Below are 112463 nucleotides of genomic sequence, written 5' to 3' on the forward strand. Positions count from 1 at the left end.
ACGTGACATCCTCGATCCCAGAACAGAATAACGCTTCCCGCCCCGCGCCGGAGCGCCTGCTGGATGTTGAAAATCTGCGGGTAAGTTTCGTCAATGGCGGGACGGTAACCGATGCCGTGCGCGGCGTCTCCTTTACGCTGGGCTGTGAAAAGCTGGCGATTGTCGGTGAATCCGGATCCGGTAAATCCACCGTCGGGCGCGCGCTGTTGCGCTTACATCCGCACAGCGCGCGGATCGCCGCAGACCGAATGCGCTTCGGCGACATCGACCTGCTCAATATCGATGAGGCGCGGATGCGCCAGATTCGCGGCAAGCGTATTTCAATGATTATGCAAGATCCCAAATATTCATTGAATCCGGTGGTGCGCGTCGGCGATCAGATTGCCGAAGCCTATCTCGCCCATCATAAGGTTTCACGGCGCGAGGCGAGGGAAAAAGTGATGGCGATGCTGGATGTGGTGCGCATTCGCCAGCCGGAACGCGTGTATGGATTGTATCCGCATGAAATATCGGGCGGGCAGGGGCAGCGCATCATGATCGCCATGATGCTGATTACCGAGCCAGAGGTGGTGATTGCCGATGAACCTACCTCCGCGCTGGATGTGTCGGTGCGTTTGCAGGTGCTGGCGATGCTCGACGACCTGGTGGTTGAACGCGGCCTCGGGCTGATTTTTATCAGCCATGATATCAACCTGGTGCGCAGTTTCTGCGATCGGGTGCTGGTGATGTATGCCGGCCGGGTGGTGGAGTCGATCGCGGCGGCCGACCTTGATAACGCGCAGCATCCCTATACCCGCGGGTTACTGAATTCTCTGCCGGATATCGATCGCCCTCGTCCGCGTCTGCCGGTCATGCATCGCGATCCCGCCTGGATTAACTAAGGAGCGCTTATGGCGACTGCAACCATTTATCCGGACCGGCCTGCGGGATCAGACAGGCCGATGATTGAAGTGAACGGCCTTAATCTGTCTTTCGGTCAAGGAAGCGCGCAGAATCAGGTGCTGTATGACGTTAATCTCACCGTTAATGACGGAGAGATTTTCGGTTTGGTCGGGGAATCCGGCTCAGGAAAAACAACCGTGCTGAAATGCTTGGCCGGGTTGTTTAATCACTGGCGGGGCGACTTGCTGATTGATGGCCAGCCGCTGGCGCATCGCATCGATCAGGCCCGCTGCCGCCGGGTGCAAATGGTTTTTCAGGATCCTTATGGTTCGCTGCATCCGCGCCATACGGTGGAAACCATTCTTGAAGAGCCGCTGCTGATCCACCGTTTCTCCGACCGGGATCGGCGTATTGATGCGCTGCTGGAGAAAGTCGGGTTAGGGACGTCGTTCCGCCGCCGCTATCCTCATCAGCTGTCCGGCGGACAGCGCCAGCGCGTCGCCATCGCCCGCGCGTTGATTCTGGAGCCGCGGGTGCTGCTGTTGGACGAGCCGACCTCGGCGTTGGATGTCTCGGTGCAGGCGGAAATCCTCAATCTACTGGTTGAGCTACAGCAGCAGGAGAAATTAACCTATCTGCTGGTAACCCACGATCTGGGGGTGATTTCCCATCTGTGCCATAAAGTAGCGGTGATGCAGTATGGCCGGATATTGGAAACGCTGGGTATCGGCGATTTAACCCGCGATACGCCGAAGAATGCCTATACCGCCATGCTGGTGGACGCCAGCCGCCGGTATAGCCGCGATCTGGCGGTTCGCTCGGAGCGTATGGGCTGATTTTCTTCACCGCAGCCGGCAATAAAATGGGGAGGACTGGCTTTACCGCCGGTCCTTTTCGCATCATAAGCGGAGTAAGAACCTATCTTGCGTTTAACAATTGGTTAAGGTAGGTAATCTATACGTAAAAAAAGGTAAATGGGTAGCGCTAAGGAGTATGGATATTTACAATCACTACGCTTTCTGTAGGCGGTTTTTTCAAAAAGGGATCCTCATGCTCAAACGTACTCTGGTTGCCGCGGCGGCCTTTATTTCACTTACGGCTTTTTCCCCAGTGTTCGCCGCCAGCGGCGTAACGCATGTTTTGCTGACTACTTCGGCAGGAAACATTGAACTGGCATTAGATAATCAAAAAGCGCCGGTTTCGGTGAAAAATTTTGTCGAGTACGTTAATAGCGGTTTTTATAACGGGACGACGTTCCATCGCGTTATCCCCGGCTTCATGATTCAGGGCGGCGGTTTTACCGCTGATATGAAGCAGAAAGCGACTAACCCGGCGATCGTCAATGAAGCGGATAACGGGTTACGCAATCTGCGCGGCACCATTTCGATGGCGCGTACGGCGGAAAAAGACAGCGCGACCAGTCAGTTCTTTATTAACGTGGCCGACAATGCGTTTCTCGATCATGGCCAGCGCGATTTTGGCTATGCGGTGTTTGGTAAAGTTGTCAAGGGCATGGATGTGGCGGACAAAATTGCTCAGGTGCAGACGGAAAACGTCGGCCCTTATCAGAATGTGCCGACCAAACCGATCGTGATCCAATCGGCGAAAGTGCTGCCTTGATGCATATTCCGGGATAGTTTCTTATTCCCAACCGATAACATGGGCGAGTTCAAATAATTCGCCCAGGGTGATGGCGATTTTCATTTGTTTTATTAATTATTCGCTTTGAATAATTATATTATCGCTAATAAATATATCGGATAAAAAAAGCGTGAGATAAGTCTCACGCTTTTTTGTTGTAGGGGTAATGGGGTGGTGATTTAACGCGTACCGTAAACCACAATGGTTTTACCATGTGCGGAGATCAGGTTCTGGTCTTCTAACATTTTAAGTATCCGCCCCACGGTTTCACGCGAACAGCCAACGATCTGACCAATTTCCTGACGAGTGATTTTTATTTGCATGCCATCAGGGTGGGTCATGGCATCCGGTTGTTTCGCCAGATTTAGTAATGTCTGGGCGATACGTCCCGTTACGTCAAGGAAGGCCAGGTTACCGACTTTCTCTGAAGTTACCTGCAGTCTGCTGGCCATCTGAGCGGACAGACGCATCAGAATATCAGGATTAACCTGAATCAGCTGTCGAAACTTTTTATAAGAAATTTCAGCAACTTCACAAGCAGTTTTCGCCCGGACCCAGGCGCTGCGCTCCTGACCTTCTTCAAACAGGCCAAGCTCGCCGATAAAATCCCCCTGATTCAGATAAGAGAGAATCATTTCTTTGCCTTCTTCATCTTTGATCAGCACTGCGACGGAGCCTTTCACGATGTAGTAAAGCGTCTCTGCTTTTTCACCTTGGTGAATAAGCGTACTCTTCGATGGGTACTTGTGGATATGGCAATGAGAAAGGAACCATTCGAGAGTTGGGTCTGTTTGCGGTTTGCCGAGAACCATTCGATATCATCCTCTGTTGTCAGTCACTGCGCAAATCACAGGGCTCAGAGTTCCCTGTACGGCGTATTTACTGTTAAAAAGTTCAAATTCAGTGTAGGCAGAACGACGTCAGGGAATATACTGGAACCTTCTATCTGGCGACGTCATCATCTCCCTGGCATCTGAGTTTGCCCAGAATAAGGAAGTTCTGTTCTTGTTTTTAACACAGCTTGAAGGATGTGTCTTGTATTGTCTCACTTCAGCATGATAAAGCTCTGGTTATAAGATGATTTTGTACAGTAACGATATAAATATTCAAAAATTTTTTAGCGGAGGGCACCATGCAGGCTCGAGTGAAGTGGGTTGAAGGCTTAACATTCCTTTGCGAATCAGCCTCCGGACATCAGGTTTTAATGGATGGAAATTCGGGGGATAAAGCGCCAAGCCCGATGGAAATGGTATTGATGTCGATTGGCGGATGCAGTGCGATCGATGTGGTATCAATACTGCAAAAAGGACGTAACGACGTTGCCGACTGTGAGGTTAAGCTGACGTCGGAGCGGAGAACGGAATCCCCTCGTCTGTTTACCCATATCAACCTGCATTTTATCGTGACGGGCAAAGGCTTGACGGATAAAGCCGTGGAGCGTGCGGTTGCGCTGTCGGCGGAGCGGTATTGTTCGGTGGCGCTGATGCTGGGCAAATCGGTGGAGGTGACCCACAGCCACGAAGTGATTGATATTCTATAAAAATAGAGAAAGCGATTTTTTAAACATTACAGGCGGCAAGCATGCGGCCTGTAATGTCCCTGCGCGAATATCGGCATTCGCGATTGACGCTAGCGCGATCATGAGGCGTTTTCTACGGCTTTTCGTATTTTGTGCATGCGCGATGCTTCAATTGACATGCTGTAACTCAAGTTTTCGCGATGGACGCGAAAAGCCTGTACGCGCTCCGACAGCGTTTCATGCGGGCTATCTCGGTTAGTGCTGACGTTTCTGTCGCGGAGGTCGGGCTGCGAATCAAGCACCTCCTCGACAATGGCTCGCGAATGCGAATGTTTGAAGAAAATAGCGGGAAGTATCTCTTTTCCTTCAATGTATTCCAGACCGGTCATGCTGTGATAGCTTGTCGCCGACGTGCCGAGCCGCGGTTCGTTATTTTTGAGATTATCGTGCAGGTCGTCAAAGAAGCTGTCTTTCTGGTAGGCATTCAACGCAAAGTTCAAACTGAATATGACGCAATCCTGCATGGATTTTTGAGCTTCGGTTTGGATCACCGCTAATTTAACGTCGTCGTCGAATTGCCTTTGTATGCCCCGGTGAAGAGAATAATAACCCGGCATGGAGTGAAAACTCTCATCATCGATGGGACGAAAAGCAACGCTGGGCTCCAGCGCGATCAAGGTTTTCTGACCGTCGTCGTGCGTTCTGATATCGATGGCGAAATGATGACGTGAATTCGGCGCCGCTTTTAATATGGCCCGCCATGCCGAGGCGTCGGCGTCCCTGAGTTCGTCGAGAAAGTCTTCCTGTGACGAAAAGTATTTCAAATTGAGGCTGGAAAAACGATCGTTGTAGGTATTTACCAAGGTTCTGATATTTCCAATATCAAGATTGGTGATTTCAACCGTTGTTTGGCTTGAGCTGGCCTGCTCCAACGTTCTCCTGGCGTAATGGGCCAGTTCGGGGTTGGAGTAGGAGAGGGACGCCATATTCAACGCATTGGACAACGCTCTGGCCTTTTCCGCCGCCCGTTCAGGGAGATGATCAAAATCAGGCGGGTTGCTTGCCCCGTAAGAGGATGTCTGTTCGGGAGAGGGCGGCCGGTAATAATCGTCTTGATTATAGGGATTAAAGCCATAATTGTAGGGCGGTAAACCGCCGCTGGGTTTCGATGCGTTAACACCCATGAGAAACTCCTTTTTAATTAAAAAGCGATAGGTAAATTAAAAAGATGGGTGACCGTATCATCGAGTGAGTTCCCAGCGGAATGTAAAAATGGGACGGAGCATAACCATTTCTGAGTCGACGCAGGCCTGGCGGCGGCTGTTTCCAATGCCGATTTCCGGCTGATGACGGCGAAAGCGCGATGGAAGGAAGGCGGCGTTTCGCGTCGGGATGGCGGCGATGACCTTTTCGGCGCTCGCCGCAAAGGCTAGTTGATTTCCCGCCCTTCCAGCAGCCGCTGCACCAGCGGCGCCATAATTAACTCCATCGCCAATCCCATTTTCCCGCCCGGTACAACCAGGGTGTTGATATGGGAAATAAACGATCCCTGCAGCATCGCCAGCAGGTAGGGGTAGTCGATATTATCCAGCCCCTGAAAATGGATCACCACGAAACTCTCGTCCAGCGATGGAATGGATTTGGCCGCAAACGGGTTGGAGGTATCAACCGTCGGCACGCGCTGGAAATTAATATGGGTACGGGAAAACTGCGGCGTAATGTAGGAGATGTAATCCTCCATGGAGCGCACCACCGAATCCATCACCGCCTCACGCGAGTGGCCGCGTTCGTTCACGTCACGCATCAGTTTTTGAATCCATTCCAGATTGACGATCGGCACCACGCCCACCAGTAAGTCGACATGTTGCGCCACGTTATGCTGGTCGGTGACAACGCCGCCGTGCAGCCCTTCATAAAACAGTACGTCGGTCGGTTCCGGCATCGGCTCCCACGGCGTGAACGTGCCGGGAACCTGATTGTAGGGAATGGCTTCATCATAGGTATGAAGATATTTACGGGTTTTGCCGCGCCCGTGCCGGCCATATTCGATGAAGGATTGCTCCAGCAGACTGAAATCGTTGGCTTCCGGGCCAAAGTAGCTGATATGACGGCCGAGATCCCGCGCCTTACGAATTTCCATATCCATTTCCGGCCGGGTATAACGGTGGAAGCTGTCGCCTTCAAGCTGGGCGGCCCGAATTTTCAACTGCTGAAAAATCTTATGGAATGCCAGACTGGTTGTTGTGGTTCCCGCACCGCTGGAGCCTGTAACTGCAATAATCGGATGCTTATGCGACATAAGACGATGTACTCCGTTAATGGTGGCATTTGCTCTGGCGCCCGGCTGGCGCTTAACGCTGGTGATATTCGCCGGCGTTAAACTGGCTGCGCGGCATGATGTTGATCGTTTCATGCAGTTCAGACCATACCAGAACGACATCGCCTGATTCCAGTTGCCGGCGCACATCGGCAACCTTCTGTTGCAGCGTGCGTTCTTGCTCGCCGTAATCCGTTCCTTCCCGCAGTACGAAAGATTCGATGAGATTTTCCAATGTTTCAGGTTCGAGCTGTTGCCAGGGAATGATCACAATGTTTGTCCAGAAATTGAGTGAGCCAGGCCGGAATACGCTTTTCAAGCCACATTTCCGGTTTTAATAGCGTTCCGACGACAAAGCCGACATGCCCGCCATAGTCGGTTAGTTGATATTCAATATTAGCGGGTAGCCGGGATAGATCCGGGATGACGTCCTCAGTCATAAACGGATCGTCTTTGGATTGAATGATCAGCAAGGGTTTACGTACGCTGGGAAGCAACGGCAATGCGCTGCAGCGGCGGTAATAATCCGCCGCATCGGTAAAACCGTGGAGACGGGCGGTGATGAGATCGTCGAACTCGCGCAGCCGCCTGATCTTTTTGAGCGCCGTAAGCGGAACGGGCAGGCTTCCCGGATAAGCGGCGAGTTTGCGGGCGGCGTTTTGTTTGAGCGAATGCAGCAGATAGTACTGGTAGACGCGGGAGAAGCCGCGCTCTATTCGCCGGCAGCAGGGTTCGAGCATCAGCGGCGCGGAGACGATGACCGCCGCCGACAGCGGACAGGCGTCGCCCTGCCGTCCTAACAGGCACGCCAGCATATTGCCGCCCAGCGAAATGCCGATCGCCGCCGTGGGAACGTCTCCGAACGTCTCTTTCATCCAGCGCAGCAGATAACCGGCATCTTCGGTTTCGCCCGAGTGGTAAATACGCTTCATCCGGTTGGGTTTGCCGCTGCATCCGCGAAAGTGCATCAGCACCGCCAGCCAGCCGTGTTGCCGGCAGGCGTACAACAGACCATGGGCATAAGGGCTATGAAAGTTGCCCTCCAGGCCGTGGAACAGTACGACGCGCGGTTTGTTCCGCGCCAGCTCCGGGTTTTCGCTCCAGGCCAGGTCGACAAAATCCCCGTCCGGGAGTTCAAGCCGCTGCCAGAACGGTTCGAGTTGCGCACGGCGCCGCACCAGACGGGGGAGCAGCGTTTGCAGATGGGGATTACGGGCGCCGGTGAGCGGGCGAAAAACGTCATACATAATGTGAATAAAAATATTGTTGTCTGGCCTTGTGCGATCAATATCACACTGTTAGCTTCGATACTGCCGTTTAACAATCAATTTATTACCAACTCCAACTATACCGCAAAAATGCTTTAGGGTGAGGAGCGCCCGTTACATGGAATTAAGTCTGTTTCTGTCGATGTTAGGTTTTCTCTGGGTCGCCGCGATTACGCCGGGTCCGAACAATATGTTATTGACGACATCCGGGGCCAATTTTGGTTTTTTCCGCTCTCTGTGGTTGATGCTGGGCATCATCTTCGGCATGCAGAGTATTTTATTGCTGGTGGCGTTTGGCGTCGGCGGCCTGATCCTGCTCTATCCTTCGTTGCATTTCGCGCTTAAGGTGCTCGGCAGTTTGTACTTGCTTTGGCTGGCGTGGAAAATCGCCACCGCGGCTTATGAAAAGCTGGAAACGCTGGACGCGCCGCCGCAGCCGATCCGGTTTTATCAGGGGTGGTTGCTGCAATTTCTTAATCCCAAAGCCTGGCTGATGGGATTGGGGGCGGTGGCCAGCTTTAGCCTGCCGGGGAAGGAGTACCACCATTCGGTGGTGGCGATAAGTATCGGCATCGTGCTGGTGAACCTGGTCGCCGGCGTGATATGGCTGGGATTCGGCACGCTGATCGGCCGTCTGTTGCGCAGTAAAAAAGCCTGGATCATTTTCAATGTCTCGATGGGGATACTGACGGCGGCCTGTGTATTGCTGATTTGGCGTTAAAACTCAGCCGCCGGCCGATATATCCTTCATTTTTCAAGCCGCAGGCGCGTTGGCTACGCTTAATTACCCGGCTCATCCACGGTTCCCGCTCATCCGGGGCCGGCGGCGGCGTTCAAATTTGCTCCAGACGGATTCGTCACCCGAACCGCTTAACCGGAGTTAGCTCATCGGGATGAATGAGAGATATCCTGCCTCTCAGCGAAAGGCAGCCGAATTCGTCACGCGCTTGCCGCGTTGCCGGAATCTATTGGGTATAGTCTGCCTATCGGCCTGTATCAGCAGAAACGCTAGGACGAGAGCTGCTGGTTCATTCGCTCCAACCGCTCTTGCGCGTCAAGCCACGCCGTTTCGGCCTCTTCCAAATCCGCCTTCGTCTTTATCTGCTGTTGCAAACAGTCGGTAAGTTCGGCTTTGCGGCTGGCATCATAAAGCCCGGTGTCCGCCAGTTTGGCCTCAATGGCTTCCAACTGCGTTCCCAGTTTTTCCATCTGCTGCTCAAGCTGGGAGATTTGTTTACGCAAGGGCTGCGTCTGGGCTCTCAGTTCGGCTTCTCGCCGCTTCTGCTCTTTTCTGGCCTGAGCGCTATTGGCGGCGTTTTCTTTGGGTTCGTCGTTGGCGGCGCCCTCCTGGCGTTGTCTATCCACCAGCCATTGCTGATAATCCTCCAGATCGCCATCAAAAGGCTCCACCTTCCGGTCATGGACCAGATAGAGATCGTCGGTGGTGGAACGGATCAGATGCCGGTCGTGCGATACCACCACCAATGCGCCTTCAAAATCGATCAGCGCTTCCGTTAGCGCCTGCCGCATATCGAGATCCAGGTGGTTGGTGGGTTCATCCAGCAGCAACAGATTCGGCCGCTGCCAGACGATGAGCGCCAGCACCAGCCGGGCTTTTTCCCCGCCTGAGAAGCGTTCGGTGATTTCCGTCACCTTGTCGCCCTGAAAACCGAAGCCGCCAAGGTAATCGCGCAGCTGCTGTTCGGTTTCCCGTTCCGCCAGGCGCGCCATATGTTGTAACGGCGATTCATCGGCGCGCAGAAACTCCAACTGGTGCTGGGCGAAATAACCCAGCTTCACGCCTTTAGACAGACCGATTTCACCCTGAATGGGCGCCAGCGTACCGGCCAGCAGTTTGATCAGCGTCGATTTCCCGGCGCCATTGTGACCCAGCAGCCCGATGCGCGAACCGGGAACCAGATTCAGCTTGATCGATTCCAGAATCAGTTTGTCGCCGTAACCAGCGCTGACTTTTTCCATTCTCAGCAGGGGATTCGGCAGCGACTCCGGCGCGCGAAAACTGAAACGAAATGGATTATCCACGTGGGCGGGAGCAATCATTTCCATGCGTTCCAGCATTTTTATCCGGCTTTGCGCCTGCTTGGCTTTGGTCGCCTTGGCTCGGAAGCGGTCGATATAGTGTTGCAGGTGCGCGACGCGTTCCTGCTGATGTTCATATAACGACTGCTGCTGCGCCAGCCGCGTGGCCCGCTGCTGTTCGAAAGAGGTGTAGTTGCCGGTGTATTCGTTAAGCGTCTGTTGCTCTATGTGCAATATTTTATTGACGATGGGATCGAGGAAATCGCGATCGTGCGAAATCAGCACCAGTGTGCCAGGGTAGCTTTTCAGCCATTTCTCCAGCCAGATCACCGCATCCAAATCCAGGTGGTTGGTGGGTTCGTCAAGCAGCAGCAGATCGGAACGGCAGATTAACGCCTGCGCCAGGTTGAGACGCATGCGCCAGCCGCCGGAAAAGGCGCTGACGGGCTGCTGTAACTGCGATTGGGTAAAACCGAGCCCGTTAAGCAAACTGGCGGCTCTGGCCTGAACAGTCCAGGCTTGAATGGCATCCAGCTTGCCGTGCAGCGTGGCGATGGCGTGGCCGTCGTTATTTTCGTTGGCGAGTTGCAGCTCGGCTTCAAGCTGGCGGAATTCCCGATCGCCGTCAATGACATAATCAATGGCCGGGACGTCCAGCGCCGGCGTTTCCTGATTGACCCAGGCCAATGCCCAGCCCTGGGGAAACGTGGCGCTGCCGCCGTCGGCGCTGATTTCACCCTTCAGTAATGCCAACAGGGTAGATTTGCCACAGCCGTTCTTACCCACTAAACCGACTTTCTGTCCAGGGTTGATGGCCGCCGTTGCATTGTCCAACAGAACATGTACACCACGTCGAATTTGCAGCGAGGAGAAAACAATCATAAAGCGCCATATGTTCAGAGTATGTTAAATTATTGACTTGATGCCAGGACCATTGCGTCCTGTTTTTTAGTCGTTGCGCTGCATGGTAACGGAAAACGGCAACCATGACGACGCTTTGGAGGGGAATGATGTCGCAGCCACCCAAGATTCTGCTGCTGTATGCCCATCCGGAATCACAGGACTCGGTGGCGAACCGGGTTTTACTGCAACCGGCACAACAATTGGACAATGTCACCGTACACGATTTGTATGCGCATTATCCTGATTTTTTTATCGATATTTATCATGAACAACAGCTATTGCGCGAGCATCAGGTCATTGTGTTTCAACACCCGCTTTATACCTATAGTTGTCCCGCTTTATTGAAAGAGTGGCTCGATCGCGTGTTATCGCGCGGTTTCGCCAATGGCGTCGGCGGCAACGCGCTGGCGGGAAAACATTGGCGATCGGTGATTACCACCGGGGAGCCGGAGGAAGCCTACCGGAACGGCGGTAAGAACCACTATCCGATGGAGGTTTTTTTGCGTCCGTTTGAGATGACCGCCGCACTGTGCCGAATGCACTGGGTTAAACCGATGATTGTTTACTGGGCGCGCCGTTTGCCGCCTGATGTGCTGTCCGCGCAGGCGCTGGCCTATGCTCAATGGTTGGCTTCTCCCTTCTCTCACGAGGAACGCTGATATGGAAAGTTCTACATTGCTTACCGCAGGCGTTCTGTTTCTGTTTGTGGCGGTGGTCGCGGTGCCGATTGCCGCGCGTCTGGGGATCGGCGCGGTATTGGGTTATCTGATCGCCGGGATCGCCATCGGTCCCTGGGGGCTAGGGTTTATCCGCGATGTCGACGCGATTCTGCATTTTTCTGAACTCGGCGTCGTTTTTCTGATGTTTATCATCGGGTTGGAGCTGAATCCGAAAAAACTGTGGACGCTGCGGCGCTCCATTTTTGGCGTCGGCGCCGCGCAGGTCGGGTTGAGCACGCTGGTATTGGGCGGCGTGCTTTATTTGACGGACTTCTCCTGGCAGTCGGCGCTGATTGGCGGGATAGGATTGGCGATGTCGTCGACGGCGATGGCGTTGCAACTGATGCGTGAAAAAGGGATGAACCGCAGCGAATCCGGGCAGTTGGGTTTCTCCGTCCTGTTGTTTCAGGACTTGGCGGTGATACCGGCGCTGGCGCTGGTTCCCATTCTGGCGGGCGCTCAGGGCGAGATTGATGACTGGAATCAGGTTGCCCTCAAGGTCGCGGCGTTCGCCGGCATGCTGATCGGCGGACGTTATCTGGTGCGTCCGCTGTTTCGTTTTATCGCCGCCTCCGGCGTGCGCGAAGTCTTTACCGCCGCGGCTCTGCTTTTAGTGTTGGGCTCGGCGCTCTTCATGGAAGCGCTGGGTTTTTCGATGGCGCTCGGCACCTTTATTGCGGGCGTGCTGTTAGCTGAAAGCGAATATCGGCATGAACTGGAAATCGCCATTGAACCGTTTAAAGGGCTGCTGCTGGGACTGTTCTTTATTTCCGTCGGCATGGCGTTAAACCTCGGCGTTCTCTATGTTCATATCGTGAAAGTGCTGATTGCCGTACTGATACTGGTGGCGGTAAAAGGCACCGTACTCTATGTGCTGGCCCGCATTAACCGCATGCGCCGATCGGAACGTCTACAGTTTGCCGGCGTATTAAGCCAGGGCGGCGAGTTTGCGTTTGTGCTGTTTTCCGCCGCTTCGACGTACAAAGTCCTGCAGGGCGATCAACTGCCGCTGCTGCTGGTGGCGGTGACGCTGTCGATGATGACTACGCCGCTATTGATGCAGCTTATCGACCGTATTTTGACTCGCCGCTATAACACATTGGAAGTGCCTGACGAAAAACCTTACGTTGCCGATGATGAGCCACAGGTGATAGTGGTGGGATTCGGACGCTTCGGACAGGTGATCGGCCGCCTGCTGATGGCAAACAAAATGCGCATTACGGTGCTGGAGCGCGATATCAGCGCCGTCAGTCTGATGCGCAGTTATGGTTATAAAGTATACTATGGCGATGCGACTGAGCTGGAGCTGTTGCGTTCGGCAGGGGCGGAGAAGGCTCAGTCGATCGTCATCACCTGTAACACGCCGGAAGATACGATGGCGATAGTGCATCTATGCCAGCAGCATTTTCCTCATCTGGAAATTCTGGCGCGGGCGCGAGGCCGCGTTGAAGCGCATGAGCTTTTGCAGGCGGGGGTCAGCCATTTTTCCCGTGAAACGTTCTCCAGCGCGTTGGAGTTAGGTCGTAAAGCGCTAATGTCGCTGGGAATGCATCCCCATCAGGCCTATCGCGCCCAGCAGCATTTTCGCCGTCTGGACATGCGGATGCTGCGGGAACTGATGCCGCAATTACAAAGCGATGTGGCGCAAATATCCCGCGTGAAGGAAGCCCGGCGCGAACTGGAAGACATTTTTCAACGGGAAATACAGCACGAGCGTCGCCGGCAGGACGACTGGGATGATTTTGAATAACGCCTAACCTGAAAATAGGTCGGAACAATATGCGTAAACGCTTTATTGCCGGGGCGATCTGCCCTAAATGTCAAACGCAGGATACGCTGGCCGTCGGGCGTGAAAATCAGACGGAAATGGTTGTCTGCGTAAAGTGCGGCTATCAGCAAAGCCGAACGGATGAACCCGTCACGCCGGCGGGCCGATCGGCGAATGAAATTATCGGCATTTTCCATCCGGAGTAGGCCATGTCATTTCATCGCGCCTTACCCATATTTAGCGCCGGTTGATCTGGCGATCGCCCCGCCGTGACGCCGTCAGCGCCGCGGCGGGGAAACTGGGCGCCGCCGTTTCCCGAACTCCGCGTTTTTTTCCTCCCTTCGATATTCCTGATTATCGTCCGTGGTTCATTATCCTCCCGATTGTGTTTAGCGGGAAAAGCATGCTAGGATAAACCCCAACGTTGTAGTTGGAATTCGTCATGAAAAACACTATCCTCATCTATTATGGGTACGGCTCAGGCATCGGCCATGCGGCGGCCCGCCGCTTTGGCAAGGCGGGGCATCCTGTCGTCTTGACCGCAGGCAACGCGCAGCGTCCGCTGGCGACGGTATCGGAGACGGTGAGCCATGTCTAACCAGACTCGCGGCACGGAAGCGGCTGATAACGCTGTCAGCCAGTCGTCTCCGTTTGATCAAAACCACACCGCAACTGGCGGCGGCGTCGCGCTGCTGGTAGCGATCGCGCTGTTCGTGCTGACCCAACTCTATCTGGCAATTCCGCTATTGGAGCATGTCGGTCAGGATTTCAGTCCGGCGTCGCCGGAAGTTGTCACGTTCGCGCTGGCCACCTGCTTCAGTCTGGCCTATGCCGGCGGATTTCTGATCTGGGGGCCGATATCGGACCAGTATGGCCGCCGGTCAGTCATGCTGGTCGGGCTGATCATATTGTCGATCGCCACGCTTGCATGCGCCTTCGCTCCGTCGCTGTCATGGCTGGCGGGGATGCGGGTGGTGCAAGGTCTGGCGGCGTCCAGCTTTGCTCCGATAGCGTTGGCCTATCTTACCGAAGCCGTGCCGGTGCGTTACCGCGCGACCGCTATTGGGGCCATGTCCACGTCTTTTCTCGTCGCGGGCATTTTTGGACAGGTACTCGCCGCGTGGATGGCGTTGCGGTGGAACTGGGGCTGGGTATTCCTGGCGACGGGAATCTGCCTGACGGTCGCGATTCCACTGGTCGCGGCGAAGGTCAAAGAGCCGGCGCGTACCGTCGTCGACGGGCATCTGGGGCATCGCTTCGTGGCTTTGGCGAGCATCGCCGTGCGCCCCGCCGTCTTACTGCTGTCGTGCGCGCACATCACGCTGCTGCTGTCATTCGTCGCCATGTACACGGCGTTGGGGCCGCATCTGGCGGTGCTTGGCCTCGATCCGGCCAAGGTTATCCTACTGCGTTTGATTGGGTTGCCCTGCATGTTCGCGGCGCTGCTGGTCGGGCCGCTGGCCGGCCGGATCGGTATGTTCGGCGTTGCCTGCTGCGGCTACGGGGCCGCAGCCGCGGGCCTGGTTCTGGAGGCGGCGTTGTCGCAATCCCTGACCGGCGTCGCGGTCGGCAACCTGATTTTCGTCACTGGCGTTGCGCTTGCGATCCCGTCGATGATCACGCTTTTTGGCGCCATAGCGGCGCCTAACCGCGGCGGGGGCATGGCCCTCAACGGTTTCATCCTGTTCGTCGGCGCCAGTATCGGCCCGCTCCTCGCGGCTGGCGTACCCAGCTTCGCCACGCTGCTGGTCGGGCTGGCGGTGGCGCTTTTTCTGGCCGCCGCCTGCGTTGCAGGCAGCGCATCGCTGGCCTCATTGGCGAGGAAACCCTGAGCCCAATGCTTTCTTCGCTCTTTCACTCCCGATCGCCTGACGTTGCGCACTGCGTTTGGCTTCGGCGTCCGGCGTTTCTGTGCCGGACGCCGCGGCGGGCAGATGACGAACTTCGGCGGATCCTTTCCGATCTGCGGATGGGAGTTCGAGCCAAACTACTTTTTCCGCTATGATATTACTAATGTTGATGCGCATGACCGTTGGGCGGTTGAGTCCGAAATCGTCCTATTACCCATGTCCGGATATCGCAAGGCGACGCTGAGCTGGGGCTGACGCCGTCTTTATGACAGCGATGCGAAGCCATGATTGTTGAACTCGTTTCTATGTGACGTGAAAAACCGTTCCCGACGTTTTTTTATTCCGGGCGGTACATAGAGATTTTTTTCAGCTACAATTTGCGCCGGTTTGCTTTCCAACGGTAGGAGATATCATGAAAATAGCAAAAGATCTGGTGGTCAGTCTGGCCTATCAGGTACGAACAGAAGACGGTGTATTGGTTGATGAGTCTCCGGTGAGCGCGCCGTTGGACTATCTGCACGGCCATGGCTCGCTGATTTCCGGTCTGGAAAACGCGCTGGAAGGCCGTGCCGTGGGTGACCGTTTTGACGTTAATATCGCGTCTAACGATGCTTATGGTAATTATGATGAAAACCTGGTTCAGCGCGTGCCTAAAGATGTCTTCATGGGCGTAGACGAACTTCAGGTCGGCATGCGTTTCCTGGCTGAAACCGATCAGGGGCCGGTGCCGGTTGAAATTACCGAAGTTGAAGACGATCACGTGGTGGTTGATGGCAACCATATGCTGGCTGGTCAGAACCTGAGCTTCAACGTCGAAGTCGTCGCCATCCGCGAAGCGACTGAGGAAGAGCTGGCGCATGGCCATGTGCACGGCGAGCACGATCATGAACATGGCGACGGCTGCTGCGGCGGTCATGATCACGACCATGAACATGGTAAAGGCGGTTGCGGCGGTCACGGCGGATGCGGTTGCCACTAAATCGTTTGGCCTGGGGCCGTTGAAAACCGCTTTAGGTAAAGGGTAAGTTGGCTTATCCGCTATATCACATCAGGGCAGGGCGATGCGCCGCCCTGATGTTTTTTTATGGCGACTGCCTAATAGTGCGGCGGCGGCGTCTCTTCCGACTGCGGGGCGACTAATGAGGTTTGCTGAGTACGCAGTCTTTCCGTCAACAGGCGCATTTGCTCACGCAGCCGGCTAATTTCCCGCTCGTGTTGGATGATCGTCTGATTCAGCTCTTCAATCGTCAATTCCTGAAAGGCCAACCGGCTTTCCAGCAGTTCGAGCCGCTCTTCAAATAAAGACGGTGACATAGGGTTTTCCTCTTACTTCCGATTTCCCCGTGAGTTTGTCAGAAAGAGGAAACTTCTGGTAGTAAAAACGGTCGGAATAGGGCGCAATAAACAATCTGAAGATCTTTAATCGCTCTTGGCGAAGCGCAAGAGCGGCGTTAAAAAAACGTTCCAAACGTTTTTTTATCAACGGATTGTCGCGTGTGTCGTTGTGTTGTCTTCGTACGCGCAGTTATAGTAGTTGCGAATTTATTTTTAATGATGGCTGGAGCGTGTCGCTCCAGATGCTGGAGAAATGGATGAAATCACTGTTTAAGGTAACGCTGTTAGCAACGACAATGGCTCTGACGCTGAACGCCGGTCAGGTTCTGGCAGCGGAAACGGCGCAGGCGTCTGATACGGCGGCGACAGCCAAATTCAAGAATGATGAACAGGCCGCGGCTTATGCGCTGGGCGCGTCTTTGGGACGTTACATGGATAACTCCCTTAAAGAACAGGAAAAACTGGGCATCAAGCTGGATAAAGATCAACTGATTGCCGGTGTTCAGGATGCGTTTGCCGATAAGAGCAAATTAAGCGACGAAGAAATTGAAAAAACACTGCAGAGTTTCGAAGGCCGCGTTAAAGCGGCGGCTGAAACCAAGATGAAGCAGGATGCGCAGGAAAACGCGGATAAAGGCACCAAGTATCGCGATGCGTTCGCTAAAGAAAAAGGCGTGAAGAAAACCGAATCCGGCCTGTTGTATCAGGTTGAGAAAGAAGGCAGCGGTAGCGCGCCAAAAGATAGCGATACGGTTGTCGTCAACTACAAGGGCGCATTGGTCGATGGTAACGAGTTCGATAACTCCTACAAGCGCGGCGAGCCGCTGTCTTTCCGTCTTGACGGCGTGATCCCCGGCTGGACGGAAGGATTAAAACACGTTAAGAAAGGCGGCAAGATCAAACTGGTCATCCCGCCGGCGCTTGCTTACGGCGAAACCGGCGTTCCCGGGATCCCGGCCAACTCCACGCTCGTTTTTGACGTTGAGCTGCTGGACATCAAATCTGAAGCCGATGTAAAAGCGGCTGATGATGCGAAGGCTGAAAAACCTGCCGCAGAAGAGAAAAGCGCGCAGTAATCCCTTGATTGGATGAAAATCGATAAAAACCGCAGGCAATGTCTGCGGTTTTTTATTGTTCAATAAAGGTGAGTAAGTTCAACGTCTGGAAACGAAACTGTTAATTTCAGGGACGCGCGAGTGGACATTTGCTAGACTGTGTTCCCTGTCAAGACAACAAATAGATGACGTTGAGGATGGTGTTTACCATGTCTAATTCGCTTGTGTCTGGCGAATCTTATGACCTTGATTTGCTGGATGAACGCCCGTTTAGCCAAACGGATTATGAGATCCTGAAATCGTACGAAGCGGTGGTTGATGGCCTGGCCATGTTGATCGGCGAGCACTGTGAAATCGTGCTGCATTCTCTTGACGATCTGAAGTGTTCCGCCGTACGGATTGCCAACGGAGAACATACGGGCAGGAAAATCGGCTCGCCTATTACCGATCTCGCATTACGTATGCTGCATGATATGGCCGGGGAAGACAGCAGCGTTTCGAAGGCTTATTTCACCCGCGCCAAAAGCGGCGTGCTGATGAAATCGGTCACGATCGCCATTCGTAACCGCGAACAGCGGGTGATCGGCTTGCTCTGTATCAATATGAATCTGGACGTGCCTTTTTCTCAGATTGTACAGACGTTTCTTCCTCCTGAGACGCATGAAGTCGCGCCTTCGGTGAACTTTGCTTCATCGGTTGACGATCTTGTCGCGCAAACGCTGGAGTTTTCCATTGAAGAAGTCAATGCGGATCGGAATGTCTCTAATAACGCGAAAAACCGACAAATTGTTCTGAGCCTGTACGAGAAAGGTATTTTTGATATTAAAGATGCGATTAATCAGGTCGCCGAGCGTCTGAATATCTCCAAACATACCGTGTATCTCTATATTCGCCAGTTTAAAAGCGGCGATTTCAGCGGGCACGACCGCTGATGTTGAATTATTGTCTGCTGGTTACCGGCCCGGCTTATGGTACACAGCAAGCGAGCAGCGCTTTGCAGTTTGCGCAGGCGGTATTGGATGAAGGCCACCGGTTGGAAAGCGTCTTCTTTTACCGTGAAGGCGTGTTGAATGCCAATCAATTGACCTCGCCGGCGAATGATGAATTTGATTTGGTGCGCGCTTGGCAACGGATGGGGCAGGAACATCAGGTAGCGCTGAATGTCTGTGTCGCCGCCGCGTTGCGCCGCGGGGTCACCGATCAGCAACAGGCCGAGCAGTTAAGGCTGGGGCCGGCGAATTTGCAGGATGGTTTTACCTTAAGCGGCCTTGGAGAACTGGCGCGATCCGTTCTGACTTGCGATCGGGTCATGCAGTTTTAATACGATTTCAGGGCGGCGTCATGAAGCATATCGCATTTGTTTTTACTCATTCTCCTCACGGCAGCGCGTCCGGCCGCGAAGGGCTGGATGCGCTGCTGGCGATGTCTGCTCTGACGGAAGATATCGGCGTCTTCTTTATCGGCGATGGCGTATTGCAACTACTGCCAGGGCAGCAGCCGGAAAAAATTTTGATGCGTGACTATATAGCGACGTTTGGCGTGCTGCCGCTGTATGACGTCGAACGTTGCTATGTATGCGCGGAGTCTCTTCGGCAACGCGGCATTGATTTAGATACCGACTGGGTTCTGGACGTCGAGCTTTTATCCCCTGAAGCACTAAGACTCCGATTGGCTGATTACCACTCGGTACTCTCATTTTAGCGTTGGCGGCGAGTGTTTTTATCTATGTTACATACGCTTTCCCATTCTCCTTATCACTGCGACATTGACGCGCTTCTGCGCTGTCTGGGGCCAGACGACGCGGTGGTGCTATTGCAGGACGGCGTTATCGCCGCGCTGGCTGACACCGACGTGGCAAAACGATTCCTTAACGCCGCCGTTCCTCTTTATGCTTTGAAAAATGATGCGGACGCCAGGGGATTGACTGAACGAATTTCAGGCAATGTTTCATTAATTGACTATAATCAGTTCGTACAATTGACGGTTAAATACCCTAAACAGCTGGCTTGGTAACGCTGAATTTTTGTATATTTCTTGACTCCTTTCTCAGCCAGCCCTAAAATTCTGCGTCCTCATACTTTGCCCTGCGCAAGTACGAGACGATTTATTACGTGTTTACGAAGCAAAAACCAGGAGCTTTTTTAATGGCAACAATTAACCAGCTGGTACGCAAGCCACGCGCCCTGAAGGTTGTTAAAAGCAACGTTCCCGCGCTGGAAGCATGCCCGCAGAAACGTGGCGTATGTACTCGCGTATATACTACCACTCCTAAAAAACCGAACTCCGCACTGCGTAAAGTATGCCGCGTTCGTTTAACTAACGGTTTTGAAGTTACCTCCTATATCGGTGGTGAAGGTCATAACCTGCAGGAACACTCAGTGATCCTGATCCGTGGCGGTCGTGTTAAAGACCTGCCAGGTGTTCGTTACCACACCGTTCGTGGCGCGCTGGACTGCTCTGGTGTTAAAGACCGTAAGCAATCCCGTTCCAAGTACGGCGTGAAGAAGCCAAAGGCTTAATGGTTCTCCGTTAAGTAAGGCCAAACGTTTTAACTTAAATGTCAAACTAAACTCGTAGAGTTTTGGACAATCCTGAATTAACAACGGAGTATTTCCATGCCACGTCGTCGCGTCATTGGTCAACGTAAAATCCTGCCGGATCCTAAGTTCGGATCAGAGCTGTTGGCCAAATTTGTAAATATCCTGATGGTAGATGGTAAAAAATCTACCGCCGAAGCAATCGTCTATACCGCGCTGGAGACCCTGGCTCAGCGTTCTGGTAAAGACCACCTGGAAGCTTTTGAAGTAGCTCTGGACAACGTTCGTCCGACTGTCGAAGTTAAGTCGCGTCGCGTTGGCGGTTCTACTTACCAGGTGCCAGTAGAAGTCCGTCCGGTTCGCCGCAATGCCCTGGCAATGCGTTGGATCGTTGAAGCTGCTCGTAAACGCGGTGATAAATCCATGGCTCTGCGCCTGGCGAACGAACTTTCTGATGCAGCAGAAAATAAAGGTACTGCTGTTAAGAAACGTGAAGACGTTCACCGTATGGCTGAAGCCAACAAGGCGTTCGCTCACTACCGTTGGTAATACCTTCGCTGTAGTTATGCTAACCAGGCGGGCGCTTCAAAGCCAACCCGCTTGGGTTACTAATTGAACGCCCTAGGATATAGAGGAAACAAATGGCTCGTACAACACCTATTGCACGCTACCGCAATATCGGTATCAGTGCACACATCGACGCCGGTAAAACCACCACGACTGAACGTATTCTGTTCTACACGGGTGTGAACCATAAAATCGGTGAAGTTCATGATGGCGCAGCTACCATGGACTGGATGGCGCAGGAGCAGGAGCGTGGGATCACCATTACTTCTGCTGCGACGACTGCTTTTTGGTCTGGTATGGCCAAGCAGTATGAACCCCATCGTATCAACATCATCGACACCCCGGGACACGTTGACTTCACTATCGAAGTAGAACGTTCCATGCGTGTTCTTGATGGTGCAGTAATGGTTTACTGCGCAGTCGGTGGCGTTCAGCCGCAGTCTGAAACCGTATGGCGTCAGGCGAATAAATATAAAGTGCCGCGCATTGCGTTCGTTAACAAAATGGACCGCATGGGTGCGAACTTCCTGAAAGTGGTTGGCCAGATCAAAACCCGCTTGGGCGCGAATCCGGTACCGCTGCAGTTAGCTATTGGCGCTGAAGAACACTTCACCGGCGTTGTAGACCTGGTGAAAATGAAAGCTATCAACTGGAATGAAGCCGATCAGGGCATCACCTTCACTTATGAAGATATTCCGGCTGATATGCAGGATCTGGCTCAGGAATGGCACCAGAATCTGGTTGAGTCCGCGGCTGAAGCTTCTGAAGAGCTGATGGACAAATACCTGGGCGGTGAAGAACTGTCCGAAGAAGAAATCAAAAAAGCATTGCGTCAGCGCGTTCTGAACAACGAAATCATTCTGGTTACTTGTGGTTCCGCGTTCAAGAACAAAGGCGTACAGGCAATGCTGGATGCCGTTATCGAGTATCTGCCGGCTCCGACCGATGTACCTGCTATCAAGGGTATTTTGGACGACGGTAAAGACACTCCGGCTGAGCGTCATTCTGACGATAAAGAACCGTTTGCTGCGTTGGCGTTCAAAATCGCCACCGACCCGTTTGTGGGTAACCTGACGTTCTTCCGCGTTTACTCCGGTGTGGTTAACTCCGGCGATACAGTGCTGAACTCAGTAAAAGCTCAGCGCGAACGTTTCGGTCGTATCGTTCAGATGCACGCCAACAAACGTGAAGAGATCAAAGAAGTTCGCGCGGGCGATATTGCTGCGGCAATCGGCCTGAAAGATGTGACCACTGGCGATACGCTGTGCGATCCGGATCACGCGATTATTCTGGAACGTATGGAATTCCCTGAACCGGTTATTTCCATCGCGGTAGAACCTAAAACCAAAGCCGACCAGGAAAAAATGGGTCTGGCTCTGGGACGTTTGGCGAAAGAAGACCCGTCTTTCCGCGTATGGACAGACGAAGAATCTAACCAGACGATCATCGCCGGTATGGGCGAGCTGCACCTGGAAATCATCGTTGACCGTATGCGTCGCGAGTTCAACGTAGAAGCCAACATCGGTAAACCTCAGGTTGCTTACCGTGAAACCATCCGCGATACCGTTAAGGATGTGGAAGGGAAACACGCGAAACAGTCTGGTGGCCGCGGTCAGTACGGTCATGTCGTTATCGACATGTATCCGCTGGAGCCGGGTGGCGCTGGTTACGAATTCGTCAACGAAATCAAGGGTGGTGTTATTCCTGGCGAATACATCCCTGCCGTTGACAAAGGTATTCAGGAACAGCTGAAATCAGGTCCTCTGGCCGGTTATCCGGTAGTAGACTTGGGCGTTCGTCTGCATTTCGGTTCTTACCACGATGTCGACTCCTCTGAATTGGCGTTTAAACTGGCAGCATCAATCGCGTTTAAAGAAGCGTTTAAACGTGCTAAGCCGGTTCTGCTGGAACCCGTCATGAAAGTGGAAGTTGAAACGCCTGAAGACTACATGGGTGATGTAATCGGTGACTTGAACCGTCGCCGCGGTATCATCGAAGGTATGGAAGATACCGCTACAGGTAAGACTATTCGTGCCCAGGTACCGTTATCCGAAATGTTTGGGTATGCTACCGATCTGCGTTCGCAGACTCAGGGTCGTGCTTCTTACTCCATGGAGTTCCTGAAGTACGCTGAAGCGCCGAACAACGTGGCTCAGGCCGTTATTGAAGCCCGTAGTAAATAATCCGGGTTTAACACATTGAACCGTGCTCTCTCTCCATAGGGGGAGAGCATTAGAGTAAGGAATATCGCCGTGTCTAAAGAAAAATTTGAACGTACAAAACCCCACCTTAACGTCGGTACTATCGGCCACGTTGACCATGGTAAAACAACGCTGACTGCAGCGATCACCACCGTGCTGGCTAAAACCTACGGCGGCGCCGCTCGTGCATTCGATCAGATCGATAACGCGCCGGAAGAAAAAGCCCGTGGTATCACCATCAACACGTCTCACGTTGAATACGATACCCCGACTCGCCACTACGCGCACGTTGACTGCCCGGGACACGCCGACTATGTGAAAAACATGATCACCGGCGCTGCGCAGATGGACGGCGCTATCCTGGTTGTTGCCGCGACCGACGGCCCGATGCCGCAGACTCGTGAGCACATCCTGCTGGGTCGTCAGGTTGGCGTTCCTTACATCATCGTGTTCCTGAACAAATGTGACATGGTTGATGATGAAGAACTGCTGGAACTGGTTGAGATGGAAGTGCGTGAACTGCTGTCTCAGTATGAATTCCCGGGCGACGATACGCCGGTTATCCGTGGTTCTGCGCTGAAAGCGCTGGAAGGCGACGCCGAGTGGGAAGCGAAAATCATCGAACTGGCTAACGCCCTGGATACTTATATCCCGGAACCGGAACGTGCTATCGACAAGCCGTTCCTGCTGCCGATCGAAGACGTATTCTCCATCTCCGGTCGTGGTACGGTTGTTACCGGTCGTGTAGAACGCGGTATCATCAAAGTTGGCGACGAAGTTGAAATCGTCGGCATCAAAGACACCACGAAAACCACTTGTACCGGCGTGGAAATGTTCCGCAAACTGCTGGACGAAGGCCGTGCGGGCGAGAACGTGGGCGTTCTGCTGCGTGGTACCAAACGTGATGACGTTGAGCGTGGTCAGGTACTGGCTAAACCAGGTTCAATCAAGCCGCATACGCAGTTTGAATCTGAAGTGTATATCCTGAGCAAAGATGAAGGCGGCCGTCATACTCCGTTCTTCAAAGGCTACCGTCCGCAGTTCTACTTCCGTACAACTGACGTAACGGGCACCATCGAACTGCCGGAAGGCGTGGAAATGGTAATGCCGGGTGATAACGTGAAGATGGTTGTTACTCTGATTGCGCCAATCGCAATGGATGACGGTCTGCGTTTCGCTATCCGTGAAGGCGGTCGTACCGTTGGCGCGGGCGTTGTTGCTAAAGTTATCGCTTAATCGCTGATTAACGACTAAAGCATAAAAAAGGCACTTCGGTGCCTTTTTTTACGCCCGTCGTCACAAATCTAAATTGAAATAAAAAGCATTCCTATTTACAATAAGACAATAAAAATCGCTGGGAGCGAATTTAAGCACCGTCTGCTGCGGCCCTAAGGGTAATAGGCCGGATAGCCGGCATAAAAATGAGTTGCTCTGGTATGTATGTTTGCTTGTGTAATGCCGTTTCAGATAAAGCGATCCGCAAAGCAGTTCGTCAGCATCAACCTCGGTCCATGCAGCAGTTACGTAAGTTAGTTCCGATAGGAACGGATTGCGGCAAGTGTATTCGACAAGCGAGGGATATATTTGAAGATGAACGATCTCAACTTATTGATATGTATGAAGTAGCATAAAATGTAGGGTCTTTCTTTGACTCTCTGCTTACCGGTTCTACACTTTAAGAACTGGAGCGGAGGAGCGTGTCATGAAAGGCGATAAAAAAGTCATTACGTATTTGAATAAGTTATTGGGTAATGAGTTAGTAGCAATCAACCAATATTTCCTACATGCCCGGATGTTTAAAAACTGGGGATTAACCCGTCTCAACGATCACGAGTATCATGAGTCTATTGACGAAATGAAGCATGCCGATCGTTACATTGAACGCATTTTATTTCTCGAAGGCATTCCCAATCTGCAAGATTTGGGGAAACTTAACATCGGCGAAGATGTTGAAGAGATCTTTCGGTCCGACCTGCAACTTGAGCTGGATGGCGCCAAAGACCTACGCGAAGCCATTGCATATTCAGACTCGGTACATGATTATGTCAGCAGAGACCTGATGATAGAGATCCTGACCGACGAAGAAGGGCATATCGATTGGCTGGAAACCGAGTTGGATCTGATATCCCGTATCGGCATACAAAACTATCTGCAAAGTCAGCTTAAAGAGCAGTAAACCGCGCTTTAAATGATGACCTATCTATTACGGCCGGGCATATTCGTTCTGGCCGCCGCATCAAATCATTTCATCCTTCTTGTTGCTTCTTGCGTCAATTTACGTATAATGCGCGGGCTCACTAAAACTAAGGTGGGTCTGATTTTTGATTAAATCAGCGGGCTAAGTTCATTAATTAGCCAAAACAATACTCCCGATATGGGGGTTATGTACTAACGATTACACTCCCCCATCAATCGAAATGGGTGTGAGGAGTAATTATTTACGTTTATAAATAATTGGAGCTCTGGTCTCATGCAGAACCAAAGAATCCGTATCCGCCTGAAAGCGTTTGATCATCGTCTGATCGATCAATCAACTGCGGAAATCGTCGAGACTGCCAAGCGCACTGGTGCGCAAGTCCGTGGTCCGATCCCGCTGCCGACCCGCAAAGAGCGCTTTACCGTTCTGATCTCTCCGCACGTCAACAAAGATGCGCGCGATCAGTACGAGATTCGCACTCACAAGCGTCTGGTTGACATCGTTGAGCCAACCGAGAAAACCGTTGATGCTCTGATGCGTCTGGATCTGGCTGCCGGTGTAGACGTGCAGATCAGCCTGGGTTAATCAGGTCATTGAGCGATTGAGAGGTTGAAACAATGATTGGTTTAGTCGGTAAAAAAGTGGGCATGACCCGTATCTTCACTGAAGATGGCGTATCTATCCCTGTAACCGTTATCGAAATTGAAGCAAACCGCGTCACTCAGGTTAAAGACCTGGCTAACGACGGTTACCGCGCTGTGCAGGTAACAACCGGTGCTAAAAAAGCAAGCCGCGTTACCAAGCCAGAAGCGGGCCACTTTGCTAAAGCTGGCGTAGAAGCCGGCCGTACTTTACGTGAATTCCGTCTTTCTGAAGGCGAAGAATTCACTGTAGGTCAGAGCATTAGTGTTGAAATTTTCGCAGACGTTAAAAAAGTAGACGTTACTGGTACATCTAAAGGTAAAGGGTTTGCCGGCACTGTTAAGCGCTGGAACTTCCGTACTCAGGATGCTACCCACGGTAACTCCTTGTCTCACCGCGTTCCGGGTTCTATCGGTCAGAACCAGACTCCGGGCAAAGTGTTCAAAGGCAAGAAAATGGCAGGCCAACTGGGCAACGAGCGTGTAACCGTTCAAAGCCTGGACGTAGTGCGTGTTGACGCTGAGCGCAACCTGCTGCTGGTTAAGGGTGCTGTTCCGGGTGCAACCGGCGGCGACCTGATCGTTAAACCAGCTGTGAAGGCGTGAGGAGATAGCAATGGAATTAGTATTGAAAGACGCGCAAAGCGCGCTGACTGTTTCCGAAACTACCTTCGGTCGTGATTTCAACGAAGCGCTGGTACACCAGGTTGTTGTTGCTTATGCAGCAGGTGCCCGTCAAGGTACTCGCGCTCAGAAGACCCGTGCTGAAGTAACTGGTTCCGGTAAAAAACCGTGGCGTCAGAAAGGTACAGGCCGTGCGCGTTCAGGTTCTATCAAGAGCCCGATCTGGCGTTCCGGTGGTGTAACCTTCGCTGCCAAGCCTCAGGATCACAGTCAGAAAGTTAACAAAAAGATGTACCGCGGCGCGCTGAAAAGCATCCTGTCCGAACTGGTACGTCAAGATCGTCTGATCGTTGTCGAGAAGTTCTCTGTAGAAGCACCGAAAACCAAGCTGCTGGCACAGAAACTGAAAGACATGGCGCTGGAAGACGTACTGATCATCACCAGTGAACTGGATGAAAATCTGTTCCTGGCCGCGCGTAACCTGTACAAGGTTGATGTGCGCGATGTAGCCGGTATCGATCCAGTTAGCTTGATCGCCTTCGACAAAGTCGTCATGACTGCTGAAGCTGTTAAGCAAGTTGAGGAGATGCTCGCATGATCCGTGAAGAACGTCTGCTGAAAGTTTTGCGCGCGCCGCACGTTTCTGAAAAAGCGTCTACTGCGATGGAAAAGAACAACACCATCGTACTCAAAGTTGCTAAAGACGCGACAAAAGCAGAAATCAAAGCCGCTGTGCAGAAACTGTTTGAAGTCGAAGTCAATGATGTTCGCACCCTGGTAGTTAAAGGAAAAGTGAAACGTCATGGACAGCGTATCGGTCGTCGTAGCGACTGGAAAAAAGCTTACGTCACCCTGAAAGAAGGCCAGAATCTGGACTTCATCGGCGGCGCAGAGTAAGTCGGAGGAGTAAAGAACAATGGCAATTGTTAAATGTAAACCGACATCTCCGGGTCGTCGCCACGTTGTTAAAGTGGTTAACCCTGAGCTGCACAAGGGCAAACCTTATGCCCCGTTGCTGGAAAAAAACAGCAAATCCGGTGGCCGTAACAACAATGGCCGCATCACTACCCGTCACATCGGTGGTGGTCATAAACAGCAATATCGTCTGGTTGACTTTAAACGCAACAAAGATGGTATTCCTGCTGTTGTTGAGCGTCTGGAGTATGATCCGAACCGTTCCGCGAACATCGCGCTGGTTCTGTACAAAGACGGCGAACGCCGTTACATCCTGGCGCCGAAAGGCCTTAAAGCAGGCGACCAGATTCAATCTGGCGTTGATGCTGCAATCAAATCCGGTAACACCCTGCCGATGCGTAACATCCCGGTTGGTTCAACGGTTCACAACGTAGAACTGAAACCAGGTAAAGGCGGCCAGTTGGCTCGCTCTGCTGGTGCATACGTTCAGATCGTTGCACGTGATGGCGCTTACGTTACCCTGCGTCTGCGTTCTGGCGAAATGCGTAAAGTCGAATCTGACTGCCGCGCTACGCTGGGCGAAGTTGGCAATGCGGAGCATATGCTGCGCGTTCTGGGTAAAGCAGGTGCTGCTCGCTGGCGTGGTGTTCGTCCTACCGTTCGCGGTACGGCGATGAACCCGGTAGACCACCCGCACGGTGGTGGTGAAGGTCGTAACTTTGGTAAGCACCCGGTATCACCGTGGGGCGTACAGACCAAAGGTAAGAAGACCCGCAGCAACAAGCGTACTGATAAATTTATCGTACGTCGCCGTACTAAATAATTTTAGAGGATAAACCATGCCACGTTCTCTCAAGAAAGGTCCATTTATTGACCTGCACTTGCTGAAGAAGGTAGAGAAAGCGGTGGAAAGCGGTGACAAGAAGCCTTTGCGCACTTGGTCCCGTCGTTCAACGATCTTTCCAAACATGATCGGTTTGACCATCGCTGTCCATAATGGTCGTCAGCACGTTCCGGTGTTTGTTTCCGATGAAATGGTCGGTCACAAACTGGGTGAATTCGCGCCGACTCGTACTTATCGCGGCCACGCGGCTGATAAAAAAGCCAAGAAGAAATAAGGTAGGAGGAAGAGATGGAAACTATCGCTAAACATCGCCATGCTCGTTCTTCTGCCCAGAAGGTTCGCCTGGTGGCTGACCTGATTCGCGGTAAGAAAGTGTCGCAAGCTCTGGATATTCTGACCTATACCAACAAGAAAGCTGCTGGTCTGGTTAAAAAAGTACTGGAGTCTGCCATTGCTAACGCAGAGCACAACGATGGCGCTGACATTGATGATCTGAAAGTTGCGAAAATCTTCGTCGACGAAGGCCCGAGCATGAAGCGCATTATGCCGCGTGCTAAAGGTCGTGCGGATCGCATCCTGAAGCGTACCAGCCACATTACTGTGGTTGTGTCCGATCGCTGAGACTCTGGAGACTAGCAATGGGTCAGAAAGTACATCCTAATGGTATTCGACTGGGTATTGTCAAACCTTGGAACTCTACCTGGTATGCGAATACCAAAGAATTCGCTGACAACCTGGACAGCGACTTTAAAGTTCGTAAATACCTAACGAAGGAACTGGAAAAAGCTTCCGTTTCTCGTATCGTTATCGAACGTCCGGCGAAAAGCATTCGTGTGACTATTCACACCGCTCGTCCGGGTATCGTTATCGGTAAAAAAGGCGAAGATGTTGAAAAGCTGCGTAAAGCCGTAGCGGATATCGCTGGCGTGCCAGCGCAAATCAACATCGCCGAAGTCCGTAAACCTGAGTTAGACGCCAAACTGGTTGCTGACAGCATCACTTCTCAGCTGGAACGTCGCGTTATGTTCCGTCGTGCGATGAAGCGTGCCGTGCAGAACGCCATGCGTCTGGGCGCCAAAGGGATTAAAGTTGAAGTAAGCGGCCGTCTTGGCGGCGCTGAAATCGCGCGTACCGAATGGTACCGTGAAGGTCGCGTTCCGTTGCACACGCTGCGTGCGGATATCGACTACAACACCTCCGAAGCGCACACTACTTATGGTGTTATCGGTGTGAAAGTGTGGATCTTCAAAGGTGAGATCCTGGGTGGTATGGCTGCCGTTGAACAACCGGAAAAACCGGCTGCTCAACCTAAAAAGCAGCAGCGTAAAGGCCGCAAGTAAGGAGAGTCGCTGATGTTACAACCAAAGCGTACAAAATTCCGTAAGATGCACAAAGGCCGCAACCGTGGTCTGGCTGCAGGTACGGATGTGAGCTTCGGCACTTTCGGTCTGAAAGCTGTTGGCCGCGGTCGCCTGACTGCTCGTCAAATCGAAGCTGCACGTCGTGCCATGACCCGTGCTGTTAAGCGTCAAGGTAAGATCTGGATCCGTGTATTCCCGGACAAACCGATTACCGAAAAGCCGCTTGAAGTACGTATGGGTAAAGGTAAAGGTAACGTAGAGTATTGGGTTGCCTTGATTCAGCCAGGTAAAGTCCTGTACGAAATGGACGGTGTGCCGGAAGAGTTAGCCCGCGAGGCATTCCAACTGGCAGCAGCGAAACTGCCGATCAAAACCACCTTTGTAACTAAGACGGTGATGTAATGAAAGCACAAGAGCTGCGTGAAAAGAGCGTTGAAGAGCTGAATACCGAACTGCTCGAACTGCTGCGCGAACAATTCAATCTGCGCATGCAGGCGGCCAGTGGTCAGCTGCAACAAACTCACCTGTTGAAACAAGTGCGTCGTAATGTTGCACGTGTTAAGACTTTACTGACTGAGAAGGCGGGTGCGTAATGACCGATAAAATCCGTACTCTGCAAGGCCGTGTTGTTAGTGACAAAATGCAGAAATCTGCTGTTGTTGCTATCGAACGTTTCGTGAAACACCCACTTTACGGTAAGTTCATCAAACGTACGACTAAGCTGCACGTACATGACGAGAACAACGAATGCGGTATCGGCGACGTGGTTGAAATCCGCGAATGCCGCCCGCTGTCCAAAACTAAGTCTTGGACGCTTGTTCGCGTTGTAGAGAAAGCGATTCTGTAATACAGTAGCGCTCTTCTCGTTATGATAAACGGCTCAGTAACTGGGCCGTTTATTTTTTCTACCCATATTCAGGAAGCGGTGTTATAATGCTGCGCCCTTAATTATGGGGCATTTAAATGGCCTATCATGGGTCCTAAAGTAGTAGTTGACATTAGCGGAGCACTAACATGATCCAAGAACAGACTATGCTGAATGTGGCCGACAACTCCGGTGCACGTCGCGTAATGTGTATCAAGGTTCTAGGTGGCTCGCACCGTCGCTACGCAGGCGTCGGCGATATCATCAAGATTACCATTAAGGAAGCAATTCCTCGCGGTAAGGTGAAGAAAGGCGATGTGCTGAAGGCGGTTGTGGTGCGCACCAAGAAGGGTGTTCGTCGCCCAGACGGTTCTGTCATTCGCTTCGATGGAAATGCTTGCGTTATTTTAAACAATAACAGCGAACAGCCTATCGGTACGCGTATTTTTGGGCCGGTAACTCGTGAACTTCGTAATGAAAAGTTCATGAAAATTATCTCTCTGGCACCAGAAGTACTCTAAGGAGCGAATCATGGCAGCGAAAATCCGTCGTGATGACGAAGTTATCGTGCTGACCGGCAAAGATAAAGGTAAGCGCGGTAAAGTAAAAAATGTCCTGTCTGCTAGTAAGGTCATTGTTGAAGGTATCAACCTGGTTAAGAAACATCAGAAGCCGGTTCCGGCCCTGAATCAACCAGGCGGCATCGTTGAAAAAGAAGCTGCAATTCAGGTTTCCAACGTTGCAATCTTCAATGCGGCAACTGGTAAGGCTGACCGTGTAGGCTTTAGATTCGAAGACGGCAAAAAAGTCCGTTTCTTTAAATCTAATAGCGAAACTATCAAGTAATTTGGAGTAGTACGATGGCGAAACTGCATGATTACTACAAAGACGAAGTAGTTAAAAAACTCATGACCGAGTTTAACTACAATTCTGTCATGCAAGTCCCTCGGGTCGAGAAGATCACCCTGAATATGGGTGTTGGTGAAGCGATCGCTGACAAGAAACTGCTGGATAACGCAGCAGCCGACTTGGCGGCAATCTCAGGTCAAAAACCTTTGATCACCAAAGCACGCAAATCTGTTGCAGGCTTCAAAATCCGTCAGGGCTATCCGATCGGCTGTAAAGTAACTCTGCGTGGCGAACGCATGTGGGAGTTCCTTGAGCGACTGATTTCCATTGCTGTACCGCGTATCCGTGACTTCCGTGGCCTGTCCTCCAAGTCATTCGACGGCCGTGGTAACTACAGCATGGGTGTGCGTGAGCAGATCATCTTCCCGGAAATCGACTATGACAAGGTCGATCGCGTTCGTGGTTTGGATATTACCATTACCACCACTGCGAAATCCGATGATGAAGGCCGTGCGCTGTTGACCGCCTTTAACTTCCCATTCCGCAAGTAAGGTAGGGTTACTAATGGCTAAACAATCCATGAAAGCACGCGAAGCTGTTCGCGTGAAACTGGCTGATAAATACCGCGCAAAACGCGAGGAATTGAAAGCTATTATCTCTGGTGTGAACTCTTCCGACGAAGAACGTTGGGATGCAGTTCTTAAGCTGCAGACTCTGCCGCGTGATTCCAGCCCGTCTCGTCAGCGTAACCGCTGCCGTCAAACTGGTCGTCCGCATGCTTTCCTGCGGAAGTTCGGGTTGAGCCGTATCAAGGTCCGTGAAGCCGCTATGCGCGGTGAAATTCCGGGTCTGAAAAAGGCTAGCTGGTAATTGTCACCAATTGAATCACGGGAGTAAAGACAGATGAGCATGCAAGATCCGATCGCGGATATGCTGACCCGTATCCGTAACGGTCAAGCCGCGAACAAAGTTGCGGTCACCATGCCTTCCTCCAAGCTGAAAGTGGCAATCGCCAAAGTGCTGAAGGAAGAAGGTTACATTGAAGATTTTAAAATCGAAGGCGACGCCAAGCCTGTGCTGGAATTAGAACTTAAATATTTCCAGGGCAAGGCAGTGGTAGAAAGCATTCAGCGAGTAAGCCGTCCAGGTCTGCGCATCTATAAAAGAAAAGATGAGCTGCCAAAAGTTATGGCCGGTTTAGGTATCGCGGTTGTTTCTACCTCTAAAGGTGTTATGACTGATCGTGCAGCTCGCCAGGCAGGTCTTGGTGGCGAGATTATCTGCTACGTAGCTTAATCGGGAGGAAAGAATGTCTCGTGTTGCAAAAGCACCCGTCGTCATTCCTGCCGGCGTAGAGGTAAAACTCAACGGTCAGGTTATTTCGATTAAGGGTAAAAACGGCGAGCTGAGTCGTAAGATCCATGATGCTGTTGAAGTTAAGCAGGCTGACAACGCTCTGACTTTCGCCCCGCGCGAAGGTTTCGTTGATGGTTGGGCCCAGGCGGGCACTACTCGCGCTCTGTTGAATTCAATGGTTATCGGTGTTACCGAAGGCTTCTCTAAGAAGCTGCAACTGGTCGGTGTTGGTTATCGTGCCGCCGTGAAAGGCAGCGTGGTGAACCTGTCTCTTGGATTCTCACATCCGATTGACTATGCACTGCCGGCAGGTATTACTGCAGAGTGCCCTAGCCAGACTGAAATCGTGCTGAAAGGCGCTGATAAGCAGGCTATTGGTCAGGTTGCTGCGGAATTACGCGCCTACCGTCGTCCTGAGCCTTACAAAGGCAAGGGTGTCCGTTACGCCGACGAAGTCGTGCGTACCAAAGAGGCTAAGAAGAAGTAAGGTAACACTATGGATAAGAAAGCAGCTCGTATCCGTCGTGCGACCCGCGCACGCCGCAAGCTCCAGGAACTGGGTGCGACGCGTCTGGTGGTACATCGTACCCCGCGCCATATTTATGCGCAGGTCATCGCACCGAACGGTTCTGAAGTCCTGGTAGCCGCTTCTACTGTAGAAAAAGCTATCGCTGAACAACTGAAGTATACCGGTAACAAAGATGCAGCTACTGCAGTAGGTAAAGCTATTGCTGAACGCGCATTGGAAAAAGGCATCAAAGACGTTGCTTTTGACCGTTCCGGTTTCCAATATCATGGTCGAGTCCAGGCACTGGCAGATGCTGCCCGTGAAGCTGGCCTTCAGTTCTAAGGTAGAGGTGTAAGATGGCTCACATCGAGAAACAAGCTGGCGAACTGCAGGAAAAGCTGATCGCGGTAAATCGCGTATCTAAAACCGTTAAAGGTGGTCGTATTTTCTCCTTCACCGCACTGACTGTAGTGGGTGATGGCAACGGCCGCGTTGGTTTTGGTTACGGTAAAGCACGCGAAGTTCCGGCAGCGATCCAGAAAGCGATGGAAAAAGCCCGTCGCAATATGATGAATGTCGCGCTGAACAACGGCACCCTGCAGCACCCGGTTAAAGGTGCTCACACGGGTTCTCGTGTGTTCATGCAGCCGGCTTCCGAAGGTACCGGTATTATCGCCGGCGGTGCAATGCGCGCCGTTTTGGAAGTCGCAGGGGTACACAACGTATTGGCTAAAGCCTATGGTTCCACTAACCCGATTAACGTGGTTCGTGCAACGATTGATGGTCTGGCCAACATGAAGTCCCCGGAAATGGTCGCTGCCAAGCGTGGTAAATCCGTTGAAGAAATTCTGGGGTAATTAACCATGGCAAAGACTATTAAAATAACTCAAACCCGTAGTGCAATCGGTCGTCTGCCGAAACATAAGGCGACGCTGCTTGGCCTGGGTCTGCGTCGTATTGGTCATACCGTTGAACGTGAGGATACTCCTGCGGTTCGCGGCATGGTCAACGCGGTTTCCTATATGGTTAAAGTGGAGGAGTAACAGATGCGTTTGAATACTCTGTCTCCGGCCGAAGGCGCCAAACATGCTTCCAAGCGTGTAGGTCGTGGTATCGGTTCCGGCCTGGGTAAAACCGGCGGACGCGGCGTCAAAGGTCAGAACTCTCGTTCTGGCGGCGGCGTGCGTCGCGGTTTCGAAGGCGGTCAGATGCCTTTATACCGTCGCCTGCCGAAATTCGGTTTTACTTCTCGCAAAGCGATGGTTACGGCAGAGATTCGTCTGTCTGACCTGGCTAAAGTAGAAGGCGACATCGTTGACCTGAATACGCTGAAAGCCGCTAATGTTATTGGCGTTCAGATCGAATTTGCGAAAGTGATTCTGTCAGGTGAAGTTGCTCGTCCGGTAACGATTCGTGGTCTGCGTGTCACTAAAGGTGCTCGTGCTGCTATCGAAGCTGCTGGCGGTAAAATTGAGGAATAAGTAGCAGATGGCCAAACAACCAGGATTAGATTTTCAAAGTGCTAAAGGCGGAGTTGGTGAACTGAAGCGCAGACTATTGTTTGTTATCGGTGCGCTGATTGTTTTCCGTATTGGCTCTTTTATTCCGATTCCTGGTATTGATGCCACTGTGCTTGCCAAATTGCTTGAGCAACAGCGAGGCACCATCATTGAAATGTTTAACATGTTCTCTGGTGGTGCACTCAGCCGTGCTTCTATCTTTGCTCTGGGTATCATGCCGTATATTTCGGCGTCGATTATTATCCAACTGCTGACGGTGGTTCATCCTGCGTTGGCGGAAATAAAGAAAGAAGGGGAGGCTGGCCGTCGTAAGATTAGCCAGTACACCCGCTACGGTACTCTGGTATTGGCCATATTCCAGTCGATCGGTATTGCTACCGGTTTGCCGAATATGCCAGGGATGCAAGGCTTGGTGTTAAATCCAGGATTTGCTTTCTACTTTACCGCTGTTGTGAGTCTGGTCACCGGGACGATGTTCCTGATGTGGCTGGGTGAACAGATTACTGAACGGGGTATCGGCAACGGTATTTCGATTATAATCTTTGCTGGTATAGTTGCGGGATTGCCGCCGGCCATTGGCCATACCATCGAGCAAGCGCGGCAAGGCGACCTGCACTTCCTCCTGTTGCTGTTGGTTGCAGTTTTGGTGTTTGCAGTAACCTTCTTCGTTGTTTTCATTGAGCGTGGTCAGCGTCGTATCGTCGTCAACTATGCCAAGCGTCAACAAGGTCGTCGTGTTTATGCAGCACAGAGTACGCATTTACCGTTGAAAGTGAATATGGCGGGGGTTATCCCAGCTATTTTTGCTTCCAGCATTATTTTGTTCCCGGCTACGATTGCATCTTGGTTCGGGGGCGGTACCGGTTGGAACTGGCTGACTACAATTTCGATGTATTTGCAGCCTGGACGCCCGCTTTATGTGTTACTCTATGCGACTGCAATCATCTTCTTCTGTTTCTTCTATACTGCGTTGGTTTTCAACCCTCGTGAAACAGCAGATAACCTGAAGAAGTCCGGTGCATTCGTGCCAGGAATTCGTCCGGGAGAGCAAACGGCGAAATATATCGATAAAGTAATGACCCGCCTTACTTTGGTAGGTGCGATGTATATTACTTTCATCTGCCTGATCCCGGAGTTCATGCGTGATGCAATGAAAGTGCCTTTCTATTTTGGCGGCACGTCATTATTGATCGTTGTTGTGGTCATCATGGACTTTATGGCTCAAGTGCAAACTCTGATGATGTCAAGTCAGTACGAGTCTGCATTGAAGAAAGCAAACCTGAAAGGCTATAACCGTTAATCGGGCGAGCTTGAGAAGTTACGGAGAGTAAAAATGAAAGTTCGTGCTTCCGTCAAGAAATTATGTCGTAACTGTAAGATTGTTAAGCGTAACGGTGTCGTTCGTGTGATCTGCAGTGCCGAACCGAAGCATAAACAGCGTCAAGGCTGATTATCTCGCATATTTTTCTTGCAAAGTTGGGTTGAGCTGGCTAGATTAGCCAGCCAATCTTTTGTCTGTAACCGCAATACTATTTGAGTATCCTGAAAACGGGCTTTTCAGAATGGTATTGCCGTATAAAAATGTAGGAGTGCATAGTGGCCCGTATAGCAGGCATTAACATTCCTGATCATAAACATACCGTCATCGCGTTAACGTCGATTTATGGTATCGGTAAAACTCGTTCGCAGGCTATTTGCGCTGCTTCGGGCATTGCCGAAAATGTTAAGATCAGTGAGCTGTCTGAAGAGCAAATCGATAAGCTGCGTGACGAAGTTGCCAAGTTTGTTGTCGAAGGTGATCTGCGTCGTGAAGTTACCCTGAGCATCAAACGTCTTATGGACCTTGGTACTTATCGTGGTTTGCGTCATCGTCGTGGTCTGCCGGTTCGCGGTCAGCGTACCAAGACTAACGCCCGTACCCGTAAGGGTCCGCGCAAACCGATCAAGAAATAATCGGGGTGATTGAATAATGGCAAAGGCACCTATTCGTGCACGTAAGCGTGTAAGAAAGCAAGTCTCTGACGGTGTGGCTCATATCCATGCTTCTTTCAACAACACCATCGTAACTATTACCGATCGTCAGGGTAATGCGCTGGGTTGGGCAACTGCCGGTGGTTCCGGCTTCCGTGGTTCTCGTAAATCCACTCCGTTCGCCGCTCAGGTAGCAGCCGAACGCTGTGCTGAAGCAGTGAAAGAGTACGGTATCAAGAACCTGGAAGTTATGGTTAAAGGACCTGGTCCGGGCCGTGAGTCTACTATCCGCGCGTTGAACGCGGCTGGTTTCCGCATCACTAATATTACTGATGTGACTCCGATCCCTCATAACGGTTGTCGTCCGCCGAAAAAGCGCCGCGTATAACGCCGCTTTTAGGATTGTTGGAGAAAGAAAATGGCAAGATATTTGGGTCCTAAGCTCAAGCTGAGCCGTCGTGAAGGCACCGACCTGTTTCTGAAGTCTGGTGTTCGTGCGATCGATTCCAAGTGTAAGATTGAACAAGCTCCTGGTCAGCATGGTGCGCGTAAGCCGCGTCTGTCTGACTATGGTGTACAGTTGCGTGAAAAGCAAAAAGTCCGCCGTATCTACGGTGTGCTGGAACGCCAGTTCCGTAACTATTATAAAGAAGCAGCACGTCTGAAAGGCAACACAGGTGCGAACCTGCTGCAGTTGCTGGAAGGCCGTCTGGATAACGTTGTTTATCGTATGGGATTTGGCGCCACTCGTGCTGAAGCTCGTCAGCTGGTTAGCCACAAAGCCATCATGGTAAACGGTCGCGTTGTTAACATCGCTTCTTATCAGGTATCCCCGAATGACGTAGTCAGCATCCGTGAGAAAGCGAAAAAGCAATCTCGCGTGAAGGCCGCTCTGGAGCTGGCTGAACAGCGTGAAAAGCCAACTTGGCTGGAAGTTGATGCTGCCAAGATGGAAGGTGTGTTCAAACGTATTCCTGAACGGACCGATCTGTCTTCGGACATTAATGAACACCTGATCGTCGAGCTTTACTCCAAGTAAAGCTTAGTACCAAAGAGAGGACACAATGCAGGGTTCTGTGACAGAGTTTCTAAAACCGCGCCTGGTAGATATCGAGCAAGTCAGTTCGACGCACGCCAAGGTGACCCTTGAGCCGTTAGAGCGGGGCTTCGGCCATACTCTTGGCAACGCACTGCGCCGTATTCTGCTTTCATCCATGCCAGGTTGCGCGGTGACCGAGGTTGAGATTGATGGTGTACTGCATGAGTACAGCACCAAAGAAGGCGTACAGGAAGACATCCTGGAAATCCTGCTCAACCTGAAAGGGCTGGCGGTGAGAGTTCAAGGCAAAGATGAAGTTATTCTTACCCTGAATAAATCTGGCATTGGCCCTGTGACTGCAGCCGACATCGTCCATGACGGCGATGTCGAAATCGTCAAGCCACAGCACTTGATCTGCCATCTGACCGATGAGAACGCGGCTATCAGCATGCGTATTAAAGTTCAGCGTGGCCGTGGTTATGTGCCGGCATCTGCCCGTATTCATACGGAAGAAGATGAGCGCCCGATTGGTCGCCTGTTAGTCGATGCTTGCTACAGCCCTGTAGAGCGTATTGCCTACAATGTTGAAGCAGCTCGCGTAGAACAGCGTACTGACCTGGATAAGCTGGTCATCGAAATGGAAACCAACGGCACAATCGATCCTGAAGAGGCGATTCGCCGTGCGGCAACCATTCTGGCTGAACAACTTGAAGCTTTTGTTGACCTGCGTGATGTGCGTCAACCAGAAGTTAAAGAAGAGAAACCAGAGTTCGATCCGATCCTGCTGCGCCCTGTTGACGATCTGGAATTGACTGTCCGCTCTGCTAACTGCCTCAAGGCAGAAGCTATCCACTACATCGGTGATCTGGTACAGCGTACCGAGGTTGAGCTGTTGAAAACGCCTAACCTGGGTAAAAAATCTCTTACTGAGATTAAAGATGTGCTGGCTTCACGTGGTTTGTCTCTGGGCATGCGTCTGGAAAACTGGCCACCGGCAAGCATTGCTGATGAGTAACCAGATCACAGGTTAAGGTTTTACTGAGAAGGATAAGGTCATGCGCCATCGTAAGAGTGGTCGTCAACTGAACCGTAACAGCAGCCATCGTCAGGCTATGTTCCGTAACATGGCTGGTTCTTTGGTTCGTCATGAGATTATCAAGACGACCCTGCCAAAAGCAAAAGAGCTGCGTCGTGTTGTTGAACCGCTGATTACTCTTGCCAAGACCGACAGCGTTGCTAATCGTCGTCTGGCATTCGCCCGTACTCGTGATAACGAGATCGTGGCAAAACTGTTTAATGAACTGGGCCCGCGTTTCGCGAGCCGTGCCGGTGGTTACACTCGTATTCTGAAGTGTGGCTTCCGTGCTGGTGACAATGCGCCGATGGCATACATCGAGCTCGTTGATCGCTCAGCTTCTCAGACAGAAGAAGTTGCTACTGCAGAGTAATCTGCAATCGCATAAAAAAACCGGGGAAACCCGGTTTTTTTATGTCTGAAATACGGCTAACCTTTATCGGAGTGACACTACTTCAGAGGTTATTATGTGGTTAATTGATGAATTAGTTGAACGCCATATTGCGCAAGCTCAGGAAGAGGGGGCTTTTGATAACCTCCCCGGGGCTGGTCAGCCATTAGCCTTGGACGATGATAGCGCCGTACCGCCGGAGCTGAGAGTCGCTTATCGGTTATTAAAAAACGCCGGTTGCCTTCCGGTTGAGTTGGAAGAACGCAGAGAAGCATTACAACTAGCCGATCTGCTGGAAAATATCTCCCGGCAGTCTCCTGAGTATGAATCTGTTTCCCGCCGTTTTCGCCTGCTTGAGCTGAGTCTGCAACAGCGAGGCGTTAATACGGATTTTTTGCGCGGTGAGTACGCAGACTCTTTGAAAAAAACCTTTAAAACGCAGGATTAATTCTGCGAACTGTCTATATCGCAGGCTGATTCTCATCTATACTCTTCCCGCTTTAATTTTGTCATCCTGATTATGAGAGGTAAGTATGGCCGTATATCGTCATAAGCGAGGGAAAATCCAGGACAATGCTATTGAGGCGTTGTTATCTGACCCGCTGTTTCGCCAACGAGTGGAAGTGAACAGTAAAGGAAAAGGAAGCTATCGCAGAAAGGACAAACATGTAAAGAAGGGAAACTGGGAGGCCAGTGGTAAGCAATTCATTGATTATTTACCTCTGGCCTTCTGATTTCGAGAGTTATTACTCTGACGTCAGAAACAACGTTGATGAATTTATCGTAATGATAATTCGGTGTTGCGCTTATTTTTTCAGCAGGTCTCGTATTTCAGTTAATAATTTCTCTTCCGCGCTGGGTTTTGGCGGTGCGGCCGGCGCATCTTCCTGTTTACGGCGTAATTTGTTCATTAATTTGATGGCGATGAAAATAGCGAATGCGACAATGACAAAGTCAAAAATATTCTGAATAAATACGCCGTAATGCATCACAACCGCCGGCACATCTCCTTGAGCAGCCCGTAATACCAGGCTGAACTGTTTAAAGTCTACTCCACCGATAAGCAGCCCCAGAGGCGGCATGATGATGTCGGAAACCAGTGAAGAAACGATTTTCCCGAACGCCGCACCAATAATAACCCCGACTGCCAGATCGACTACGTTTCCGCGCATGGCAAATTCACGGAACTCTTTGATAATACTCATGACCACACTCCTTGATAAAAAGATATATTAATTTTAACAAATAGTTCTATGTTTGCCATATTCTCATATAAGGTTTAATAAATTACTGTACCTGATTACAGGAAGAACGGGCTCGGCTGGAATAATCGCTCAACATCGGGGACGAATTTTTTATCTGTTAAGAACATAATTATATGGTCACCTTGTTCAATACGGGTATTATCGTTGGCGATAATAACATCGTCTCCACGAACAATTGCCCCAATAGTCGTTCCCGGCGGCAGTTTTATATCTTCAATCATTCGTCCGACGACTTTCGATGTTCCCTCATCGCCGTGAGCGATAGCTTCAATGGCCTCGGCAACTCCTCTGCGTAACGAGGATACGCTGACAATGTCCGCCTTACGCACATGGCTTAATAGCGCGGAAATGGTTGCCTGTTGCGGGGAGATCGCAACATCAATCACGCTTCCCTGTACTAAATCAACGTAGGCCCGGCGTTGAATAAGCACCATGACTTTTTTGGCGCCCATCCGTTTAGCCAGCATGGCCGACATGATGTTGGCTTCATCATCATTTGTAATGGCGATAAATACATCCATTTGCTCAATATGTTCTTCTGCGAGCAGTTCCTGGTCCGAGGCATCGCCATGAAAAACGATCGTATCCTGCAATAGTTCCGCCAGTTCAGCGGCTCTTTCCGCGTTATGTTCTATCAGTTTGATGCTGTAATCTTTTTCCAAGCGTTGTGCCAGCCCGGCTCCTACGTTTCCGCCGCCAACGATCATGATCCGCTTGTAAGGGTTCTCCAGCCGTTGCAACTCGCTCATTACGGCGCGAATATTCTGCGATGCGGCAACAAAAAACACTTCATCGCCTGCTTCAATAACCGTAGAACCTTGGGGGCGGATAGGGCGGTCTTGGCGAAAAATAGCGGCAACGCGTGTTTCTATATGCGGCATATGTTCGCGAATAGAAGACAACGCATTTCCGACCAATGGGCCGCCATAATAGGCGTTTACGGCCGCAATGCTCACTTTACCCTGCGCGAAATTAACGACCTGAAGAGCGCCAGGATACTCAATCAGCTTATAAATATTATCAATCACCAGTTGTTCCGGAGAGATCAAATGATCGATGGGAACGGCTTCAGGCAGAAATAAATGCTCGGCTTCACGCATATATTCGGACGAGCGGATCCGCGCAATACGGTTAGGCGTGTTGAAAAGCGAATAGGCAATTTGACACGCCACCATGTTTGTTTCATCGGAGTTGGTTACGGCGACTAACATGTCGGCGTCTTCAGCGCCGGCTTCACGCAGCACGCGAGGATGTGAGGCGTAACCCGTGACCACACGGAGATCAAATTTATCCTGAAGCTGACGTAAACGGGTTGTATCGGTATCGACGACGGTGATGTCGTTATTTTCACCTGCCAGATTTTCCGCCAGCGTGCCGCCAACCTGACCCGCGCCAAGAATAATAATCTTCATAGTTAATTTTGCCGTATGTGTTATTGCCGTAAGGCCTTAGACAATACTGGGTTTACTGCTCGCTTTTTACCAGTTTCGCATAAAAGAAACCATCGCCTTCATCCGGGCTGGGGAGCTTTTGGATCCCCGGCTTAGCCGAATCGCCGGTATCAACTAATCGGGCGTCAGGGTGGTTCATCAAAAAGTTGTGTATTTGCTGATGATTTTCTTCCGGCAAGATGGAACAGGTGGCATAAACCAACGTACCGCCGGTTTTCAGGTGCGGCCAAACTGCGTTGAGAATATCCTTTTGCAGTAAAGCGAGCTCGGCGATGTCGTTATCACGGCGCAGCCATTTTATGTCCGGATGACGGCGAACGACGCCGGTGGCGGAACAAGGCGCATCCAACAGAATACGATCGAATATTTTATCACCACACCAGCTTTCAGGCTGACGACCATCCCCTTGCTTTAGTTCGGCATTCAATTGTAAACGCTGTAAGTTTTCCCTGACTCTGCCTAACCTTTCCTCATCAATATCGACGGCCAGTACGTGAGCCTTGGGAGCGGCCTCAAGGATATGGGTCGTTTTGCCGCCAGGCGCGGCGCACAGATCGAGAATTTGCTCACCGTCCTGCGGCGACAACCACTGGATGCAGCCCTGGGCCGAAGCATCTTGCACGGTAACCCAGCCCTGCATGAAACCGGGCAGTAGATTAACCGCGCAGGGAGCAGGCAGCCTGATGGCATCCGGGTAATCAGGATGCGATACGGCTTCAATACCTTCTTGTTTGAGTAGGGATAGATATTCGTCGCGGGTGTGGTGCAACCGGTTTACCCGCAGCCACATTGGCGGGCGTTGATTATTGGCTTCAACAATGTCTTCCCAGCTTTCAGGGTAAGCGGCTTTAATGCGCGCCAGTAACCAGCTTGGGTGCAGATAGCGCGCCGGCGTGTTCGCCGCTCGTTGTAACAGTTCATCCTGCTGGCGTTGAAACTGACGTAAAACGCCGTTAATCAGCCCTTTAAGCTGGGGGCGTTTCAAGGCAACCGCCCCATCGACTGTTTCAGCCAACGCGGCATGTGGCGGGATGCGGGTGTACAGCAACTGATATATGCCAACCATAATCAGGTAGTGCAAGGTGCGTTGTTTCCCCGTTAACGGTTTCGCCATTAACTGCTGAATACACCATTCCAACTGCGGTAATACACGTAGTACGCCAAAGCACAGTTCCTGCAATAGCGCGCGATCTTTGTCGGTAATATCTCGCTGATAAGCGGGCAATAAAGCGCTGAGCGATTGTCCGTGATCCAATACTTGCCCTACCACTTTAGCGGTAATACTGCGAAGGTTATATGAGCTTTTCATTTGTTAGCGACTACGTAATAGATAGGGTATACCGGCGAATATCGCCGGCATGAAACATCGTTTAGGCCAGAACATTACCAGAAATAAACCACTCACGCCGGGAGTTAAGCAGATCCTGCGCCGTCATGACTTTTTTACCGGCTGGCTGTAGTTCAAGGATGGTTAATACGCCGTCGGAAGTGGCGACCTGAATACCTTCTTTGTCGGCATGTATGATGGTGCCGGGCGGCGCGGGATGGGCCGTTGCGCCAACCTCGCATTTCCACACTTTAACCGGCTGGTCATCAATGACAAAGTAGCTGACCGGCCATGGATTGAAAGCGCGCACGCAGCGTTCAAGCTGAACGGCGGGAAGCTGCCAGTTGAGGCGGGCCTCTTCCTTGCTGAGTTTCTCCGCATAGGTGACCAAGGCCTCATCCTGCGGTTCCGCCGTCACATGGCCATCGGCGAGCTGTTCCAGCGTCTCCAGTAGCCCTTGCGGACCCAAATCAGCCAGTTTGGCGTATAGCGTTGCGCTGGTATCCTGTTGCAGGATCGGACACTCAATCTTATGCAGCATCGCACCGGTATCAAGACCGGCATCCATCTGCATGATGGTTACGCCGGTACTTTGGTCGCCGGCCCACAAGGCGCGCTGAATCGGCGCGGCTCCCCGCCAGCGCGGCAGCAGTGAACCATGCACATTGAGACAACCGAGGCGCGGCATATCCAGAACAGTCTGCGGTAAAATCAGCCCATAGGCGACAACCACCATCACGTCGGCATGAAGCGCTGCAACCATCTCCTGAGCTTCGGGGGGCGCAGCGACTTGGGTTGATACACCGGAATACCGTGCTGTTCCGCCAGCACTTTTACAGGACTGGCGGTTAACTTGTTTCCGCGCCCCGCCGGACGATCCGGCTGAGTGAAGACGCCGGCAATCTGATGGTGGGATGATAGCAGCGCATCCAGATGACGCGCCGCAAAATCAGGCGTTCCGGCAAAGATAATACGTAAAGAATCAGACACGTTGTTTCCTGTCAGGAAAATAAATGATTAACCCCGGCTGTTTTGCTTGGCCAGTTTTTCCAGCTTCTGACGGATCCTCTGGCGTTTAAGCGGGGAGAGATAATCGATAAACAATTTTCCGACCAGATGATCCATTTCATGCTGAATACAAATGGCTAACAGGCCATCAGCTTCCAGTTCAAAGATATTCCCTTCCCGATCCAACGCGCGAACTTTTACGCGCTCGGCACGTGGAACGAGCGCTCTAGTTTCTGGAATCGACAGACAACCTTCTTCGATGCCAGTATCGCCGTCCTTCTCAAGCAGTTCGGGATTGATCAATACCAGTCTCTGATCCCGGGATTCTGAAACATCAATAACGATAATACGTTGATGTATATCCACCTGTGTGGCGGCCAGGCCGATGCCTTCCTCTTCATACATGGTATCGAACATATCATCGACGATACGTTGAATGTCTGCATCGACTTCTTTTACGGGTTTCGCCGTTATGCGAAGCCGCTCGTCCGGAAAATGTAATACCTGCAAAACTGACATATATATTTAGATCTGTATCCGAGTGATGAGAGAGTAATAGTGCTTATTCTAGACATTTCCCGCACCGATTGACAGCATCTGCAATCATATTGACGGTCGACCGAAGGCGACGGAATAAGGGATGCGCAATGTTATCAACGGAAATTTGGCTGCGCCTGATGGGGGTAAAGCATTTGGGGGCCGGACGGGCCGGGGAAATAGCCAGAGAACTTATTGTGGCGCGCGGCTATGACAAGGAACTCTTAATTTCGCTTGGTATGACCGAAGTGCAAGCGGAGCAGTTCCAACACTGCGACAAGCAAGCCTTGGACGAAACTCTGGGTTGGTTGTCGCAGCCAGGCCATCATATGGTGAGTTGCATAGATAAGCGATACCCGTTTTTGCTTGGAAATATCAGTACATTTCCGTTTTTGTTGTTTGTTGCGGGCGAGCCTTCCTTGTTAGCTTTGCCGCAAATCGCCGTTGTCGGCAGCCGCAATAATAGTAAGTATGGTGAGCAATGGGGACAATTCTTTGCACAAGAGTTGGCGGTCAATGATCTCGTCATCACGAGCGGATTGGCCATCGGTATTGATGGTATCGCGCACCGCGCCGCACTGGATGCCGGGGGCAAGACGATTGCGGTATTGGGCAGCGGATTGTCGCATATTTATCCCCGGCGTCATCAACATCTTGCCGCTCGAATTCTTGAGCAGGGTGGGGCATTAGTCTCCGAATTTCCCATAGGGGCGTTGCCGTTATCTACTCATTTCCCAAGACGAAATCGTATTATTAGTGGGCTGAGTCTGGGTGTTCTGGTCGTTGAAGCCTCTATTCGCAGCGGATCGCTGGTGACGGCCCGCTGCGCATTGGAACAAGGGCGGGAGGTATTCGCCTTACCGGGGCCGATCGGCAACCCAATGACGGAAGGGACGCATTGGCTGATTCAGCAGGGCGCCTACCTCGTCACCCATCCTAAAAATGTTGTTGAACAGTTAATAAATGAGCTTCAATGGTTGCCAACGGAGACTGATAGAATTATTTCTGCTGTAGAAGATGATGTTGAATTGCCATTTGCCGATGTGTTGGCTAACGTAGGAGATGAGGTTACACCTGTTGACGTTGTCGCTGAACGTGCCGGCCAACCTGTGCCAGAGATAGTGAATAAACTATTGGAACTGGAGTTAGCAGGATGGATCGCAGCAGTACCCGGCGGCTATGTCCGATTAAGGAGGGCAGGCCATGTTCGACGTACTCATGTACTTGTTTGAAACTTACATCCACAATGAAACTGAAATGCGTGTCGATCAGGATACGTTGACTGATGACCTCACCCGCGCTGGATTTCATCGTAATGATATCTACAGTGCGTTGAGTTGGCTGGAAAAATTGGCTGACATACAGGAGGGGCAAAATACACCGCTCAACCTGGCTCATGATCCATTGGCAATTCGTATTTACACGCAGGATGAAGAACAGCGTCTGGATGCCGACTGCCGCGGTTTTTTATTATTTCTCGAGCAGATCCAGGTATTGAATCTGGAAACGCGCGAGATGGTAATTGATCGGGTAATGGCGCTTGAAACGCAAGAGTTTGATCTGGAAGATCTTAAATGGGTCATTCTGATGGTGCTTTTTAACGTTCCCGGGTGTGAAAACGCGTATCAGCAAATGGAAGAACTCCTGTTTGAGGAAAATGACGGTTATGTGCAATAGCCAGGAATGTAATAGGTAGGGGATGGCTAAGACCGTACTTTTTGCTGACAAGAGACAAGAAGTTTGCCCAGAATGCGGGTCTGTGCTGGTTATCCGTTCCGGACGGCACGGGCCTTTTCTTGGTTGTTCCCGTTATCCGGAATGTGAATTCATTCGCCCGCTTAAGCCTCAGGCCGATGGCCATGTGGTCAAGGTGCTTGAAGGACAGCTGTGTCCGCGTTGCCAATCCACGTTAGTGCTAAGGCAAGGGCGCTATGGCATGTTCATCGGGTGTGGAAACTATCCGGAATGCGATCACACGGAGGTTATCGATCGCCCGGATGAAACGGCTCTGCGTTGTCCGCAATGCCATAAGGGAACACTGTTGCAGCGTAAGTCACGCTACGGAAAGGTGTTTCATGCCTGCGATCGTTATCCCGAATGCCAGTTTACGCTGAATAATAAACCGGTGGCCGGGGAGTGTCCTCACTGCCACTATCCTTTGCTTATCGAGAAGAAAACGGCGAAAGGCCTAAAGCTCTTTTGTGCCAGTAAATTATGTGGAAAGCCGGTGATGGCTGAAGTTGATAATAATGAATGATTTTTCTGGTGAGTTACCGACTCCTATCTTGCAGGCATTGCTAAACGAAGAGGTTATTGCCTATCCCACCGAGGCTGTTTTTGGCCTGGGATGCGATCCCGACAGCGAACTTGCGGTTCAGCGTCTGTTGGCATTGAAACAACGTCCGTGGCAAAAAGGATTGATTCTAATTGCAGCCGACTATCAGCAATTGGTGCCTTATATTGATGATAGTTCGCTGTCTGACGATCAGAAAAAGGTGATGTTTTCCTGTTGGCCAGGACCTGTTACCTGGGTGATCCCCGCCAGAACCACAACACCAACGTGGCTGACGGGGAAATTTAACTCGCTTGCGGTGCGTGTCAGCGCACATCCATTGGTGAAAAAATTGTGTCTTGGTTATGGCAAACCTCTGGTTTCAACCAGCGCTAATTTGAGCGGGCAACCGCCTTGCCGTTCCGAACAGGATATTTATCAACAATTTGGCGATGACTTTCCCGTTTTGCGCGGGAAAGTCGGTGGAAGGGCTAATCCTTCCGAAATTAGGGATGTTTTAACCGGTGAGCTGTTGCGTCAGGGGTGATGTAACGATTGGAGAGTATGGTGTCTGAGATAAAGTCTTTTGCTGTTTTTGGTAATCCAATCGCGCATAGCAAGTCACCGCGTATACATGAGTTATTTGCCGCTCAGACCGGTATTGAGCTGACTTATAGACGTCTGTTAGCGCCGCTGGACAGCTTTGAAGAGATGCTGCAGAGCTACTTTCAGGAGGGGGCTCATGGGGCGAATATCACCGTTCCTTTTAAAGAACGGGCCTTTGCATGGGCCGATGAATTGAGCGAAGGCGCATCGCTTGCCGGGGCAGTTAACACGTTAAAGAAACTGAGCGACGGACGCCTGTTTGGCGATAATACCGATGGAGTTGGTTTACTTAGTGATTTACAGCGTCTGAATTTTATCAAACCGCGGGATCGTATTTTATTGGTTGGTGCGGGGGGGGCGGCGCGCGGCGTCATTCAGCCGCTGTTGGCCTATGGTTGTTCGATCGTTTTGACCAACAGAACGTTTGCCAAAGCAGAAAGCCTAGCCAGGCTATTCAGTTCTGTCGGCGATATTTACGCATCGGCATTAAATGATCTGCGTGAACAAAATTTTGAGTTGATTATTAATGCGACATCGTCAGGTCTTCATGGAGATATTCCTGAATTGCCTACTTCGTTGATTTCTAAGCAAACATGTTGTTACGACATGTTTTATTTATCCGGATTGACGCCGTTTTTGGCTTGGTGCGCACAGCATGGCGCGATCCGCTATGCGGATGGGCTGGGTATGCTGGTGGGACAAGCCGCACATTCTTTCCGGCTCTGGAACGGCGTAATGCCGGATGTCGATCCTGTTATCGAACAGCTTAAACGGGAACTGGCTCCATGAACCAGGCGATCCAGTTTCCGGATCGTGAAAGCTGGAATGATGATTTCAAGGCCATCTGTTTTCCTGTGCTGGTCAATGGATTTCAGCAGATGTGCCGCATCAGCGCGGAGCAGGTAGCGCGCCGCTATGGCGGTGATTGCCCGGAACAATGGCTATTGTTGTTCCGGCAACATCGTTGGGATCTGGAGGACGTGTTTGAGAAAATGGTGCTGGATGATGAATATGATAGCCAAGGCTATTTCTCATTATCCTGAGAGAGGTTGTCATTTTTCCAGCGAACGTAGTTAGTTGCCGAGTACTCCAGTCCCTCGATCTCTTCCTGACTCAATGGGCGAACCTTTTTAGCCGGGCTGCCAAAATATAGGTAACCGCTTTTCAGGTGTTTTCCTGGTGAGACGAGGCTACCGGCGCCAATCATCACGTCATCCTCAATAACGGCTCCATCAAGAATGATGGAACCCATCCCGACTAACACGCGATTACCTATCGTGCAGCCATGCAACATCGCTTTATGCCCAACCGTAACATCTTCTCCGATGATTAACGGATTACCCGCAGGATTGTTTTCCGTACCGTGTGTAATGTGCAGAACGGAACCATCCTGAATGTTGCTCCTTGCGCCGATACGTATATCGTTCACATCACCGCGGATCACCACAAGAGGCCAAATGCCGACATCGTCGCCGAGGGTTACCTTACCAATGACCACGCTTGAGGCGTCAATCATGACGTTCTCACCAATGATTGGAAACACACCCTTATAGCCGCGAACGTTTCCTGAACCCATTAACTACCCCCTTATTTACCGCATCATATGTGAATGGAGAGACAAAATATCGGCAGATACATGGTTACAGCAACCTGAAAATAGACTCGATCGACTAAGATCTCAACGAAAGGGTTGAAAATTATGCGAACGGAAAAAAAGATCAAAAAAGTGGTTGTGTAAAGCTCTGGGAGCCCTATAATGCGCCTCCATCGACACGGCGCGGTGAACTCACCGGCGAGTCGGTAAGAAAAAGAGAATCAAATGTTTAAAATAAACATTGACTCTTAAAGAGGGAAGCGTAATATACGCCACCTCGCGCAGCGGCTCAGGCCACAGCGCACTGCTCTTTAACAATTCAATCAGACAATCTGTGTGGGCACTCACAAGACCGTATCGGCAACGATATAAAAAAGTCTTGAAGAGTGACAACAGTAAATTCATTACGAATAAACAGTTATTAATTCTTTGAGCATAGCTTTTAATTAAGCGAATCAAACAAATCTTAAATTGAAGAGTTTGATCATGGCTCAGATTGAACGCTGGCGGCAGGCCTAACACATGCAAGTCGAGCGGCAGCGGGAAGAAGCTTGCTTCTTTGCCGGCGAGCGGCGGACGGGTGAGTAACGTCTGGGGATCTGCCCGATGGAGGGGGATAACTACTGGAAACGGTAGCTAATACCGCATAACGTCGCAAGACCAAAGTGGGGGACCTTCGGGCCTCACACCATCGGATGAACCCAGATGGGATTAGCTAGTAGGCGGGGTAATGGCCCACCTAGGCGACGATCCCTAGCTGGTCTGAGAGGATGACCAGCCACACTGGAACTGAGACACGGTCCAGACTCCTACGGGAGGCAGCAGTGGGGAATATTGCACAATGGGGGAAACCCTGATGCAGCCATGCCGCGTGTGTGAAGAAGGCCTTCGGGTTGTAAAGCACTTTCAGCGGGGAGGAAGGGGATAAGGTTAATAGCCTTATTCATTGACGTTACCCGCAGAAGAAGCACCGGCTAACTCCGTGCCAGCAGCCGCGGTAATACGGAGGGTGCAAGCGTTAATCGGAATGACTGGGCGTAAAGCGCACGCAGGCGGTCTGTTAAGTTGGATGTGAAATCCCCGGGCTTAACCTGGGAACTGCATTCAAGACTGGCAGGCTAGAGTCTCGTAGAGGGGGGTAGAATTCCAGGTGTAGCGGTGAAATGCGTAGAGATCTGGAGGAATACCGGTGGCGAAGGCGGCCCCCTGGACGAAGACTGACGCTCAGGTGCGAAAGCGTGGGGAGCAAACAGGATTAGATACCCTGGTAGTCCACGCCGTAAACGATGTCGACTTGGAGGCTGTGGTCTTGAACCGTGGCTTCCGGAGCTAACGCGTTAAGTCGACCGCCTGGGGAGTACGGCCGCAAGGTTAAAACTCAAATGAATTGACGGGGGCCCGCACAAGCGGTGGAGCATGTGGTTTAATTCGATGCAACGCGAAGAACCTTACCTACTCTTGACATCCACGGAATTTGGCAGAGATGCCTTAGTGCCTTCGGGAACCGTGAGACAGGTGCTGCATGGCTGTCGTCAGCTCGTGTTGTGAAATGTTGGGTTAAGTCCCGCAACGAGCGCAACCCTTATCCTTTGTTGCCAGCGATTTGGTCGGGAACTCAAAGGAGACTGCCGGTGATAAACCGGAGGAAGGTGGGGATGACGTCAAGTCATCATGGCCCTTACGAGTAGGGCTACACACGTGCTACAATGGCGCATACAAAGAGAAGCGACCTCGCGAGAGCAAGCGGACCTCATAAAGTGCGTCGTAGTCCGGATTGGAGTCTGCAACTCGACTCCATGAAGTCGGAATCGCTAGTAATCGTAGATCAGAATGCTACGGTGAATACGTTCCCGGGCCTTGTACACACCGCCCGTCACACCATGGGAGTGGGTTGCAAAAGAAGTAGGTAGCTTAACCTTCGGGGGGCGCTTACCACTTTGTGATTCATGACTGGGGTGAAGTCGTAACAAGGTAACCGTAGGGGAACCTGCGGTTGGATCACCTCCTTACCAAAAGCCTGATACAGGTTAGTGCAGTGTCCACACAGATTGTCTGATGAACGTCATGAGCAAAAGCGTCAACAAAGTACGGTGTCGTGTCCCCTTCGTCTAGAGGCCCAGGACACCGCCCTTTCACGGCGGTAACAGGGGTTCGAATCCCCTAGGGGACGCCAGCGCATCCGACCAGTCCGGTGAAAGCGGGGGTCATCCAGTAAGTCATGAAATGATTACTTACGTCATATCCTAAAGCTGATTAGCAATAGTCAGGTTTTATGATATTTGCTCTTTAACAATCTGGAACAAGCTGAAATTTGAAACGATGCGGCTGAACCTGTCTCGTAATGGGATGTGGTTTGGTTGTATCAGAGTCTCTCAAATAATCACGGCGCGAACGTGTTTTACGAAACACCTTCGGGTTGTGAGGTTAAGCGACTAAGCGTACACGGTGGATGCCTAGGCAGTCAGAGGCGATGAAGGGCGTGCTAATCTGCGAAAAGCGTCGGTAAGGTGATATGAACCGTAACAGCCGACGATACCCGAATGGGGAAACCCAGTGTGTTTCGACACATTATCATCACATGAATACATAGTGTGATGAGGCGAACCGGGGGAACTGAAACATCTCAGTACCCCGAGGAAAAGAAATCAACCGAGATTCCCCCAGTAGCGGCGAGCGAACGGGGAAAAGCCCAGAACCTGAATCAGTTTGTGTATTAGTGGAAGCGTCTGGAAAGTCGCACGACAGAGGGTGATAGTCCCGTACACAAAAATGCACAGATTGTGAGTTCGATGAGTAGGGCGGGACACGTGATATCCTGTCTGAAGATGGGGGGACCATCCTCCAAGGCTAAATACTCCTGACTGACCGATAGTGAACCAGTACCGTGAGGGAAAGGCGAAAAGAACCCCGGCGAGGGGAGTGAAATAGAACCTGAAACCGTGTACGTACAAGCAGTGGGAGCCCCACCACCAAAACACTTCCGGGCCGAAAGGCGATGCGGATGTCGAGGTGACGGTTGTCATCGCGTGTTTTGCGATGACCAACACACAAAACAAGCAGTGAGTGTTTTGGGGTGGGGTGACTGCGTACCTTTTGTATAATGGGTCAGCGACTTATATTCTGTAGCAAGGTTAACCGAATAGGGGAGCCGCAGGGAAACCGAGTCTTAACTGGGCGTTAAGTTGCAGGGTATAGACCCGAAACCCGGTGATCTAGCCATGGGCAGGTTGAAGGTTGGGTAACACTAACTGGAGGACCGAACCGACTAATGTTGAAAAATTAGCGGATGACCTGTGGCTGGGGGTGAAAGGCCAATCAAACCGGGAGATAGCTGGTTCTCCCCGAAAGCTATTTAGGTAGCGCCTCGTGAATTCATCTACGGGGGTAGAGCACTGTTTCGACTAGGGGGTCATCCCGACTTACCAACTCGATGCAAACTGCGAATACCGTAGAATGTTATCACGGGAGACACACGGCGGGTGCTAACGTCCGTCGTGAAGAGGGAAACAACCCAGACCGCCAGCTAAGGTCCCAAAGTCATGGTTAAGTGGGAAACGATGTGGGAAGGCCCAGACAGCCAGGATGTTGGCTTAGAAGCAGCCATCATTTAAAGAAAGCGTAATAGCTCACTGGTCGAGTCGGCCTGCGCGGAAGATGTAACGGGGCTAAACCATGCACCGAAGCTGCGGCAGCGACGCGTAGGCGTTGTTGGGTAGGGGAGCGTTCTGTAAGCCTGCGAAGGTGGCCCGTGAGGGTTGCTGGAGGTATCAGAAGTGCGAATGCTGACATAAGTAACGATAATGCGGGTGAAAAACCCGCACGCCGGAAGACCAAGGGTTCCTGTCCAACGTTAATCGGGGCAGGGTGAGTCGACCCCTAAGGCGAGGCTGAAAAGCGTAGTCGATGGGAAACAGGTTAATATTCCTGTACTGGGTGTTGCTGCGAAGGGGGGACGGAGAAAGCTAGGTTGGCCGGGCGACGGTTGTCCCGGTTTAAGCGTGCAGGTGGGTGTTTTTGGTAAATCCGGAACACTGTTAACACTGAGGCGTGACGACGAGTCACCACGGTGACGAAGTAACCGATGCTACGCTTCCAGGAAAAGCCTCTAAGCTCCAGGCAACACGCAATCGTACCCCAAACCGACACAGGTGGTCAGGTAGAGAATACTCAGGCGCTTGAGAGAACTCGGGTGAAGGAACTAGGCAAAATGGTGCCGTAACTTCGGGAGAAGGCACGCTGGATTTGGTGAAGTCCCTTGCGGATGGAGCTGAGACCAGTCGCAGATACCAGCTGGCTGCAACTGTTTAATAAAAACACAGCACTGTGCAAACACGAAAGTGGACGTATACGGTGTGACGCCTGCCCGGTGCCGGAAGGTTAATTGATGGGGTCAGCCTTTGGGCGAAGCTCTTGATCGAAGCCCCGGTAAACGGCGGCCGTAACTATAACGGTCCTAAGGTAGCGAAATTCCTTGTCGGGTAAGTTCCGACCTGCACGAATGGCGTAATGATGGCCAGGCTGTCTCCACCCGAGACTCAGTGAAATTGAACTCGCTGTGAAGATGCAGTGTACCCGCGGCAAGACGGAAAGACCCCGTGAACCTTTACTATAGCTTGACACTGAACCTTGAGCCTTGATGTGTAGGATAGGTGGGAGGCTTTGAAGCGTGGACGCCAGTCTGCGTGGAGCCGACCTTGAAATACCACCCTTTAATGTTCGATGTTCTAACGTGGGCCCCTGAGCGGGGTTGCGGACAGTGTCTGGTGGGTAGTTTGACTGGGGCGGTCTCCTCCCAAAGAGTAACGGAGGAGCACGAAGGTTAGCTAATCCTGGTCGGACATCAGGAGGTTAGTGCAAAGGCATAAGCTAGCTTGACTGCGAGAGTGACGGCTCGAGCAGGTGCGAAAGCAGGTCTTAGTGATCCGGTGGTTCTGAATGGAAGGGCCATCGCTCAACGGATAAAAGGTACTCCGGGGATAACAGGCTGATACCGCCCAAGAGTTCATATCGACGGCGGTGTTTGGCACCTCGATGTCGGCTCATCACATCCTGGGGCTGAAGTAGGTCCCAAGGGTATGGCTGTTCGCCATTTAAAGTGGTACGCGAGCTGGGTTTAGAACGTCGTGAGACAGTTCGGTCCCTATCTGCCGTGGGCGTTGGAAGATTGAGAGGGGTTGCTCCTAGTACGAGAGGACCGGAGTGAACGCACCACTGGTGTACGGGTTGTGATGCCAATTGCATTGCCCGGTAGCTACGTGCGGAAGAGATAACCGCTGAAAGCATCTAAGCGGGAAACTTGCCTCGAGATGAGTCTTCCCTGGGACTTTAAGTCCCCTGAAGGGCCGTTGAAGACGACGACGTAGATAGGCTGGGTGTGTAAGCGTTGCGAGACGTTGAGCTAACCAGTACTAATGACCCGAGAGGCTTAACCTTACAACACCGAAGGTGTTTTAGAGAGACAAAATCGTCGGGAACGATTTTGAACAGTGCGGAGCGCTGGCCCCGTGGGGGTGAGTATCAGGATGATACGAATAGAACTCAGAGAAGTTCAGCTTGTTCGAAGATTGGTTCCGATGGTTGCAGAGAAAACTGTAACGATTGGGATAAAACAGAATTTGCCTGGCGGCGATAGCGCGGTGGTCCCACCTGACCCCATGCCGAACTCAGAAGTGAAACGCCGAAGCGCCGATGGTAGTGTGGGGTCTCCCCATGTGAGAGTAGGGAACTGCCAGGCATCAAACAAGCAAAGAAGCCTCATGCGAAAGCATGGGGCTTTTTTGCGTTTCGGGGATTTATAAATTTATTGATATTTGGCGCGAGAACGGGCGCGTATCAGCTAATCAGGCAAGAAGTTAGTTTCAAAGCTCAAAGTCGGCTCACCCGCGCCATAACCCAATCACCAGGAGTCGAATAAGTAAAAATCCCCATACGAAAATGTGAGATTTTTACTGTACACTGCTTGCTGTTTTTATCTCGCATCATTTCATCGATTTTATAAAAAATCATTTAAATCAGTCTAGTAGGAAAGTAAATGACGATCCTGTATATCCAGATCCGCAAGAATAAAATGGTTGTTCGTAATCCTGAAATGCAGCAGGAAATTAGTGATGCCAGCCAAGTTTTCAGTAATTCTCGTCTACTGGTTGCCGATTTCTTTCGCGCGGAAAAAGTTCTTTATGATTTAACCCGAAAGTTTGTCAAACGGAGCTGGTTCAAATTCGGTCGGGATATCCTGATTATTCATGCACTCGAAATGAATGAAGGTGGGCTATCTCCGGTAGAAGAGCGAGTTCTGCAGGAAATCACTGTTACCAGTTCACCGAAGGCGGATTTGGTGGTGATCGATAGCCCGAGAGTGTTGACCGATTCGGAAGTTATTGAGAAAGCAAAGGAAAAAAGATAAACCATGTGAGCATTATTATTGTTCACCGTGAAACATTTTCACCTTCGGCCGTGAACGCTCGACATTTATGTTAAAAATCGCTATCTTCAGGCATCTAGAAGTCTAAACGTATAAACGTATGCATTGAGGATATAAGGTTATGCCAATCCGGGTTCCTGATGAGTTACCAGCCGTAAGTTTTCTGCGTAATGAGAACGTTTTTGTGATGACGTCCTCACGCGCCAAAACGCAGGAAATTCGACCTTTGAAAGTGCTGGTACTGAACCTGATGCCGAAGAAGATCGAAACTGAAAACCAGTTTCTGAGATTGCTATCGAACTCTCCGTTGCAGATTGATATTCAGCTGCTGCGTATTGATAGCCGCGAGTCGAAAAATACTCCGGCCGAACACCTGAATAATTTCTACTGTAACTTTGATGACATTCAGGATGAGAATTTCGATGGACTGATCGTCACCGGCGCGCCGCTGGGTCTGGTTGATTTTTGCGATGTAGCCTACTGGCCGCAGATCGCCAGGGTGATTGAGTGGGCAAAAGAGCATGTAACCTCCACACTCTTTGTGTGTTGGGCCGTACAAGCGGCGCTCAACATTCTGTATGGCATTCCGAAGATGACCCGCGCGGAGAAGCTATCGGGGGTCTATGAACATCATACGCTACAACCGCACGCGTTACTGACCCGGGGATTTGATGAAACATTTTTAGCGCCTCATTCACGCTATGCGGATTTCCCCGCCGATGTCATTCGCAACCATACCGATTTAGATATTCTTGCCGAGTCGGAGCAGGCCGGGGCCTATCTGTTCGCCAACCGGGATAAGCGTTTGGCTTTTGTTACGGGCCATCCTGAATACGATGCACTGACGCTGGCGAATGAATATTTCCGCGATCATGAGTGCGGACTTAATCCGGCGATCCCGGTGAACTATTTCCCTGGCAACAACCCGGAAATCGCGCCTAAAGCAACCTGGCGTAGCCATGGATATTTACTGTTTGTTAACTGGCTTAATTACTACGTTTATCAGATTACACCTTATGATTTGAGACGTATGAACCCTACGTTGGACTAAACCACTCTTTCTTTCACCATCGCGAATCGCTCAGCCCGTCTGAAAAAGTCTCATACGACGCCGCGCCGGCGGATGGGTAACTTATGTTAGGATAGGTTCTTGCACTGGTGAGATATTCATCGTTGGTATGAGGTATTTGTGACTAATCGGGTAGACGAGTTGCGCCGTCAGTTAGCGCAACGCATTATGGTACTGGATGGTGGGATGGGAACCATGATCCAGAGTTATCACTTGCAGGAAGCGGACTATCGCGGAGAGCGTTTTGCTGACTGGCCAAGTGATGTGAAAGGCAATAACGACCTTCTTGTTCTGACCAAACCCCAGGTCATCGCCGCTATCCATGATGCTTATCTGGAAGCCGGGGCCGATATCCTCGAAACCAACACCTTTAACTCCACCGTGATCGCGATGGCTGATTATGGTATGGAATCGTTGTCGGCGGAGATTAATACCGCTGCGGCACGGCTGGCCCGCGCCAGCGCCGATAAATGGACGGCAATGACGCCGGATAAGCCGCGTTTTGTTGCCGGCGTACTTGGCCCGACCAACCGAACCGCTTCTATTTCTCCAGATGTTAACGATCCCGCGTTCCGCAATATCACTTTCGACCAACTGGTCGCCGCATACCGGGAATCCACCCGTGCGTTAATCGAGGGTGGTGTCGATCTGATTATGATCGAAACCATCTTTGATACCTTAAACGCCAAAGCCGCGGTTTTTGCGGTTGAAAGCGAGTTTGAAGCGTTGGGCGTTGAGTTGCCGGTGATGATTTCCGGCACGATCACCGATGCGTCCGGCCGTACGTTGTCGGGGCAGACCACGGAAGCCTTCTACAACTCGTTACGTCACGCCCGCCCGTTATCGTTTGGTTTGAACTGCGCTCTGGGGCCGGAGGATCTGCGTCAGTATGTGGCTGAGCTTTCCCGTATCGCCGAGTGTTACGTCTCGGCTCACCCGAACGCGGGGTTGCCGAACGCCTTTGGTGAGTACGATCTGGACGCCCAGGACATGGCGCGCCACATCGGCGAATGGGCGCGGGCCGGTTTTCTGAATATCGTGGGGGGATGCTGCGGCTCGACGCCGGCACATATCGCCGCCGTCGCTGAAGTCGTTAAAGGCGTGGCGCCGCGGAAATTGCCGGAGATTCCGGTAGCCTGCCGTCTATCCGGGCTGGAGCCGTTGACTATTGATGACAACACGCTGTTTGTTAACGTCGGGGAGCGCACCAACGTTACCGGATCGGCGCGTTTCAAGCGTTTGATAAAAGAAGAAAAATATAGCGAAGCGCTGGATGTGGCCCGTCAGCAGGTAGAAAACGGCGCGCAAATCATTGATATCAACATGGATGAAGGGATGCTGGATGCGAAAGCGGTGATGGCCCGTTTTCTGAATCTGATTGCCGGTGAGCCTGATATTGCTCGTGTCCCGATCATGATCGACTCTTCGAAATGGGAGGTGATCGAGCAGGGGCTGAAATGTATTCAGGGCAAGGGGATCGTTAACTCCATTTCCATGAAGGAAGGGGTTGAGGCCTTTGTGCATCACGCCAAGCTGGTTCGGCGCTACGGCGCCGCCATGGTGGTGATGGCGTTTGATGAAGTCGGGCAGGCGGATACCCGCGCCCGGAAGATTGAAATCTGTCGCCGCGCCTATCACATCCTGACGGAAGAAGTCGGTTTCCCGCCTGAAGATATTATTTTTGACCCGAATATTTTTGCTGTTGCGACCGGGATTGAAGAGCACAACAACTATGCGGTCGATTTTATCGAGGCCTGCGCGGATATTAAACAGCAGCTTCCCTATGCGATGATCTCCGGCGGCGTCTCTAACGTTTCCTTCTCTTTCCGCGGCAACGACATGGTGCGGGAGGCGATCCACGCCGTCTTCCTTTATCACGCGATTCGTAACGGTATGGATATGGGGATCGTTAACGCCGGTCAGTTGGCGATCTACGACGATCTTCCCGCAGAACTGCGTGACGCGGTGGAAGATGTGATCCTCAACCGTCGTGACGATGCCACCGAGCGTATGCTGGATCTGGCGGAAAAATACCGCGGCAGCAAGTCAGATGACGAGAGCAATAAGCCACAGGCCGAATGGCGTTCCTGGCCGGTGAAGAAGCGGTTGGAATATTCTCTGGTGAAAGGCATCACCGAGTTTATCGAACAGGATACCGAGGAGGCGCGTCAGGAGTCGGAACGTCCCATCGAAGTCATTGAAGGGCCGCTGATGGACGGTATGAATGTGGTCGGCGACCTGTTTGGGGCGGGCAAAATGTTTCTGCCGCAGGTGGTGAAATCGGCCCGCGTGATGAAGCAGGCCGTCGCCTATCTTGAACCCTATATTGAGGCCAGCAAAGCTAAAGGCGAAACCGCCGGCAAGATCCTGCTGGCGACGGTGAAAGGGGATGTTCACGATATCGGTAAGAATATCGTCGGCGTGGTGTTGCAGTGTAATAACTACGAAATCATTGACTTGGGCGTAATGGTGCCGATGGATCGGATCCTAAAAACCGCCCGCGAAGAGAACGTGGATATTATCGGTCTGTCCGGCCTGATTACGCCTTCCCTAGATGAAATGGTCAATGTGGCGAAAGAGATGGAGCGCCAGGGCTTTACGCTGCCGTTAATGATTGGCGGCGCGACGACGTCGAAAGCGCATACCGCCGTGAAGATCGAGCAGAATTACAGCGGCCCAACCGTCTATGTACAGAATGCGTCCCGTACGGTGGGCGTGGTTTCCTCGCTGTTGTCCGCGAGTCAGCGCGATGATTTTGTGGCCCGCATCCGCAAAGAGTATGAAACGGTGCGTATTCAACATGGCCGTAAAAAACCGAGAACGGCGCCTATTACGCTGCAGGCCGCCCGTGATAACGCCGTCCCGTTGGATTGGGAAAACTATACGCCGCCGGCGGCGCATCGCTTAGGCGTGCAGGAAGTCACCGCCGGCATTGAAACGCTGCGCAACTACATCGACTGGACGCCGTTCTTTATGACCTGGTCGCTGGCGGGCAAATATCCACGCATTCTAGAAGACGAGGTGGTGGGGGAAGAGGCGAAACGACTGTTTGCCGATGCCAACGCCATGCTGGATGACCTGTCGGCGCGCGGCGCGCTTCATCCCCGCGGCGTGGTCGGGCTATTTCCGGCCAACCGAGTTGGGGATGATGTGGAGGTCTATACCGATGAGCGGCGGGACGAGGTGCGCCTGGTTAGCCATCATCTGCGCCAGCAAACGGAAAAAGCGGATTTCCCGAACTATTGTCTGGCCGATTTCGTCGCGCCCAAGTCCAGCGGTAAGCCGGACTATATCGGCGCATTCGCCGTCACCGGCGGACTGGAAGAGGACGCGCTGGCCGAACAGTGGGAAGCGCGGCATGATGATTACAATAAGATCATGGTGAAAGCCCTGTCGGACCGCTTGGCTGAAGCCTTTGCCGAGTATCTGCATGAGCGGGTGCGTAAGGTTTACTGGGGTTATGCGGCAAATGAAAATCTCAGCAACGACGAGCTGATTCGTGAAAACTATCAGGGGATTCGCCCGGCGCCGGGATACCCGGCATGTCCGGATCATACTGAGAAGGCGGAAATTTGGCAGTTGCTGGATGTGGAAAAGCACGTCGGCATGAAGCTGACGGACTCTTATGCCATGTGGCCGGGCGCGTCGGTATCCGGCTGGTATTTCAGCCATCCTGACAGCAAGTATTTCGCCGTCGCGCAGATCCAGCGAGATCAGATAGAAGATTATGCCAAACGTAAAGGCATGCCCGTCGTTGAAGTCGAACGCTGGCTGGCGCCGAATCTGGGCTATGATGCGGAAGATGTCTGATAATCCGTTTTCCAAGTAGCTAGCCGCCCATGGTATTTATCAGTAATGGGGATGTTTCGTGCGTGGCGCGTGATAAGCATTGATCTTTCTCTGTGATATCGCGCCGCGCCCCGTGAAATCTCGGCCCGGCTAAACACGGCTGATACCATATGCAGCGGCCATGCTGAGAATAGTTATCAATATTATTGATGCTTGCCGGAGCGGGTGATATTGTGAGCATGGTAATAATTATCCCCGTTCTCTTTTCTCCAGCGATGGCTGGCCTGATCCCGGATCCTGAGCATGGTCGACTGCGTATCTTCCGCGATGGTAAAGCGCCGTTTTTCGATAGAGGATTTTTTTGATTTCGGCGAGCGCTACGGCATCCGCTACCACTTTCCCGCGCTGCCGTCAGGCGGCGTTCGCCACCAAGAAAAGCATGCCGTTATACAGGGCAACGTCGAAGAGCTGGTGCTGCCTTCCGGTATCTGCCTGACAAACTCCAACGTGCAGGTTTTGCAGCCCTATGAATCGACCTCGCTGCAATGTTCGCCGATGTATACGCTGGTGGTGCTGGAGGGCTGCGTGGCAATCCGCCTTGGCGGCCGCGAGTTTGTCATACGTTCGGGGATGGCGTTCAGCACCAGACTGGGCGAACACCTGGTGATGAAAGCGAGTCACCCGGCCGATCGTCATCTCAAGACCTTAACGCTGGGGGTTAATCCCGCCAGTTTTCAGCCGCAGCCAATGATGGCCTCTTTGCTGCATGAGTGGGAAAACGCGCAGAGCCCCGCTTTTGTGTGGCAAGTCCCTGGCTATTTGCTGTCCGGTTTGCAACACGCGCTGGACCATGCCGTTGCCGGCGTACCGCGTCAATTTATGTTGGAAGGGGCGATGCTGCAACTGCTGGGTTACGGACTGTTGACCGAAGCGCGAGCGCAGGGGAAAAGCCATCTCCCCTCGCCGGGCGAGCGCAGTCGTCTGGAGAACATCCGTCAACTGCTGCAACAGCAGCCGGAAAATGAGTACACCTTGCATGAATTGGCGCAATCGGCGGCGATGAGTCCCAGCAGCCTGAGAAGCAAATTCCGGCAAGCCTATGGGCATTCGGTGTTCGATTATCTGCGCGATTGCCGCCTGGCGCTGGCCCGCAGCTATCTTGAACGGGGATATAGCGTGCAGCAGTCAGCCTGGATGTCCGGTTATCAACATGCCTCCAACTTTGCGACCGCCTTCCGGCGGCGCTATGGCATAGCGCCAAGCGACGTGCGTCCCCTTCCTTAAACGGATTGCACGGATGCCTCCCTCATCGTTTCCGTGAAGGGATTCACCTTCATCATTTCTCAATAGTTCCAGCTTCCGCGCGCTTTTGTCATTGCGCATACATAAGTTGTCACTACGCATAGCTATTGCTTCGCTCAAAACGGTAATAATTCTTATTTACAGATAATGTTGGGCGGAGTGTAACATGTTCAGAAAAACGCGGCTGGCGGTGTTGGTGGGGTGTATTGCGGGAAGCGTGAGCATATCGGCGCTAGCCGAGGGCGAAACCGCCTCTTCCTCCACGCAGGAAGACACGCTGGTTATTACCTCGCAAACGCAAAGCGGCGCCACCAAGCTGGAGACGCCGGATATAGAAACGCCGCAGTCCGTTTCCATCGTCACGCGCGATCAGATCCAGCAGCAGGGAGCCGCCAGCGTGCGTCAGGCCGTCAGCTATACGCCCGGCGTATTCAGCAACCAGATCGGCGCCTCCAACCGTTTTGACTATATGGTGCTGCGCGGTTTTTCCGACGGCAGCCTGGATAACGTCTATCTGGACGGTTTGAAAATGATGGGGGATACCAACTCCCATAGCTCTTTAGTGATCGACCCCTGGTTTCTCGATCGCATTGAAGTGGTGCGAGGCCCGGCATCCGTGCTGTATGGCCGCGCTTCGCCCGGCGGTATTGTGGCGCTTAGCTCACGTCAGCCCTCGTTCGAACGCAGCGGACAGATCAAATTGTTCGCCGGGAATAATGCGCAGCGCGGCGCGGCGTTTGACGTGACTGGTCCGCTGGATGACGATGAACGTTTTGCTTTCCGTCTTGGCGGTATCGTGCGTAAAGCGGATACCCAGTTCGGGCCGCTGAAAGAGGAGCGTTATGCTATAGCGCCCAGCCTGACATGGCGTATTTCCGATCGGACCCGGCTGGAGTTGATGGCCTATCTGCAGCGCGATCCGGAAGGCGGCAGCCATTCCGGCTTACCCTATGAGGGCACCGTGGTGCCGCACAACGGCCGTAAAATCTCCAATAATTTCTATGAGGGCGAAGAGAATTACGAGAAGTACGATCGTAAGCAAAATATGGTCGGGTATAACTTCGAACATGCTTTTGACAATGGCTGGTCGGTACGCCAGAAATTGCGTTATCTGAAGAGTAAAGTCCGGCTGGATCAGGTCTATGCCTATGGCTGGAGCAGCGGCGACTCGCTTTATCGTTACTATTCCGGCTCGCGGGAAGCGCTTTCGGCGCTGACGTTGGATAACCAGCTCGACGGCAGCTTTGATACCGGCTCGGTCAACCATCGTCTGCTGGCGGGGATCGATTACCAGCAACGCCATAATGATGTGGACTGGCCGTCGGGCGCATTCCCGGATATTGATGCCTTTAACCCGGTTTATGGCGCGTTGCCGACAATCATGTATCCTCCGACGCTTGAGAAGCATAAGCTGCAACAAACCGGCCTCTACGTTCAGGATCAGATGAGCTGGGAGCGCTGGCGCTTCACGCTGGGCGGTCGCCACGATCGGGTGAAGGTGACCAATATCGATAAGAACACGGGTAGCCGTAGCGAGCTGGATAAGGATAATTTTAGCTCCCGCGCGGCCTTGCTCTATCTATTTGACTCCGGCTTTGCGCCTTACGTGAGTTATTCCACCGCATTCACGCCAACCAGTTTTGTCGGCGAAGACGGCAACGTGCTGGAACCGATGAAGGGCAGGCAGTGGGAGGCCGGGCTGAAATATCAGCCGGAAGATTCGCAAAGCCAGTACAGCATGTCGGTATTCCGCATTAATCAGAAGAATGTCGCCACGAAAGTGCAGCCGACCGATCCCTACCGTTCCGTGGGGGAAATCGAATCCGAAGGCGTGGAGCTGGAAGCCGTCACATATCTGACGGAAAACCTGCGCTTGCAGGCGGCCTACACATATACGGATATCCGCTATAAGAAGAGCAGTCCGGAAGAACAGGGAAAGCGCGCCGTTTATGCGCCGCGTAATCAGGCCAGCGCCTGGGCCAGCTACGACGTGAGTCGCGGCCCGCTGGATGGTTTGACGCTGGGAGGCGGCGTGCGTTATGTGAACGGCGTGACCAGCGATCGCGCCAATACGCATACGCTGCCTTCCTATACGCTGGTGGATATGGCGATCGGCTACGATTTGTCGAAGGTCGGCTTAAAGGGGCTGAGTGCGCAGCTGAACGTGAACAATCTGACCGATAAACGCTATGTCGCCGCCTGTAACTCGCTGGAATTCTGCTATTTCGGCGCCGAGCGCAGCGTTGTAGGCAGTGTGTCCTACTCTTTCTAATTCAGGCTTTCGCCGCGCTGAAACAAAACAGGCCGGGATATTCCCCGGCCTGGTCGGATTTTTCTTTTCAGCTAAAAATTAGTACAAGCCAATCACTTTCCACCACATCAAACCCGCCGTCATAAAGATGGCCTGATTCAACAGGCTGACGATAAAGCCGGTTCGCCACCATACGGCGGTCGGCACATATCCGGCGCCGAACAGAATCGGTCCGCGGGCATGCGTATATTGCGTCAGCGAGCAATACAGACTGCTGGTGAAGGCCAGCATAAAGGCCATCGGCACGGCCGGGATATTCAGGTTGATCCCTACGCCAAGGAAAACGGCGAACAGGGCCGCGATTTGCGCATTGCCGCTGGCGAAGAAGTAGTGGGTGTAGAAATAGGCGGCGTTAAGCAACAGCAGCACCAGAACCCAACTGGTGCCCTGCATCATGTGGCCGACGCTGTTGCCGATCAGATCGCCGAACCAGGTGGTAAAGCCCAGTTTTTTCAACTGATTCGCCATCATCAACAAGGCGGCGAACCAGATCAGCGTATCCCATGCGCCTTTTTCGCTTTTGATATCGTCCCAGCGTAATACGCCGCTCAACAGCAGGAATGACAGGCCGACAAAGGATGCGGTAGTGGCGTCGACGCCCAGGCTATCGCCAAAAATCCACAGCACCAGCAGCAGTACCACGGTAAAGGCCATCATCCATTCGCCGCGGGCCATCGGTCCCATTTTCTTTAATTCTTCGACGGCCAGTTTAGGCGCGTCCGGCGTACGGCGGATTTCTGGTTTGGTCAGCCAATAGACAAGTAGCGGAACAAGGATTAAGGAGATGAGGCAAGGAACCACCGCCGCCAGGAACCAGCTTCCCCAGGTGATGTTGACGCCGGCGTTGGCCGCCAGTTTTATCGCCAGCAGGTTGCCGGTGTAGGCGGTCATAAACATGGACGCGGTGACATCGTTGACGTTACCGATGCAGGTGATGAGAAACGTACCGATTTTGCTGCGTGACGCGTCATCCGGCTTGGAGTCGAAACTGCGTGAAAGCGAGTCGGCGATCGGGTAGATGATACCGCCGCAGCGTGCGGTATTGCTCGGCATGGCGGGGGAAAGCACCAAATCGGCGAATGCCAGGCCGTAAGCCAGCCCAAGCGTGCGTTTCCCCAACAGACGGATCATCTGTAATGCAATACGGCGGCCGAGTCCGGTCTTGATAAAACCGCGGGCGATCATAAACGCCACGACGATCAGCCAGATCAGCGAACTGTTAAGATCGCTGAGCGCGGTTTGTATCGCGCCGCTGGCGGTTTTGTCGCCGGCGGCATAGGTCAGGGCGAAAATGGTGATGCTGATAATACCAATCGCCCCGATGGGCAGTACGTTGGCCACGATACAGATAATGGTGGCAACGAAAATTACAGCCGAATGCCATGCTGCGAGACTAAGTCCTTCTGGTGGCGTGAGTTGCCAGAAAATGCTGGCGATAATGAGAATAATTACTAATGGGAGCCAGTTCAGGCCGTATGACGTTTTGGTCTTCATTCCCCTCTTCCTTACTACATATTTGAAGAATTTATTTAGCCTATGGTTCACGGCATATATAGGACTTTAAAAAAGGATATTCCTATACCGGATAGGAGTAAGAGAAAACAATGTGATTATTGATTTAGATGCGTTTTTATAAATATTGTTAGTTTAGTAACTATTCGCACTGAATCATTTCAGCTACTAATTGATATGCATAAATCCGTTAGTGGAGATAAGAAGTATAGGGAAGTACGAATGCTTAATTATAATTAACCTTATGTATTTTTAAATATAATTAACTTTATCGCCACATTCCATTTTTGGGATATAAAAATTTTATTCTGCGGATTTTAACCGGCGCAGATTTCCACGCGGTGATGTTTGCGCCATGCGGCGCAGGAGATTAGGGCGGCAAATAGTTGCCGCCCTGGCGAGGCGGAACGACGGAAAGACGCCGTTACTCCAGATAAAAGACCTCTTTCAGCGTCTGGCTTATCGGGCTGTTATCCGGGTTGCTTGGCATAAGGTCGCGCATCGATTGCCACCAGCGCTGGCAGATCTCGGTTTGGGCGACGACTTCCCAACGCGCTTCCGACTCGATATCGACGGTGGCAAAAAGCAGATGGCGTTCAGCGTCGAGATAAATGGCATAGCGATGAGCGCCGTGCTGTTTAAGAACGGCTTCCAGCTCCGGCCAAATCGGCGCATGACGACGTTGATATTCCTCATGAGCATCGGGATTCACCTGCATGACAAAAGCCTTACGGATCATAATGCCTCCAGGTACAGCGCACGAACCTCTTCACGAGAGGCGACGCGCGGGTTACATGGCGCGCACGGATCGGCCAGCGCTTTGTCCAGCCAGCCTTCAATATCGCTGGTTTTGATGCCCAATTGGCTGAAGCCGGAGGGGATCCCCACGCGGGCCGAGAGCGCGCGAATCGCCTTAATGGCCTGCAAGCTGGCCTGCTCTTCGCTCATTCCCTGCGTATTCGCCCCCATCGCCTCCGCGATGCGGGCAAAACGGGCGACCGCCTGCGGGCGGTTAAATGCTTCAACGATCGGCAACAGGATCGCGTTGCAAACGCCATGCGGAAGGTCGTGGGTGGCGCCCGGCTGGTGCGCCAACGCATGAACCAGGCCAAGACCGGCGCTGTTAAACGCCATGCCCGCCAGGTACTGGCCGTATGCCATCATTTCACGCGCTTCGAGATTATGGCCGTTATCGACGGCTTCCGGCAGCCAGCGGGCGATCAGGCGAATGGATTCCAGCGCGTTGGCGTCCGTCAGCGGATGGGCGCCAACGGAAACATAGGCTTCAACCGCGTGCGTTAGCGCGTCCATCCCGGTAGCCGCAGTAACGCTCGCGGGAATATTCAACATTACGCTGGCGTCGTCGACGGCGATATCCGGGATGATGTTCGGATCGATAATCACCTCTTTTACCTGGCGCTTTGCATCAATGATGACCGCATTACTGGTCATTTCCGCTGCGGTTCCCGCCGTGGTGTTAATCGCCACCAACGGCACGCCGGGATTAAGCACTTTGCCTACTCCGGAATAGGCCGTCGACGGGCCGGGATTCGCCGTAAGAATTTTGATCGCTTTGGCGGTATCTATCGGGCTGCCGCCGCCAAAGGCGATAAGGTAGTGACATCCCGAATGTTGGTAAGCGGCAAAACCTTTCTGAACCAGTTCTTCGGTCGGGTTGGGGAACACCTCGTCAAACAGGGCATAAGGTAGTTGCGCCCCTTCCAGCGCGCTGAACAGACTATCCAGCAGGCCCATTTTCACCAGTTGACCGTCGGTGACCACCAGCGCCTTGCCCCATTTCTTCCCTGTAATCAGTTTCACCATATCGCCAATGGCGCCTGCGCCGTGAAAACTTATTTTGGGTAGTGCCAACATAAAGCTCATCAATATCTCCTTAAACGTATTAATTCAGGACCGGCGATGCGCATCACCGCCGGCGTATTCAGCGTTTTCGCCGCATCAGCCGGTACGTGAAGATAGGCGGAGGAATTACCTCGATCGGCATCAGGCCTTCGTTCCCCAGGGGCGATCTTAATCCGCCGCCTGGGGGACATTCGGTTACCGCCTGGTGAACGGCGAATGATTTGGGAGAGTCAACGGCGCGGCTGATTAAAGCTCCAAGGCGCTGGCGAGCGGGGTAACGCCAAAACGCTTACCGAGGGCAATCAGTTCATCCCGGCTGATAGTTTGTTTCATGCCGCCCATGGAAATCACTTTCACCAGCACTTCGGCGGATTTCTCCGCGGTATCGATCAGGCCGAATGTCTCATCAAGCGTCGGTCCGCTGCCGAATACGCCATGGAACGGCCACAGCACCAGAGAATGCTTTGACATCGCGCCGGCGGTCGCCGTGCCGATTTCATCGGTGCCCGGCACCATCCACGGCAGAATGCCTACGCCGTCCGGGAACACCACCAGACACTCGGTGCTGCCTTCCCATAGCTTGCGGGTGATGATGTCGGAGTCGTTCTCCAGCACGTAGGTCAGGGCGATCAGGTTGGTCGCGTGGCAATGCATGATCACGTGATCTTTGCCGCCGGTGGCTTTAATGCGAACGCTGTGCGACTGGAAGTGTGACGCCAGCTCAGACGTCGGCACGGCGTCGTTCTCCAGCCCCCATAAAATGTGGTAGCCGGTTCCGTTGCCGTCTACCCGCACTACGCCAAGATTAGCGGCGGGATCAAGCTGTACGTTGCGGAAGAACTTGCCGGAGCCGGTGACGATAAACGGCGTATTGGCCAAATCCGGCATCGGCTGGCTTAGCGCGATGTAACGCGGTTGTGGATGAAAATCCGCCTGATAGGGGGCGATATCGTCCGCGCTCAGACGCAGGGTGATGTTGCCGCCGTTGCGCTCATCCCAGCCTTTCAGCCAGGCGTCCGATGTTGCTTTAATCATGCCTTGTACAAACCAGGCGTTGAGGATGTTCTGCATAGTCTTTAGTTTCCTTGTTGCATTAACCGCGTTGACTCAGGATGTCTTTTTCATAGCGACGTACGTCGTTCAGCCATTGGGCGTCGGCCGGCGTATCATGTTGCTGGCAATACATTTCCCACACCGCCTGCCACGGCAGCGATTTTTGTTCTTCGAGCAGCGCCAAACGGGCGGTGTAATCGCCTTCCAACTCCAGTTGACGCAGTTTCGCCGTCGGCTCCAACAGCGCGCGCAGCAGGGCTTTCTTCATATTCCGGGTGCCGATGACCCAGGCGGCGATACGGTTGATGGAGGCATCAAAAAAGTCGAGGCCGATGTGTACGCGGTCGAAGAGGTCGTGACGAATGATCTCGCTGGCGATGGCTTGGGTTTCATCATCCAGCAGTACCACGTGGTCGCTATCCCAGCGAACGGGGCGGCTGACGTGCAGCAGCAGACGCGGTACATACAGGATGGCGCTGGAAATTTTGTCGGAGATCACTTCCGTCGGATGAAAATGGCCGGCATCCAGGCATAGCGCGGTCTGACGGCTGGCGGCGTAACCGAAGTAAAATTCGTTGGAGCCGACGGTATAGCTTTCGGCGCCGATGCCGAACAGTTTGCTCTCGACCGCATCGATGTGATGCGCCGGATCAAACTTCTGCGCGATAATTTCATCCAGTGCGGCAAGCAGGCGCTGGCGCGGGGCAAGACGATCTATGGCGAGATCTTTCATGCCGTCCGGGATCCAGATGTTCATCACCGACGGCGTGCCGAGCTGCTCGCCAAAATAGGCGGATACCCTGCGGCTGGCCTGGCAATGCTCAATCCAGAACCGGCGGATTTCATCGTTGGCGTGCGAGAGCGTAAAGCCGTCGGCGCTTAGCGGGTGGGAGAAGCATGTCGGATTAAAATCCAGCCCCATTTTATTGCCCTTGGCCCATTCCACCCAATTTTGAAAATGTTCGGGCTTGATTTCGTTGCGCGCGACCGGCCTATCGGACTCCAGATAGATCGCATGCAGGTTCAACCGTTTGGGGCCGGGGATCAGGCTTAGCGCCCGGTCGAGGTCGGCCCGGAGCTCGGTGGCGTTGCGTGCTTTGCCGGGGTAATTGCCGGTGGCCTGGATGCCGCCGCTCAGATCGCCCTCCGGGTTCTCGAATCCGGCGACGTCATCGCCCTGCCAGCAGTGCATCGACACCGGCAGACGATCGAGCTGGCGTATGGCCTTCTCGGCGTCGACGCCGACGGCGGCAAAACGTATTTTCGCCAGTTCCCAGGCTTGATTGATATGAGAGATCATGCACAACGCTCCTTACTTGTTTGACGGTTTTGCTGAAATTGCGCGACAACGCGGGCAATCTCGCTATCTGGATCGGGGTAAAAGTGGCGGAGTTCGCTATTTCTCGTTATCAGCGTGCGGAATGCGTCGACATTGGCGACTTCACCCAGCGCCATCAGCTGACAGCCGACGTTGCCCAGCGTGGAAGCCTCAATCGGCCCGCAAATAACCGGAATGCCGCAGGCATCGGCGCACAGCTGGTTGAGAAAATGGTTTTGGCTGCCGCCGCCGACAATGTGCAGCGCGCTAAACGGTTTATTGCGTAGTTCAGTCAGTTCGTTCAGCGCATTGGCGTACGACAATGCCAGGCTGTCAAAAATGCAGCGGGCCAGTTCGCCGTCGCTTACGGGGATCGGCTGACGGCTTTCGCGGCATGCGGCCTGGATCTCCCGGCTCATGCTTTCCGGGTTGATAAAGCGATCGTCGTTGGGGTCGATCACCGAGCGGCAAACGGGGATCCGCCGGGCGCGCTGGATAAGATCCGCAAGATCGGATACCGCCATCTCTTTGATGATCCGCTGCAGCAGCCACATCCCCATGATGTTTTTCAGCACCCGATAGCGGCCTTCGGCGCCGCCTTCGTTGGTTATGTTGGCGGCCAGCGCCGCGGCGTTGGTATAAGGCGTTCGGCTTTCAAAGCCGATCAGCGACCAGGTGCCGGATGAGAGGTAGGCCGCATCGCCGCCCGACAGCGGGGCGGCGATAACCGCGCTGGCGGTATCGTGCGAGGCGACGGAAATCACCGGGATCTTATCGCCGGCGCGATTTACCCAATGGCCGATAATGTTGCCCGGCGGCGTGGGGACGCCAAACCACTTTGGCGGAACCCCCGCCCAGCCGAGCAGGCGATCATCCCAACTGTCGGTATTGATATTCACCATCTGGGTGGTGGTGGCGTTGGTGTATTCCCAGTTCAGCGCGCCGGTGAGGCGGAACGCGAAATAATCCGGGATAAGCAGCGCATGGGCCGCTTTTTCCAACAATTCCGGCTGTTGTTCTACCAGGGCGCGGAATTGATAAAGCGTATTGAACGGCAGAAACTGAATGCCGCTGCGCTGGTAAATCTCATTGCGGCCAATCTCCCGCTGCGCGCGATCCATCACGCCGTCGGTACGGCCGTCGCGGTAGGATACCGGCAGACCGACCCGGTTGCCGTCGCGATCGATCAGCACGTAGTCAACGCCCCAGGTATCGATGCCGATGCTGTCGACGGCGGGATGGTCGTCGCAGGCTTTCTGCAAGCCGAGGCGAATTTCATTCTCCAGCGCATCCACCTGCCATGCGGCATGGCCGTCTACCGATTCCAGGCCGTTAGCGAAGCGATGGATTTCCCGCAATACCAGATTTTTATCTTTGCTGTCGTAACTGGCGAGCATGACGCGTCCGCTGGACGCGCCCAGATCAACGGCAATACAATGCCGTAAGGACATCTTGGGTCGTTGGGCCACATTGGGGCGCTGGGTCATAATGGGTATCCTGATATGAATCACTACCCATCAGTCTAAAAATATCCTTCCGCGCCTGCCTTCATGCTACTGACACTTACCGCATGCGATTGGCAAAAGGACAAAGGTAAGCGTGAGTAACCTCACAAAAAGTGCTTCACCACGGCCTCTCTTCACCTGTGACGTCCACCGCATTTCCGAGTAATTCTTGACCATTCTTGAAAATCGAACCGAGTTTGCGTGTTTTGGCGTCGGAAATTCAAGGTACGGATGAGAATCATTATCTACCATCTCATCATACGTTATGGTGGTTTTGGAGGTGATGATGACCGTTTTACGCAGCGTTGACTTTTTCCCTTCCGGCAACGCATCGGTGGCGATTGAGCCGCGGCTGCCGCAGCCGGAATTTCCTGAACACCATCATGATTTTTACGAAATCGTGATTGTCGAACACGGTACGGGCACTCATGTCTTTAACGGCCAGCCTTATACCTTGAGCGGCGGTTCAATTTGCTTCGTGCGCGATTATGATCGGCATCTGTTTGAACATACCGAAAACCTTTGTTTGACCAATGTGTTGTATCGCGCGCCGGACGCGTTCTGTTTCCTGTCCGGTCTGGATAAACTGCTGCCGCAGGAGCGGGATGGAAATTATCCGTCTCACTGGCGGGTTAACCAAAACGTATTGCAGCAGATAAAACGCTTTATCGATCGGCTGGAGGAACTGGGGGATGACGCCGGCACCCATGCCATCGCCGAGCGCGAAATTCTGTTTATGCAGTTACTGGTTCTGTTGAGTAAAAGCAGCTTTGGCGATGTCGCCCATGACGATAATGGACGGCTGAATCATCTTATCGCCTGGCTGGACGATCACTTTGCCGAGACGGTCTGTTGGGAGCAGCTTGCCGGCCAGTTCAATCTGTCATTGCGTACGTTGCACCGCCAGCTCAAACAGCAGACCGGGCTCACGCCACAGCGCTACCTCAATCGGCTGAGGCTGATGAAAGCGCGCCATTTGCTGCGGCATAGCGATGATAATGTTACTGATATCGCGTTCCAGTGCGGTTTCGGCGACAGTAATCATTTTTCCACCTTGTTCAAACGAGAGTTTTCCTACTCGCCGCAGGCGATGCGTTTGGGCATGACGGCTCATTGACGGTAAGAATGCGAAAGGGGTCACCGTTTTCTACGGCAAAAGAGCGGATAATTACTAATGGCCTTTTGTGGGGTAATTGTTGTGACCGCTCAATTGATCCTGAAAAAAGATGACTTCTTCGCATCCGCTTCCCAGCCGGTGGCGGTGGCGGATCGCTATCCGCAAAACGTCTTTGCCGAGCACACGCACGAATTTTGCGAATTGGTTCTGGTGTGGCGCGGCAACGGCCTGCATGTGCTGAATGACCGGCCCTACCGGATAACCTGCGGGGATCTGTTTTATATCCGGGCGGAAGATCGCCACAGCTACGAATCGGTTAACAATCTGACTCTGCATAACATCATCTATTGTCCTGAACGGCTGCAGCTGAATGTCGACTGGCAGGAGTTGCTGCAGCCTAAACAGCAGCAGGGAAGCGATCCCCGCTGGCGGCTAAGCAGTCATGGCATGGCGCAGGCGCGCCAGGTGATTGGTCAAATCGAGCATGAAAGCAGGAAACGCGATCGGTTGTCCCGCTGCTTTCTGGAAAGTCTGTTTCTGAATCTCGCCATTACGCTGTGCCGCCACCGTTACCAACCCGTCAATGCCGAGCGCCTGGCGGAAGGCGAGAAGCTCGATCTGTTGATCGCGGAGCTGGTCAATAGCCTCGATAGCCCATTCAACTTTCAAGCCTTTTGTCATCAGCATCAGGTGGCCGAACGCCCGTTGCGCCAGCTATTCCGCGAACAGACCGGTATGACGATCGGCCAGTATCTGCGCCAGTTGCGTATCTGTCAGGCCAAATACCTGTTGCGTCATAACGATATGCTAATCAGCGAGATAGCCGTGCGCTGCGGTTTTGAGGACAGCAACTATTTTTCGGTGGTCTTTACCAAGGAAACGGGGATGACGCCGCGCTTGTGGCGTCAGCAGTGCGGCGAGCGATCCGGCGAAAAAGAAAAAGCGCTCACGCGCGCCGAATAGTTCTTTGCCGGAGCGCGCAATTGCGGCCGGTATCAGGCGCGAATGCGCGCCTGATACCGGCTATGCGGGGGTTATTCAAACAGGCTGCGATGCAGCGTTTGCACTACGCGTTCGGCGTCCTCGCCAGGCACCAGGAAGCACAGATTGTTGCTGCTGGCGCCGTAGCAAATCAAGCGGATATTAAACGGATCCAGCACGCCAAAGACCTCTTTGCCCACCCCGCAGGCCTGCGACAGTTTGTTGCCGATTAACGCCACCAGCGACAGGTTCTCTTCCACTTCCACCCGGCACAGCGAGGACAACTCGGTCAGCAATGCGCTGGACAACAGGCTATCGCCGGTTGAGGTCGAACCGGTGGTGTCCAGCGTCAATGCCACATTTACTTCAGATGTGGTGATCAAATCCACCGAGATATTATGACGGGCCAGAATGCTGAATACTTCCGCCAGAAAGCCGCGCGCGTGCAGCATATTCAGACTATGCAGCGTGAGCAGCGTTTGTTTGCGGCGCAGCGCCAGCGCACGGAATAACGGCGGGTTTTCCGTTTTGTTGCACACCAGCGTGCCGCCCGCCGCAGGATCTTTGCTGGAGCCGACAAACACCGGAATGTCGCTGCGCACCGCGGGCAGCAGCGTGGCCGGATGCAGTACTTTCGCGCCGAAGGTCGCCATCTCGGCGGCTTCTTCAAACATAATCTGGTCGATGCGTTTGGCCGCCGGCACTACGCGCGGGTCGGTGGTATAGATTCCGGGCACATCGGTCCAGATATCAATGCGGGCGGCATTCAGGGCTTCGCCCAGCAGTGCCGCGGTGTAATCGCTGCCGCCGCGGCCCAGGGTGGTGGTCCGGCCCTTGGCCTCGCTGCCGATAAAGCCTTGCGTGATGACTAGCCCTTTATCCAAACGGGGCTGCAACTGGCTGCGCGTGAGTTCCCCTAATGCCGTGCAATCGGGTTCCGCGCGTCCGAAATGGTCGTTGGTGCGCATGACCTTGCGCACGTCAAACCATTCGGCGATTACCTCGCGCTGGCGCAAAACTTCAACAAACAGCAGCGTGGACATCAGTTCGCCGTGGCTGACCAGTTCATCCGTCAATGCGTTGGAGGTCGCCAATGCGGCAGCTTCAGACAGGGTGGTGACATTTTCGAGCATGCGGTCGATTTCGTCGCGGATCACCGCTGGTTCCGCCAGACGGTCGATGATGGCGTATTGGATTTTACGAATCTGATCCAGGATATGAAGACGCTGCTCCTGCCCCTGACCTTCCGCCAGAGCAACCAGCAAATTGGTGACGCCGGCAGAGGCGGACAGCACCACAACCCGGACATCGGGGTTGGAAAGCACAATATCCGCGCTGTGATTCATGGCGTCAAAATCAGCGACGCTGGTGCCGCCGAATTTGGCGATAATAATAGGGTTGGCTTGTTCGGACATTTAAAAACACCTCGTGCAGGGGGCTATTGTTCTCATTTTAACAACAGCAGTTATTAATCAGCCTTGGCACAAGGGAAGAGCGGTAAGCAGGGAGCAGGCGTAGAAAGCAAAACTACGATACACCCAGAAGCGCTCCACCTTGCTGAACGCCCTTGTAGGGCGAACCGGGTGACAACCCAGGGGATTCAGCCCCTGCGGTCGATGAAGTGAACTCCGTATTTTCATATCATCTCGGCATCGCTCCCCCTCGGATACCATCAGCGGACTACGGATCCTCTGATATCTTACCTGGGCGACGCTCCTCTTCTGGCTTGCGTACTGAAAGCGCAAGTACGCCGTTACAAATAGCGGGTTCTCCCGCCGCTGTCAATAAACAAACTCGGCAGACGCGCATTTATCAAGAAAAGGGATCTCAATTGTCGATTTACGGGATACAATCGATTAAGCGATTTTTGATTTCATTCTCGGAGAGAAGATCATTGTTATGAAAAATATCAACCCAAGCCAAACCGCCGCATGGCAAGCGTTACAACAGCATTTTGATGTAATGAAAGATGTGCAGATCAAAGACTTATTTGCTCAAGATAGTCAGCGTTTTGAGCATTTTTCCGCCACTTTCGGCGATCAGATGCTGGTGGACTACTCCAAAAACCGCATTACGGCGGAAACCTTAGAAAAACTACAGGCACTGGCGCGGGAAACTGACCTGGCAGGCGCAATTAAATCTATGTTTTCCGGTGAAAAAATCAACCGGACCGAGGGCCGCGCGGTACTGCATGTCGCGCTGCGCAACCGTAGCAACACGCCTATTCTGGTCGACGGCAAAGATGTAATGCCGGAAGTGAACGCCGTTCTGGAAAAAATGAAGAAATTCAGCGAACGCGTCATCGGCGGCGAATGGAAAGGTTATACCGGCAAGGCGATTACCGACGTGGTTAACATCGGTATCGGCGGCTCCGATTTGGGCCCGTATATGGTGACCGAAGCGCTGAAACCGTATAAAAATCATCTGAATATGCATTTCGTCTCCAACGTTGACGGCACGCATATCGCTGAAACGCTGAAGCCGCTTAATCCTGAAACCACGCTGTTCCTGGTGGCGTCCAAAACCTTTACCACGCAGGAAACCATGACCAATGCGCACAGCGCGCGCGACTGGTTTCTGAAAACCGCGCAAGACGAAAAACATGTGGCGAAACACTTCGCCGCGCTGTCTACCAATGCCAAAGCCGTCGGCGATTTTGGAATTGATACCGACAACATGTTTGAGTTCTGGGACTGGGTCGGCGGTCGTTATTCCCTGTGGTCGGCGATTGGCTTGTCCATCATTCTTTCCCTGGGCTTTGAGAATTTTGAGCAGTTGCTCAGCGGCGCCCATGCCATGGACAAACACTTTGCCTCCACCCCGGCGGAACAAAACCTGCCGGTGCTGTTGGCGTTGATTGGCATCTGGTACAACAATTTCTTCGGCGCGGAAACGGAAGCCATTCTGCCGTACGACCAATATATGCATCGTTTCGCCGCCTATTTCCAACAGGGGAATATGGAGTCCAACGGTAAATATGTCGATCGCAACGGCAATCCGGTTGATTATCAAACCGGCCCGATTATCTGGGGCGAGCCGGGAACGAACGGCCAGCATGCGTTTTATCAATTGATCCACCAGGGCACCAAACTGGTTCCCTGCGATTTCATCGCGCCGGCGATAAGCCACAACCCGTTAAGCGATCATCACAGCAAACTGCTGTCTAACTTCTTCGCGCAGACGGAAGCGCTGGCGTTCGGCAAGAGCCGCGACGTGGTGGAAGCCGAGTTTGCCGCCGCGGGTAAAACGGCGAAAGAAGTTGAACACGTCGCGCCGTTCAAAGTGTTTGAAGGCAACCGTCCGACCAACTCCATTCTGCTGCGCGAGATCACGCCGTACAGCCTGGGCTTGCTGATCGCATTATACGAACACAAAATCTTTACCCAGGGCGCCATCCTGAACATCTTCACGTTTGATCAGTGGGGCGTGGAGCTGGGTAAACAGTTGGCGAATCGTATTTTGCCTGAGCTGCAAGATGGGAAAGAAGTCAGCAGCCATGACAGTTCGACCAACGGTCTGATTAACCGTTTCAAACAATGGCGCGCTTAAGTCGTCAATAGCGAAAAAGGCGGGTAATCCCCGCCTTTTTTATATTGTGCGATCGCGCGGCAATCAACGATTAAGCGGTATTTCCACGCTCAGCCCGGTGCTGCCGCTGTTATCGCTATCGGTGTACCACACGCTGGTATCAAACTTCACCTTTGATTACCTAATATGCAATATTTTTCTGAGCGTTTACGCCATATCGGCTCTTGGTCGCTTTTATTTTCAATATCAGTTCATTGAACGATGAATCATCCTCGTTGGCTTTTACGGTATAGAATGCTAAATGTGATAGCGACATTCATAACGACGGGAATAGTCAGATTGCTTTGCATCGCAGGACGATGAATCCCAGCGTACTTTTTTAATATCATGGAGGGGAAAATGAAGACCCGCATATTTCTCGGTCTTTCTGCCGCCGCGCTACTGGCAGGGTGCACGACAGCCAATCAGCTCAGCCCCGCAGGGCAAGCGGTGACGTTTGCGGATACGAAGCCGGGCAACGAATGCCAATTGATCGGTCAGGTCAGCGGCAGCCAGAAAAACTGGTTTTCCGGCAATAATAATGATGGCAGTTCAATGCGCGGCGCCGCGAATGATCTACGCAATAAAGCGGCGGCTATGGGCGGGAATACCATTTATGGCGCAACCAGCCCGAGCGCCACTTTACTGTCGAATTTCGTTCCATTGGACAGCAAGATGGTTGGCACCGTTTATAAATGCCCGTAGGACAATAAGTATCGGCACGACGGCCCGGTGAGCGTTCGCCGGGTTTGGTTTTCTCCGCCTACTGGCTTTGCTTCAGCCCTAAATCCAACGGCGTTTTACTGGCTTCGCCGCCAATTTCCCGCGCCAGACGGGGAACCAGATAGCCCGATACTTTTGTCAGTAGCGCTTTGACCAGCGCACGCGCCTCTTCATCGCCGATCAGAAAATGGGCGGCTCCCTGAACTTTATCCAGAACGTGGAGATAGTAGGGAAGAATGCCGGCGTCAAACAGGGCGTTACTTAGATCCGCCAGCGTATCCGCGTTGTCATTAACGCCGCGTAGCAGGACGCTCTGGTTCAGCAATGTGACGCCCGCATGGCGCAAACGCACCATACTTTGTGTTAAATCAGGATCGATTTCCTGCGCGTGGTTAATATGTGTGACCAGCAACACCTGAAGCGATGTCTGTGACAGGCGTTGGCACAACGCTTCAGTGATGCGTGCCGGAATGACCACCGGTAAACGGCTGTGGATGCGCAGGCGTTTTAGGTGAGGAATTTTTTCCAGCTCGGTTATCAACCAGTCAAGCTCATGGTCTTTGGCCATCAACGGATCGCCGCCGGAAAAAATAATTTCATCCAGTTCGGGATGTTGCCGTATGTAGTCCAGCGCCTGGCGCCAGTTTGATTTATTTCCCTGATTTTCCTGATAGGGGAAATGTCTGCGGAAACAATAGCGGCAGTTAACCGCGCAGGCGCCCTTGACCAGCAGCAACGCCCGATTGTGGTACTTGTGGAGCAATCCCGGCACGACGCTATGCTGTTCATCCAATGGGTCGTGAGTGAATCCCGGCGCGGCGACGAACTCTTCGCGCGCGGTTAAAACCTGCAATAGAAGAGGATCCCGCGCATTTCCCTTTTGCATGCGGGCGGCAAACGCGCGCGGAACGCGCAGCGGGAAAAGTCTACGGGCATCAGACCCTTGCCGGAGTTCGGCATGGTGATTCAGCGCCAGAAGTTGCAGTAACTCGTCAGGATCGGTAATTACGTCCGCAAGTTGCTGCAACCAATCTTCTCTGGAAGGTATATTTAGGGTTACAATGTGTGCCATTTTTTGGCTTAGTACCAGTATCAATTTATAGAGGGCCTTTATGGCGACTTATTTTAGCAACGATTTCCGTTCCGGTCTTAAAATCATGTTGGACGGCGAGCCTTACGCTATCGAATCGAGCGAGTTCGTTAAACCGGGTAAAGGCCAGGCTTTCGCTCGTGTGAAAATGCGTCGTTTACTGACCGGTAAACTGATTGAAAAAACCTTCAAATCCACCGATTCTGCTGAAGGCGCAGATGTTGTGGATATGAACCTGACGTACCTGTACAGCGACGGTGAGTTCTGGCATTTCATGAACAATGAAACGTTTGAACAGTTAGCGGCGGATGAGAAAGCGGTTGGCGACAATGCTAAATGGCTGCTCGATCAGGCTGAATGCATCGTAACGCTGTGGAACGGTCAACCTATCGCCGTAACGCCGCCGAACTTTGTTGAACTGGAAATTGTCGATACCGATCCGGGCCTGAAAGGCGACACCGCCGGCACTGGTGGTAAACCCGCGACGCTGAGCACCGGCGCGGTGGTAAAAGTGCCGTTGTTCGTGCAGATCGGCGAAGTGATTAAAGTCGACACCCGTTCCGGCGAATACGTTTCTCGCGTTAAATAATCAAGCTTTTGAAAAAAGCCGCCGCCATTCTGGCGGTTTTTTTTCGCCTGTATCCGCCGAAACGCCATTAATCTAAAAAAACCACCAGGGCCGCCAATCTTGACTATGCTTAAAGAGATCGCTTTTTCGATCGCGAAAACGTTTATTCTTCATTAAGAAGGAATTGATGATGTTAAAGAAAAGTCTGGTTGCTATTTTCTCTGTATTCATTCTGTCCGCCGTCGTTGGGTGTAATACGACGCGAGGCATTGGGCAGGATGTTGAATCCGGTGGGAAGGCGATACAACGTAGCGCGCAGTAAGCTGAGCTCGTCGTTAATATAGCTATCTGACGTTAAATAGGAAAAACAGTAGTCTGAAAGCCGTCGCCCCCTTTATGTTTTCCTATGATGAAATCACTTCGCATATCATCGCTCCACTTCAGTAAGGACTCGCATTATTGTAGTTCTCATAATGCGGGTCTTTGATTCTCCGCGCCGGCGCGCCCTGCGCCAGTCTTTATCGGCGGTTTCAGATAATGCGGCGGAAGAAGCATCGCGCCAAAAAGCGGATTGGCGATGAACGTTAAACGTTCGGTACTCCAGCGGGAACTAAACCAGTCAAAATTCAGTGATGAAGCGTTGTACCTTGTGACGCTATTTAACGCTTGCGTGAGCAAATAAAAATCAAATACCCTTAAATAACCGTCTGGATTAATTAGCCGATCGCCCAACTTCGCGAAATTAAAAATCTTCAGTAATGAAGCGGTAAGCGTTATCATTCTGACGGCTATTATTCATAAACATCATTGTTGTTTGCAAAGTGAAATATAGATATTCTCAAACCATCTTCTGCGATAATCTATTCTCCCCCCTGTTTTTTAGCCGGCTTACTATCACATTAATAGAGCGGATGCCAAACTGACTTAATCGAATCTTGATAGTATCTTCATAATTTCTTGTGAAATCTAAGGTTTAATAAAACGATAAAGATGCTGATTGCTGTTCTGGATACATGGTGTTCAGAACATGGATTCATCAAACAATATGATTTGGATAAAAATATCAAGTTGATGGGCATTAAGATTCCGTGGTGATGGATGGAAATTTCATCAAGAATGGGTCTGTTTATTTCTATTTTTTAATAGAAGTTAAAGCTGCCAATTTGTTTTTGATATCTGTATTGAGTTGTGAATTTTTCATCTTGCTATATATGCATCTCCTTTAATAAAACAAGGGTTTTTATCGTGTCTCAATTCGTGGCCCCACTCCAGACAAATAGAATCACTAACGGTTGGCAGTTAATCATTGCATTGGTTCATGGCGACCTTACGCCAAGTAAAGAATGGAAAAAAATTCATTTTCGTTTGAAATTTCTATGCCGCTCACTATTGAATTGGCGCCTTACTGTCGGTCTGGCAAATATCTTGGCATCCAATTTTCTGATGGAAAAGATCCTACATATGCAACCCGACCTGCCTTGCAAATTGCACCGGCCATACCTGACGGCAAAAATGAACAAGCTTGAACGCTTGTTTGCATTGCGCGACCATTATACTTTGGTGACGCAGCGTATGCCTTTGAAGCTGCTGTTGGGATGCTTAAATGAAGAGCCTGTTGTTCTTGGCACCGCTGTGGATAAATATGGCAATAAAGTCATGCTAAAAATGTCATCTATTTCTAGCCTGAATAGAGAAGGGGAAGTCACGGTATTAATGTGTAATGCCAAGGGCATTATTCTGGCGAAAATTACCTTCATACTTATGAATTATCGTCAACGGCCCACGTTTTTCATTGGCGGTTTACAGGGGGCGAATAAGGAGGTGCCGCACACTGAAATTCAGGAAACTACCAAGGCATGCTATGGTCTGTTTCCTAAACGGCTGGCGCTAGAAGGCGTTTGTTCATTAGCTCATTATCTTGGCATTGATCAGATTATCGCGGTGGGGAATGCCGGGCATATTTATCAAAACTGGCGCTATCATAATAAGAAAGAGGTGTTACACGCTGATTATGATCAGTTCTGGTCATCGATCGGCGGACGTGAAACGACTTCTGGATATTTTCAGTTGCCATTACGTATTCCCCGCAAACCAATTGAAAGCATCGCCAGTAAGAAACGCGCTGAATACCGCCGGCGTTATCAGTTACTGGATGAGCTGGAAGGTGAAATGTCTCAGTGGTTTCAATAATTCCCTTGATGAAGAATATCCGGGAAATCCCATTCTCTTTAAGTTCGGGCAGGCCGTTATCAGGATGCTACACGGGCGGATTTATTGCGGTGTCGCCGCTTTCCTGCAACTCGAATTATTTAGCGTAAAAGATACGTCCGTGAGCAGGTTGTAGCGCGCACAATTAAAAACGGCCTGCGCTGGGCAGGCCGTTATAGCGGAACCATCTGTTTACAGCGTGACCACGCCGATAATGGTGACGACGCTCAAAATAGCCGCCAGACCGTAAAAAACCCATTTCCCCGCGGGGACGTGAATTTTCACATCGTGCATAGAGTGGTGAATACGGTGTAAACCGCACCAGATGGGCAGAATAATCATCAGCAGCAGGAATACGCGGCCGATAAAACTCTGACTGAACGCCAGGATGCGTTCATAGCTCAGGGCGTCAGGAAACAGACCGAGAGGCAGCAGAATACCGACCAGCAGAATGATAACCGGAGAGAAAATGGCGCTCCACATACCACCTGCACCGAATAATCCCCAGAAAGGCGGTTCATCGGAACGTTTTGGCATTTGATTAATCACGTTATTCCTCCTGATCAGAATAGTAAGGCGATAGCCAGAATGGCCAGCGTTACTACAATGGTAACAACCCAAAGCCCTTTAACAATCGGCTCTGGCCCCATCTTCTCGTCTTTCACCACAATGTTGGCGGCTTTAGGCGCCAGGTCAAACCAGGTTTTGGTTTGCAGCACCGCAGCCAGCAGGGCGATGATATTGATGAGCAGCACCAGTGGATTCTGCAGGAAACCAACAAAGTGCGCCCAGCTTTCCGGACCGTTTTTCAGAGAGAATACGCCGCACATCAGTATGATGCTGAACCAGACGGCGGGTACGGCCGTACCTTCACGCAGCATATAAAAGCGGTAAAACCCCAGCTTTTTCCACCAGGATGGCGACATGTCGCGGACATACGCTTTACGTTTGGATGTCATTATTGTCCCTCCCTTATTGTGGTTTCAGCATAGCGATCATGAAGTCTTTCGCACTTTCAACCTTGCCTTGCTGAATAGCGGCGGCAGGGTCGACATGCTTCGGACAAACCTCTGAGCAGTAACCTACAAACGTACAGCTCCACACGCCGTTGTTGCCGTTAAGCTGCGGCATACGTTCTTTCTTACCGTGATCGCGGTTATCCAGATTGTAACGATGCGCCAGCGTGATCGCAGCCGGGCCGATGAACTCAGGGTTCAGACCGAACTGCGGACAAGCGGCATAGCAAAGACCGCAGTTGATACAGCCGGAGAACTGATGGTATTTGGCCATCTGCGCCGGAGTTTGTTTGTTGGTGCCGTCCGCCGGTTTACGATCGTTACCGATGATATAAGGCTTGATGGCTTCCAGGCTCTCAATGAAGTGAGTCATGTCGACGACAAGGTCACGTTCGATTGGGAAATTGCCCAGCGCTTCAATCTTCAACCCGTTCGGATAATCGCGCAGGAAGGTTTTACAGGCTAGCTTGGGAACATTGTTCACCATCATGCCGCACGAACCGCAAATAGCCATACGGCAGGACCAGCGGTAGGAGAGGTCGGCAGCCAGGTTATCTTTGATATAACCCAACGCATCCAGTAAGGAAGTCTGCTTATTGTATGGAACCTCAAACGTCTCAAAATGCGGCGCGCTGTCCAGTTCAGGGTTATAGCGCATGACTTCCATTTTCAGGGTTTGCATTTCGTCAGCCATTCGCCTGCTCCTTCTTGCTTTTATCCTGATCGTCGCCTTCGGCGCCATAGACACGTTTGGCTGGGGGCAGTTTGGTGATTTTCACATCGCTGTAATCCAGACGTGGGGCACCTTCAGGGTTATAAAAAGCCAGCGTATGCTTCAGGTAGTTTACGTCGTCACGCTCGGTGCAACCTTCATCCAGACGCTGGTGAGCGCCGCGGGATTCTTTACGGTTAATGGCCGAGTGCGCCATACATTCCGCGACATCCAGACTGTGGCCCAATTCGATGGTATAGAGCAGATCGGTATTGAACACGCTGGAATGGTCGGTGATTTTTACCCGTTTGTAGCGCTCTTTCAGCTCGGTGATCTTATCAACGGTTTTTTGCATCAGGTCCGTGGTACGGTAAATACCGCAGCCTTCTTCCATCGATATGCCCAGCTCATCGCGGATTTTCGACCAGTTTTCAGTACCGTCCTGCTTCATCAGGTCATGCAGGCTCTGTTCGATGTCGCGAGTTTGCGCATCCAGCGCGCTGCCGTTGGCCGGCGCAGCTTCCTGAGAGCGCTGAACGGCATGTTCACCCGCGATACGACCAAATACCACCAGCTCAGCCAGAGAGTTGGAGCCCAGACGGTTGGCGCCGTGCAGACCGACAGACGAACATTCGCCGACTGCAAACAGACCTTTAATGCGGGTTTCGCAGGTTTGATTGGTTTCGATGCCGCCCATGGTGTAGTGCGCGGTAGGACGAATCGGGATAGGCTCTTTAACCGGATCGACGCCGACATAGGCTTTTGCCAGTTCGCAGATGAACGGCAGACGTTCCTTGAGTTTTTTCTCGCCGAGATGGCGCAAATCAAGGTAGACCACATCGCCCAGCGGAGTGGAAATGGTGCGGCCGGCGCGCCATTCATGCCAGAAAGCCTGAGAGACTTTGTCGCGTGGTCCCAGCTCCATATATTTGTTTTTGGGCTGACCCAGCGGCGTTTCCGGCCCCATGCCGTAGTCTTGCAGATAGCGGTAGCCGTCCTTGTTGACCATGATGCCGCCTTCACCGCGGCAGCCTTCGGTCATCAGGATACCGGAACCTGGCAGGCCGGTCGGGTGATACTGTACGAATTCCATATCGCGCAGCGGCACGCCGTGGCGGAACGCCATGCCCATGCCGTCGCCGGTAACGATGCCGCCGTTGGTGTTATAACGGTAAACGCGGCCGGCGCCGCCGGTGGCGATAACCACCGCATTCGCCCGGATCTGCACTAGCGTGCCTTCCATCATATTGATGGCAACGGCGCCGCGGACATGACCGTCATCGACCAGAATATCCAGCACGAAATGCTCGTCGAAACGTTGGATTTGCGGGTATTTGAGGGAAGTCTGGAATAGGGTATGCAGCATATGGAAGCCGGTTTTATCAGCGGCAAACCAGGTTCGTTCTATTTTCATCCCGCCGAAACGGCGAACGTTAATCGAACCATCTGGTTTACGGCTCCACGGGCAGCCCCATTGTTCCAGTTGGATCATTTCTTCCGGACAGTGATGAACGAAGGTATCAACAACGTCTTGTTCACACAGCCAATCGCCACCGGAAACGGTGTCGTTGAAATGATAATCAAAGCTATCGTGGTCCTGAGTTACCGCTGCTGATCCTCCTTCTGCCGCCACGGTGTGGCTACGCATAGGATAGACTTTCGAGATCAGCGCAATTTTCAGTTGGGGATTTGCTTCAGCAGCAGCAATTGCCGCTCTTAAGCCAGCGCCCCCGGCCCCGATAATGGCCAAATCGGCATTAAAGGTTTGCACTGCATTCCTCCAGTTACTTAAGTTAATTAAGTTAAAATAATAAAATAACGTCTATTTATCTCAGCCTTTATATATCTGCTTAATTATTAGCGTATTAAGCCACATAAAAAATGATTTATGGACATATTAAGAAATAGATAAACCTCTATTTTTTGTGTGGAAATGATTATACCGAATTAGATTCAGCTGAAATTTGATGTGATCCAGCATTTTGCAGTTTTTTCATGGTGTACTGGAATAACTTATAAAAACGTGATCGAAAGGCTTATTTTTATAGAAATGATGATTTTATTTCTTTAATAACTCTTTTATGCGCGATATAAAAAAATCTTTCACTGAATATAAATTATGATAATCCTCGAAACAAGACAATGCTTCGCGTTGTTGAAAATTTATGCCGCGCTATCCCTTGCCCGACGTCCTTTGAGCCGCCGCGGGCGGCGTTAAAAAAACTCCCGATGTTTTATCCTGTACAATTTTTTACTCGCTCCGTCCCTGCGGACCAACGCTTGGCGCTGTTGAAAATTTATCCTGTAAATTTTTTGTCTGCCTGCTTTTATACGGGTAGACTGCATCACTTGTTTGACTTTGGAGTAGTAACCATGAGCGAAACGGCAAGCTGGGAACCCAGCGCCTCTGTCGCTAATCTGTTAAAGCGCGCGTCGATAGTTTCCGCTATCCGGCGTTTTTTCACCGATCGTGGAATATTAGAGGTTGAAACGCCAGCGATGAGCCGGGCCACGGTAACGGACGTCTACCTGTGTCCGTTTCAGACCCGTTTTGTTGGGCCGGGAGCTTCAGACGGGATGACGCTGTATTTGATGACCAGCCCGGAATACCACATGAAACGCCTGCTGGCCGCAGGCAGCGGTCCTATTTTTCAGTTATGCCGCAGCTTCCGCAATGAAGAATCCGGCAGATACCATAACCCGGAATTCACCATGCTGGAATGGTATCGCCCGCACTATGATATGTACCGCCTGATGAATGAAGTCGATGACTTATTGCAGCAGGTGCTGGAGTGTGAAAGCGCGGAAATGCTTTCCTATCAGCAGGCTTTCCTGCGCCATCTGGAAATCGATCCTCTCACGGCTGATAGAACCCAACTGCGTGAAGCCGCCGAGAAATTGGGATTGGGCGATATCGCCCACCGTGAAGAAGATCGCGATGCGTTAGTGCAGATGCTGTTCGTTTTTGGCGTCGAGCCGAATATCGGCAGCGAAAAGCCGACGTTTGTTTACCACTTCCCGGCGACGCAGGCCTTGCTGGCCGAAATCAGCACCGAGGATCATCGGGTCGCCGAGCGCTTTGAAGTCTATTTTAAAGGCATCGAACTGGCGAATGGTTTCCGGGAATTGACCGATAGCGATGAGCAACGTCAGCGTTTTGAACAGGACAACCGCAAGCGCGCCGCCCTGGGGCTGACTCAGCAGCCTATTGATGAAAATCTGCTGGCCGCGTTAAAGCATGGATTGCCTGAATGTTCAGGCGTGGCATTGGGCGTCGATCGCCTGATTATGCTGGCGCTGGGCGCGGAAAAACTGAGCGACGTGATCGCATTTTCAGTGGAACGTTCCTGACGATAATGCATCGCCGCATTAAGTAGGGTGCGATTGCGTCGCACCCTTCTCATTTTTATAATCCGCCAGAAGTTCGGCCGCTGCCCGACGACATCGTTCTTCCCTTACGCGACAGGCTTTCCATCCGCACCTGGAATGGCGGGTATGGCATGATCAGATTGTGTTTACGGTAATTTTCCAGAATTAATTGATGAAGCTCGTGGCGCAACGGCATGCGATGCCCCATTTCCGCCGCGAAAATACGCAGTTCGAAGATTTGCACGCCCTGCTGTAAATCGACCAGGAATGCTTCGGGCGCAGGACTATCCAAAATCAGCGAGCAGCGGCTGACCGCGTCCATAAGCAAATCCGTAACCTCTTTGCTGTCTGCATCCGCGGGAGCCGGTATGGTTAACACCACGCGCGTTACCGAGTCAGATAACGACCAGTTGATGAACTGTTCGGTGATGAACGCTTTATTCGGCACGATGATCTCTTTGCGGTCCCAGTCGGATATGGTGGTCGCCCTGGTATTGATGCGCATGATGCTGCCGGTGAGTTCGCGGATCGTCACGGTATCGCCGATACGAATCGGTTTTTCAAACAGGATTATCAGCCCGGAGATAAAGTTGGCGAAAATTTCCTGTAAGCCGAACCCCAGCCCGAAGCCTAATGCGGCGACCAGCCACTGCAATTTGGACCACTCAATCCCGATGAGCGAAAATCCCATCATGCAACCAATCAGCATCAAAATATATTTGCTGATAGTGGTGATGGCGTAGCCGCTGCCGGGGGAGAGACTCAGATGCTGTAATAGCGCCAGTTCAAGCAATGCGGGCAGGTTGCGCACCAGCTGCGCGGTAATAACGAAAATAAGCACGGCGATAAGGACGTCGCCCAGCGTAATGGGCTGAACGCTTTCAACGCCTTTTACCGTACTGGTTACATCCCACAGGCTGATATTTCCCATGAAGGCAAACGCGGAATGAATTTCAGACCACAGCACGATTACCGAAACCAACGCGATCAACGTCAGGATCGAGCGGACCAACTGCAATGATTTCGCGCTGATGGCGTCCAAATCGACCACTGGCTCTTCAACCGCTTCCGAACTGCTTTCATAAGATGCGGCGGAGGAGGAATCATCTTCGCCGCGGGCGCGTTGCGCCAGAATTTCCGAGCGGCGATGTTTGGCGCGATCGAAAGCGATGCGCCGGCGCTGAATGAGCATCCAGCGCCGGATAATGTAATAAATCACCAACAGGAAAAACCAGATGGCGACCGAGGTTTCCAACCGCACCAGCAAAGCCTTGGCGGTAGCCAGATAGCCAATGCAGGACGCCAGCGCGGCAATCAGCGGGACGCAAATCAACAGATTCCACATTGCCCGGTTAACCGGGTTTTCTCCCGACCCTTCCTTATCCAGATAAAGCGGAATACCTGACCGCTTCAACCCGGTGGTGACCAGGCTCAGCGCCATGCACAGCAAGATAAAGCACAGACGTCCCAGCGAACTGGAGAATTCACGATCGTTAAGTTTATCAAAGGTGATCAGCGCCATAATCAACGGCACGATAAAGGCGATCGACAGACGGTAATAACGCATGGCGCGGGCAACCCGTTCGGGCGACCAGCGGAAGTGGGCAATAAACAGTCCCTGCGGATGAGCGAATGATGCGCTGATCATCACCACCCACATTAACGGCACGGTGGCGGTTACGCTGTCGCCGATGGCTACGGCCATCGGATAAGGCCAGGCATTTTGCAACCCGTAACCCCATGCGGCCCAGAGCACCGGCAGCGGCAGCGCCGTCAGAATCGACCAGAATACGGTTCGTAACGTCAGCGTAAAGCGGTCGAGCGTCACCTTACCCACCCGGCTGCTGGCGCGCTCCAGAAAAGCATGATAATGACGGCGGGAGCTGACGCTGAATCCTACCAGCAGCAGCGCCCCCAGCAGCGGGATCACGGTTTCGCGGCTGGTGACCATCATCACCATGGCGCTGCTGAGTTGGGTCAGGGTATCCAGCGACAGCAAGCGGGTGAGTTCCTGCACCAGCGTCAGCGGATAGGAGAATGTGATGGGGTCAACATCGGCAACCCAGAAAAGATAGCGGTGGGCCGCTTCCCGCGTGTCGTTTAAGGCATCTTCCAACTGGCTGTTGGCGACCTTGAGCTTGGTGAGCTCCAGAATTTGCGTATCACAGCCGGAGATTAATGAGCTCAGCAGATTGCGCTGGGTACGCAGCTGCTCGGTCAGGATACGCTGCTGCGTGCTGGTCAGCGGCGTGCCGTCGTCCTGTTTGGCTTGATCAATGTCGTGGGGCTTATTAATCAAATCCTCAAAATGCAGACGTTGCACGCGCAGCTGCGCCATATCGCTGTCCAGCCTTTGCGGTTGAGGCATTTCCGGCAGCCGGGCGATCTGAGCCCGCAACGTTTCCCCCAGTACCGGCGATACGCCGAGCCACTGAGCCTGTTCGCGGATGGTGCTTAGCGCCTGACGCACCTGTAGCGTTTGTGTCGTGGCCTGGCGTTGCTGGGAAGCGATCAGATCCATCCGCTGAGCCTGTTGATTCAGGGAAACGGACAGTTCACGGTTGATTTTCAATTGTTCGCTGATGATGGAAGGCAAGTCGCCGCTTTGCTCCGCCAGCAGCTCTGTTTTTTCAAGCGCCTGCTCGGCTTCTCTTTGACGCAGGCTATTGATGCGACTGCGCAAGCTCTGTAGCTGGATATCCAGATTATCGTGACGCTTTTTATATAGCTCGACGCGTAAACGGGATAATTCCTGACGGCTGCTGGCGGATAGCTGAGCCAGTTCCAGCTCATCAACCCGGCTTTTACTCAGAGCCGCTTCCGCCTGCAGAGCGGTGAGTTGAGCCTGGCCCAACGGGGACGGGGGCGTACCCAGCAGCTGGATGCGGCGTTCGATGTCGCTGAGCGCACGGCTGGCTTCGGTTTGCTGTTGGGGTAGTTGCCCCAGAGAATCGATGACTTCCCGCAGCCGATCCTGCTCTTGCTGGAGTTGACGGCCCTGTTCCAGGAGTTGGCTGCTGACCTGTAAAGCCTGTTGCTCAAGATCGTTAACGGAAAGGCTTTCCGAAATTGTCGTCGGCTTGTCGTCTTCCGCCGTTATCTGCCGGCGCAGTTCCTGTATCAGCTTGGGAAAGTCTTCGATGACGCGCTGGTATTGCGCCGCGCGCTCACGGGATTCATTACGCTCCTGCAGGGTGTTCAGCGCGGACTGGAGCTCTTCGATAATCGATGCCTGATCGGCGGCGCCTTTGTTCGCTTCTGCGAGCTGCAATTGCTGGCGCAACTGTGCTTCATTGGGTAACTGTGCGGCCAATGAAGCGGTTGATAACAGACATCCCAGCAGAAAAATCGCAATCAGACGCACGCTTAGCCTACCTTTAACTTAACTTGCAATAATATTGAGAGTGAATGACGGCCAGAGGATTTTCAACCCGAATGGCCCGTCGCGCCGGCATTCGTCTACACCGGTTGAGTCTGTCTGGATGTATCGTCGTCCTGTGGCGTTTCGCTTGCCAGCTCTTCATCCGGCGATTCGGCGAAGGGCTCGCCCATCCGGGTAACGCCAAGGCTATTAAGGTTATCAGTAAATCTGATCCGATCGGACGAGAACAGGTTGATCACGGTGGATCCCAGCTTAAAGCGTCCCATCTCCTGGCCTTTGGCCAGCGTAATCGCGCCTTCCTCTCCGGCGTTGGGGTAGGTCCAGCGTTTGATAATGCCTTCCCGCGGCGGCGTGACGATCCCCGCCCAAACGGTTTCGATACTGCCAACAATGGTCGCGCCGACCAAAATCTGCGCCAGCGGGCCAAATGCGGTATCGAACAGGCAAATCACGCGCTCGTTGCGGGCGAAAAGATTCGGTACGTTTGCCGCCGTCAGCAGATTCACGGAGAACAAATCCCCCGGAACATAAATCATTTCCCGCAGTACGCCATCGCACGGCATATGGACACGATGATAATCGCGCGGCGATAAATAGATGGTGGCGAACAGGCCGCCGCGAAATAGATCCGCCATGATGTAGTTTCCTGCAAGCAGCGCTTCCAGGGAATAATGGTGATTTTTGGCCTGAATCAGTTTGCCGTCGTCGATGGCGCCGAACTGCGATAATACGCCGTCGGCAGGCAGCGCCAGACGGTTTGCATGAGAATCGATAGGGCGGGCGTCAGATCGCAGCGGCCGGACAAAAAAGTCGTTGAAGGTGCGATAAGCGGCGGTATCAGGCTGCTGCGCTTCCTGCATATTGACCTTGTAATAACGGACAAACAGGTCGATAACCAGCTTGGTGAGTTTTCCTGCCGGCTTATCGGCTCCCCAGCCAGCCAATCGGGTCAGCCAGATTTTGGGAAGCCAATACTGTAATTTGATTTTGATATTATCCAGCACAGTGAGCCTCTTGGGTTGGTGGTGCGCTATTGAAAGAGTTTCCGGGAGCGATGTTAAATACCGCCTGTAGTCGCCCAACGGTGGCGGCTAGGGCGGCCCGCCATACAAGGGTGCGCATTGTAGCGATGGATAAGATAAATGTCAGTTATCCGTATCGGAAAAGGTTTTACGCGTTTTTACCTGAGCCATGCTTTCCAGGATCCGGTGATAGTTGTCAAAACGCTCTTCGGCAATCTCACCGCGCTCAACCGCCGCGCGGATGGCGCAGCCCGGATCGTTGTCATGGCTACAGTCCCGGAATTTGCAACTGCCCATATATTCGCGGAATTCGACAAAACCGCGGGTGATCTGCTCCGGCTCCAGATGCCAGAGCCCGAATTCACGAACCCCAGGCGAATCAATAACGTCCCCGCCATGGGGGAAATGATAAAGCCGGGCCGCCGTTGTGGTATGTTGCCCCAGTCCCGAATTATCCGAGACCTCATTGACCAGAATGCCTTCTTCCCCCAGCGCCAGCAGCGCATTGAGCAGGCTGGATTTCCCCACCCCTGATTGCCCGGCAAAGATACTGATGCGTCCGGTCAGCGCCTGTTCCAGTTCGGCGATACCCTGCTGCGTATGGCTTGAGACCATAATCACCGGATAGTTGAGCGCGCGGTAAATATCCATCAGACCATCAACGAACTGGCGGGCTTCTTCATCCAGCAGATCGATCTTGTTAAGGACGATCAACGGCTCGACTTCCAGCGTTTCGCAGGCGACCAAATAGCGATCGATGATATTCAGTGAGAGTTCAGGAAGAATGGCGGAAACAATAACGATCTGATCGATATTGGCGGCGATCGGTTTTACACCGTCATAAAAGTCGGGACGAGTCAGCACCGAGCGGCGCGGGTGAACCGCTTCAACGATACCGCTGATGCCCGCCAGCGCTTCGTTGCCTGCCCGCCAGACAACGCGATCGCCGGTAACCAGGGACTTGATGGTGCGGCGAATGTTGCAGCGATGCAGGACGCCATCGGCGGATTCCACATCGGCGTGCATGCCAAACCTGCTGATAATAATGCCCTCCTGAGCGTCGCCCAGCTGGCTATCTTCCCATTCGACTTTACTTTTATTATCCTCATGCTTAAGACGGCGCTGGTGATTTGCGCTAACTCGGCGTTGTTGACCTTTTGACAGTTTCTTTTTGCTCACTGAACCTCACTTAACCGCATGATTATCGCTCATGGCGACGGGAGCGACTATAATACACCCTATTTGATTTTAATTAACTGATGCCCACCAGTCGGGTATTCGGGGTGACGCACGCTCGGCGTCGACAGTCAGGTAATCGCATAATGCTAAACAGGGATACCCACGATGGTAGATGAAAATAACCTAATCTGGATCGATCTTGAAATGACGGGATTGGATCCTGAACGGGATCGTATTATTGAAATTGCAACGCTGGTGACAGACGCTAATTTAAATGTATTGGCGGAAGGGCCGGTTTTGGCGGTCCACCAGCCGGATAGCCAACTGGCGCTGATGGATGACTGGAACGTTCGTACCCACGGCGCCAGCGGATTGATTGACCGGGTGAAAGCCAGCAAGATTGATGAACGCGCGGCTGAGCAGCAAACACTGGCGTTCCTAAAAGAGTGGGTGCCTGCGGGAAAGTCGCCTATTTGCGGCAATAGCATCGGCCAGGATCGCCGTTTTCTGTTCCGCTATATGCCGGAACTGGAGGCCTACTTCCATTACCGCTACCTGGATGTCAGTACGCTGAAGGAACTGGCCCGCCGCTGGAAGCCAGAGATTCTGGCCGGTTTTAAAAAACAGGGCACGCACCAGGCCATGGATGATATCCGTGAATCGCTGGCGGAACTGGCTTATTACCGCGAGCATTTTATCCAGCTATAGACCTAACGGGCTGAAGCTGGCGTGTTAACGGGAAGGGAAACCCGCACATCATTCTTCAGGCCATGAATGAACGTTTTACCGTCGTGTTGCTCTTTTTATCGGCAGTCGGACGTTTTTTCATTTTTTGGGGCTTGCGGTCGAAAAGATTTCTCGTATAATGCGCACCCCGTACCGATGCAGAATTTCGTCTCTGCGCGGTCGTCAATCCCGGGCGGGAATAGCTCAGTTGGTAGAGCACGACCTTGCCAAGGTCGGGGTCGCGAGTTCGAGTCTCGTTTCCCGCTCCAATTTCTTTTCTATAGATGTTTACTGATGTCTGTAGGTCTATGAAAAAAGAGCGAAAAGCTCTTTTTTTGTTTCCAAAGCAATCCATTGAAAACCACCCACGGCCAGCCTTTTTAAGGCCAGAATTGAGGCCAAAAAAACAGGGTGGCAACGCGTTGCGGATTGTTGCTGGGATCAAATAAAGGCAATGACAAGCATAGAGCCTGAGTCTCAACTTGGGAGCTATCAGCATGGCACTTTCCGATTTGATTATCCGGCAGGTTAAAGCCAACGGTAAAACCTGTTATCTTCCTGATTGCGATGGCCTCGGTCTGGTTGTTTCGCCGGTGGGCGGTAAGTCATGGCATTTCCGCTATTACTGGCTGGGTAAACAGAAGCGCCTCTCTCTGGGCCGTTATCCTGCAATCGGCTTACGCAAAGCGCGCGCATTGCGAGATGAAGCTCGCGAGCTGTTGGCTAAAGGCATCAACCCCTGCACTGTTCGCAAACAAAAGCGCCAGGCCGCGCGTCTGGCCGCCGGACACAGCTTCAAAGCCGTCTATTCCCTTTGGCTTGACCACCGCAGACTCGAACTCAGAGAAGGGCGACAAAGTACCCTGTCGCAAATCCAGCGTATTTTTTCTAAAGATGTGCTGCCCATTCTGGGCGAGCGTTCGATCTTTGAGATCCGTCGCTCTGACCTGCTGGAGGTGATTGCCCGTATTGAACGGCGCAAGGCGCTGACCATCGCGGAAAAAGTGCGTACGTGGTTTAACCAGCTGTTTCGCTTTGCGCTGGTGAAAATCGAAGGGCTGGAAACTAACCCGGCGTCGGATCTGGACGTGGTGGCGGTCTCTAAGCCAACAGTCAGGCATAATCCCTATCTCGCTATCCACGAGCTGCCGTCATTGCTCCGGAAGCTGAGCAACTACGCAGGCGATATGCAAACGCAGCTTGGCATCCGGCTGTTGTTATTGACCGGGGTTCGCACCGGAGAACTGCGGCTGGCAACGCCGGATCAGTTCGATCTGAAGCGTGAGCTATGGATCATCCCGCCGGAGAATATAAAGCAGTTGCAGAATGCTATGCGCAGGCACGGCAAGCGTGCTCAGGCTATTCCGCCATACGTTGTGCCGTTACCCGCTCAGGCGCTCGACATTGTGCATCATCTGCTGGCGCAGATGAAACCGGCTCAAAAATATCTGCTGACCCACCGTAGCGATTTAAAGAAACGCATCAGTGAAAATACGCTTAATGGCGCTCTGCGCCGTATGGGGTATGCGGAACAACTAACCGGTCACGGTATTCGCGCCACCATCTCGACGGCGCTTAACGAAATCGGCTATCCCAAAATATGGATTGAGGCGCAGCTTTCCCACGCCGACCCCAACAAAGTCAGCGCGGCCTACAATCATGCGCAGTATGTGGAACAGCGGCGGCGCATGATGCAGGAGTGGGCGGATAGGCTGGATCGCTGGGCGACGAACGGAACCGCTGAGGTTAATTATGGCGTTGCAAAAAACAGCGTACTTGAAAACACGCTGAAAGCCATGGCAGACGGTCGGATGTTGCCCGGCGAGGGCATACTGTTTTTACGTGAGTTTATTTTGCAATGAGCGGGTTATCCCTTTGTCCACTGAACGATTTCACCGTCATATAGTTTCAGGATGATGTCTGCAAAGTCGTCGTCAAGGGTATAAAAATAGCTTTCGGGGACGTTAAGAACGCGGGCAAAGGCGCACATCGTCTCAAATGTCGGGCGATGTGTGCCGCTTTCATACTGGGAGACACGCGACCGCGCGGTGGCTTCTTCAATCCCAGCGAGTACCCCCAGTTTTTCCTGCGTCATTTGGGCGCGCAGGCGGGCAGCTTTAAGGCGAGCAGGTAACATAGTGGCACCATCAATAATCAATATTGACGTCATGTTTAGCATTGCTTTACAGGCGAGTTGCTTAGAGTCCCTGAACAGGGTCGCTTGCGAAAAGAGAACGGTCAGAGGGAATGCGCTTTATATTGGCGATAAAGGTCGAGCAGCATGGCCGCAAATTTATCATCCAGGGTGTAGAAATAACCCTCCGGCACATGTAGCACCTTCGCAAAGGCGCACATCATTTCGAATGTCGGGCGATGTATCCCATTTTCATACTGCGAGACGCGTGACCGCGCGGTTTCCTCTTCAATACCTGCCAGCGTACCCAGTTTTTCCTGAGTAAGATGCGCGTTTAACCGTGCGGATTTAAGACGTCCGGGAAGCATGATCAACACCCTAGATAAGCTATTGACTTAGTGTTTAGCATTACTTAACATCGTAGTTGTTTAGAGATGCTGAACATGGCGGATAAAATCATGGGGGAGAGGGGAATGGACGGTAATGACTGGCATCCGGCGGATATTATCGCTGGCTTAAGAAAACGTGGCACAACGCTGGCGGCGATCTCCAGAGAGGCGGGATTAGCGTCATCTACATTAGCAAATGCGCTGACGCGACACTGGCCGAAGGGCGAGCGCTTAATTGCCGAAGCGTTGAACAAACAACCGGAAGAGATCTGGCCTTCCCGCTATCAGGGCGTCAGCCGTGGTCAGGGTGGGGAAGGGCAGCAGGATTGAAAACCTGAAGGGGCTTGATGGCTGTTTATGACGTCGTCTGCTGGCAGCCGCGACTGGGATACCGTGAAATAGGGCAGAGTGCCTTTTCCCTTTTTCTGGCAGGTCCGTTGCCCCTTAATATCTATTCCCTTCGGCCATTTCCTGCCTTTTTGATCCCGAAAACCCTTTTTATCGTCCAAGATAGAGCGACACGATCTGTAATCTTTCATGCCCCAGCTCCCGACTAATGATTTGCCGCGCTTCACGGTCGATGGTTTGTTGTTCCTGCGTATAGCCGGGGCCACCGGCGGCGGGTGCCAGCCAGCCGGTCAGGATTTCATAGCGCATCTGGGCGTAACGATGGCGTAAACCGTGCATGCCGCTGAGTCCGGCGTTTTTGCACTGGCCGTCATACAGATGCCGTTGCTGGATATAGGTTTTCTGCGCCGGGATTAGCGAACCGGCTCCCGCCAGCGCGTGGGCTTCATCCAGAACGGCCCGTTGTTCCGGCATGGTGATGGGGACGGTACGTGCTTTGCCGCCTTTGGTCCATGTGCCTTTCAATGCGATATGGTCGCCCCGGTCGGCATAGCGGGGCTGGAACAGCAAACACTCTTTGCGGCGTAGTCCAAAGGCAGCCTGCAAACGCAAGCTCATTTTTACCTGCGGGTCGCGGATACGGTCGAGCCGGTCGTTCAGCGTTTGGGCTTTATTCTGATTGGTGACATAGCGCCGTTTGGGAATGCCCAACTGGTCGTTGTCTGCGGGCAGCAGGCCCGGTTTGCCAATCTTCTCCGCCCACCAGCGTAGATGCGCCAGCCGGTTCTTTAGGGTGCCGGCGGACAAATCCTCTGATTGCCAGCGCGTCAGCAGAGTGTTGATATGCTTACCTTTAAGCGAGGTAGCGCGCATCTGGCGGAAACCGGCCTCACGTAACTGGCGGGCCATCAGCGTCAGAGACCGTTTTCTGTCAGCCTGCGTGGTATGGCTGCCGTCCCGGTTGCGTCGGCAAAGCTGGTTCAGCGTCCATGTCAGGTCATCCAAATCAGCCTCCTCTTTGTCGGTCTTTTTGCTACAGTTAATTCGCTTGTTCTGAGAGGAAATCGGGTTAGTGTAATTGCCAACTCGCCGCATTCACTGCGACAAGATCCCCGAAGGGCAGGGGCCAGACGCTCAGAACGTCTGTTGCCTCAGATTGAGGCATCCGCCTTGTTTCCTGCTGGAAAGCCGGGCGGAGGGTATTGCCTGAAAAACGTGATAAAACCTCCTTTGTTGCAGATGGATGAAAAGAAAATGCGGGCCTGCGGCCCGCTACGGATAAGAGACATTGATTAAATTGGGCCAGTAATACCCTGAGAGAAAGAAGGCTCAACCCGATTAAGGGGCGACGCCGGGAATGAGCCGGAAGCGTCTGGATGGCTCCATCCTGAGCGGACAGACACTCGCAGGAGCCAATGCCTTTGGGATGGCCGGATGGGTACGGCCAGCGCAGCATATACGCTGTGCCATGTTTCCGGTGTTCAGACCCGCCGGAAGGTTGTTGCAGGGGCAGTATGCCGGAGCATCGTCACGCAGACAGCAATGAATAGGGCGTTGCGCCAGCCCATATTGTTGCTGCGTTGCATCAAGCCGTCACTGCGGCGGCAGTGACGGCTTGATGTTGGCGCAGATCGAATAAACGCTAAATGCAAGGTCGGGTACAACGTTATCTGATAATGTCGAGGGTGACGAAAGAACAGTGATTATTTGGTGTAAATCTTGATTTGAGCATGATGCTTTCTCAGACAGACATAACAGTAGCAAGGTGCGGTTAAATCTGACAGTCGGCTAAGAGCGAGGAGCGCCACTTAAGCTGCACTCTGCGGTAGATTTTTAGTGCACCGAAAAGCGATTCCATTCTAATCTTTATTAGAATAATTTGAATAAATAGCTGCTTAACTATTTGATGTTAATTTGATTTATATTGTTCATCAGTGTTATAAGTTATAGGAGAGAGACAGGTTCTTCCTCTTACTTTATGGTAAGGGTGGCTCTGATAAATAACAGCATAAGCTGTTGAGCTTCAGCTCACTGATCCTTAGGGATGTTCAATAGTTTCCAATTTTCCCTGTCTCTCTTTCCCCGTTTTGATATGGAGATGTTCATGCTAGACAAGGTGTGGTTTACCTATAAGGCACGGATTCAGGCACATCATCGGTTAGAGTGGATGGACACGCACTGGGGCCAGTCTACGCACTCCCAATTTCTTCTCGTATGGTACGCTGTTTTAGGGGCGGCTTTGGCTGTAGTTGCAATTCGTTACCCGATTTTATTGGGTAGGGATACAGATATTTTTGGTGCGGTTTTGTCAATTGCATTGCTTGGTGTGTCACTATCTATTGCAAACAGAGATTTTCGTGGCCGGGCAATGAATATGCGTAAGAATTATTTGGCATTGCAACATCTTTATAATGTAATAAATTCCAGAGAGGTAGTAACGGAAGAAGATATTATAAAATATGATGATCTGCTAAATGAGGTCGAAAACCATAATGATATGGATGACAAAATTTTTCGGGTGAGAAACTCTTCACAGTTGTCGTCGCGAAAGCCGGAAAGGATTGAGTACGTACAAGTCTATGGTTCTCTCACTGTAAAATACATTGTATTAGTTTTTTCATATTTGGCACCTTTTATCATAGCGTGGTGCTTCTATGAGTAGTGCAGCGCGTAGCTTTAAAAGGTGTTTTACCTCTAAAAACTTAAAGAAAATTTATTTTGATAAAATTAAAGAATCAGGCGCAATTGGCATCGACCGGGTGCGACCAAGTGGTTTTGAAAAAAACAGCACGTATGAAATAGCAGTGATAGTAAGGAAAGTGGCTGGCGGTAACTATAAGTTCACTGCATATAAGGAAAAGTTGATTTCTAAAGGAGCGCATTCATTTCCCCGACAGATTTCGATTCCAACTGTAAGAGACAGAATCACGCTTCGAGCACTTTGTGACGCACTGATCGATGTTTTCCCAAATGCAAAGCTTTCGCTTCCTCAGGTGGTGATAGAGTCGCTTAAAGATTCTATTAGCTCTGGAGAATATTCTGAATATGCTAAAATTGATCTTAAGGATTTCTACCCTTCGATTCCTCATGAGCTGATTGAACATTCTATAAAAAATAAAATTAGAAAGCCTGAGTTCAGAGAGTTAATCTACAGCGCTATTTCAACGCCTACAGTGAGTGAGACAAAAGGATGTAAAGGTGTGATTAAAAATAGCACTGGAGTACCTCAAGGTCTATCTATTTCAAATGTTTTGGCAGAAATTGCGTTGCAAAAGGTTGATGCAGAAATCAGCCTTATGACAGATATTTGGTATAAGCGATATGTTGATGATATCCTTATACTTACTCCGTCTGGTCGAGCTACCGAAATCGCTAATGCTATTGTGAAGAAATTGGAAGATATTGGTCTTTCCCCTCACCCAATAAGTAAGGCTGAATCAAAGTCAAAAGTAGGATTATTGTGTGAGCCTTTTAATTTTTTAGGCTATGAGGTGAGTGACCAAGGGGTTGGAATCAAGAGAGATAGCATACTTCGCTTTGAATCTTCACTTGCAAAAATATTTACTGCCTATCAATATGCATTAGCTAAAGCTAAAAGTAAGAAAGACAAACAACGAGCCATAGCATATTGTCAATGGAAATTAAATTTGAGAATTACTGGTTGTATTTTCGATGGGAAACGTATGGGGTGGGTAGCTTATTTTTCCCAAGTATCGAATACGGTTCAACTCAGATCGGTTAATCATACCATAAGAAAGCTGACTAAACGCTTCGGGTTAGAGAAAGATATCAGACCAAAGTCTTTAATCAAAACATTCTATGAGTGGCATCGTGGAGATAAAGACTCTCATAGGTATATTCCTAACTTTGATGCGTTAGCAATTGAACAGCAGAGAGAGATTATCTTGATCCTACCCACGAATGGTGGACACGCTGTTAAGCGAGTAAAATCGTTAACAAGGTGAACCATGACGCAAGCAAAATCTGTGAAGAAGACATCCCGTAATCAATATACCCCGGAGTTTCGCCAGCAGGCGCTGGCGCTGGCTGAGCGCATCGGCGTCGCCAAAGCCGCCCGGGAACTCGGCCTGCACGACTCTCAACTCTACGCCTGGCGCAGTAAACAACGTCAGCAGGGCTCCACCTCTGAGCGTGAGCAGCAACTGGCCACGGAAAATGCCCGCCTTAAACGTCAACTCGCCGAGCGGGATGAGGAGCTGGCTATCCTCCAAAAGGCGGCCACCTACTTCGCCAAACGCCTGAAGTGAAGTACGGTTTTATACAACAGCATCAGGCGGCGTTCTCAGTGAAAAGTCTGGCCAGGGTACTGCGTGTCTCGCGCAGCGGCTGGTATGCCTGGCTGAAGCGCCGGCAATCCCCCTCACCGCGGCAGATGCGCCGCCAGCAGTGTGATGAGCGGGTGGCGCAAGCTTTTATACAGGCCAAACAGCGCTATGGCGCGCCCCGCCTGACGCAGGAGTTGCGTGAAGCCGGTCATGGCTGGAACCGTAAAACGGTGGCGGCCAGTCTGCGACGTCAGGGATTACGGGCCAGAGCGGCGCGCAAGTTCAAAGCCACGACAAACAGCCGGCATAACCTGCCGGTGGCGTTGAACCTGTTGCAACAGGACTTCAGTGCTACGGGGCCGGACCAGAAGTACGTTGGGGATATCACCTACCTGTGGACAGAGGAAGGCTGGCTGTACCTGGCGGTGGTTATCGACCTGTATTCGCGTCGGGTGGTGGGTTGGTCGATGTCGGAACGAATGACGGCGGAGCTGGCGTGCAATACGCTGAAAATGGCGCTGTGGCGGCGAAAGATGCCGCGCGGCGTGATAGTTCACTCTGACAGAGGGAGCCAGTATTGTTCCCATGATTATCAGAGTGTTATCAAAGACAATGAACTGATATGCAGTATGAGCGCGAAGGGCTGTTGCTACGATAACGCTTGTGCGGAAAGCTTCTTCCACAGTCTGAAAGTGGAGCTAATCCACGGTGAGAGGTTCAACACGCGGGAGGAGATGAAATCGGCGGTATTCGAGTATATCGAGATAGACTACAATCGGCACCGACGGCATAGTGCCAACGGCGGGCTAAGCCCGGTGCAATTTGAGGAAAGAAACCTCGCTTAAGGCTGTGTCCACCGTTGCTGGGCAAGATCAATCTCTTTATGGATTGGAAAAGAAGAGGCTAGTAAGCTAACTAATGCCGCAGTGACTAGAATATTTAAGTATAAGGTTTCCTCCTTTGTCAAAGAGCTTGAGCAAGATATCTCCGGTTTTTCGTGACCAAACGCTTTTTGCAATGCTGTTCACAGAGTAGTAGTTATTAATATGGGAATAGTCCTCTTAATAAACGATGTTGAAAACAATACTGATACCGCAGTGTGTTAATCAATGGGGAGTAGGTCAATTTATCTATATTTTTATTAAATTATAGTTAAAAGAAAAGAAAAGAAAAGAAAAGAAAATAAAATAAAAGAAATATTCGCTTCTGGCATTACGTCATCCACAAGGAGAACCTTGTAGGATTATGCGCGAAGTGGACACTATATCTCCTGAATATATCCAATAGATAGGATATTAGATGTCCAGTCCAATCATTTTTTATTTGAGCTATTTTTTTACTTTTTTATACCTCACTTCTTTTTAATTTAAATTTAATATATGAACTGTCCGAAAACGTCTTCTGTATCAGACTTTCCTGATAGTGGGGGATTAATAGCTTTATGTTTTCATAGATTGAATGAAATATATCCATGAGTGAGAGTTTTTGTTTTTATAGTTTTGAATAACCGATTTGATTCCATAGTATAAACCGAAAGGGTTTAATACTGTTGGGAATGGTAAATTGCTGACCACAGCTTCAAAAGTACTTTTCCCTATGCTCGGTTTAATTTGCGTAGCTAAATCCCATAGTGTTGACTCTAAGTCAGAATAAAGGATTTTATCTATAGATTTTTCTCGATTCTCTATCGAGAAAAATTTACGTCTAAATGCTTGTATATTTTTGTCTTCCCTTAGTTCTAGAACTTGATCCCAACTTAATTCATCAAATTTTGGAACGACCAGTTCGGTTGTAAATAACTCACCAATTTCAGCTGTTTGTTGAGCGGAACCAACAGCCTGTGCAACTACTGGTGCAAAATTTATATGAAAATTTTTATAGCGACTTTTTAATAAAAAATTGAAACCAAGATCAGAACTTATATCTTCACCGACTATTGCTGCTGCTTTATATTCTTTATTATGATTATGAATCCCTATTTCTTCATCGATGAGATTCCTTCCCCAAGAAAATTTTAAAATTCCATCGCTATGAAATTCTGAAACATAATCTTGCGCTTCTCTATGCGTATTTTCAGGATCTTCAACAACATCCCATAAATCGATAAATAACTCTTTAAATTTTTTATTTGTAGATAGTTTCAGTCTCTCTTTGAAATCTTCATCTTCGCATGAAATAATTGATGTGTATTGATGCAGGTTAGAAAATAAATTACCTTCACCAATAGGACAGCCGTGCCTATTAAAAATTATCCGATCAAATAGTAGTGCATATCGCTTGTATATTGATGAAGTATGGATGTTTGAGCGACGGAAGTTCAGTGAGTTAGGGAATGATGAGTAGACTTCCACTTTTTATCCTTTTTATGATGCTTACTATCCGAATTTAACGCCCACTTCCCATTTTTTCAACAGATTACTTTAAAGTCGATGAAATGGAATCAAAAAATTCATTCAGGCAGTATGTGATTTATGAAAATTTTACTCCATCAATTCCCTTGCGGATTTAGTACGCTTTTTTGCAACCCAAATGGCAAAAGTTAGGTTCATTTGGATCTTTACTTGGGAGCGTTCTTGGCATAGGACCACTGGAGCAGTCCTGTCTAACTCATACTTCAATTGACTCAGATATCTCCAGTATACTTGTAGGCTTTGTGTGTTGCCAATAAGGGGCTTTTTAATTCGTTAACTTGACCAGTTCCCAAAACAAGGCTAATTTCAAGGCTCAACTGATAATGACTGTACCGAATTAGCGTTAATAAACTAAGACTTAGCAACTCAGCGTTTGTCTCGTTTCCCGCTCCAATTCTTGTTCTATAGACAGCCACCAACGTCTGTAGCTTCCTGATTCAACAGGGTAATCGCTCTGTTGAGCATCCAGTGAAATCCACTGAAAACCACCGTCAACCACGCCGAGGTAGTACATAAATTAGTACACGAAAATCGGGTGCGTTATGGGTGCGGATTGTTTGCTGAGTCGCTTCCCTGTGCGCGGTACACCTCTCTTCAGCACTGAAGGAGGCATACCCTATGGCGTTAACCGATGCCGTCGCCCGGCAGGCCCGCACCACCGGCAAAGCCTATACCCTGAACGATAGCGATGGGCTGTCGCTGTTCGTGACTGCCAACGGCGCGAAGAAATGGCACTTCCGCTTTTCGTTGCAGGGTAAGCAGCAGCGCATTTCGCTCGGTTCTTATCCCGCCTTCTCCCTGAAACAGGCGCGCCAGCAGCGCGACGAACTGCGTGCGCAGTTGGCTGCGGGTAACGATCCGCGTAGCTACCGCCAGCAGTCCAACGCTGCGGCGCAGAATACCTTTGCGGCCGTATTCCGCCAGTGGCGCGACTTCAAGGCGCTGAGTCTGGAGAGCGGACGACAAAGCACGCTGTCGCAGATCGATCGCATCTTCGCTAAAGACGTGTTGCCGTCGCTGGGTAGCCTGCCGATTTTCGATGTAGAGCCGTCGCATATTCTGGAAGTTCTGCGCCGGATTGAGCGGCGGAGGGCATTTACCACCGCTGAGAAAGTAAGAACGTGGCTGAACCAACTGTTTCGCTATGCCAAAGTGGAAAAAGGCGTGCGCTACAATCCGGCCAGCGATCTGGATATTGTGGCCGCGCCCCGACCGCCGGTGACACACAATCCCTTTTTGCGCATGGATGAGTTACCATCGTTTTTGCGCAAGCTGCGCGACTACCACGGGCAGGAGACAACTCAACAGGGGTTACGCCTGCTGTTGTTGACCGGCGTGCGTACCGGCGAGTTGCGCCTTGCTGAACCTGACCAGTTCGATCTTAAGCGCGGACTGTGGATTATTCCGCCCGCATTGGTCAAACAGTTGCAGGTCAGGATGCGCCGGGAAGGTAACAGCGTCCCGGCTTATGTGGTGCCGCTGCCGCGACAGGCCATCGACATCGTGAAAGTGCTTTTAACGTTGCAGAAGCGACGACCTGCGCAACGCTACCTGCTTCCCAACTGCAACAACCTGCAAAAGCGCATCAGCGAAAATACGCTTAACAGCGCGCTGAAACGTATGGGTTATGCAGACCGACTAACCGGTCACGGCATCCGGGCGACGATCTCGACGGCGCTTAACGAACTCGGCTACCCGAAAGAGTGGATCGAGGTGCAGCTATCCCATGCCGATCCTAATAAGATCCGTGCTGCTTATAACCATGCGGTTTACGTTGAGCAGCGGCGGATGATGATGCAGGAATGGGCCGATCGGTTGGATCGGTGGGAAGCCGGGGAGTCGGTGACGAAAACCGCTGCGCCGCGAGGTGTCGGTGCGATCGGTATCGCGGCAAGCAGCTGGATGCAGCCTGTGGAAAGCGCGCCGTTGTTACGTGAAATTATTTTGCGCTAAGCGGCTTATGTTTCGCCGGGATCTTGCCAATGATGCTAGTGGGATCGATTGAGAGCAAACGGGCAAGGTGGACAAATTCGACGATGTCTAAACGGCGCTCTCCGTTTTCGACCTTGGCGATAAACGACTGAGGGCGATCCAGCGCCTGAGCCAGACTTTCCTGCGTGACCCCTTTCGCTATGCGCGCCTCGCGCAGCGCCTTGATAACGCGTTGATATTCATCGGAGTAAATGGAAGCCATCTGATCAATTCCGTTAGAAAGACCGGATTGACTATCAATGACGGATTGATTTATCCCAAAATAGGATTAAAAACATTGGCAATTGGTCAGGGCTTATGTCTACTTAACTGTTTTTTATTCATTATTTTTTCTAAGACTGTGGAGATATCGATGGATAGCAGATGCGCGATACAGGCAAATTCCACAACATCCAGCCGGCGTTCACCATTTTCGACTTTAGCGATAAACGACTGTGGTCGGCCTAACGATTCGGCCAGACTTTGCTGGCTGATGCCTTTCCTGATTCTGGCTGCCCGAAGCGTTTTTATAACGCTTTGATATTCTTCCGAATAAATTGACGCCATTTCGTTAACCTTGACTGATATCCCAAAATCGAATATCAGTCATTTATTTAATTATCCCAAAACAGGATAATTAATGGGATTCGTTATGGAGAGGAGTTAGAGATATGAATAAAAATGACTGGCATCCTGCTGATATCATTGCATCTTTGAGAAAGCAGGGAACAACGCTGGCTGCGGTTTCCAGAGAGGCGGGACTGGCCTCGTCCACGCTGGCGAATGCGTTGACGCGACACTGGCCGAAGGGCGAGCGCTTAATTGCGGATGCACTGAAAAAACAGCCGGAAGAGATTTGGCCTTCCCGCTATCAGGATATCGGGCGCGGGCAGGGCGGAGAAGGTGAGGTGGATTGAAAACCCACCCGGCGAAAATTTACAAAATTTTTTTCATCCTGTCAGTGGATTTAGACGCTCCTTACTGGATTTCTATGGAATAGAAATCCAGTAAGGAGCCAACAAGCGCAGCGCGTTAGCCGCTTGATATACGGATTTTGGCGCAGTAAATTGTCAGTGTTACACCGCTGCTGCACGCAGCACTCCACGTTGCCACGACCTTGAAGGCAACGCGCAGGACCAACCTGTGTGGTCGACACCAACCCGCCCCGCTACCACTTTGCGGGTGATCGCTGCGGCGATGGTAGCTACCTTATTTCAGCGCCTTAGGGCTGCATCCCGTTTGCTCTTCGTGAAGCAACTGCTTTTTGCATACGCACTGATGCGTACAACAACCTTTATAGCTGGCGCAACCGTCTGCGGCCTTTTACTGCCTCAGCAAATGCATCCATGAGGCAGCGGCGTCACTTCATACGGCGCAAAGCCGTTGCAAGTGACGCCGAGAACGAACTCTGCGCCAGCCCTCGCGCCATAGCGCTTTCCGGCGCGACCTGTCATCTGACGCACATTTTCTGCGTCAATTCTCATCAACCCACTTATCAGAGGAGGACTGAACCGATACCTGAGGCGGGCTTTCAGCCTGAGGGGATTACCCTGCTGATGCAGGCGGCTGCACCGAGTGCATAACCGATATTCCCGCCATACCTCAACCGCTGCCGCTCCGGCGCGCAGGTATTGTTCAGTGCGGCACGGTAAATCCGTGTCGTGAATCGCCGTGCGCCGGAGAACAGAGGTTATTGAGGATGGGGGGATAGCATATGTCACGATTAAGCCGGGAAATGCAGACGCTGGCCCGACAGGCTGGCGGCAGCCATAAGACGGTTCATGACCGACTAAAGATTGCAGAGCGGCTTGCCAGTCACCTGCTGGCTTTGAATATTCAGATCCGCACGGTGCAGTACCTGAAAGCAAAACACATCGAATGCTATATCGCCGGGCGGTTAGAACAGGGAATTACACTGCGCACGCTGCATAATGAGATGGCAGCGGTACGGGTGATACTGCGCACCGCCGGGCGGAACAAGCTGGCGGATGCGGAACGGCTGAGCAACAAGACGTTAGGTCTGAGTGGGGCCAGCCGGGACGGTACGCGGAAAGCGATTACGCCGGAGCGCTATCAGGTAGCGTTGGCAATCCTGCAACGGAAAGACGTCGGGTTAGCTCTCACACTGCAACTGGCTCGAATGATGGGCCTGCGCTCACAGGAAGCGGTGCAGTGTCCGCAGTCGCTCAAGACGTGGGTCACCGCGCTGGAGCGAGGCGACGAACAACTGACGGTGGTATTCGGCACCAAAGGTGGATGGCCCCGACAAACGCGGGTGCTGGATCGGAAAGTGTTAATGCAGACGGTGAATCAGGCGCTGGCGATTGCCGCTACCCGCAACGATCGGCTGATTGATAAACCGGATCTGAAAAGCGCCATGAATCGCTGGCACTCGCAAACGGCTCTGGCAGGACTGAAGGGGCAATATTCCCCGCACAGCCTGCGTTACGCATGGGCTCAGGATGCGATGCGTTATTACTGGCGACAGGGTTTCAGTAACCGGGAAGCAAGTGCGCTGGTATCGATGGATTTAGGGCATGGCGATGGACGTGGGAGATATGTGCAGCGGGTTTATGGGCGGAAGGTGTAAATTGTTGTAGGCTGTGTCCCGCAATTCATTTTCACAGTCTGACGGGGGATTAATGAATTAATACTGTTTTTAAGTCAATATATTGTATTAAGATCTACCTGAAATAAAACTCCCGCGGAGGTTAGACCACGGAGTGAGAGAATCGGCAAGGGAATATAGTTAATCTTTAGGAAGAAGATTCTTGAGTTTAGTTAAAAAATTACGCCACGACCCGTAGCTTGGTGTTGGATTAAAATCGGCTTTAGCTAACCGAGTTAATTTTTCTTTTAATGCAACATCATCGTTATCATCTAGCAGTTTTTGAATCTGTTTCCTGGCTCTACTGACAGAAATAGCACTCTCCATTTCAACATAGCTGTTAACAACTTCTTCGATGCTATCACCAAACTCCTCAGAATCCTGACCAAAGAATACACAGATCAATATATCCAATTCTACGTATTTTCTTTTCATAATGAATACTCCATTACCGGATAAGCAGTCAAAACAAAGTAAGGTTTTCCCTGATAGACCTTTTTAAGTAAAATCACCCTCACTGTATTGCTGGTAAGTTTCTTCGGATTACCCTGTTTAAAACCATATCCAACACTCCTGCCAGCGTTGAATTCCAATTTCAGCATGTTGTGCGGGTTATTTGTGTTCGCCCAATGAATAATTCTCAATCGGTTAGCTTTTAAGGTTTTACTAACGAAAAGCTCAGCGCCGTAAAGAGAGTGGAATGATGATGCTGAGATCATATCAGGGCTTCGTTGTAGTCTGGCAAGAAGCTCCTGCTCAGGAACGGCAACATGTTTGGCAATTGTGTGACCACCAGCCTTAACCCCTTTCATACCTTCGTGTTCGATGAGTTTGAAATTACCTGCTCTGACGTAAGCAATTCTTGATGCACCAATCGCCAGACCGAACCCGAGAGGAACCGCAATATCAATAGTCATCCCAACATTAACAGCGGTATTGCTATCTGCACCGAAGTTTTTTGCCATTTCTACAGCGAGTTTATGGGTTGCCGTGCGAACATCTTGTCCGGTAAGCATCTGGTCTGCGGCAGAATTTATGGTATCCAGACTGTGGGCACCGACAACAACACACCCTGCTTTGGTAAAACCAGTGGGTTCCGGTACGAGACATAACGCGGTAGCTCCTGCTAGTTCTATCCCGCCGAAAAGAATCCCCACTCCGCCGAGAATACGGTTTGTCAGTGTTTCAGCTTCTGAAAGTGTTCCATCTGAAAGTACCGCAGCAAGCTGAACAGGGGATAATACTATTGATATTCCTTCTGACATGATGTTATCCGTTTCCATTTAACGTTAGATAATAAATGATTAGTCCGTAAACCGTTAGGTCTGTGGCCCATCAGTCTGTCCAAATAAACTATTCAATGCTGCGTAACGTTAACATGTTTTTTATTTTTTTTTTGCATGCTGTCACAGATCCATTTAGCTCGCAAGCGCGAGGGGCCGCATTATTTTTTGCAAAAAATATTAGTTCTTTATTTTAATGGTATTTTTACAGTGGTAATTGTTTGATCGACGGGAAGTAATAAAGAGGGCGTTTAAGCAATCTAATGAAAAATACTATCTTGCCAACCTCTTCAACCTAGTACACAATATAGCCAGTCAACCAACAAGGTGTACTGAAAATCCTTGTTGAATCAGCCGATTGAGCGAGAAATGCCTTTCCCGTTTCCCGCTCCAATTCTTGTTCTATAGACAGCCACCAACGTCTGTAGCTCTCTGATTCAATAGGGTAATCGCTCTGTTGAACATCCAGCGAAATCCACTGAAAACCACCATCAACCACGCCGAAGTCGTACACAAATTAGTACATGAAAATCGGGTGCGTTACGGATGCGGATTGTTTGCTGAGTCGCTTCCCTGTGCGCGGTACGCCTCTCTTCAAAACCCTATGGCGTTAACCGATGCCGTTGCCCGGCAGGCCCGCACCACCGGCAAAGCCTATACCCTGAATGATAGCGATGGGCTGTCACTGTTCGTGACCGGTAAAGGCGCGATGAGCGTCAGCTCCCGCGGCTAAGATAGCATTCTCCTTTATCCTTGTTGGCCGGCTGCTATTGCGCTGAATTTATTTTGCAAATCACAGTAGTTTGCTGATTTGGCGCGATGAGATAAAGTAGCGGAGGTGTTGTCGGGTAACCACGTCCGCAACCAAAGGGATAGGTATTGGCTGAAGGTGGGGGAGGGATATGAAACCGGATTTCTCCAGGCAGACGCCTGGCTATCTGCAATTCACGCCGGGTCGGCCCCTTTCCCTTTGGCACCGCTGTATTGCCCGTCTGCTGGTGCGTTTCTACTACTCCTCGTTACGCTTTGTTACGCCGTATGGGCGGCCGCTGGCTTCCTTCGACGGCGAAACGCCGACGCTGCTGTTGGCCAGCCATCGCAATGGCGCGACGGACGGCTGGATCTTCAACCAACTGCTGCCGACCGCGCAGTTTCTGACCTCCGTTCAACTGCTTCGCTCACGCTTTCTGCGCTTGATGTTCGCCGGTATTCCAGTGGTGCGCGACAAGGATCGCGTTCGCTATGGCTATAGCCGGGCGCAGGCGGGCAATCCCATCTTGCAGGCGATTGCTCATCTGAAGCTGGGTGGCAGCGTTATCATATTTCCCGAAGGCACCAGCGAATGGGGCCCCGGACCGCAGCCTTATCAGGAAGGCGCGGCCAAAATTATCCGCCGGCTGATGCAGGAGCAGTGCCGTTTTCAGGTTATCGTCGCCGGCAGTTTCTATCAGGCGCCGGATCGCTTCGGCTCCGCGCTGGAGTTGCTGGTCAGCGATCCGCTCGCGCTGCCTGAACAAGGCGAAGACAGCATCGCGCATTGGGAAATGAGAATCATGCAGTCTCTGAGTTGCTCGCTGGATCGCGTTTCCGTTACCTGCCGCGACGAGCCGATGCTGGAGCGGGTGGCGCGTCAGGCCTGTTATCGTAGCCGCATAGACGGTTCTTATGCGCTGGCGTTCAAACAGGCGGAGCAGCAGGCGTTGAAAGGCCGCGCGCCGGAGCCGACGAGGGCGGAGACCTCGCGTGCGTCCATGAACATCCTGCAGTGGGTGGCGTGGACCGTGTTTATCTTCACGTTGCTGCCGGTTTGGTTGTGCGGCTGGTGGGCGGGACGCCGCGCGGACGGCCGCAACACCACCACTTTTTTTCGTCTTGCCGGCGGGTTTGGGATGGCGCTGGTCTGGCTGCCCTGCCTGGCGGTTGCCGCCTTCATCTACCCCTGGCTGTTGCCGTTGTACGGCGTCGCCGTGTGGGGCTGGCGTCAGCGCGGCAAATTTGCGGCCATGAATCTTGAGTAATCATATGAAAGCAGACAGTAGTGTGGCGATGATTCGGCATGGAGAGATAAGCAATCGCTGCTATCTCGCTTTGGTTGTCTTGATTTGGCTGTGGGGCATTGCAAGCGCGATCAGCCTGCGCGACGCGCGGTTTATCGCGCCGGGCGTACTGAGCCTGTTGGTTTTGCTTTTGCTGGCCAGAGCAACGGCGACCGGAGCCGGGCCGTGGCGCAACTGGCTCGGCGTGCTGCAGTTTGCCAGCAGTTGGCTGGTATTTTATCTGTTCAGAGCCATTCACCTTGCGATGCCGCGTTCGTTCGACGAGCAACTGTTGGCGTGGGACCGCCTGCTGTTCGGCGGCGTCGGTGCGACGGGAAAGGTGGCTGCGCTGCACGGTTTCTGGCTGTCTGAAGTAATGAGCCTGTGCTATCTCTCTTTTTATTTCATCATACTGCTGCCGGTGATCGTTTACGCCTTCCGGCGCGCAACCCAGGCCAGCCGCGGTTTTTTCCACGGCTTAATGCTGATGTATCTGTTTGGTTTTCTGGGCTATCTGCTGGTTCCCGCCAGCGGCCCCTATTTGCAGTTCCCCGACTTGTTTCCGTATCCGCCGGAGGGCGGCGCGATCACCGCCTTTCTGGCGGAGCTGGTTGCCCAGGGCAGCACCGGTATGGACGTTTTCCCCAGCCTGCATTGCGGCATCAGCCTGTATATTCTCGGCTATCTTGCTCTGCAGCGTCATACCGTGATAGCCCTGCTGCTGTTTCCCGTGGTTGTCGGCCTTGTTCTGGCAACGCTCTATTTACTCTACCACTACGGCATTGATCTTATCGCAGGAGCGTTGCTGGCTTGCGCGGTGCTGGGGTGGCTGCATCAGTGCGGCTATTTTCGCGACGACGCCGCGTTAAGGATCTAACCAATGAACGTAGTCAACGACTTTATCCTGCCGTTTGCCGATCCCCACGCTACGGAGCTGTCGATAAGCGGCGGCAAGGGCGCCAGCCTGGCGCGGCTTACCGCGGGCGGCCTGCCGGTTCCCCCCGGTTTTATCGTCACCAGCGCCGCCTATCGTTCATTCCTGGCGCCGATGCGGCCGCAGATTGCCGCGATCCTGCAGGCCGGGGACGATGTCGCCGCGCACAGCCGGCGTATTCAGGACTTAATCCGCCGGCAGCCCGTCGGGGACGAACTGGCGCAGGCGGTAAACGCGCAGCTGCAGGCCAGCCAGGCGGCGCAGTGGGCCGTTGCGGTGCGCTCATCCTCGACTTTTGAGGATCTGCCCGGCGCGGCGTTCGCGGGGCAGCACGATACCTTCCTCAACCGGCGCGGCGCGGCGGAAATCCTTACCGCCCTGCGCGACTGCTACGTCTCTTTGTGGAATGAACATGCGATGCGCTATCGCGCCCGGCTTAACCTCGCCCACCTTGACGCCTCGATGGCGGTGGTGGTGCAGCAGATGGTGGAGATGACGGCCGCCGACAGCGCGGGCGTCGCTTTTTCCATCGATCCGGTGCGCGGCGATCTCAACCGGGTGCTGATCAACGCCTGCTTCGGCCTGGGCGAGTCGGTGGTCGGGGGCGAGGCGCCGGTTGATGAATTTCGCGTGGCGTTGCCGGAGTTGACGGTGGCTGAACGCAATATCGCACAGAAGAGCCAGATCATTCTGAAGAGCGAGTCGGGGGTTCGGCACGTTGAGCTGCCAGTCGAACAGGCTGGGCGGCCAGCGCTGACGGATACCCAGTGCCGCACCGTTGCGCAGCTGGCACGGCAGGCACAGGAATTTTTTGGTTTCCCGCAGGATATTGAATGGGCATTCTCCGGCGGCGTCTGCTATCTGTTGCAGTCGCGTCCGATCACCTCCGTCCCGGAACGCTGGACGCGGGACGAGGCTGCCGAGCGTTTCCCCAATGCCGTGACCCCGCTTACCTGGGATTTGGTGGAGGAAGGGTTTCATGAGTCGCTCAACTTCTCTTTCGAACTGATGGGGCTGCCGCATTTCGGCGGTAAATGGTTCGCCATCAAAGATTTCTATATCTACGGCAACCAGAATGCGGTCGAACTGTACGCCGGCAGAATGCCTGGCGGCATCCACTCCATTGACGAGCTACAGGCCGCGCTGCCCGAACTGGCGAGGCGCTACGCCTGGGTGCAGGAGCTACCCGTACGCTGGATGCGCGATCTGGATACCTACCTGCTGGAGATTGGCGCGCTGCTGCGCGAGGATCTGTCGACCCAGCGGCTGGATGAATGCTGGCGTTATGTGCTGCGCGTACGCGATGCCGGCAAACGCTACTTTCTGCCCAATATCGCGATTTCGCTGACGCAGCGCACGTTGTACGCCGTCCTCTATCAGATCCTGAGCATGTCGATGTCTCCGTCGGAAGCGAAGACGACGTTCGATCTTCTGTTATCGGT

121 protein-coding genes, 2 tRNA genes, 3 rRNA genes, 1 pseudogene and 1 riboswitch (2 of these 128 only partly in view) are annotated in these 112463 nt (G+C 52.1%); of the genes and pseudogenes, 90 read left to right on the top strand and 37 right to left on the bottom strand.

The features are described from left to right. The 4 genes from HC231_RS02060 to ppiA form a co-directional block, all read left to right on the top strand. Positions 1-31 carry the 3' portion of an ABC transporter permease gene (locus HC231_RS02060; RefSeq protein WP_425490545.1) on the top strand. The gene continues 803 nt to the left of window position 1, outside the view, so the window shows 31 of its 834 coding nt (coding positions 804-834); its start codon lies off the left edge, out of view; its stop codon occupies positions 29-31. After that, entirely contained in the window at positions 3-881 is an 879-nt protein-coding gene (locus HC231_RS02065; protein ID WP_208229524.1) for an ABC transporter ATP-binding protein, read from the top strand. Before HC231_RS02060 ends, HC231_RS02065 begins: the two co-directional genes overlap by 29 nt. Before the next feature lie 60 nt (positions 882-941). Beyond that, entirely contained in the window at positions 942-1718 is a 777-nt protein-coding gene (locus tag HC231_RS02070; protein WP_208231189.1) for an ABC transporter ATP-binding protein, read from the top strand. Positions 1719-1932: 214 nt separating this feature from the next. Continuing rightward, complete coding sequence (gene ppiA / locus HC231_RS02075; RefSeq protein WP_208229525.1) at positions 1933-2502, top strand: peptidylprolyl isomerase A; 570 nt, start codon at positions 1933-1935, stop codon at positions 2500-2502. A gap of 200 nt (positions 2503-2702) precedes the next feature. Here ppiA and crp read toward each other — a convergent pair whose 3' ends face one another. Continuing rightward, positions 2703-3335, bottom strand: coding sequence for a cAMP-activated global transcriptional regulator CRP (gene crp / locus HC231_RS02080; RefSeq protein ID WP_004090925.1), 633 nt, complete (start codon positions 3333-3335; stop codon positions 2703-2705). A 320-nt stretch (positions 3336-3655) separates the two neighbouring features. On the opposite strand from crp, the gene HC231_RS02085 reads away from it, so the two are divergent. After that, complete coding sequence (locus HC231_RS02085; protein WP_208229526.1) at positions 3656-4063, top strand: OsmC family protein; 408 nt, start codon at positions 3656-3658, stop codon at positions 4061-4063. A gap of 98 nt (positions 4064-4161) precedes the next feature. On the opposite strand, the gene xopJ is transcribed toward HC231_RS02085, so the two are convergent. The 4 genes from xopJ to HC231_RS02105 form a co-directional block, all read right to left on the bottom strand. Then, positions 4162-5226, bottom strand: coding sequence for a YopJ family type III secretion system effector XopJ (gene xopJ / locus HC231_RS02090; protein WP_208229527.1), 1065 nt, complete (start codon positions 5224-5226; stop codon positions 4162-4164). A 245-nt stretch (positions 5227-5471) separates the two neighbouring features. Next, complete coding sequence (locus tag HC231_RS02095) at positions 5472-6341, bottom strand: phosphoribulokinase (protein ID WP_208229528.1); 870 nt, start codon at positions 6339-6341, stop codon at positions 5472-5474. A gap of 52 nt (positions 6342-6393) precedes the next feature. Then, on the bottom strand, positions 6394-6630 hold the full coding sequence (locus tag HC231_RS02100) for a YheU family protein (protein ID WP_208229529.1): 237 nt from the start codon (positions 6628-6630) through the stop codon (positions 6394-6396). Further along, positions 6599-7606, bottom strand: coding sequence for a hydrolase (locus HC231_RS02105; RefSeq protein WP_208229530.1), 1008 nt, complete (start codon positions 7604-7606; stop codon positions 6599-6601). Before HC231_RS02105 ends, HC231_RS02100 begins: the two co-directional genes overlap by 32 nt. A 139-nt stretch (positions 7607-7745) precedes the next feature. Between HC231_RS02105 and HC231_RS02110 the strand changes: the two genes are divergently transcribed. Continuing rightward, complete coding sequence (locus HC231_RS02110; RefSeq protein WP_208229531.1) at positions 7746-8348, top strand: LysE family translocator; 603 nt, start codon at positions 7746-7748, stop codon at positions 8346-8348. A gap of 287 nt (positions 8349-8635) precedes the next feature. Here HC231_RS02110 and HC231_RS02115 read toward each other — a convergent pair whose 3' ends face one another. Further along, positions 8636-10549 (bottom strand): ABC transporter ATP-binding protein, encoded by a 1914-nt coding sequence (locus tag HC231_RS02115; protein ID WP_208229532.1) that lies wholly within the window; start codon positions 10547-10549, stop codon positions 8636-8638. 128 nt (positions 10550-10677) lie between these two features. On the opposite strand from HC231_RS02115, the gene kefG reads away from it, so the two are divergent. The 6 genes from kefG to slyD all read left to right on the top strand — a co-directional run bounded on the left by kefG (position 10678) and on the right by slyD (position 15886). Next, the gene (gene kefG / locus HC231_RS02120; protein WP_208231190.1) at positions 10678-11229 is read left to right on the top strand and encodes a glutathione-regulated potassium-efflux system ancillary protein KefG; all 552 of its coding nucleotides are present in this window, start codon (positions 10678-10680) and stop codon (positions 11227-11229) included. A gap of 1 nt (position 11230) precedes the next feature. After that, positions 11231-13039 carry a glutathione-regulated potassium-efflux system protein KefB gene (kefB, locus tag HC231_RS02125; protein WP_208229533.1) on the top strand — a complete coding sequence of 603 codons (1809 nt, stop codon included), beginning with the start codon at positions 11231-11233 and terminating at the stop codon, positions 13037-13039. 29 nt (positions 13040-13068) lie between these two features. Then, positions 13069-13263 (top strand): YheV family putative zinc ribbon protein, encoded by a 195-nt coding sequence (locus tag HC231_RS02130; protein ID WP_208229534.1) that lies wholly within the window; start codon positions 13069-13071, stop codon positions 13261-13263. Positions 13264-13499: 236 nt separating this feature from the next. After that, on the top strand, positions 13500-13655 hold the full coding sequence (locus HC231_RS02135) for a hypothetical protein (protein ID WP_208229535.1): 156 nt from the start codon (positions 13500-13502) through the stop codon (positions 13653-13655). Continuing rightward, positions 13648-14889, top strand: a complete 1242-nt coding sequence (locus tag HC231_RS02140) for an MFS transporter (protein WP_208229536.1) — start codon at positions 13648-13650, stop codon at positions 14887-14889. The genes HC231_RS02135 and HC231_RS02140 overlap by 8 nt, the downstream gene beginning before the upstream one ends. A 430-nt stretch (positions 14890-15319) precedes the next feature. Continuing rightward, positions 15320-15886, top strand: a complete 567-nt coding sequence (slyD, locus tag HC231_RS02145; RefSeq protein ID WP_208229537.1) for a peptidylprolyl isomerase — start codon at positions 15320-15322, stop codon at positions 15884-15886. Positions 15887-16002: 116 nt separating this feature from the next. Here slyD and HC231_RS02150 read toward each other — a convergent pair whose 3' ends face one another. Next, positions 16003-16221, bottom strand: coding sequence for a SlyX family protein (locus HC231_RS02150; protein ID WP_208229538.1), 219 nt, complete (start codon positions 16219-16221; stop codon positions 16003-16005). Between the two features lie 278 nt (positions 16222-16499). Here HC231_RS02150 and fkpA point away from each other — a divergent pair, with 278 nt between their 5' ends. The 41 genes from fkpA to HC231_RS02355 all read left to right on the top strand — a co-directional run bounded on the left by fkpA (position 16500) and on the right by HC231_RS02355 (position 39492). Then, positions 16500-17318: an FKBP-type peptidyl-prolyl cis-trans isomerase gene (fkpA, locus tag HC231_RS02155; protein ID WP_208229539.1), complete on the top strand. Its 819-nt coding sequence runs from the start codon at positions 16500-16502 to the stop codon at positions 17316-17318. Positions 17319-17506: 188 nt separating this feature from the next. Next, positions 17507-18229, top strand: a complete 723-nt coding sequence (locus tag HC231_RS02160; protein ID WP_208229540.1) for a helix-turn-helix transcriptional regulator — start codon at positions 17507-17509, stop codon at positions 18227-18229. Then, positions 18229-18618 carry a sulfurtransferase complex subunit TusD gene (tusD, locus tag HC231_RS02165; protein WP_208229541.1) on the top strand — a complete coding sequence of 130 codons (390 nt, stop codon included), beginning with the start codon at positions 18229-18231 and terminating at the stop codon, positions 18616-18618. The genes HC231_RS02160 and tusD overlap by 1 nt, the downstream gene beginning before the upstream one ends. A 20-nt stretch (positions 18619-18638) precedes the next feature. Further along, complete coding sequence (gene tusC / locus HC231_RS02170) at positions 18639-18998, top strand: sulfurtransferase complex subunit TusC (RefSeq protein WP_208229542.1); 360 nt, start codon at positions 18639-18641, stop codon at positions 18996-18998. Positions 18999-19022: 24 nt separating this feature from the next. Continuing rightward, on the top strand, positions 19023-19310 hold the full coding sequence (tusB, locus tag HC231_RS02175) for a sulfurtransferase complex subunit TusB (protein WP_208229543.1): 288 nt from the start codon (positions 19023-19025) through the stop codon (positions 19308-19310). Positions 19311-19441: 131 nt separating this feature from the next. After that, on the top strand, positions 19442-19816 hold the full coding sequence (gene rpsL / locus HC231_RS02180) for a 30S ribosomal protein S12 (protein WP_009111197.1): 375 nt from the start codon (positions 19442-19444) through the stop codon (positions 19814-19816). Between the two features lie 96 nt (positions 19817-19912). Then, the gene (rpsG, locus tag HC231_RS02185) at positions 19913-20383 is read left to right on the top strand and encodes a 30S ribosomal protein S7 (RefSeq protein WP_009111198.1); all 471 of its coding nucleotides are present in this window, start codon (positions 19913-19915) and stop codon (positions 20381-20383) included. A gap of 92 nt (positions 20384-20475) precedes the next feature. After that, the gene (fusA, locus tag HC231_RS02190; RefSeq protein WP_208229544.1) at positions 20476-22584 is read left to right on the top strand and encodes an elongation factor G; all 2109 of its coding nucleotides are present in this window, start codon (positions 20476-20478) and stop codon (positions 22582-22584) included. Positions 22585-22653: 69 nt separating this feature from the next. Then, entirely contained in the window at positions 22654-23838 is a 1185-nt protein-coding gene (tuf, locus tag HC231_RS02195) for an elongation factor Tu (protein WP_208229545.1), read from the top strand. Between the two features lie 200 nt (positions 23839-24038). Further along, entirely contained in the window at positions 24039-24233 is a 195-nt protein-coding gene (gene bfd / locus HC231_RS02200) for a bacterioferritin-associated ferredoxin (RefSeq protein WP_208231191.1), read from the top strand. A 71-nt stretch (positions 24234-24304) separates the two neighbouring features. Beyond that, entirely contained in the window at positions 24305-24778 is a 474-nt protein-coding gene (bfr, locus tag HC231_RS02205; protein WP_208229546.1) for a bacterioferritin, read from the top strand. Between the two features lie 294 nt (positions 24779-25072). Further along, positions 25073-25384: a 30S ribosomal protein S10 gene (gene rpsJ, locus HC231_RS02210; protein WP_001181005.1), complete on the top strand. Its 312-nt coding sequence runs from the start codon at positions 25073-25075 to the stop codon at positions 25382-25384. 32 nt (positions 25385-25416) lie between these two features. Beyond that, positions 25417-26046 carry a 50S ribosomal protein L3 gene (rplC, locus tag HC231_RS02215; protein ID WP_208229547.1) on the top strand — a complete coding sequence of 210 codons (630 nt, stop codon included), beginning with the start codon at positions 25417-25419 and terminating at the stop codon, positions 26044-26046. 10 nt (positions 26047-26056) lie between these two features. Continuing rightward, entirely contained in the window at positions 26057-26662 is a 606-nt protein-coding gene (rplD, locus tag HC231_RS02220; RefSeq protein ID WP_208229548.1) for a 50S ribosomal protein L4, read from the top strand. Next, positions 26659-26961, top strand: a complete 303-nt coding sequence (rplW, locus tag HC231_RS02225) for a 50S ribosomal protein L23 (protein WP_009111205.1) — start codon at positions 26659-26661, stop codon at positions 26959-26961. Before rplD ends, rplW begins: the two co-directional genes overlap by 4 nt. Positions 26962-26980: 19 nt before the next feature. Then, positions 26981-27802 carry a 50S ribosomal protein L2 gene (gene rplB / locus HC231_RS02230; protein WP_208229549.1) on the top strand — a complete coding sequence of 274 codons (822 nt, stop codon included), beginning with the start codon at positions 26981-26983 and terminating at the stop codon, positions 27800-27802. Between the two features lie 16 nt (positions 27803-27818). Further along, the gene (rpsS, locus tag HC231_RS02235) at positions 27819-28097 is read left to right on the top strand and encodes a 30S ribosomal protein S19 (RefSeq protein ID WP_001138115.1); all 279 of its coding nucleotides are present in this window, start codon (positions 27819-27821) and stop codon (positions 28095-28097) included. A gap of 14 nt (positions 28098-28111) precedes the next feature. Continuing rightward, positions 28112-28444, top strand: a complete 333-nt coding sequence (gene rplV / locus HC231_RS02240; protein WP_012764045.1) for a 50S ribosomal protein L22 — start codon at positions 28112-28114, stop codon at positions 28442-28444. A 17-nt stretch (positions 28445-28461) separates the two neighbouring features. After that, positions 28462-29163 carry a 30S ribosomal protein S3 gene (rpsC, locus tag HC231_RS02245; RefSeq protein ID WP_208229550.1) on the top strand — a complete coding sequence of 234 codons (702 nt, stop codon included), beginning with the start codon at positions 28462-28464 and terminating at the stop codon, positions 29161-29163. A gap of 12 nt (positions 29164-29175) precedes the next feature. Then, positions 29176-29586: a 50S ribosomal protein L16 gene (gene rplP / locus HC231_RS02250; RefSeq protein ID WP_009111208.1), complete on the top strand. Its 411-nt coding sequence runs from the start codon at positions 29176-29178 to the stop codon at positions 29584-29586. Continuing rightward, on the top strand, positions 29586-29777 hold the full coding sequence (gene rpmC / locus HC231_RS02255; RefSeq protein WP_048637248.1) for a 50S ribosomal protein L29: 192 nt from the start codon (positions 29586-29588) through the stop codon (positions 29775-29777). The genes rplP and rpmC overlap by 1 nt, the downstream gene beginning before the upstream one ends. Further along, positions 29777-30031 carry a 30S ribosomal protein S17 gene (rpsQ, locus tag HC231_RS02260; protein WP_208229551.1) on the top strand — a complete coding sequence of 85 codons (255 nt, stop codon included), beginning with the start codon at positions 29777-29779 and terminating at the stop codon, positions 30029-30031. Before rpmC ends, rpsQ begins: the two co-directional genes overlap by 1 nt. A gap of 167 nt (positions 30032-30198) precedes the next feature. Continuing rightward, positions 30199-30570, top strand: coding sequence for a 50S ribosomal protein L14 (rplN, locus tag HC231_RS02265; RefSeq protein WP_000613954.1), 372 nt, complete (start codon positions 30199-30201; stop codon positions 30568-30570). Positions 30571-30580: 10 nt separating this feature from the next. Next, positions 30581-30895: a 50S ribosomal protein L24 gene (rplX, locus tag HC231_RS02270; protein WP_015841924.1), complete on the top strand. Its 315-nt coding sequence runs from the start codon at positions 30581-30583 to the stop codon at positions 30893-30895. A 14-nt stretch (positions 30896-30909) separates the two neighbouring features. Beyond that, on the top strand, positions 30910-31449 hold the full coding sequence (rplE, locus tag HC231_RS02275; RefSeq protein ID WP_208229552.1) for a 50S ribosomal protein L5: 540 nt from the start codon (positions 30910-30912) through the stop codon (positions 31447-31449). Positions 31450-31462: 13 nt separating this feature from the next. Further along, positions 31463-31768 carry a 30S ribosomal protein S14 gene (rpsN, locus tag HC231_RS02280; RefSeq protein ID WP_048637249.1) on the top strand — a complete coding sequence of 102 codons (306 nt, stop codon included), beginning with the start codon at positions 31463-31465 and terminating at the stop codon, positions 31766-31768. A gap of 33 nt (positions 31769-31801) precedes the next feature. Continuing rightward, on the top strand, positions 31802-32194 hold the full coding sequence (rpsH, locus tag HC231_RS02285; RefSeq protein WP_208229553.1) for a 30S ribosomal protein S8: 393 nt from the start codon (positions 31802-31804) through the stop codon (positions 32192-32194). Positions 32195-32207: 13 nt separating this feature from the next. Further along, positions 32208-32741, top strand: a complete 534-nt coding sequence (gene rplF, locus HC231_RS02290) for a 50S ribosomal protein L6 (protein ID WP_208229554.1) — start codon at positions 32208-32210, stop codon at positions 32739-32741. A 9-nt stretch (positions 32742-32750) separates the two neighbouring features. After that, positions 32751-33104, top strand: coding sequence for a 50S ribosomal protein L18 (gene rplR / locus HC231_RS02295; protein ID WP_048637252.1), 354 nt, complete (start codon positions 32751-32753; stop codon positions 33102-33104). A gap of 14 nt (positions 33105-33118) precedes the next feature. Further along, positions 33119-33619, top strand: coding sequence for a 30S ribosomal protein S5 (rpsE, locus tag HC231_RS02300; RefSeq protein ID WP_005970257.1), 501 nt, complete (start codon positions 33119-33121; stop codon positions 33617-33619). A 6-nt stretch (positions 33620-33625) separates the two neighbouring features. Continuing rightward, complete coding sequence (gene rpmD, locus HC231_RS02305) at positions 33626-33805, top strand: 50S ribosomal protein L30 (RefSeq protein WP_004846568.1); 180 nt, start codon at positions 33626-33628, stop codon at positions 33803-33805. 3 nt (positions 33806-33808) lie between these two features. Next, positions 33809-34243: a 50S ribosomal protein L15 gene (gene rplO, locus HC231_RS02310; protein WP_208229555.1), complete on the top strand. Its 435-nt coding sequence runs from the start codon at positions 33809-33811 to the stop codon at positions 34241-34243. 7 nt (positions 34244-34250) lie between these two features. Continuing rightward, complete coding sequence (secY, locus tag HC231_RS02315) at positions 34251-35582, top strand: preprotein translocase subunit SecY (RefSeq protein ID WP_208229556.1); 1332 nt, start codon at positions 34251-34253, stop codon at positions 35580-35582. Positions 35583-35615: 33 nt separating this feature from the next. Next, the gene (gene rpmJ, locus HC231_RS02320; protein WP_002227352.1) at positions 35616-35732 is read left to right on the top strand and encodes a 50S ribosomal protein L36; all 117 of its coding nucleotides are present in this window, start codon (positions 35616-35618) and stop codon (positions 35730-35732) included. A gap of 146 nt (positions 35733-35878) precedes the next feature. Continuing rightward, positions 35879-36235: a 30S ribosomal protein S13 gene (gene rpsM / locus HC231_RS02325; RefSeq protein WP_150437818.1), complete on the top strand. Its 357-nt coding sequence runs from the start codon at positions 35879-35881 to the stop codon at positions 36233-36235. A 16-nt stretch (positions 36236-36251) separates the two neighbouring features. Next, positions 36252-36641 carry a 30S ribosomal protein S11 gene (gene rpsK, locus HC231_RS02330; RefSeq protein WP_002919257.1) on the top strand — a complete coding sequence of 130 codons (390 nt, stop codon included), beginning with the start codon at positions 36252-36254 and terminating at the stop codon, positions 36639-36641. A gap of 30 nt (positions 36642-36671) precedes the next feature. Beyond that, a complete protein-coding gene (gene rpsD / locus HC231_RS02335; protein ID WP_208229557.1) occupies positions 36672-37292 on the top strand; it encodes a 30S ribosomal protein S4 in 621 nt (206 codons plus the stop codon). Positions 37293-37317: 25 nt separating this feature from the next. Further along, positions 37318-38307, top strand: a complete 990-nt coding sequence (locus HC231_RS02340; RefSeq protein WP_048637257.1) for a DNA-directed RNA polymerase subunit alpha — start codon at positions 37318-37320, stop codon at positions 38305-38307. 40 nt (positions 38308-38347) lie between these two features. Further along, entirely contained in the window at positions 38348-38740 is a 393-nt protein-coding gene (gene rplQ / locus HC231_RS02345; RefSeq protein ID WP_048637258.1) for a 50S ribosomal protein L17, read from the top strand. A 94-nt stretch (positions 38741-38834) separates the two neighbouring features. Further along, a complete protein-coding gene (locus HC231_RS02350; protein WP_208229558.1) occupies positions 38835-39206 on the top strand; it encodes a DnaJ family domain-containing protein in 372 nt (123 codons plus the stop codon). An 85-nt stretch (positions 39207-39291) separates the two neighbouring features. Next, a complete protein-coding gene (locus tag HC231_RS02355; RefSeq protein WP_246494665.1) occupies positions 39292-39492 on the top strand; it encodes an alternative ribosome-rescue factor A in 201 nt (66 codons plus the stop codon). Positions 39493-39564: 72 nt separating this feature from the next. On the opposite strand, the gene mscL is transcribed toward HC231_RS02355, so the two are convergent. From mscL to def, 5 genes and pseudogenes are all read right to left on the bottom strand, one after another. After that, entirely contained in the window at positions 39565-39963 is a 399-nt protein-coding gene (mscL, locus tag HC231_RS02360; protein WP_208229559.1) for a large-conductance mechanosensitive channel protein MscL, read from the bottom strand. Between the two features lie 95 nt (positions 39964-40058). Continuing rightward, positions 40059-41435 carry a Trk system potassium transporter TrkA gene (trkA, locus tag HC231_RS02365; RefSeq protein WP_208229560.1) on the bottom strand — a complete coding sequence of 459 codons (1377 nt, stop codon included), beginning with the start codon at positions 41433-41435 and terminating at the stop codon, positions 40059-40061. Positions 41436-41487: 52 nt separating this feature from the next. Next, positions 41488-42783, bottom strand: a complete 1296-nt coding sequence (gene rsmB / locus HC231_RS02370; protein ID WP_208229561.1) for a 16S rRNA (cytosine(967)-C(5))-methyltransferase RsmB — start codon at positions 42781-42783, stop codon at positions 41488-41490. A gap of 145 nt (positions 42784-42928) precedes the next feature. After that, a pseudogene (fmt, locus tag HC231_RS02375) lies at positions 42929-43791 on the bottom strand (methionyl-tRNA formyltransferase); the annotation flags it as partial. A 27-nt stretch (positions 43792-43818) separates the two neighbouring features. Further along, on the bottom strand, positions 43819-44328 hold the full coding sequence (gene def, locus HC231_RS02380; protein ID WP_208229562.1) for a peptide deformylase: 510 nt from the start codon (positions 44326-44328) through the stop codon (positions 43819-43821). A gap of 128 nt (positions 44329-44456) precedes the next feature. Here def and dprA point away from each other — a divergent pair, with 128 nt between their 5' ends. From dprA to HC231_RS02410, 6 genes are read left to right on the top strand one after another with little or no spacing between them, the layout of a single operon-like run. Then, complete coding sequence (dprA, locus tag HC231_RS02385; protein ID WP_208229563.1) at positions 44457-45578, top strand: DNA-protecting protein DprA; 1122 nt, start codon at positions 44457-44459, stop codon at positions 45576-45578. After that, positions 45550-46023: a DUF494 family protein gene (locus HC231_RS02390; protein WP_048637267.1), complete on the top strand. Its 474-nt coding sequence runs from the start codon at positions 45550-45552 to the stop codon at positions 46021-46023. Before dprA ends, HC231_RS02390 begins: the two co-directional genes overlap by 29 nt. Positions 46024-46045: 22 nt before the next feature. Continuing rightward, positions 46046-46603, top strand: coding sequence for a DNA topoisomerase family protein (locus HC231_RS02395; RefSeq protein WP_208229564.1), 558 nt, complete (start codon positions 46046-46048; stop codon positions 46601-46603). Continuing rightward, positions 46596-47165, top strand: coding sequence for an L-threonylcarbamoyladenylate synthase type 1 TsaC (gene tsaC, locus HC231_RS02400; protein ID WP_208229565.1), 570 nt, complete (start codon positions 46596-46598; stop codon positions 47163-47165). Before HC231_RS02395 ends, tsaC begins: the two co-directional genes overlap by 8 nt. 20 nt (positions 47166-47185) lie before the next feature. Beyond that, a complete protein-coding gene (gene aroE / locus HC231_RS02405; protein ID WP_208231192.1) occupies positions 47186-48013 on the top strand; it encodes a shikimate dehydrogenase in 828 nt (275 codons plus the stop codon). Beyond that, positions 48010-48267: a DUF1488 family protein gene (locus tag HC231_RS02410; RefSeq protein WP_208229566.1), complete on the top strand. Its 258-nt coding sequence runs from the start codon at positions 48010-48012 to the stop codon at positions 48265-48267. Before aroE ends, HC231_RS02410 begins: the two co-directional genes overlap by 4 nt. On the opposite strand, the gene HC231_RS02415 is transcribed toward HC231_RS02410, so the two are convergent. Then, on the bottom strand, positions 48249-48800 hold the full coding sequence (locus HC231_RS02415; RefSeq protein WP_208229567.1) for a gamma carbonic anhydrase family protein: 552 nt from the start codon (positions 48798-48800) through the stop codon (positions 48249-48251). The two genes, HC231_RS02410 and HC231_RS02415, sit on opposite strands and share 19 nt — an antisense overlap. Positions 48801-49286: 486 nt before the next feature. Between HC231_RS02415 and HC231_RS02420 the strand changes: the two genes are divergently transcribed. The 9 genes from HC231_RS02420 to foxA all read left to right on the top strand — a co-directional run bounded on the left by HC231_RS02420 (position 49287) and on the right by foxA (position 63671). Then, a 16S ribosomal RNA gene (locus HC231_RS02420) occupies positions 49287-50827 on the top strand. A gap of 88 nt (positions 50828-50915) precedes the next feature. Further along, positions 50916-50991 (top strand) — tRNA-Glu (locus HC231_RS02425). Positions 50992-51240: 249 nt separating this feature from the next. Beyond that, positions 51241-54251, top strand: a 23S ribosomal RNA gene (locus tag HC231_RS02430). 185 nt (positions 54252-54436) lie between these two features. After that, positions 54437-54552 (top strand): 5S ribosomal RNA (gene rrf / locus HC231_RS02435). The 16S, 23S and 5S rRNA genes sit together here with 1 tRNA gene alongside, the layout of an rRNA operon. Positions 54553-54849: 297 nt before the next feature. Next, positions 54850-55221 carry a YjaA family stress response protein gene (locus tag HC231_RS02440; protein WP_208229568.1) on the top strand — a complete coding sequence of 124 codons (372 nt, stop codon included), beginning with the start codon at positions 54850-54852 and terminating at the stop codon, positions 55219-55221. A gap of 139 nt (positions 55222-55360) precedes the next feature. Next, complete coding sequence (gene metA / locus HC231_RS02445) at positions 55361-56290, top strand: homoserine O-acetyltransferase MetA (protein ID WP_208229569.1); 930 nt, start codon at positions 55361-55363, stop codon at positions 56288-56290. Between the two features lie 186 nt (positions 56291-56476). Then, the gene (metH, locus tag HC231_RS02450; protein ID WP_425490546.1) at positions 56477-60118 is read left to right on the top strand and encodes a methionine synthase; all 3642 of its coding nucleotides are present in this window, start codon (positions 56477-56479) and stop codon (positions 60116-60118) included. 306 nt (positions 60119-60424) lie between these two features. Then, positions 60425-61381: a helix-turn-helix transcriptional regulator gene (locus HC231_RS02455; protein WP_208231193.1), complete on the top strand. Its 957-nt coding sequence runs from the start codon at positions 60425-60427 to the stop codon at positions 61379-61381. A 184-nt stretch (positions 61382-61565) separates the two neighbouring features. After that, positions 61566-63671 (top strand): ferrioxamine B receptor FoxA, encoded by a 2106-nt coding sequence (gene foxA, locus HC231_RS02460; protein WP_208229571.1) that lies wholly within the window; start codon positions 61566-61568, stop codon positions 63669-63671. 78 nt (positions 63672-63749) lie between these two features. Here foxA and HC231_RS02465 read toward each other — a convergent pair whose 3' ends face one another. The 6 genes from HC231_RS02465 to rhaB form a co-directional block, all read right to left on the bottom strand. Then, positions 63750-65204: a DASS family sodium-coupled anion symporter gene (locus tag HC231_RS02465; RefSeq protein ID WP_208229572.1), complete on the bottom strand. Its 1455-nt coding sequence runs from the start codon at positions 65202-65204 to the stop codon at positions 63750-63752. A 442-nt stretch (positions 65205-65646) separates the two neighbouring features. Then, positions 65647-65961, bottom strand: coding sequence for an L-rhamnose mutarotase (rhaM, locus tag HC231_RS02470; protein WP_208229573.1), 315 nt, complete (start codon positions 65959-65961; stop codon positions 65647-65649). Next, entirely contained in the window at positions 65958-67106 is a 1149-nt protein-coding gene (gene fucO / locus HC231_RS02475; RefSeq protein WP_208229574.1) for a lactaldehyde reductase, read from the bottom strand. Before fucO ends, rhaM begins: the two co-directional genes overlap by 4 nt. Before the next feature lie 225 nt (positions 67107-67331). Beyond that, positions 67332-68156, bottom strand: coding sequence for a rhamnulose-1-phosphate aldolase (gene rhaD / locus HC231_RS02480; RefSeq protein ID WP_208229575.1), 825 nt, complete (start codon positions 68154-68156; stop codon positions 67332-67334). Between the two features lie 22 nt (positions 68157-68178). Then, the gene (locus HC231_RS02485; RefSeq protein WP_208229576.1) at positions 68179-69438 is read right to left on the bottom strand and encodes an L-rhamnose isomerase; all 1260 of its coding nucleotides are present in this window, start codon (positions 69436-69438) and stop codon (positions 68179-68181) included. Next, positions 69435-70907: a rhamnulokinase gene (gene rhaB, locus HC231_RS02490; protein ID WP_208231194.1), complete on the bottom strand. Its 1473-nt coding sequence runs from the start codon at positions 70905-70907 to the stop codon at positions 69435-69437. Before rhaB ends, HC231_RS02485 begins: the two co-directional genes overlap by 4 nt. A 340-nt stretch (positions 70908-71247) precedes the next feature. Between rhaB and rhaS the strand changes: the two genes are divergently transcribed. Then, positions 71248-72078 carry an HTH-type transcriptional activator RhaS gene (gene rhaS / locus HC231_RS02495; protein WP_208231195.1) on the top strand — a complete coding sequence of 277 codons (831 nt, stop codon included), beginning with the start codon at positions 71248-71250 and terminating at the stop codon, positions 72076-72078. A gap of 81 nt (positions 72079-72159) precedes the next feature. Continuing rightward, positions 72160-73041: an HTH-type transcriptional activator RhaR gene (gene rhaR / locus HC231_RS02500; protein WP_208229577.1), complete on the top strand. Its 882-nt coding sequence runs from the start codon at positions 72160-72162 to the stop codon at positions 73039-73041. A gap of 71 nt (positions 73042-73112) precedes the next feature. Here the strand turns inward: rhaR and lysC are convergent, their stop codons facing one another. After that, positions 73113-74474: a lysine-sensitive aspartokinase 3 gene (lysC, locus tag HC231_RS02505; RefSeq protein ID WP_208229578.1), complete on the bottom strand. Its 1362-nt coding sequence runs from the start codon at positions 74472-74474 to the stop codon at positions 73113-73115. Between the two features lie 119 nt (positions 74475-74593). Then, positions 74594-74788: riboswitch (Lysine riboswitch) on the bottom strand. A gap of 170 nt (positions 74789-74958) precedes the next feature. Here lysC and pgi point away from each other — a divergent pair. Together pgi and HC231_RS02515 are read left to right on the top strand one after the other, a co-directional pair. Continuing rightward, positions 74959-76608: a glucose-6-phosphate isomerase gene (gene pgi, locus HC231_RS02510; RefSeq protein WP_208229579.1), complete on the top strand. Its 1650-nt coding sequence runs from the start codon at positions 74959-74961 to the stop codon at positions 76606-76608. Between the two features lie 378 nt (positions 76609-76986). Next, entirely contained in the window at positions 76987-77331 is a 345-nt protein-coding gene (locus HC231_RS02515; protein WP_208229580.1) for a DUF4156 domain-containing protein, read from the top strand. Positions 77332-77389: 58 nt separating this feature from the next. Here the strand turns inward: HC231_RS02515 and epmB are convergent, their stop codons facing one another. Beyond that, positions 77390-78421, bottom strand: a complete 1032-nt coding sequence (gene epmB / locus HC231_RS02520; RefSeq protein WP_208229581.1) for an EF-P beta-lysylation protein EpmB — start codon at positions 78419-78421, stop codon at positions 77390-77392. Between the two features lie 40 nt (positions 78422-78461). Between epmB and efp the strand changes: the two genes are divergently transcribed. Beyond that, positions 78462-79028: an elongation factor P gene (efp, locus tag HC231_RS02525; protein WP_208229582.1), complete on the top strand. Its 567-nt coding sequence runs from the start codon at positions 78462-78464 to the stop codon at positions 79026-79028. A gap of 169 nt (positions 79029-79197) precedes the next feature. Continuing rightward, the gene (locus HC231_RS02530; protein ID WP_208231196.1) at positions 79198-79329 is read left to right on the top strand and encodes an entericidin A/B family lipoprotein; all 132 of its coding nucleotides are present in this window, start codon (positions 79198-79200) and stop codon (positions 79327-79329) included. A 146-nt stretch (positions 79330-79475) separates the two neighbouring features. On the opposite strand, the gene HC231_RS02535 is transcribed toward HC231_RS02530, so the two are convergent. Then, positions 79476-79787 carry a hypothetical protein gene (locus HC231_RS02535; RefSeq protein WP_208229583.1) on the bottom strand — a complete coding sequence of 104 codons (312 nt, stop codon included), beginning with the start codon at positions 79785-79787 and terminating at the stop codon, positions 79476-79478. Between the two features lie 465 nt (positions 79788-80252). Between HC231_RS02535 and HC231_RS02540 the strand changes: the two genes are divergently transcribed. Then, positions 80253-81197, top strand: a complete 945-nt coding sequence (locus HC231_RS02540; RefSeq protein ID WP_208229584.1) for a VirK/YbjX family protein — start codon at positions 80253-80255, stop codon at positions 81195-81197. A gap of 210 nt (positions 81198-81407) precedes the next feature. Here HC231_RS02540 and frdD read toward each other — a convergent pair whose 3' ends face one another. The 4 genes from frdD to frdA are packed head-to-tail and all read right to left on the bottom strand — an operon-like array spanning position 81408 to position 84714. Beyond that, a complete protein-coding gene (gene frdD, locus HC231_RS02545) occupies positions 81408-81764 on the bottom strand; it encodes a fumarate reductase subunit FrdD (protein ID WP_208229585.1) in 357 nt (118 codons plus the stop codon). A gap of 14 nt (positions 81765-81778) precedes the next feature. Beyond that, positions 81779-82174, bottom strand: a complete 396-nt coding sequence (frdC, locus tag HC231_RS02550) for a fumarate reductase subunit FrdC (protein WP_208229586.1) — start codon at positions 82172-82174, stop codon at positions 81779-81781. Positions 82175-82187: 13 nt separating this feature from the next. Continuing rightward, the gene (locus tag HC231_RS02555; RefSeq protein WP_208229587.1) at positions 82188-82925 is read right to left on the bottom strand and encodes a succinate dehydrogenase/fumarate reductase iron-sulfur subunit; all 738 of its coding nucleotides are present in this window, start codon (positions 82923-82925) and stop codon (positions 82188-82190) included. Then, positions 82918-84714, bottom strand: a complete 1797-nt coding sequence (gene frdA / locus HC231_RS02560; protein ID WP_208229588.1) for a fumarate reductase (quinol) flavoprotein subunit — start codon at positions 84712-84714, stop codon at positions 82918-82920. Before frdA ends, HC231_RS02555 begins: the two co-directional genes overlap by 8 nt. A 602-nt stretch (positions 84715-85316) precedes the next feature. On the opposite strand from frdA, the gene epmA reads away from it, so the two are divergent. After that, on the top strand, positions 85317-86294 hold the full coding sequence (gene epmA, locus HC231_RS02565; protein WP_208229589.1) for an elongation factor P--(R)-beta-lysine ligase: 978 nt from the start codon (positions 85317-85319) through the stop codon (positions 86292-86294). A 55-nt stretch (positions 86295-86349) separates the two neighbouring features. Here the strand turns inward: epmA and mscM are convergent, their stop codons facing one another. From mscM to rsgA, 3 genes are all read right to left on the bottom strand, one after another. Beyond that, the gene (mscM, locus tag HC231_RS02570; protein WP_208229590.1) at positions 86350-89676 is read right to left on the bottom strand and encodes a miniconductance mechanosensitive channel MscM; all 3327 of its coding nucleotides are present in this window, start codon (positions 89674-89676) and stop codon (positions 86350-86352) included. A 95-nt stretch (positions 89677-89771) separates the two neighbouring features. Then, the gene (gene asd / locus HC231_RS02575) at positions 89772-90698 is read right to left on the bottom strand and encodes an archaetidylserine decarboxylase (RefSeq protein WP_208229591.1); all 927 of its coding nucleotides are present in this window, start codon (positions 90696-90698) and stop codon (positions 89772-89774) included. A gap of 141 nt (positions 90699-90839) precedes the next feature. Further along, complete coding sequence (gene rsgA / locus HC231_RS02580) at positions 90840-91895, bottom strand: small ribosomal subunit biogenesis GTPase RsgA (protein ID WP_208229592.1); 1056 nt, start codon at positions 91893-91895, stop codon at positions 90840-90842. Positions 91896-92060: 165 nt separating this feature from the next. Here rsgA and orn point away from each other — a divergent pair, with 165 nt between their 5' ends. From orn to HC231_RS02595, 3 genes are all read left to right on the top strand, one after another. Further along, positions 92061-92603 (top strand): oligoribonuclease, encoded by a 543-nt coding sequence (gene orn, locus HC231_RS02585; protein ID WP_208229593.1) that lies wholly within the window; start codon positions 92061-92063, stop codon positions 92601-92603. Between the two features lie 211 nt (positions 92604-92814). Next, positions 92815-92890, top strand: a tRNA-Gly gene (locus HC231_RS02590). Between the two features lie 228 nt (positions 92891-93118). Further along, on the top strand, positions 93119-94483 hold the full coding sequence (locus tag HC231_RS02595) for a tyrosine-type recombinase/integrase (RefSeq protein ID WP_208229594.1): 1365 nt from the start codon (positions 93119-93121) through the stop codon (positions 94481-94483). 5 nt (positions 94484-94488) lie between these two features. Here the strand turns inward: HC231_RS02595 and HC231_RS02600 are convergent, their stop codons facing one another. Together HC231_RS02600 and HC231_RS02605 are read right to left on the bottom strand one after the other, a co-directional pair. Next, entirely contained in the window at positions 94489-94758 is a 270-nt protein-coding gene (locus tag HC231_RS02600) for a helix-turn-helix domain-containing protein (RefSeq protein WP_121555904.1), read from the bottom strand. Positions 94759-94859: 101 nt separating this feature from the next. After that, positions 94860-95123, bottom strand: coding sequence for a helix-turn-helix domain-containing protein (locus HC231_RS02605; RefSeq protein WP_048637299.1), 264 nt, complete (start codon positions 95121-95123; stop codon positions 94860-94862). Between the two features lie 105 nt (positions 95124-95228). Between HC231_RS02605 and HC231_RS02610 the strand changes: the two genes are divergently transcribed. Continuing rightward, entirely contained in the window at positions 95229-95474 is a 246-nt protein-coding gene (locus tag HC231_RS02610; protein ID WP_208231197.1) for a helix-turn-helix domain-containing protein, read from the top strand. Positions 95475-95642: 168 nt separating this feature from the next. On the opposite strand, the gene HC231_RS02615 is transcribed toward HC231_RS02610, so the two are convergent. Next, a complete protein-coding gene (locus HC231_RS02615) occupies positions 95643-96497 on the bottom strand; it encodes a phage integrase N-terminal domain-containing protein (protein ID WP_208229595.1) in 855 nt (284 codons plus the stop codon). A 1099-nt stretch (positions 96498-97596) separates the two neighbouring features. Between HC231_RS02615 and HC231_RS02620 the strand changes: the two genes are divergently transcribed. The 3 genes from HC231_RS02620 to HC231_RS02630 all read left to right on the top strand — a co-directional run bounded on the left by HC231_RS02620 (position 97597) and on the right by HC231_RS02630 (position 100623). Beyond that, on the top strand, positions 97597-98154 hold the full coding sequence (locus HC231_RS02620; RefSeq protein WP_208229596.1) for an SLATT domain-containing protein: 558 nt from the start codon (positions 97597-97599) through the stop codon (positions 98152-98154). Further along, positions 98147-99457: a reverse transcriptase domain-containing protein gene (locus HC231_RS02625; RefSeq protein WP_208229597.1), complete on the top strand. Its 1311-nt coding sequence runs from the start codon at positions 98147-98149 to the stop codon at positions 99455-99457. Before HC231_RS02620 ends, HC231_RS02625 begins: the two co-directional genes overlap by 8 nt. A 3-nt stretch (positions 99458-99460) precedes the next feature. Then, positions 99461-100623, top strand: a protein-coding gene (locus HC231_RS02630; RefSeq protein WP_208228314.1) for an IS3 family transposase whose coding sequence is annotated in 2 segments (ribosomal slippage) — positions 99461-99719 and positions 99719-100623 — 1164 coding nt in all. Because the reading frame shifts where the segments join, the coding sequence is not laid out codon by codon here. A 594-nt stretch (positions 100624-101217) separates the two neighbouring features. Here HC231_RS02630 and HC231_RS02635 read toward each other — a convergent pair. Then, entirely contained in the window at positions 101218-102129 is a 912-nt protein-coding gene (locus HC231_RS02635) for a hypothetical protein (protein WP_208229598.1), read from the bottom strand. 678 nt (positions 102130-102807) lie between these two features. Here HC231_RS02635 and HC231_RS02640 point away from each other — a divergent pair. Beyond that, entirely contained in the window at positions 102808-104142 is a 1335-nt protein-coding gene (locus HC231_RS02640; protein ID WP_208229599.1) for a tyrosine-type recombinase/integrase, read from the top strand. Here the strand turns inward: HC231_RS02640 and HC231_RS02645 are convergent. Both HC231_RS02645 and HC231_RS02650 read right to left on the bottom strand, forming a co-directional pair. Beyond that, on the bottom strand, positions 104129-104383 hold the full coding sequence (locus HC231_RS02645) for a helix-turn-helix domain-containing protein (protein WP_121590281.1): 255 nt from the start codon (positions 104381-104383) through the stop codon (positions 104129-104131). The genes HC231_RS02640 and HC231_RS02645 overlap by 14 nt on opposite strands. Positions 104384-104469: 86 nt before the next feature. Further along, positions 104470-104727, bottom strand: coding sequence for a helix-turn-helix domain-containing protein (locus tag HC231_RS02650; RefSeq protein ID WP_208229600.1), 258 nt, complete (start codon positions 104725-104727; stop codon positions 104470-104472). A 104-nt stretch (positions 104728-104831) separates the two neighbouring features. Between HC231_RS02650 and HC231_RS02655 the strand changes: the two genes are divergently transcribed. Beyond that, the gene (locus tag HC231_RS02655) at positions 104832-105077 is read left to right on the top strand and encodes a helix-turn-helix domain-containing protein (protein WP_048637331.1); all 246 of its coding nucleotides are present in this window, start codon (positions 104832-104834) and stop codon (positions 105075-105077) included. Positions 105078-105874: 797 nt separating this feature from the next. Continuing rightward, positions 105875-106750, top strand: a complete 876-nt coding sequence (locus HC231_RS02660; protein ID WP_208229601.1) for an integrase domain-containing protein — start codon at positions 105875-105877, stop codon at positions 106748-106750. Between the two features lie 159 nt (positions 106751-106909). Here the strand turns inward: HC231_RS02660 and HC231_RS02665 are convergent, their stop codons facing one another. After that, positions 106910-107203 (bottom strand): contact-dependent growth inhibition system immunity protein, encoded by a 294-nt coding sequence (locus HC231_RS02665; RefSeq protein ID WP_208229602.1) that lies wholly within the window; start codon positions 107201-107203, stop codon positions 106910-106912. Further along, positions 107200-108033, bottom strand: a complete 834-nt coding sequence (locus tag HC231_RS02670; RefSeq protein WP_208229603.1) for an RNase A-like domain-containing protein — start codon at positions 108031-108033, stop codon at positions 107200-107202. The genes HC231_RS02665 and HC231_RS02670 overlap by 4 nt, the downstream gene beginning before the upstream one ends. 475 nt (positions 108034-108508) lie before the next feature. Here HC231_RS02670 and HC231_RS02675 point away from each other — a divergent pair, with 475 nt between their 5' ends. From HC231_RS02675 to HC231_RS02690, 4 genes are all read left to right on the top strand, one after another. Beyond that, complete coding sequence (locus tag HC231_RS02675; RefSeq protein ID WP_208229604.1) at positions 108509-108784, top strand: DUF4102 domain-containing protein; 276 nt, start codon at positions 108509-108511, stop codon at positions 108782-108784. A 169-nt stretch (positions 108785-108953) separates the two neighbouring features. After that, positions 108954-110069, top strand: coding sequence for a lysophospholipid acyltransferase family protein (locus tag HC231_RS02680; protein ID WP_208229605.1), 1116 nt, complete (start codon positions 108954-108956; stop codon positions 110067-110069). A 4-nt stretch (positions 110070-110073) separates the two neighbouring features. Next, positions 110074-110964: a phosphatase PAP2 family protein gene (locus HC231_RS02685; protein ID WP_208229606.1), complete on the top strand. Its 891-nt coding sequence runs from the start codon at positions 110074-110076 to the stop codon at positions 110962-110964. A gap of 3 nt (positions 110965-110967) precedes the next feature. After that, positions 110968-112463, top strand: the 5' portion of a protein-coding gene (locus tag HC231_RS02690; RefSeq protein WP_208229607.1) for a PEP/pyruvate-binding domain-containing protein. 1009 nt of this gene lie beyond the right edge of the window; only the first 1496 of its 2505 coding nucleotides appear in the window; it begins with the start codon at positions 110968-110970; its stop codon lies off the right edge, out of view.

This window comes from Brenneria izadpanahii (assembly GCF_017569925.1).
In the GTDB taxonomy this organism is placed as follows: domain Bacteria; phylum Pseudomonadota; class Gammaproteobacteria; order Enterobacterales; family Enterobacteriaceae; genus Brenneria; species Brenneria izadpanahii.

What these genes read in the sequence shown, in the direction of transcription:
- HC231_RS02355 (WP_246494665.1), top strand. Translation starts at nt 39,292, where the DNA reads ATGGCCGTATATCGTCATAAGCGAGGGAAAATCCAGGACAATGCTATT.
- fkpA (WP_208229539.1), top strand. Translation starts at nt 16,500, where the DNA reads ATGAAATCACTGTTTAAGGTAACGCTGTTAGCAACGACAATGGCTCTG.
- rplQ (WP_048637258.1), top strand. Translation starts at nt 38,348, where the DNA reads ATGCGCCATCGTAAGAGTGGTCGTCAACTGAACCGTAACAGCAGCCAT.
- rpsC (WP_208229550.1), top strand. Translation starts at nt 28,462, where the DNA reads ATGGGTCAGAAAGTACATCCTAATGGTATTCGACTGGGTATTGTCAAA.
- HC231_RS02110 (WP_208229531.1), top strand. Translation starts at nt 7,746, where the DNA reads ATGGAATTAAGTCTGTTTCTGTCGATGTTAGGTTTTCTCTGGGTCGCC.
- rplW (WP_009111205.1), top strand. Translation starts at nt 26,659, where the DNA reads ATGATCCGTGAAGAACGTCTGCTGAAAGTTTTGCGCGCGCCGCACGTT.
- HC231_RS02140 (WP_208229536.1), top strand. Translation starts at nt 13,648, where the DNA reads ATGTCTAACCAGACTCGCGGCACGGAAGCGGCTGATAACGCTGTCAGC.
- HC231_RS02650 (WP_208229600.1), bottom strand. Translation starts at nt 104,727, where the DNA reads ATGGCGTCAATTTATTCGGAAGAATATCAAAGCGTTATAAAAACGCTT.
- tusC (WP_208229542.1), top strand. Translation starts at nt 18,639, where the DNA reads ATGAAGCATATCGCATTTGTTTTTACTCATTCTCCTCACGGCAGCGCG.
- HC231_RS02455 (WP_208231193.1), top strand. Translation starts at nt 60,425, where the DNA reads ATGGTAAAGCGCCGTTTTTCGATAGAGGATTTTTTTGATTTCGGCGAG.
- HC231_RS02150 (WP_208229538.1), bottom strand. Translation starts at nt 16,221, where the DNA reads ATGTCACCGTCTTTATTTGAAGAGCGGCTCGAACTGCTGGAAAGCCGG.
- tusB (WP_208229543.1), top strand. Translation starts at nt 19,023, where the DNA reads ATGTTACATACGCTTTCCCATTCTCCTTATCACTGCGACATTGACGCG.
- rpmD (WP_004846568.1), top strand. Translation starts at nt 33,626, where the DNA reads ATGGCAAAGACTATTAAAATAACTCAAACCCGTAGTGCAATCGGTCGT.
- HC231_RS02340 (WP_048637257.1), top strand. Translation starts at nt 37,318, where the DNA reads ATGCAGGGTTCTGTGACAGAGTTTCTAAAACCGCGCCTGGTAGATATC.
- bfr (WP_208229546.1), top strand. Translation starts at nt 24,305, where the DNA reads ATGAAAGGCGATAAAAAAGTCATTACGTATTTGAATAAGTTATTGGGT.
- rpmJ (WP_002227352.1), top strand. Translation starts at nt 35,616, where the DNA reads ATGAAAGTTCGTGCTTCCGTCAAGAAATTATGTCGTAACTGTAAGATT.
- rpsG (WP_009111198.1), top strand. Translation starts at nt 19,913, where the DNA reads ATGCCACGTCGTCGCGTCATTGGTCAACGTAAAATCCTGCCGGATCCT.
- trkA (WP_208229560.1), bottom strand. Translation starts at nt 41,435, where the DNA reads ATGAAGATTATTATTCTTGGCGCGGGTCAGGTTGGCGGCACGCTGGCG.
- frdC (WP_208229586.1), bottom strand. Translation starts at nt 82,174, where the DNA reads ATGACATCCAAACGTAAAGCGTATGTCCGCGACATGTCGCCATCCTGG.
- ppiA (WP_208229525.1), top strand. Translation starts at nt 1,933, where the DNA reads ATGCTCAAACGTACTCTGGTTGCCGCGGCGGCCTTTATTTCACTTACG.
- HC231_RS02595 (WP_208229594.1), top strand. Translation starts at nt 93,119, where the DNA reads ATGGCACTTTCCGATTTGATTATCCGGCAGGTTAAAGCCAACGGTAAA.
- kefG (WP_208231190.1), top strand. Translation starts at nt 10,678, where the DNA reads ATGTCGCAGCCACCCAAGATTCTGCTGCTGTATGCCCATCCGGAATCA.
- HC231_RS02530 (WP_208231196.1), top strand. Translation starts at nt 79,198, where the DNA reads ATGTTAAAGAAAAGTCTGGTTGCTATTTTCTCTGTATTCATTCTGTCC.
- metA (WP_208229569.1), top strand. Translation starts at nt 55,361, where the DNA reads ATGCCAATCCGGGTTCCTGATGAGTTACCAGCCGTAAGTTTTCTGCGT.
- orn (WP_208229593.1), top strand. Translation starts at nt 92,061, where the DNA reads ATGGTAGATGAAAATAACCTAATCTGGATCGATCTTGAAATGACGGGA.
- rhaS (WP_208231195.1), top strand. Translation starts at nt 71,248, where the DNA reads ATGACCGTTTTACGCAGCGTTGACTTTTTCCCTTCCGGCAACGCATCG.
- rpsH (WP_208229553.1), top strand. Translation starts at nt 31,802, where the DNA reads ATGAGCATGCAAGATCCGATCGCGGATATGCTGACCCGTATCCGTAAC.
- kefB (WP_208229533.1), top strand. Translation starts at nt 11,231, where the DNA reads ATGGAAAGTTCTACATTGCTTACCGCAGGCGTTCTGTTTCTGTTTGTG.
- HC231_RS02115 (WP_208229532.1), bottom strand. Translation starts at nt 10,549, where the DNA reads ATGATTGTTTTCTCCTCGCTGCAAATTCGACGTGGTGTACATGTTCTG.
- HC231_RS02160 (WP_208229540.1), top strand. Translation starts at nt 17,507, where the DNA reads ATGTCTAATTCGCTTGTGTCTGGCGAATCTTATGACCTTGATTTGCTG.
- HC231_RS02555 (WP_208229587.1), bottom strand. Translation starts at nt 82,925, where the DNA reads ATGGCTGACGAAATGCAAACCCTGAAAATGGAAGTCATGCGCTATAAC.
- HC231_RS02610 (WP_208231197.1), top strand. Translation starts at nt 95,229, where the DNA reads ATGGACGGTAATGACTGGCATCCGGCGGATATTATCGCTGGCTTAAGA.
- rhaB (WP_208231194.1), bottom strand. Translation starts at nt 70,907, where the DNA reads ATGTCCTTACGGCATTGTATTGCCGTTGATCTGGGCGCGTCCAGCGGA.
- tsaC (WP_208229565.1), top strand. Translation starts at nt 46,596, where the DNA reads ATGAATGATTTTTCTGGTGAGTTACCGACTCCTATCTTGCAGGCATTG.
- HC231_RS02350 (WP_208229558.1), top strand. Translation starts at nt 38,835, where the DNA reads ATGTGGTTAATTGATGAATTAGTTGAACGCCATATTGCGCAAGCTCAG.
- foxA (WP_208229571.1), top strand. Translation starts at nt 61,566, where the DNA reads ATGTTCAGAAAAACGCGGCTGGCGGTGTTGGTGGGGTGTATTGCGGGA.
- slyD (WP_208229537.1), top strand. Translation starts at nt 15,320, where the DNA reads ATGAAAATAGCAAAAGATCTGGTGGTCAGTCTGGCCTATCAGGTACGA.
- HC231_RS02485 (WP_208229576.1), bottom strand. Translation starts at nt 69,438, where the DNA reads ATGATCTCTCATATCAATCAAGCCTGGGAACTGGCGAAAATACGTTTT.
- HC231_RS02070 (WP_208231189.1), top strand. Translation starts at nt 942, where the DNA reads ATGATTGAAGTGAACGGCCTTAATCTGTCTTTCGGTCAAGGAAGCGCG.
- xopJ (WP_208229527.1), bottom strand. Translation starts at nt 5,226, where the DNA reads ATGGGTGTTAACGCATCGAAACCCAGCGGCGGTTTACCGCCCTACAAT.
- secY (WP_208229556.1), top strand. Translation starts at nt 34,251, where the DNA reads ATGGCCAAACAACCAGGATTAGATTTTCAAAGTGCTAAAGGCGGAGTT.
- rpsK (WP_002919257.1), top strand. Translation starts at nt 36,252, where the DNA reads ATGGCAAAGGCACCTATTCGTGCACGTAAGCGTGTAAGAAAGCAAGTC.
- mscL (WP_208229559.1), bottom strand. Translation starts at nt 39,963, where the DNA reads ATGAGTATTATCAAAGAGTTCCGTGAATTTGCCATGCGCGGAAACGTA.
- rpsD (WP_208229557.1), top strand. Translation starts at nt 36,672, where the DNA reads ATGGCAAGATATTTGGGTCCTAAGCTCAAGCTGAGCCGTCGTGAAGGC.
- efp (WP_208229582.1), top strand. Translation starts at nt 78,462, where the DNA reads ATGGCGACTTATTTTAGCAACGATTTCCGTTCCGGTCTTAAAATCATG.
- rplC (WP_208229547.1), top strand. Translation starts at nt 25,417, where the DNA reads ATGATTGGTTTAGTCGGTAAAAAAGTGGGCATGACCCGTATCTTCACT.
- HC231_RS02640 (WP_208229599.1), top strand. Translation starts at nt 102,808, where the DNA reads ATGGCGTTAACCGATGCCGTCGCCCGGCAGGCCCGCACCACCGGCAAA.
- tusD (WP_208229541.1), top strand. Translation starts at nt 18,229, where the DNA reads ATGTTGAATTATTGTCTGCTGGTTACCGGCCCGGCTTATGGTACACAG.
- rplX (WP_015841924.1), top strand. Translation starts at nt 30,581, where the DNA reads ATGGCAGCGAAAATCCGTCGTGATGACGAAGTTATCGTGCTGACCGGC.
- pgi (WP_208229579.1), top strand. Translation starts at nt 74,959, where the DNA reads ATGAAAAATATCAACCCAAGCCAAACCGCCGCATGGCAAGCGTTACAA.
- rplV (WP_012764045.1), top strand. Translation starts at nt 28,112, where the DNA reads ATGGAAACTATCGCTAAACATCGCCATGCTCGTTCTTCTGCCCAGAAG.
- rhaD (WP_208229575.1), bottom strand. Translation starts at nt 68,156, where the DNA reads ATGCAGAACATCCTCAACGCCTGGTTTGTACAAGGCATGATTAAAGCA.
- HC231_RS02515 (WP_208229580.1), top strand. Translation starts at nt 76,987, where the DNA reads ATGAAGACCCGCATATTTCTCGGTCTTTCTGCCGCCGCGCTACTGGCA.
- HC231_RS02660 (WP_208229601.1), top strand. Translation starts at nt 105,875, where the DNA reads ATGTCACGATTAAGCCGGGAAATGCAGACGCTGGCCCGACAGGCTGGC.
- lysC (WP_208229578.1), bottom strand. Translation starts at nt 74,474, where the DNA reads ATGTCCGAACAAGCCAACCCTATTATTATCGCCAAATTCGGCGGCACC.
- metH (WP_425490546.1), top strand. Translation starts at nt 56,477, where the DNA reads ATGGTACTGGATGGTGGGATGGGAACCATGATCCAGAGTTATCACTTG.
- HC231_RS02465 (WP_208229572.1), bottom strand. Translation starts at nt 65,204, where the DNA reads ATGAAGACCAAAACGTCATACGGCCTGAACTGGCTCCCATTAGTAATT.
- HC231_RS02130 (WP_208229534.1), top strand. Translation starts at nt 13,069, where the DNA reads ATGCGTAAACGCTTTATTGCCGGGGCGATCTGCCCTAAATGTCAAACG.
- bfd (WP_208231191.1), top strand. Translation starts at nt 24,039, where the DNA reads ATGTATGTTTGCTTGTGTAATGCCGTTTCAGATAAAGCGATCCGCAAA.
- HC231_RS02395 (WP_208229564.1), top strand. Translation starts at nt 46,046, where the DNA reads ATGGCTAAGACCGTACTTTTTGCTGACAAGAGACAAGAAGTTTGCCCA.
- HC231_RS02095 (WP_208229528.1), bottom strand. Translation starts at nt 6,341, where the DNA reads ATGTCGCATAAGCATCCGATTATTGCAGTTACAGGCTCCAGCGGTGCG.
- fucO (WP_208229574.1), bottom strand. Translation starts at nt 67,106, where the DNA reads ATGAGCTTTATGTTGGCACTACCCAAAATAAGTTTTCACGGCGCAGGC.
- HC231_RS02440 (WP_208229568.1), top strand. Translation starts at nt 54,850, where the DNA reads ATGACGATCCTGTATATCCAGATCCGCAAGAATAAAATGGTTGTTCGT.
- def (WP_208229562.1), bottom strand. Translation starts at nt 44,328, where the DNA reads ATGTCAGTTTTGCAGGTATTACATTTTCCGGACGAGCGGCTTCGCATA.
- epmB (WP_208229581.1), bottom strand. Translation starts at nt 78,421, where the DNA reads ATGGCACACATTGTAACCCTAAATATACCTTCCAGAGAAGATTGGTTG.
- rplD (WP_208229548.1), top strand. Translation starts at nt 26,057, where the DNA reads ATGGAATTAGTATTGAAAGACGCGCAAAGCGCGCTGACTGTTTCCGAA.
- HC231_RS02410 (WP_208229566.1), top strand. Translation starts at nt 48,010, where the DNA reads ATGAACCAGGCGATCCAGTTTCCGGATCGTGAAAGCTGGAATGATGAT.
- HC231_RS02685 (WP_208229606.1), top strand. Translation starts at nt 110,074, where the DNA reads ATGAAAGCAGACAGTAGTGTGGCGATGATTCGGCATGGAGAGATAAGC.
- HC231_RS02085 (WP_208229526.1), top strand. Translation starts at nt 3,656, where the DNA reads ATGCAGGCTCGAGTGAAGTGGGTTGAAGGCTTAACATTCCTTTGCGAA.
- rhaM (WP_208229573.1), bottom strand. Translation starts at nt 65,961, where the DNA reads ATGATCCGTAAGGCTTTTGTCATGCAGGTGAATCCCGATGCTCATGAG.
- HC231_RS02605 (WP_048637299.1), bottom strand. Translation starts at nt 95,123, where the DNA reads ATGCTTCCCGGACGTCTTAAATCCGCACGGTTAAACGCGCATCTTACT.
- HC231_RS02415 (WP_208229567.1), bottom strand. Translation starts at nt 48,800, where the DNA reads ATGGGTTCAGGAAACGTTCGCGGCTATAAGGGTGTGTTTCCAATCATT.
- rpsL (WP_009111197.1), top strand. Translation starts at nt 19,442, where the DNA reads ATGGCAACAATTAACCAGCTGGTACGCAAGCCACGCGCCCTGAAGGTT.
- rpsE (WP_005970257.1), top strand. Translation starts at nt 33,119, where the DNA reads ATGGCTCACATCGAGAAACAAGCTGGCGAACTGCAGGAAAAGCTGATC.
- fusA (WP_208229544.1), top strand. Translation starts at nt 20,476, where the DNA reads ATGGCTCGTACAACACCTATTGCACGCTACCGCAATATCGGTATCAGT.
- HC231_RS02670 (WP_208229603.1), bottom strand. Translation starts at nt 108,033, where the DNA reads ATGTCAGAAGGAATATCAATAGTATTATCCCCTGTTCAGCTTGCTGCG.
- rpmC (WP_048637248.1), top strand. Translation starts at nt 29,586, where the DNA reads ATGAAAGCACAAGAGCTGCGTGAAAAGAGCGTTGAAGAGCTGAATACC.
- HC231_RS02655 (WP_048637331.1), top strand. Translation starts at nt 104,832, where the DNA reads ATGAATAAAAATGACTGGCATCCTGCTGATATCATTGCATCTTTGAGA.
- HC231_RS02645 (WP_121590281.1), bottom strand. Translation starts at nt 104,383, where the DNA reads ATGGCTTCCATTTACTCCGATGAATATCAACGCGTTATCAAGGCGCTG.
- rplN (WP_000613954.1), top strand. Translation starts at nt 30,199, where the DNA reads ATGATCCAAGAACAGACTATGCTGAATGTGGCCGACAACTCCGGTGCA.
- rplO (WP_208229555.1), top strand. Translation starts at nt 33,809, where the DNA reads ATGCGTTTGAATACTCTGTCTCCGGCCGAAGGCGCCAAACATGCTTCC.
- HC231_RS02620 (WP_208229596.1), top strand. Translation starts at nt 97,597, where the DNA reads ATGCTAGACAAGGTGTGGTTTACCTATAAGGCACGGATTCAGGCACAT.
- rplR (WP_048637252.1), top strand. Translation starts at nt 32,751, where the DNA reads ATGGATAAGAAAGCAGCTCGTATCCGTCGTGCGACCCGCGCACGCCGC.
- rpsQ (WP_208229551.1), top strand. Translation starts at nt 29,777, where the DNA reads ATGACCGATAAAATCCGTACTCTGCAAGGCCGTGTTGTTAGTGACAAA.
- HC231_RS02680 (WP_208229605.1), top strand. Translation starts at nt 108,954, where the DNA reads ATGAAACCGGATTTCTCCAGGCAGACGCCTGGCTATCTGCAATTCACG.
- rpsS (WP_001138115.1), top strand. Translation starts at nt 27,819, where the DNA reads ATGCCACGTTCTCTCAAGAAAGGTCCATTTATTGACCTGCACTTGCTG.
- rsmB (WP_208229561.1), bottom strand. Translation starts at nt 42,783, where the DNA reads ATGAAAAGCTCATATAACCTTCGCAGTATTACCGCTAAAGTGGTAGGG.
- dprA (WP_208229563.1), top strand. Translation starts at nt 44,457, where the DNA reads ATGTTATCAACGGAAATTTGGCTGCGCCTGATGGGGGTAAAGCATTTG.
- HC231_RS02665 (WP_208229602.1), bottom strand. Translation starts at nt 107,203, where the DNA reads ATGAAAAGAAAATACGTAGAATTGGATATATTGATCTGTGTATTCTTT.
- HC231_RS02390 (WP_048637267.1), top strand. Translation starts at nt 45,550, where the DNA reads ATGTTCGACGTACTCATGTACTTGTTTGAAACTTACATCCACAATGAA.
- HC231_RS02625 (WP_208229597.1), top strand. Translation starts at nt 98,147, where the DNA reads ATGAGTAGTGCAGCGCGTAGCTTTAAAAGGTGTTTTACCTCTAAAAAC.
- crp (WP_004090925.1), bottom strand. Translation starts at nt 3,335, where the DNA reads ATGGTTCTCGGCAAACCGCAAACAGACCCAACTCTCGAATGGTTCCTT.
- rplE (WP_208229552.1), top strand. Translation starts at nt 30,910, where the DNA reads ATGGCGAAACTGCATGATTACTACAAAGACGAAGTAGTTAAAAAACTC.
- rpsN (WP_048637249.1), top strand. Translation starts at nt 31,463, where the DNA reads ATGGCTAAACAATCCATGAAAGCACGCGAAGCTGTTCGCGTGAAACTG.
- rplF (WP_208229554.1), top strand. Translation starts at nt 32,208, where the DNA reads ATGTCTCGTGTTGCAAAAGCACCCGTCGTCATTCCTGCCGGCGTAGAG.
- HC231_RS02600 (WP_121555904.1), bottom strand. Translation starts at nt 94,758, where the DNA reads ATGTTACCTGCTCGCCTTAAAGCTGCCCGCCTGCGCGCCCAAATGACG.
- HC231_RS02135 (WP_208229535.1), top strand. Translation starts at nt 13,500, where the DNA reads ATGAAAAACACTATCCTCATCTATTATGGGTACGGCTCAGGCATCGGC.
- rplB (WP_208229549.1), top strand. Translation starts at nt 26,981, where the DNA reads ATGGCAATTGTTAAATGTAAACCGACATCTCCGGGTCGTCGCCACGTT.
- HC231_RS02105 (WP_208229530.1), bottom strand. Translation starts at nt 7,606, where the DNA reads ATGTATGACGTTTTTCGCCCGCTCACCGGCGCCCGTAATCCCCATCTG.
- HC231_RS02535 (WP_208229583.1), bottom strand. Translation starts at nt 79,787, where the DNA reads ATGATAACGCTTACCGCTTCATTACTGAAGATTTTTAATTTCGCGAAG.
- rplP (WP_009111208.1), top strand. Translation starts at nt 29,176, where the DNA reads ATGTTACAACCAAAGCGTACAAAATTCCGTAAGATGCACAAAGGCCGC.
- epmA (WP_208229589.1), top strand. Translation starts at nt 85,317, where the DNA reads ATGAGCGAAACGGCAAGCTGGGAACCCAGCGCCTCTGTCGCTAATCTG.
- rpsJ (WP_001181005.1), top strand. Translation starts at nt 25,073, where the DNA reads ATGCAGAACCAAAGAATCCGTATCCGCCTGAAAGCGTTTGATCATCGT.